General features: G+C 65.3%; 113 protein-coding genes and 2 tRNA genes (2 of these 115 only partly in view). 55 read left to right on the forward strand and 60 right to left on the reverse strand.

Annotated elements, in window-relative coordinates; all coding sequences use genetic code 11:
- Positions 1 to 1368, reverse strand: partial view of a guanine deaminase gene (gene guaD / locus ACSQ23_RS06835; RefSeq protein WP_436090143.1) — the 5' portion only. Its footprint begins 6 nt before the window's first position; 1368 of the gene's 1374 nt are visible here — the first part of the coding sequence; its start codon is at positions 1366 to 1368; its stop codon lies off the left edge, out of view.
- The gene (locus tag ACSQ23_RS06840; RefSeq protein ID WP_436090144.1) at positions 1365 to 3224 is read right to left on the reverse strand and encodes an adenine deaminase; all 1860 of its coding nucleotides are present in this window, start codon (positions 3222 to 3224) and stop codon (positions 1365 to 1367) included. Before ACSQ23_RS06840 ends, guaD begins: the two co-directional genes overlap by 4 nt.
- A 183-nt stretch (positions 3225 to 3407) precedes the next feature.
- On the opposite strand from ACSQ23_RS06840, the gene ACSQ23_RS06845 reads away from it, so the two are divergent.
- Complete coding sequence (locus tag ACSQ23_RS06845; protein ID WP_436090145.1) at positions 3408 to 4385, forward strand: ribose-phosphate diphosphokinase; 978 nt, start codon at positions 3408 to 3410, stop codon at positions 4383 to 4385.
- 199 nt (positions 4386 to 4584) lie between these two features.
- Here the strand turns inward: ACSQ23_RS06845 and hemW are convergent, their stop codons facing one another.
- The 3 genes from hemW to rph are packed head-to-tail and all read right to left on the reverse strand — an operon-like array spanning position 4585 to position 7205.
- Positions 4585 to 5775 carry a radical SAM family heme chaperone HemW gene (gene hemW / locus ACSQ23_RS06850; RefSeq protein ID WP_248310477.1) on the reverse strand — a complete coding sequence of 397 codons (1191 nt, stop codon included), beginning with the start codon at positions 5773 to 5775 and terminating at the stop codon, positions 4585 to 4587.
- Positions 5765 to 6433: a non-canonical purine NTP pyrophosphatase gene (locus tag ACSQ23_RS06855; RefSeq protein ID WP_055994222.1), complete on the reverse strand. Its 669-nt coding sequence runs from the start codon at positions 6431 to 6433 to the stop codon at positions 5765 to 5767. The genes hemW and ACSQ23_RS06855 overlap by 11 nt, the downstream gene beginning before the upstream one ends.
- A gap of 58 nt (positions 6434 to 6491) precedes the next feature.
- Positions 6492 to 7205 (reverse strand): ribonuclease PH, encoded by a 714-nt coding sequence (gene rph, locus ACSQ23_RS06860; protein ID WP_055874434.1) that lies wholly within the window; start codon positions 7203 to 7205, stop codon positions 6492 to 6494.
- 115 nt (positions 7206 to 7320) lie between these two features.
- Here rph and hrcA point away from each other — a divergent pair, with 115 nt between their 5' ends.
- The 3 genes from hrcA (at position 7321) to ACSQ23_RS06875 (ending at position 9984) form a co-directional block, all read left to right on the forward strand.
- A complete protein-coding gene (gene hrcA, locus ACSQ23_RS06865; RefSeq protein WP_055875946.1) occupies positions 7321 to 8406 on the forward strand; it encodes a heat-inducible transcriptional repressor HrcA in 1086 nt (361 codons plus the stop codon).
- A 106-nt stretch (positions 8407 to 8512) separates the two neighbouring features.
- Entirely contained in the window at positions 8513 to 9136 is a 624-nt protein-coding gene (gene grpE, locus ACSQ23_RS06870) for a nucleotide exchange factor GrpE (RefSeq protein WP_055874437.1), read from the forward strand.
- A gap of 101 nt (positions 9137 to 9237) precedes the next feature.
- A complete protein-coding gene (locus ACSQ23_RS06875; protein ID WP_436090146.1) occupies positions 9238 to 9984 on the forward strand; it encodes a class I SAM-dependent methyltransferase in 747 nt (248 codons plus the stop codon).
- A 69-nt stretch (positions 9985 to 10053) separates the two neighbouring features.
- Here the strand turns inward: ACSQ23_RS06875 and ACSQ23_RS06880 are convergent, their stop codons facing one another.
- Genes ACSQ23_RS06880 through ACSQ23_RS06890 form a run of 3 tightly spaced genes read right to left on the reverse strand, consistent with a single transcriptional unit; the run spans position 10054 to position 11455 of the window.
- Positions 10054 to 10407, reverse strand: coding sequence for a hypothetical protein (locus tag ACSQ23_RS06880; protein WP_055874443.1), 354 nt, complete (start codon positions 10405 to 10407; stop codon positions 10054 to 10056).
- Positions 10408 to 10431: 24 nt separating this feature from the next.
- Positions 10432 to 11064: a bifunctional nicotinamidase/pyrazinamidase gene (gene pncA / locus ACSQ23_RS06885; protein ID WP_436090147.1), complete on the reverse strand. Its 633-nt coding sequence runs from the start codon at positions 11062 to 11064 to the stop codon at positions 10432 to 10434.
- A gap of 16 nt (positions 11065 to 11080) precedes the next feature.
- The gene (locus ACSQ23_RS06890) at positions 11081 to 11455 is read right to left on the reverse strand and encodes a hypothetical protein (protein ID WP_055874448.1); all 375 of its coding nucleotides are present in this window, start codon (positions 11453 to 11455) and stop codon (positions 11081 to 11083) included.
- A gap of 293 nt (positions 11456 to 11748) precedes the next feature.
- On the opposite strand from ACSQ23_RS06890, the gene ACSQ23_RS06895 reads away from it, so the two are divergent.
- From ACSQ23_RS06895 to ACSQ23_RS06925, 7 genes are all read left to right on the forward strand, one after another.
- On the forward strand, positions 11749 to 12081 hold the full coding sequence (locus ACSQ23_RS06895) for a hypothetical protein (RefSeq protein WP_055874450.1): 333 nt from the start codon (positions 11749 to 11751) through the stop codon (positions 12079 to 12081).
- Between the two features lie 269 nt (positions 12082 to 12350).
- Complete coding sequence (gene dnaK, locus ACSQ23_RS06900) at positions 12351 to 14258, forward strand: molecular chaperone DnaK (RefSeq protein WP_055874453.1); 1908 nt, start codon at positions 12351 to 12353, stop codon at positions 14256 to 14258.
- 97 nt (positions 14259 to 14355) lie between these two features.
- Positions 14356 to 14808: a hypothetical protein gene (locus tag ACSQ23_RS06905; protein WP_055874456.1), complete on the forward strand. Its 453-nt coding sequence runs from the start codon at positions 14356 to 14358 to the stop codon at positions 14806 to 14808.
- A gap of 302 nt (positions 14809 to 15110) precedes the next feature.
- Entirely contained in the window at positions 15111 to 16136 is a 1026-nt protein-coding gene (locus ACSQ23_RS06910; RefSeq protein ID WP_436090148.1) for an alpha/beta hydrolase, read from the forward strand.
- Between the two features lie 172 nt (positions 16137 to 16308).
- Positions 16309 to 17430 (forward strand): molecular chaperone DnaJ, encoded by a 1122-nt coding sequence (gene dnaJ, locus ACSQ23_RS06915; protein WP_055874461.1) that lies wholly within the window; start codon positions 16309 to 16311, stop codon positions 17428 to 17430.
- A gap of 210 nt (positions 17431 to 17640) precedes the next feature.
- A complete protein-coding gene (locus ACSQ23_RS06920; protein WP_436090149.1) occupies positions 17641 to 18216 on the forward strand; it encodes an NADPH-dependent FMN reductase in 576 nt (191 codons plus the stop codon).
- 1 nt (position 18217) lies between these two features.
- Entirely contained in the window at positions 18218 to 18826 is a 609-nt protein-coding gene (locus ACSQ23_RS06925; protein WP_436090150.1) for a histidine phosphatase family protein, read from the forward strand.
- A gap of 200 nt (positions 18827 to 19026) precedes the next feature.
- Here ACSQ23_RS06925 and ACSQ23_RS06930 read toward each other — a convergent pair whose 3' ends face one another.
- Positions 19027 to 19479 carry a MarR family transcriptional regulator gene (locus tag ACSQ23_RS06930; protein WP_436090151.1) on the reverse strand — a complete coding sequence of 151 codons (453 nt, stop codon included), beginning with the start codon at positions 19477 to 19479 and terminating at the stop codon, positions 19027 to 19029.
- Positions 19480 to 19604: 125 nt separating this feature from the next.
- Between ACSQ23_RS06930 and pyrF the strand changes: the two genes are divergently transcribed.
- From pyrF to ACSQ23_RS06945, 3 genes are read left to right on the forward strand one after another with little or no spacing between them, the layout of a single operon-like run.
- Positions 19605 to 20303 (forward strand): orotidine-5'-phosphate decarboxylase, encoded by a 699-nt coding sequence (gene pyrF / locus ACSQ23_RS06935; RefSeq protein WP_436090152.1) that lies wholly within the window; start codon positions 19605 to 19607, stop codon positions 20301 to 20303.
- Between the two features lie 48 nt (positions 20304 to 20351).
- Positions 20352 to 21158 (forward strand): 4-hydroxy-tetrahydrodipicolinate reductase, encoded by an 807-nt coding sequence (gene dapB, locus ACSQ23_RS06940; protein ID WP_436090153.1) that lies wholly within the window; start codon positions 20352 to 20354, stop codon positions 21156 to 21158.
- A gap of 13 nt (positions 21159 to 21171) precedes the next feature.
- Positions 21172 to 21786: a 2,3-bisphosphoglycerate-dependent phosphoglycerate mutase gene (locus tag ACSQ23_RS06945; RefSeq protein WP_055994201.1), complete on the forward strand. Its 615-nt coding sequence runs from the start codon at positions 21172 to 21174 to the stop codon at positions 21784 to 21786.
- A gap of 159 nt (positions 21787 to 21945) precedes the next feature.
- Here the strand turns inward: ACSQ23_RS06945 and ACSQ23_RS06950 are convergent, their stop codons facing one another.
- Both ACSQ23_RS06950 and ACSQ23_RS06955 read right to left on the reverse strand, forming a co-directional pair.
- Positions 21946 to 22809 carry a methylated-DNA--[protein]-cysteine S-methyltransferase gene (locus ACSQ23_RS06950; protein ID WP_082533164.1) on the reverse strand — a complete coding sequence of 288 codons (864 nt, stop codon included), beginning with the start codon at positions 22807 to 22809 and terminating at the stop codon, positions 21946 to 21948.
- 214 nt (positions 22810 to 23023) lie between these two features.
- Positions 23024 to 23503, reverse strand: coding sequence for a DUF2244 domain-containing protein (locus tag ACSQ23_RS06955; protein ID WP_436090154.1), 480 nt, complete (start codon positions 23501 to 23503; stop codon positions 23024 to 23026).
- A gap of 39 nt (positions 23504 to 23542) precedes the next feature.
- Here ACSQ23_RS06955 and nth point away from each other — a divergent pair, with 39 nt between their 5' ends.
- Entirely contained in the window at positions 23543 to 24214 is a 672-nt protein-coding gene (gene nth / locus ACSQ23_RS06960) for an endonuclease III (protein WP_436090155.1), read from the forward strand.
- Positions 24215 to 24248: 34 nt separating this feature from the next.
- Here nth and ACSQ23_RS06965 read toward each other — a convergent pair whose 3' ends face one another.
- On the reverse strand, positions 24249 to 24698 hold the full coding sequence (locus ACSQ23_RS06965; RefSeq protein ID WP_436090156.1) for a DUF2214 family protein: 450 nt from the start codon (positions 24696 to 24698) through the stop codon (positions 24249 to 24251).
- A gap of 147 nt (positions 24699 to 24845) precedes the next feature.
- On the opposite strand from ACSQ23_RS06965, the gene ACSQ23_RS06970 reads away from it, so the two are divergent.
- Both ACSQ23_RS06970 and ACSQ23_RS06975 read left to right on the forward strand, forming a co-directional pair.
- Positions 24846 to 25445 (forward strand): TetR/AcrR family transcriptional regulator, encoded by a 600-nt coding sequence (locus ACSQ23_RS06970; RefSeq protein ID WP_436090157.1) that lies wholly within the window; start codon positions 24846 to 24848, stop codon positions 25443 to 25445.
- 78 nt (positions 25446 to 25523) lie between these two features.
- Positions 25524 to 26525 (forward strand): adenosine kinase, encoded by a 1002-nt coding sequence (locus ACSQ23_RS06975; RefSeq protein ID WP_055874493.1) that lies wholly within the window; start codon positions 25524 to 25526, stop codon positions 26523 to 26525.
- A 190-nt stretch (positions 26526 to 26715) separates the two neighbouring features.
- Here ACSQ23_RS06975 and coaA read toward each other — a convergent pair whose 3' ends face one another.
- From coaA to ACSQ23_RS07015, 8 genes are all read right to left on the reverse strand, one after another.
- Positions 26716 to 27666 (reverse strand): type I pantothenate kinase, encoded by a 951-nt coding sequence (gene coaA, locus ACSQ23_RS06980; RefSeq protein ID WP_436090158.1) that lies wholly within the window; start codon positions 27664 to 27666, stop codon positions 26716 to 26718.
- Positions 27666 to 27995 carry a phosphoribosyl-ATP diphosphatase gene (locus ACSQ23_RS06985; RefSeq protein ID WP_436090573.1) on the reverse strand — a complete coding sequence of 110 codons (330 nt, stop codon included), beginning with the start codon at positions 27993 to 27995 and terminating at the stop codon, positions 27666 to 27668. The genes coaA and ACSQ23_RS06985 overlap by 1 nt, the downstream gene beginning before the upstream one ends.
- On the reverse strand, positions 27992 to 28798 hold the full coding sequence (gene hisF, locus ACSQ23_RS06990) for an imidazole glycerol phosphate synthase subunit HisF (RefSeq protein ID WP_436090159.1): 807 nt from the start codon (positions 28796 to 28798) through the stop codon (positions 27992 to 27994). The genes ACSQ23_RS06985 and hisF overlap by 4 nt, the downstream gene beginning before the upstream one ends.
- Positions 28795 to 29019 (reverse strand): hypothetical protein, encoded by a 225-nt coding sequence (locus ACSQ23_RS06995; RefSeq protein WP_436090160.1) that lies wholly within the window; start codon positions 29017 to 29019, stop codon positions 28795 to 28797. Before ACSQ23_RS06995 ends, hisF begins: the two co-directional genes overlap by 4 nt.
- 15 nt (positions 29020 to 29034) lie before the next feature.
- Positions 29035 to 29367 (reverse strand): hypothetical protein, encoded by a 333-nt coding sequence (locus ACSQ23_RS07000; RefSeq protein WP_436090161.1) that lies wholly within the window; start codon positions 29365 to 29367, stop codon positions 29035 to 29037.
- The gene (gene hisA, locus ACSQ23_RS07005; protein WP_436090162.1) at positions 29367 to 30104 is read right to left on the reverse strand and encodes a 1-(5-phosphoribosyl)-5-[(5-phosphoribosylamino)methylideneamino]imidazole-4-carboxamide isomerase; all 738 of its coding nucleotides are present in this window, start codon (positions 30102 to 30104) and stop codon (positions 29367 to 29369) included. Before hisA ends, ACSQ23_RS07000 begins: the two co-directional genes overlap by 1 nt.
- Before the next feature lie 166 nt (positions 30105 to 30270).
- A complete protein-coding gene (hisH, locus tag ACSQ23_RS07010) occupies positions 30271 to 30921 on the reverse strand; it encodes an imidazole glycerol phosphate synthase subunit HisH (protein ID WP_436090163.1) in 651 nt (216 codons plus the stop codon).
- Entirely contained in the window at positions 30918 to 31268 is a 351-nt protein-coding gene (locus ACSQ23_RS07015) for a DUF2628 domain-containing protein (protein ID WP_436090164.1), read from the reverse strand. The genes hisH and ACSQ23_RS07015 overlap by 4 nt, the downstream gene beginning before the upstream one ends.
- A 123-nt stretch (positions 31269 to 31391) precedes the next feature.
- On the opposite strand from ACSQ23_RS07015, the gene ACSQ23_RS07020 reads away from it, so the two are divergent.
- Complete coding sequence (locus ACSQ23_RS07020; protein WP_156387220.1) at positions 31392 to 31550, forward strand: hypothetical protein; 159 nt, start codon at positions 31392 to 31394, stop codon at positions 31548 to 31550.
- 227 nt (positions 31551 to 31777) lie between these two features.
- On the opposite strand, the gene hisB is transcribed toward ACSQ23_RS07020, so the two are convergent.
- A complete protein-coding gene (hisB, locus tag ACSQ23_RS07025; RefSeq protein ID WP_055874516.1) occupies positions 31778 to 32365 on the reverse strand; it encodes an imidazoleglycerol-phosphate dehydratase HisB in 588 nt (195 codons plus the stop codon).
- Between the two features lie 178 nt (positions 32366 to 32543).
- Between hisB and hslV the strand changes: the two genes are divergently transcribed.
- The 5 genes from hslV to ACSQ23_RS07050 all read left to right on the forward strand — a co-directional run bounded on the left by hslV (position 32544) and on the right by ACSQ23_RS07050 (position 36886).
- Positions 32544 to 33104, forward strand: a complete 561-nt coding sequence (gene hslV, locus ACSQ23_RS07030) for an ATP-dependent protease subunit HslV (protein ID WP_055874518.1) — start codon at positions 32544 to 32546, stop codon at positions 33102 to 33104.
- Positions 33091 to 33609 carry a GNAT family N-acetyltransferase gene (locus tag ACSQ23_RS07035; RefSeq protein WP_055874520.1) on the forward strand — a complete coding sequence of 173 codons (519 nt, stop codon included), beginning with the start codon at positions 33091 to 33093 and terminating at the stop codon, positions 33607 to 33609. Before hslV ends, ACSQ23_RS07035 begins: the two co-directional genes overlap by 14 nt.
- Positions 33606 to 34115 carry a GNAT family N-acetyltransferase gene (locus ACSQ23_RS07040; RefSeq protein ID WP_055874524.1) on the forward strand — a complete coding sequence of 170 codons (510 nt, stop codon included), beginning with the start codon at positions 33606 to 33608 and terminating at the stop codon, positions 34113 to 34115. The genes ACSQ23_RS07035 and ACSQ23_RS07040 overlap by 4 nt, the downstream gene beginning before the upstream one ends.
- A gap of 6 nt (positions 34116 to 34121) precedes the next feature.
- On the forward strand, positions 34122 to 35432 hold the full coding sequence (gene hslU, locus ACSQ23_RS07045) for an ATP-dependent protease ATPase subunit HslU (RefSeq protein WP_055874527.1): 1311 nt from the start codon (positions 34122 to 34124) through the stop codon (positions 35430 to 35432).
- A 260-nt stretch (positions 35433 to 35692) separates the two neighbouring features.
- Positions 35693 to 36886, forward strand: coding sequence for a pyridoxal phosphate-dependent aminotransferase (locus tag ACSQ23_RS07050; RefSeq protein WP_055874530.1), 1194 nt, complete (start codon positions 35693 to 35695; stop codon positions 36884 to 36886).
- Here ACSQ23_RS07050 and ACSQ23_RS07055 read toward each other — a convergent pair.
- The 13 genes from ACSQ23_RS07055 to ACSQ23_RS07115 form a co-directional block, all read right to left on the reverse strand.
- Entirely contained in the window at positions 36883 to 37854 is a 972-nt protein-coding gene (locus ACSQ23_RS07055; RefSeq protein WP_055874533.1) for a phosphotransferase enzyme family protein, read from the reverse strand. The two genes, ACSQ23_RS07050 and ACSQ23_RS07055, sit on opposite strands and share 4 nt — an antisense overlap.
- A gap of 28 nt (positions 37855 to 37882) precedes the next feature.
- Positions 37883 to 39625, reverse strand: coding sequence for an ABC transporter ATP-binding protein (locus tag ACSQ23_RS07060; protein WP_436090165.1), 1743 nt, complete (start codon positions 39623 to 39625; stop codon positions 37883 to 37885).
- 118 nt (positions 39626 to 39743) lie between these two features.
- Positions 39744 to 41696: a putative bifunctional diguanylate cyclase/phosphodiesterase gene (locus ACSQ23_RS07065; RefSeq protein WP_436090166.1), complete on the reverse strand. Its 1953-nt coding sequence runs from the start codon at positions 41694 to 41696 to the stop codon at positions 39744 to 39746.
- Positions 41697 to 41699: 3 nt separating this feature from the next.
- Positions 41700 to 42773 carry an FIST signal transduction protein gene (locus tag ACSQ23_RS07070; protein WP_197421023.1) on the reverse strand — a complete coding sequence of 358 codons (1074 nt, stop codon included), beginning with the start codon at positions 42771 to 42773 and terminating at the stop codon, positions 41700 to 41702.
- 305 nt (positions 42774 to 43078) lie between these two features.
- Positions 43079 to 43402 carry a low molecular weight protein tyrosine phosphatase family protein gene (locus ACSQ23_RS07075; RefSeq protein ID WP_055874544.1) on the reverse strand — a complete coding sequence of 108 codons (324 nt, stop codon included), beginning with the start codon at positions 43400 to 43402 and terminating at the stop codon, positions 43079 to 43081.
- A complete protein-coding gene (locus tag ACSQ23_RS07080; protein WP_436090167.1) occupies positions 43399 to 44124 on the reverse strand; it encodes an esterase/lipase family protein in 726 nt (241 codons plus the stop codon). The genes ACSQ23_RS07075 and ACSQ23_RS07080 overlap by 4 nt, the downstream gene beginning before the upstream one ends.
- 139 nt (positions 44125 to 44263) lie before the next feature.
- Positions 44264 to 44869 (reverse strand): slipin family protein, encoded by a 606-nt coding sequence (locus ACSQ23_RS07085; protein ID WP_436090168.1) that lies wholly within the window; start codon positions 44867 to 44869, stop codon positions 44264 to 44266.
- 3 nt (positions 44870 to 44872) lie between these two features.
- On the reverse strand, positions 44873 to 45412 hold the full coding sequence (locus ACSQ23_RS07090) for a hypothetical protein (protein WP_436090169.1): 540 nt from the start codon (positions 45410 to 45412) through the stop codon (positions 44873 to 44875).
- 454 nt (positions 45413 to 45866) lie between these two features.
- Positions 45867 to 45934: transfer RNA gene (locus ACSQ23_RS07095), tRNA-Thr, on the reverse strand.
- Between the two features lies 1 nt (position 45935).
- Positions 45936 to 46009: transfer RNA gene (locus ACSQ23_RS07100), tRNA-OTHER, on the reverse strand.
- Between the two features lie 234 nt (positions 46010 to 46243).
- Entirely contained in the window at positions 46244 to 46603 is a 360-nt protein-coding gene (locus ACSQ23_RS07105; RefSeq protein ID WP_436090170.1) for a helix-turn-helix domain-containing protein, read from the reverse strand.
- Positions 46600 to 47190: a Smr/MutS family protein gene (locus ACSQ23_RS07110; RefSeq protein WP_436090171.1), complete on the reverse strand. Its 591-nt coding sequence runs from the start codon at positions 47188 to 47190 to the stop codon at positions 46600 to 46602. Before ACSQ23_RS07110 ends, ACSQ23_RS07105 begins: the two co-directional genes overlap by 4 nt.
- Before the next feature lie 24 nt (positions 47191 to 47214).
- Positions 47215 to 47922, reverse strand: coding sequence for a Tim44/TimA family putative adaptor protein (locus ACSQ23_RS07115; protein ID WP_055874565.1), 708 nt, complete (start codon positions 47920 to 47922; stop codon positions 47215 to 47217).
- 159 nt (positions 47923 to 48081) lie between these two features.
- On the opposite strand from ACSQ23_RS07115, the gene ACSQ23_RS07120 reads away from it, so the two are divergent.
- Both ACSQ23_RS07120 and secB read left to right on the forward strand, forming a co-directional pair.
- Complete coding sequence (locus tag ACSQ23_RS07120) at positions 48082 to 48531, forward strand: FxsA family protein (protein ID WP_156384465.1); 450 nt, start codon at positions 48082 to 48084, stop codon at positions 48529 to 48531.
- A 73-nt stretch (positions 48532 to 48604) separates the two neighbouring features.
- Positions 48605 to 49102, forward strand: coding sequence for a protein-export chaperone SecB (gene secB, locus ACSQ23_RS07125; RefSeq protein ID WP_055874567.1), 498 nt, complete (start codon positions 48605 to 48607; stop codon positions 49100 to 49102).
- 213 nt (positions 49103 to 49315) lie between these two features.
- Here the strand turns inward: secB and dnaQ are convergent, their stop codons facing one another.
- From dnaQ to ACSQ23_RS07145, 4 genes are read right to left on the reverse strand one after another with little or no spacing between them, the layout of a single operon-like run.
- Positions 49316 to 50026: a DNA polymerase III subunit epsilon gene (gene dnaQ, locus ACSQ23_RS07130; protein ID WP_055874569.1), complete on the reverse strand. Its 711-nt coding sequence runs from the start codon at positions 50024 to 50026 to the stop codon at positions 49316 to 49318.
- Positions 50023 to 50619 (reverse strand): dephospho-CoA kinase, encoded by a 597-nt coding sequence (gene coaE / locus ACSQ23_RS07135; protein WP_436090172.1) that lies wholly within the window; start codon positions 50617 to 50619, stop codon positions 50023 to 50025. The genes dnaQ and coaE overlap by 4 nt, the downstream gene beginning before the upstream one ends.
- Entirely contained in the window at positions 50619 to 51452 is an 834-nt protein-coding gene (locus tag ACSQ23_RS07140; protein WP_436090173.1) for a shikimate dehydrogenase, read from the reverse strand. Before ACSQ23_RS07140 ends, coaE begins: the two co-directional genes overlap by 1 nt.
- Positions 51449 to 52042: a Maf family protein gene (locus ACSQ23_RS07145; protein ID WP_436090174.1), complete on the reverse strand. Its 594-nt coding sequence runs from the start codon at positions 52040 to 52042 to the stop codon at positions 51449 to 51451. The genes ACSQ23_RS07140 and ACSQ23_RS07145 overlap by 4 nt, the downstream gene beginning before the upstream one ends.
- Before the next feature lie 421 nt (positions 52043 to 52463).
- Between ACSQ23_RS07145 and hemE the strand changes: the two genes are divergently transcribed.
- The 8 genes from hemE to ACSQ23_RS07185 all read left to right on the forward strand — a co-directional run bounded on the left by hemE (position 52464) and on the right by ACSQ23_RS07185 (position 61010).
- The gene (gene hemE / locus ACSQ23_RS07150) at positions 52464 to 53498 is read left to right on the forward strand and encodes a uroporphyrinogen decarboxylase (protein WP_436090175.1); all 1035 of its coding nucleotides are present in this window, start codon (positions 52464 to 52466) and stop codon (positions 53496 to 53498) included.
- 3 nt (positions 53499 to 53501) lie between these two features.
- Positions 53502 to 53927, forward strand: coding sequence for a protoporphyrinogen oxidase HemJ (gene hemJ, locus ACSQ23_RS07155; RefSeq protein WP_436090176.1), 426 nt, complete (start codon positions 53502 to 53504; stop codon positions 53925 to 53927).
- A 177-nt stretch (positions 53928 to 54104) separates the two neighbouring features.
- Positions 54105 to 55370 (forward strand): transcription termination factor Rho, encoded by a 1266-nt coding sequence (gene rho / locus ACSQ23_RS07160; RefSeq protein ID WP_055874583.1) that lies wholly within the window; start codon positions 54105 to 54107, stop codon positions 55368 to 55370.
- A gap of 12 nt (positions 55371 to 55382) precedes the next feature.
- Positions 55383 to 56705 carry a tRNA uridine-5-carboxymethylaminomethyl(34) synthesis GTPase MnmE gene (mnmE, locus tag ACSQ23_RS07165; RefSeq protein WP_436090177.1) on the forward strand — a complete coding sequence of 441 codons (1323 nt, stop codon included), beginning with the start codon at positions 55383 to 55385 and terminating at the stop codon, positions 56703 to 56705.
- An 85-nt stretch (positions 56706 to 56790) separates the two neighbouring features.
- Positions 56791 to 58653: a tRNA uridine-5-carboxymethylaminomethyl(34) synthesis enzyme MnmG gene (mnmG, locus tag ACSQ23_RS07170; protein WP_436090178.1), complete on the forward strand. Its 1863-nt coding sequence runs from the start codon at positions 56791 to 56793 to the stop codon at positions 58651 to 58653.
- On the forward strand, positions 58653 to 59303 hold the full coding sequence (rsmG, locus tag ACSQ23_RS07175; protein ID WP_436090179.1) for a 16S rRNA (guanine(527)-N(7))-methyltransferase RsmG: 651 nt from the start codon (positions 58653 to 58655) through the stop codon (positions 59301 to 59303). Before mnmG ends, rsmG begins: the two co-directional genes overlap by 1 nt.
- A 23-nt stretch (positions 59304 to 59326) precedes the next feature.
- Positions 59327 to 60127, forward strand: a complete 801-nt coding sequence (locus ACSQ23_RS07180) for a ParA family protein (protein WP_055994150.1) — start codon at positions 59327 to 59329, stop codon at positions 60125 to 60127.
- A gap of 10 nt (positions 60128 to 60137) precedes the next feature.
- Entirely contained in the window at positions 60138 to 61010 is an 873-nt protein-coding gene (locus ACSQ23_RS07185; protein ID WP_055874597.1) for a ParB/RepB/Spo0J family partition protein, read from the forward strand.
- A gap of 386 nt (positions 61011 to 61396) precedes the next feature.
- Here ACSQ23_RS07185 and holA read toward each other — a convergent pair whose 3' ends face one another.
- The 3 genes from holA to leuS are packed head-to-tail and all read right to left on the reverse strand — an operon-like array spanning position 61397 to position 65548.
- The gene (gene holA, locus ACSQ23_RS07190) at positions 61397 to 62416 is read right to left on the reverse strand and encodes a DNA polymerase III subunit delta (protein ID WP_436090180.1); all 1020 of its coding nucleotides are present in this window, start codon (positions 62414 to 62416) and stop codon (positions 61397 to 61399) included.
- Complete coding sequence (gene lptE / locus ACSQ23_RS07195) at positions 62416 to 62928, reverse strand: LPS assembly lipoprotein LptE (RefSeq protein ID WP_436090181.1); 513 nt, start codon at positions 62926 to 62928, stop codon at positions 62416 to 62418. The genes holA and lptE overlap by 1 nt, the downstream gene beginning before the upstream one ends.
- Complete coding sequence (gene leuS / locus ACSQ23_RS07200) at positions 62915 to 65548, reverse strand: leucine--tRNA ligase (RefSeq protein WP_436090182.1); 2634 nt, start codon at positions 65546 to 65548, stop codon at positions 62915 to 62917. Before leuS ends, lptE begins: the two co-directional genes overlap by 14 nt.
- Before the next feature lie 100 nt (positions 65549 to 65648).
- On the opposite strand from leuS, the gene ACSQ23_RS07205 reads away from it, so the two are divergent.
- From ACSQ23_RS07205 to ACSQ23_RS07215, 3 genes are all read left to right on the forward strand, one after another.
- Positions 65649 to 66314 (forward strand): YggS family pyridoxal phosphate-dependent enzyme, encoded by a 666-nt coding sequence (locus ACSQ23_RS07205; RefSeq protein ID WP_436090183.1) that lies wholly within the window; start codon positions 65649 to 65651, stop codon positions 66312 to 66314.
- A complete protein-coding gene (locus ACSQ23_RS07210) occupies positions 66311 to 66838 on the forward strand; it encodes an HD domain-containing protein (RefSeq protein WP_436090184.1) in 528 nt (175 codons plus the stop codon). The genes ACSQ23_RS07205 and ACSQ23_RS07210 overlap by 4 nt, the downstream gene beginning before the upstream one ends.
- Before the next feature lie 253 nt (positions 66839 to 67091).
- Positions 67092 to 68798, forward strand: a complete 1707-nt coding sequence (locus tag ACSQ23_RS07215; RefSeq protein ID WP_436090185.1) for a phospholipase D-like domain-containing protein — start codon at positions 67092 to 67094, stop codon at positions 68796 to 68798.
- Between the two features lie 54 nt (positions 68799 to 68852).
- Here ACSQ23_RS07215 and ACSQ23_RS07220 read toward each other — a convergent pair whose 3' ends face one another.
- Positions 68853 to 69707 carry an AraC family transcriptional regulator gene (locus tag ACSQ23_RS07220; protein WP_436090186.1) on the reverse strand — a complete coding sequence of 285 codons (855 nt, stop codon included), beginning with the start codon at positions 69705 to 69707 and terminating at the stop codon, positions 68853 to 68855.
- 28 nt (positions 69708 to 69735) lie between these two features.
- Between ACSQ23_RS07220 and ACSQ23_RS07225 the strand changes: the two genes are divergently transcribed.
- Complete coding sequence (locus ACSQ23_RS07225; RefSeq protein WP_436090187.1) at positions 69736 to 70143, forward strand: DUF2000 family protein; 408 nt, start codon at positions 69736 to 69738, stop codon at positions 70141 to 70143.
- 60 nt (positions 70144 to 70203) lie between these two features.
- Here the strand turns inward: ACSQ23_RS07225 and ACSQ23_RS07230 are convergent, their stop codons facing one another.
- The 5 genes from ACSQ23_RS07230 to ACSQ23_RS07250 form a co-directional block, all read right to left on the reverse strand.
- Positions 70204 to 73314, reverse strand: coding sequence for a TIM-barrel domain-containing protein (locus tag ACSQ23_RS07230; RefSeq protein WP_436090188.1), 3111 nt, complete (start codon positions 73312 to 73314; stop codon positions 70204 to 70206).
- Positions 73315 to 73544: 230 nt separating this feature from the next.
- Positions 73545 to 74777 carry an ABC transporter substrate-binding protein gene (locus tag ACSQ23_RS07235; protein WP_436090189.1) on the reverse strand — a complete coding sequence of 411 codons (1233 nt, stop codon included), beginning with the start codon at positions 74775 to 74777 and terminating at the stop codon, positions 73545 to 73547.
- Between the two features lie 43 nt (positions 74778 to 74820).
- Positions 74821 to 75633, reverse strand: coding sequence for a carbohydrate ABC transporter permease (locus ACSQ23_RS07240; RefSeq protein ID WP_436090190.1), 813 nt, complete (start codon positions 75631 to 75633; stop codon positions 74821 to 74823).
- 157 nt (positions 75634 to 75790) lie between these two features.
- Positions 75791 to 76675, reverse strand: coding sequence for a carbohydrate ABC transporter permease (locus tag ACSQ23_RS07245; protein ID WP_436090191.1), 885 nt, complete (start codon positions 76673 to 76675; stop codon positions 75791 to 75793).
- Positions 76672 to 77694 (reverse strand): LacI family DNA-binding transcriptional regulator, encoded by a 1023-nt coding sequence (locus ACSQ23_RS07250; RefSeq protein ID WP_436090192.1) that lies wholly within the window; start codon positions 77692 to 77694, stop codon positions 76672 to 76674. Before ACSQ23_RS07250 ends, ACSQ23_RS07245 begins: the two co-directional genes overlap by 4 nt.
- 432 nt (positions 77695 to 78126) lie before the next feature.
- Here ACSQ23_RS07250 and ACSQ23_RS07255 point away from each other — a divergent pair, with 432 nt between their 5' ends.
- Positions 78127 to 78810, forward strand: coding sequence for a response regulator transcription factor (locus tag ACSQ23_RS07255; RefSeq protein WP_055047030.1), 684 nt, complete (start codon positions 78127 to 78129; stop codon positions 78808 to 78810).
- Positions 78811 to 78973: 163 nt separating this feature from the next.
- Positions 78974 to 79429, forward strand: a complete 456-nt coding sequence (locus tag ACSQ23_RS07260; RefSeq protein WP_055874641.1) for a cyclic nucleotide-binding domain-containing protein — start codon at positions 78974 to 78976, stop codon at positions 79427 to 79429.
- 163 nt (positions 79430 to 79592) lie between these two features.
- On the opposite strand, the gene ACSQ23_RS07265 is transcribed toward ACSQ23_RS07260, so the two are convergent.
- The 6 genes from ACSQ23_RS07265 to ACSQ23_RS07290 all read right to left on the reverse strand — a co-directional run bounded on the left by ACSQ23_RS07265 (position 79593) and on the right by ACSQ23_RS07290 (position 85655).
- Complete coding sequence (locus ACSQ23_RS07265; RefSeq protein WP_436090193.1) at positions 79593 to 79982, reverse strand: RidA family protein; 390 nt, start codon at positions 79980 to 79982, stop codon at positions 79593 to 79595.
- A gap of 23 nt (positions 79983 to 80005) precedes the next feature.
- Positions 80006 to 80824 (reverse strand): exodeoxyribonuclease III, encoded by an 819-nt coding sequence (gene xth / locus ACSQ23_RS07270; protein WP_436090194.1) that lies wholly within the window; start codon positions 80822 to 80824, stop codon positions 80006 to 80008.
- Between the two features lie 83 nt (positions 80825 to 80907).
- Entirely contained in the window at positions 80908 to 81537 is a 630-nt protein-coding gene (locus ACSQ23_RS07275) for a LolA family protein (protein WP_055874649.1), read from the reverse strand.
- 128 nt (positions 81538 to 81665) lie between these two features.
- Complete coding sequence (locus ACSQ23_RS07280; RefSeq protein WP_436090195.1) at positions 81666 to 82010, reverse strand: ArsR/SmtB family transcription factor; 345 nt, start codon at positions 82008 to 82010, stop codon at positions 81666 to 81668.
- The gene (locus ACSQ23_RS07285) at positions 82010 to 82657 is read right to left on the reverse strand and encodes an SRPBCC family protein (protein WP_436090196.1); all 648 of its coding nucleotides are present in this window, start codon (positions 82655 to 82657) and stop codon (positions 82010 to 82012) included. The genes ACSQ23_RS07280 and ACSQ23_RS07285 overlap by 1 nt, the downstream gene beginning before the upstream one ends.
- Positions 82658 to 82988: 331 nt before the next feature.
- Complete coding sequence (locus tag ACSQ23_RS07290; protein WP_436090197.1) at positions 82989 to 85655, reverse strand: DNA translocase FtsK; 2667 nt, start codon at positions 85653 to 85655, stop codon at positions 82989 to 82991.
- 530 nt (positions 85656 to 86185) lie between these two features.
- On the opposite strand from ACSQ23_RS07290, the gene ACSQ23_RS07295 reads away from it, so the two are divergent.
- From ACSQ23_RS07295 to ACSQ23_RS07320, 6 genes are read left to right on the forward strand one after another with little or no spacing between them, the layout of a single operon-like run.
- On the forward strand, positions 86186 to 86851 hold the full coding sequence (locus tag ACSQ23_RS07295; protein ID WP_436090198.1) for a TetR/AcrR family transcriptional regulator: 666 nt from the start codon (positions 86186 to 86188) through the stop codon (positions 86849 to 86851).
- A complete protein-coding gene (locus ACSQ23_RS07300) occupies positions 86836 to 87321 on the forward strand; it encodes a hypothetical protein (RefSeq protein WP_436090199.1) in 486 nt (161 codons plus the stop codon). Before ACSQ23_RS07295 ends, ACSQ23_RS07300 begins: the two co-directional genes overlap by 16 nt.
- Positions 87321 to 88268, forward strand: coding sequence for an HlyD family secretion protein (locus ACSQ23_RS07305; RefSeq protein ID WP_436090200.1), 948 nt, complete (start codon positions 87321 to 87323; stop codon positions 88266 to 88268). Before ACSQ23_RS07300 ends, ACSQ23_RS07305 begins: the two co-directional genes overlap by 1 nt.
- Positions 88265 to 89230 carry an ABC transporter ATP-binding protein gene (locus ACSQ23_RS07310; RefSeq protein WP_436090201.1) on the forward strand — a complete coding sequence of 322 codons (966 nt, stop codon included), beginning with the start codon at positions 88265 to 88267 and terminating at the stop codon, positions 89228 to 89230. Before ACSQ23_RS07305 ends, ACSQ23_RS07310 begins: the two co-directional genes overlap by 4 nt.
- Positions 89227 to 90360 carry an ABC transporter permease gene (locus tag ACSQ23_RS07315; RefSeq protein ID WP_436090202.1) on the forward strand — a complete coding sequence of 378 codons (1134 nt, stop codon included), beginning with the start codon at positions 89227 to 89229 and terminating at the stop codon, positions 90358 to 90360. The genes ACSQ23_RS07310 and ACSQ23_RS07315 overlap by 4 nt, the downstream gene beginning before the upstream one ends.
- 51 nt (positions 90361 to 90411) lie before the next feature.
- A complete protein-coding gene (locus ACSQ23_RS07320) occupies positions 90412 to 91389 on the forward strand; it encodes a zinc-binding dehydrogenase (RefSeq protein WP_436090203.1) in 978 nt (325 codons plus the stop codon).
- A gap of 9 nt (positions 91390 to 91398) precedes the next feature.
- Here ACSQ23_RS07320 and ACSQ23_RS07325 read toward each other — a convergent pair whose 3' ends face one another.
- Together ACSQ23_RS07325 and ACSQ23_RS07330 are read right to left on the reverse strand one after the other, a co-directional pair.
- Positions 91399 to 92361: a cupin domain-containing protein gene (locus ACSQ23_RS07325; RefSeq protein ID WP_436090204.1), complete on the reverse strand. Its 963-nt coding sequence runs from the start codon at positions 92359 to 92361 to the stop codon at positions 91399 to 91401.
- Between the two features lie 62 nt (positions 92362 to 92423).
- Positions 92424 to 93767, reverse strand: a complete 1344-nt coding sequence (locus ACSQ23_RS07330) for an NAD(P)H-dependent oxidoreductase (RefSeq protein WP_436090205.1) — start codon at positions 93765 to 93767, stop codon at positions 92424 to 92426.
- Between the two features lie 44 nt (positions 93768 to 93811).
- Here ACSQ23_RS07330 and ACSQ23_RS07335 point away from each other — a divergent pair, with 44 nt between their 5' ends.
- The 5 genes from ACSQ23_RS07335 to ACSQ23_RS07355 all read left to right on the forward strand — a co-directional run bounded on the left by ACSQ23_RS07335 (position 93812) and on the right by ACSQ23_RS07355 (position 98451).
- Complete coding sequence (locus ACSQ23_RS07335) at positions 93812 to 94828, forward strand: 3-hydroxyisobutyryl-CoA hydrolase (protein WP_436090206.1); 1017 nt, start codon at positions 93812 to 93814, stop codon at positions 94826 to 94828.
- Positions 94829 to 94916: 88 nt separating this feature from the next.
- Positions 94917 to 95207 carry an STAS domain-containing protein gene (locus ACSQ23_RS07340; protein WP_055874681.1) on the forward strand — a complete coding sequence of 97 codons (291 nt, stop codon included), beginning with the start codon at positions 94917 to 94919 and terminating at the stop codon, positions 95205 to 95207.
- A gap of 3 nt (positions 95208 to 95210) precedes the next feature.
- A complete protein-coding gene (locus ACSQ23_RS07345; protein ID WP_055874686.1) occupies positions 95211 to 95570 on the forward strand; it encodes a response regulator in 360 nt (119 codons plus the stop codon).
- Between the two features lie 56 nt (positions 95571 to 95626).
- Positions 95627 to 97903 (forward strand): chemotaxis protein CheW, encoded by a 2277-nt coding sequence (locus ACSQ23_RS07350; RefSeq protein WP_436090207.1) that lies wholly within the window; start codon positions 95627 to 95629, stop codon positions 97901 to 97903.
- A gap of 62 nt (positions 97904 to 97965) precedes the next feature.
- Positions 97966 to 98451 carry a chemotaxis protein CheW gene (locus ACSQ23_RS07355; RefSeq protein WP_436090208.1) on the forward strand — a complete coding sequence of 162 codons (486 nt, stop codon included), beginning with the start codon at positions 97966 to 97968 and terminating at the stop codon, positions 98449 to 98451.
- Positions 98452 to 98605: 154 nt separating this feature from the next.
- Here the strand turns inward: ACSQ23_RS07355 and ACSQ23_RS07360 are convergent, their stop codons facing one another.
- From ACSQ23_RS07360 to ACSQ23_RS07370, 3 genes are read right to left on the reverse strand one after another with little or no spacing between them, the layout of a single operon-like run.
- On the reverse strand, positions 98606 to 101944 hold the full coding sequence (locus ACSQ23_RS07360; protein ID WP_436090209.1) for an error-prone DNA polymerase: 3339 nt from the start codon (positions 101942 to 101944) through the stop codon (positions 98606 to 98608).
- Positions 101941 to 103656, reverse strand: a complete 1716-nt coding sequence (locus tag ACSQ23_RS07365; RefSeq protein ID WP_436090210.1) for a Y-family DNA polymerase — start codon at positions 103654 to 103656, stop codon at positions 101941 to 101943. The genes ACSQ23_RS07360 and ACSQ23_RS07365 overlap by 4 nt, the downstream gene beginning before the upstream one ends.
- Positions 103541 to 104398, reverse strand: a complete 858-nt coding sequence (locus ACSQ23_RS07370) for an ImuA family protein (RefSeq protein ID WP_436090211.1) — start codon at positions 104396 to 104398, stop codon at positions 103541 to 103543. Before ACSQ23_RS07370 ends, ACSQ23_RS07365 begins: the two co-directional genes overlap by 116 nt.
- Before the next feature lie 276 nt (positions 104399 to 104674).
- Here ACSQ23_RS07370 and ACSQ23_RS07375 point away from each other — a divergent pair, with 276 nt between their 5' ends.
- Together ACSQ23_RS07375 and ACSQ23_RS07380 are read left to right on the forward strand one after the other, a co-directional pair.
- Positions 104675 to 105106, forward strand: a complete 432-nt coding sequence (locus tag ACSQ23_RS07375) for a TerB family tellurite resistance protein (protein WP_436090212.1) — start codon at positions 104675 to 104677, stop codon at positions 105104 to 105106.
- Positions 105107 to 105113: 7 nt separating this feature from the next.
- The gene (locus ACSQ23_RS07380) at positions 105114 to 105431 is read left to right on the forward strand and encodes a heavy metal-binding domain-containing protein (protein ID WP_069911756.1); all 318 of its coding nucleotides are present in this window, start codon (positions 105114 to 105116) and stop codon (positions 105429 to 105431) included.
- 266 nt (positions 105432 to 105697) lie between these two features.
- Here the strand turns inward: ACSQ23_RS07380 and ACSQ23_RS07385 are convergent, their stop codons facing one another.
- Positions 105698 to 106267, reverse strand: a complete 570-nt coding sequence (locus ACSQ23_RS07385; RefSeq protein ID WP_055874705.1) for a hypothetical protein — start codon at positions 106265 to 106267, stop codon at positions 105698 to 105700.
- Positions 106268 to 106474: 207 nt separating this feature from the next.
- Between ACSQ23_RS07385 and ppa the strand changes: the two genes are divergently transcribed.
- The 3 genes from ppa to ACSQ23_RS07400 all read left to right on the forward strand — a co-directional run bounded on the left by ppa (position 106475) and on the right by ACSQ23_RS07400 (position 109238).
- Positions 106475 to 107008, forward strand: a complete 534-nt coding sequence (gene ppa / locus ACSQ23_RS07390) for an inorganic diphosphatase (RefSeq protein ID WP_055874708.1) — start codon at positions 106475 to 106477, stop codon at positions 107006 to 107008.
- A gap of 79 nt (positions 107009 to 107087) precedes the next feature.
- Positions 107088 to 108464 carry a serine hydrolase gene (locus tag ACSQ23_RS07395; RefSeq protein ID WP_436090213.1) on the forward strand — a complete coding sequence of 459 codons (1377 nt, stop codon included), beginning with the start codon at positions 107088 to 107090 and terminating at the stop codon, positions 108462 to 108464.
- 153 nt (positions 108465 to 108617) lie between these two features.
- A complete protein-coding gene (locus tag ACSQ23_RS07400; RefSeq protein ID WP_436090214.1) occupies positions 108618 to 109238 on the forward strand; it encodes a chloramphenicol phosphotransferase CPT family protein in 621 nt (206 codons plus the stop codon).
- A gap of 135 nt (positions 109239 to 109373) precedes the next feature.
- Here ACSQ23_RS07400 and ACSQ23_RS07405 read toward each other — a convergent pair whose 3' ends face one another.
- Positions 109374 to 109547 carry the end of an SMP-30/gluconolactonase/LRE family protein gene (locus tag ACSQ23_RS07405; protein WP_436090215.1) on the reverse strand. 660 nt of this gene lie beyond the right edge of the window, so the window shows 174 of its 834 coding nt (coding positions 661-834); its start codon lies off the right edge, out of view — the gene reads right to left on this strand; it ends in the stop codon at positions 109374 to 109376.

Raw genomic sequence — 109547 nt, forward strand, 5'->3', positions numbered from 1 at the left:
ACTGGAATGGCCGGCTTGCGGGGCAGCCCCGCTGACCCCGAGGTCAGCTCCGCTGACCAGGTCGCCGCCGACAAAAGTCGCGGCGATGTTCGGCCGGCTGGCAGTGTAGAGGATTTGCTCAAGCCGTTCAGCCGGTTCGGCCCCGAACAGCCGGACTGTCCCCGCCTCCGCGGCGGGGTCGATGAGCAGCGCATCGAAGTGATAGCCGGGGCGGAACATGCCGACCGGCAGATCGAGCGCCTCGCCGCCACCTGCGGTGGCGAGGTGGAAGGCGGTGAGCATGTCGATGCGCGAGTTGGGGACGCCGCGCGTTTCACGTGAATCCCTCGCGTCGACCCCATCCTCGAGCAGGCGGGAAGCCTGGGCGGTGGCGCGGCAGGCCTCCAGCATCGAGCCCGAGGGGCCGCCGGAAATGTCGGTGCCGAGCCCGACATGGAGGCCTTTCTCGAGCGCCCGACGCAGCGGGAAGACGGCGTTGCCGAAATACATGTTGGAGAGGGCGCAATGCGCGACGCCGGCCCCAGCGGCGCGGACCGTCGCCATATCGTCGTCGGTCAGAAACACCGAATGGGCCAGCACGGTCTTGCGGCCCAGCAGCCCGAAGCCGTCGAGCGCTGCGGTGTCGGTCTTGCCGTAGCGATCGAGCGCATAGCCATGCGCCCAGTCGCTCTCCGAACAATGGGTCTGCACGTGGCAATCGCACTCCGCCGCCAGCTTGCCGAGGCCGGCGAGCGCTGCGTCGGTGCAGGACGGAATGAAGCGCGGGGTGATCACCGGCAGCACCCGGTCATTGTCGGGCAGCGCCCGGATATGGTCGATGACCGCCCGGGTCTCAGCGACTGCCAGCTCGGCCGAAGCGTCGCGATAATAGTCCGGGCAGCTTGCCGGGTCGTCCATCACCACTTTGCCGACCAGCGCCCGCTGACCTTGCTCGAGACAGATCTGCGCCAGCAGTTCCGTGGCCTCGCGGTGCACGGTGGCGAAATATAGCGCCGTGGTGGTGCCCGACGCGAGGAGATCGGCGACCAGTGTTTCGTAGCGCTCCTGGGCGAACGCGAGGTCGGCGTATTGCGCCTCGAGCGGGAAGGTGTATTTGCCCAGCCAGACTTCCAGCGGCACGTCGAGCGCCATGCCGAGCTGCGGGTATTGCGGCGCGTGGATGTGGAGATCGACAAAACCCGGCAGCATCAGCTGTCCGGCCGGCAGTTCGATGGTTCCCTCCGGCACACCGTCGGCGGCCCGACCGACGCTGGTGATGGTGCCGTCGCTGCCGATGGTGATCACTGCATCGCGCAGCACCTCGAGCTCGCCGCGCACCGGCGCATGGACGAAACTGCCGCGGACGCTGCGCCCACGCAGCCCGCTCACCAGACCACCTTGTGCTGCTCGCCGGTCTGCACGTTGACGAAGCCCTCGGGCGCCAGTTCGCTCGGCGCCACCAGCACCCAGCGCCAGGGCGAGCAGGTGAGCGTCGCGAATTTCAGGAACTCCGGGAAACCGGGCTTCCAGAGGTTGAGCGCCGAGGGCTTGTACATCCACTCGACCGCTTCGGCCGCGCGGTAGAAGGCCTGCATGTCGGCATCGAAGGCTTCGGCCGAACGCGCCGTCATCAGCCCGCCGATCTCGAAGCGCATCTCGGCGACCACTTCGCCCTTGTGCACCAGCACCCAGCCGCCATCGATCTCCTGCAGCCGGTTCACCGCCTTGGCCATCGCCGCGTCGGAGGAGCCGATGCACCAGACATTGTGGCTGTCATGCGCCACCGAGGAGGCAAGCGCGGTGTCGGGATCGGCCGGACCGCAGCCGGTCCAGAACATCTTCGCCACCGCGCCATCGCCGCGATAGCGGTCGACCAGCGCCCATTTGGTGATCAGCCGCTCGGTGTCGCGCTGCACCAGCCCATCGACCACCGGCAGCGCTTCGACCAGGAAATCCTCGTTCCAGTGGAATGGCCTGAGGATAGCCGCCTGCATGGTGTGGCGGCCCGGCTCGGCCTGGATGGCGAAATCCTCGGCGGCGAGGACGCGCCCGATGTTCATGGTCTTCCTCGCCCAGTCCGGCCAATCGATCGCGGCCAGCGGGCCAAGGAACTGCTTGCCCTCGGAGACCAGCTGGCCGTCGGCGTAAACGTGCCGGATCGACAGTGTCTTGACGTCGTCGAGCAATACTATGTCGGCATAGCGTCCCGGCGAGATCGAGCCGACCCACTGGTCGATGCGCATGTGCCGGGCCGGGTTGATGGTGGCGCACTGGATGGCAATCTCGGGCGCGAGACCGTACTCGATGGCGTGCCGCACGTTGTAGTCGGCGGCGCCTTTCTCCAGCGTTTCGGAGGCCGAGCGGTCGTCGGTGGTAAAAGCGATGTTCGACCAGTCGGTGAGCCGCTCGATCAGGCCTGGAAGTATGACGTCATAGGAGAACGGACGGAGCTCGGTGAAGATGCCGTGGCTCAGCCGCTCCCAGGCTTCCTCCAGCGCCCAGACCTCATGGTCGGACGAGATGCCGGCGGCGGCGAAAGCCGAGAGATCGTGCGGATCGATCAGTCCGGAGCCGTGCCCCTCGACCACGCCGCGCATCTCCATGGTGGCGCCGATCATCCCCCACATGCGGATATAGCCGGGGTTTTCGGGGTTCCACACCGAGGGCCAATCCATCACCTCGTCGAGGCTGACGGTGCCCATGTCATGGGCCAGGAACTCGCGCTGCTCCTCGTAGCCATAATAGCCGCCCGACTCTTCCCAGGCGCTGGGCGGCACGGCCGAGCCGGGCTGGATGAAGATCTTCAGCGGCGAGCCGGCAAGGCGGGATTTCTGCCAGAACTCCTGGTTCTTGCCGCCGTTGACATTGGCGAACTCATGGCTCGCCTCGCAGGTCCAGGTATTGCCGCGCGGCAGCACCAGGGCCGCCTCGAACTCCGGGGTGATGTGGGTCGATTCGATGTGCTTATGCACTTCGCCGAAGCCCGGCACGGCGCTCAGGTTCGGGTAGCTCACCCGCGCTCCCACCTCACCCTTGTAGCTGCCGCGTGGGCCGACAAAGGCGATGCGCCGGCCGGAGACGACGATCTCCTGGTCCTCCAGCCAATGCCGCGAATGCACCGAGAGCAGCCTGCCAACCTCGATCACCAGATCCGCCGGGCGTTTGGCCAGCGCCACCAGCGTCAGATGCTGGCGAATGGAAACTTCGTCCTCGGCGTTGAGGATCAGGTCGTCGGGCAGGTGCATAGGCGGATTCCGGTGGCGCAACCGCGTTAGTAAAGCGGTTTACGAGAGCGAGCGCAATGCGCCGCAATGAGGGACGTACGGCAAAGCGGTGAGCAATCTCTGTCCAGCGCCGACGCTTGCTCGCGGCAGTGCATTTTGCCATAAGCTGCCGGCCTCGACCCCATCCAGCGAGGACAAGCCGCGATGAGCCAGATTGCCATTTTCAGTGGTAGCTCTCATCCCGACCTCGCGGCACAGATCTGCGCCGAGCTCGGCGTGCCGCTGCTGCCGACGCGGGTGAAGCGCTTCTCCAATGACTGCATCGAAGTGCAGCTGCAAGCCAATTGCCGTGAGCAGGACGTGTTCCTGATCCAGACGCTGAGCGCGCCGGTACAGGATCACCTGGTCGAACTGCTGCTGATGCTCGACGCGGCGCGTGGCGCCTCGGCGGCTCGTATCACCGCGGTGATCCCGCATTATGCCTATGCCCGCTCCGACAAGAAGGATGCGCCACGCATCTCGATCGGCGGCCGCATGGTCGCCGACCTCTTGCAGACCGCCGGCGCCAACCGGGTGCTGACGATGACGCTGCACTCGCCGCAGGTGCATGGCTTCTTCAGCGTACCGGTCGATCACCTGCATGCGCTGGGTGAGCTGGCCGAATATTTCGGGCGCTACGAGATGGGCAATGCCGTCGTGGTGTCGCCGGACCTCGGCAACGCCAAGAACGCCGCGGCCTTCGCCAAGCGGCTCGGCGTGCCGGTGGCGGCGGGCGCCAAGGAGCGGATCAGCGACAGCGAAGTGCGGATCACCGCGATCATCGGCGAGGTCGAGGGGCGCGACGTGATTGTCCTCGACGACGAGATCGCCAGCGGCGGCTCGATGGTCGAACTGCTGCGGCATTTGCGGCAGCACGGCGCACGCTCGGTGCGCATCGCCTGCACGCACGGCATCTTCGCCAACGATGCGATCGGGCGGCTGGCGGCAGAGCCAGATGTGCTGGAGATCGTCTGCACCGACACCCTGCCAATCGCCGCGGCGCGCCGCCACCCCAAACTGACCGTGCTGTCGATCGCCCCGGCGCTGGCCGAAGCGATGCGCCGGATCAACAGCGGCGAATCGGTCAGCACGCTGTTCCACGCCGAGCAACCGGCGCCGACAGTGACGCGGCTTCGGGCTTAGGCGGGCGCGAGCCACCCTTCCTGCGGGTGGCTGACCCCAAACGTCCCTCCTCACCGGTGTCATCCCAGCGAAAGCTGGGACCCAACTATCAGCTGGTGCGGGCGGTGAGATGGGTCCCAGCTTTCGCTGGGATGACATCGAGTCTGGTGATGCTGCGGTGGCCAATTGCTACCGCAGGGGGGATAGAAGCAGACCTAGCTTAAGCCGCCAGATCGGCGACGACTGCATCCAGCACCGGCCAGCCTTTGTCGGTGACCCGGATAAAACCGTTGGGCAGGGTCTCGACGAAGCCGATCGAGCGCAGCTCGTTGATCTGGCGTTCGGAAATGGCGCGGCCGGAGATCTTCTGGAAGCGGCGCGGGTCGATGCCTTCGCGCAGCCGCAGCCCCATGACCAGCAGTTCGTCGCCTTCTTCTTCCCAGGTCAGGATGTCGTCGGTGACCATGCCGTGGCCGCGCGCCTGCACGCGCTTCTGCCAGTCGAACGGCATCTTCTCGGTCGCCGTGGCGTGGCGCTGGTTGTTGATCAAGAGCCGCCCATGCGCACCGGGGCCGACGCCGACATACTCGCCATAGCGCCAGTAGATCAGGTTGTGGCGGCTTTCCTGGCCAGGGCGGGCGTGGTTGGAGATTTCATAGGCCGGCAGACCCGCCTGCTGGGTCAGCTCCTGCGTCATCTCGTAGAAGTCGGCGCTCAGGTCCTCGTCCGGCATCTTCAGCTTGCCGGCGCGGAACAGGTCGTAATAGCGCGTGCCCATCTCGATGGTGAGCTGGTAGAGCGAGACGTGCCCGGCTTCCGCCAGCCACAGCGCCTCGGTCAGCTCGTCCTGCCATTCGTCCAGCGTCTGGCGCGGGCGGGAGTAGATCAGATCGAAGCTCGAGCGCGGGAAGATCGACTGCGCCAGGCGCACCGCGGCGATGGCTTCATCGACCGAGTGCCGGCGGCCGAGTTCGGCCAGCGGACCCTCGCGCAACGACTGCACCCCGAGCGAAACGCGGTTGACGCCGGCGGAGCGATAGCCGCGGAAGCGGTCGGCCTCGACCGAGGTGGGGTTGGCTTCGAGAGTGATTTCCGCCCGCGGGTCGATCACCCAGTGCCGGGCGATGGCATCGATGATGCCCTCGACCGAGCGCGGATCCATCAGTGAGGGCGTACCGCCGCCGAAAAAGATCGACTGCACGGTGCGGCCCGGCGTCTGCTTGGCGAAGTGCGCCAGCTCGGCGGCGTAGGATTCGACATAGGTCTGTTCGTCGAACTCGCCGCGGTGCACATGCGAGTTGAAATCGCAGTAGGGGCATTTGGCGGCGCAGAACGGCCAATGCACGTAGACCCCGAACAGGCCGTTGGAGCGCGGATCGACGGAGTTGTGGCCGAACGTTTCAGTGCTCAACGCCACCTCCCAGTGCATCGTCGACGAAGCTGGCGAAGGCGCGGGCCCGATGCGACAGACCGACCTTGCCCGGGGCCCAGGAGTGCTTGGCCTCGGACGGCATCTCGCCGAAGGTGATGTCGTAGCCGTCGGGCATGAACACCGGATCGAAGCCAAAGCCCTTGTCGCCGCGCGGCGGCCAGACCAGCGTGCCCTCGGCCTTGCCGACGTAGATCACCTCACGCCCATCGGGGTGGGCGAGGCAGAGCGTAGCGTTGAAAGCGCCGCGGCGCTCACCTGGCGTGGTGGCGCCGACGGCCTGCAGCGCATCTTCGACGCGGCGCATGCCGACCATGTAGTCGCGCCCGCCATGCGCCGAGGAGCCGGCCCAGTTGGCGGTATAGACGCCGGGCTGGCCGCCGATGGCATCAACCGACAGGCCGGAATCGTCGGCCAGCGCGATAGTGTTGGCAGCGGCCGCGGCGGCATGCGCCTTGATCCGGGCGTTCTCGATGAAGGTGGTGCCGGTCTCTTCCGGCTCGGGCAGGCCGAGCTCACCGGCCGAAACCAGGTCGAGCCCGAACGGCGCCAGGAGTTCCTTGAACTCGGCGAGCTTGCCCGCATTGTGGGTCGCCAGCACCAGCCGGTCGCCGCGCCGCAATGTGAGCTTGTCTGCCATTATGCGGTCTTTCCTTGTGGCATGACCTTTGTCCGAAAACCGTTGCCGCTTTTCGGGGTCATGCCAATGCCGCCTGCTGCATGGTGGTGAGCTCGCCGATCCCCTGCTCGGCCAGCCGCATCAGGCTGTCGAGCTCATCGCGGCTGAACGGCACCTGTTCGGCGGTGCCCTGGATCTCGACGAACTTGCCGGTGCCGGTCATGACGAAATTGGCATCGGTGTGCGCTTCGACATCCTCGAGATAATCGAGATCGAGCACCGGGGTGCCGCGGTAGATGCCGCAGGAAATGGCGGCGACCGAATCGCGCAGCACCGGGCCCTTGGTGAGGCCACGGGCTTCGAGCCACTTGATGGCATCGGCCAGCGCCACATAGGCGCCGGTGATCGAGGCGGTGCGGGTGCCGCCATCGGCCTCGAGCACGTCGCAATCGAGAGTAATCTGGTTCTCGCCCAGCGCCTGCATGTCGACCACGGCGCGGAGCGAGCGGCCGATCAGGCGCTGGATTTCCTGGGTGCGGCCACTCTGCTTGCCCTGCGCGGCTTCGCGCTTGGTGCGCGAGCCGGTGGCGCGCGGCAGCATGCCGTACTCGGCGGTGACCCAGCCCATGCCGGAGCTGCGGCGCCAGGAGGGAAGCGTGGTTTCGACCGAAGCGGTGACGAACACCTTGGTCGAGCCGAAGCTGACGAGGCAGCTGCCTTCGGCCTTGGGAGCGACATTGCGTTCGAGCGTTACGGCCCGCATCTGGTCTGGCTGGCGTCCGGAGGGCCGCATATGGTCAAATCACTCGTTCTTGGAAAAAGCTGTTAACCGCCTCTTAACCCTGACCGCCCCCTCGAACAAGCAGCGCTAGCTTGGCGGCACAAGCCTTTCCGCCTAAATGGTGAACATGGCCGATCGCACAAAAGCCCCCGAAGACGTGCTCGCGGTGCTCAACGCCCGCAGCCAGGACATCTTTCGCAAGCTGGTGGAGCGCTATCTCGACACCGGCACGCCGGTGGCGTCGCGCGACCTGGCGCGCATGCTGAGCGTGGGCTTAAGCCCCGCGTCGGTGCGTAATGTGATGGCCGATCTCGAGGATCTGGGGCTGATCGCCTCGCCACATACCTCGGCCGGCCGGCTGCCGACGCAGCAGGGGCTGCGCTTCTTCGTCGACGCCATGCTGGAAGTGGGCGCGGTGAACGAGGACGAAAAGGCGGCAATCGCCAAGCAGATCCAGGGGCCGGCGGTGCACGGCCAGATCGAGGACCTGCTGACCGAGGCGAGCCAGCTGCTCAGCGGGCTCAGCCACGGCGCCGGGGTGGTGATCGCGCAGAAATCCGACCTGGTGCTGAAGCATATCGAGTTCATCCGGCTCGATGCCGAGCGCGCCATGGTGGTGCTGGTGGGCGAGGATGGCTCGGTCGAGAACCGCGTGCTGCCGCTGCCGCCGGGACTGACGGCGAGCGCCCTGACGCAGGCCTCGAACTACCTGGCGCATTTCGCGGTTGGGAAGACTTTGAACGAGACGCGGAAGGCCCTGCAGACGCAGCGCGAAGCCACCGTGCATGAGCTCGACGAACTGACGCACAAGCTGGTGGATGCGGGGCTCGCGACGCTTTCCGGCTCAGGCAGCGCCTCGCCGCCGACGGTGATCGTGCGCGGCCGGGCCAACCTCATCAACGACACCATGGCGTCGGAAGAGCTGAGCCGGGTGCGGCAACTGTTTGACGAGCTCGAGAGCCGCGACGGGCTGATCGAGCTGCTCGGCGATACCGAGACGGCGCAAGGGGTGAAGATCTTCATCGGCTCGGAGAACAAGCTGTTCTCGCTCTCGGGTTCGTCGGTGATCCTCTCGCCTTATAAGGACGCCAACCAGAAGGTGGTGGGGGTGCTCGGCGTCATCGGGCCGACCCGGCTCAACTACGCCCGCATCGTGCCGGTGGTCGATTACACCGCCAATGTGGTTTCGGCGATGATGGCCAGAAAGAGCTGAGCGCAGGGGCTGAGGCCGGACACGGAACCTTTCCTAGGCTTGAATCTTATCGCTCATTGGCCGATATGCGGGGCAAACGCGATCAGCGACAAAATCCAAGGTCCCAATGAACGACGATACGAACAAGCCCGAGGACGACAAGGCCGCTCCCACCGCGACCGAGACCCAGGCCACCAAGCCAGACGAGAAGACTGCCGACGCGGCAACGACGCCCGATCCGATTGAGGCCCTCAAGGCCGAGAACCAGGACATGCGCGACAAGCTGCTGCGCACCATCGCCGAGATGGAAAACCTGCGCAAACGCACCGAGCGCGAGATCTCCGACACCCGGTCCTATGCCATCGCCGGCTTTGCCCGCGACATGCTGACCGCTACCGATTCGCTTTCCCGCGCCTTGATGGTGCTGCCAGCCGAGGCGCGCGACAGCTCCGATGCGACCACCCGGTCGCTGATCGAGGGCATCGAGATGACCGAGCGCGAGATGCAGCGGCTGCTCGCCAAGCACGGCGTCAAGCCGATCGAGGCGGAAGGCCAGAAGTTCGACCCGCACAAGCACCAGGCGATGTTCGAGGTCCCCGACCCGTCACGCCCGGAAGGCACCGTGGTGCAGGTGGTGCAGGCCGGCTTCGCCATCGGCGACCGCGTGCTGCGTCCGGCCATGGTCGGTGTGGCCAAGGGCGGCGGCGCCAATGGCGCCCCGGCCGAGGGCACGATCGACAAGAGCGTCTGATTTCACCTTACCGGTGATGTCGAAAAGGGCGCTCCGGCGCCCTTTTTCTTTACCCACGACTTCTGCCAGATGACCTTCTTGCCCGACGACGGAGGACCGCGATGGACAGCCTCTACGACGATGCCGAACTCTACGACCTCGTGGCGCCACCGGACCCGGCGATGGAGCGCTTTTACGTCGAGGCGGCGGGTGGGCCGGGACAGCGTGTGCTGGAACTCGCCTGCGGCTCCGGTCGCTTCACCGCGCCGCTGGCAGCGAGCGGGGCGCTGGTGATCGGCGGCGACCTCTCGCAAACCATGCTGGCGCGGGCCCGCGCCGCGGTGGCGGAGCGCGGCGTGTCGGCCGATTTCGTCGAGCTCGACATGCGGGACTTCGTGCTCGGCCGGCATTTCGACGCCATCGTCATCACCGCCAACTCACTGATGCACTTGCATAGCCGCGCTGACTTCGCACGCGCCTGCTCGACCATCCGCCAACACCTGGCGCCCGGCGGCCGGCTGCTGTTCGACGTGTTTGTGCCGAGTGCGCGGCTGCTCAGCCTGCCGGCCGGCCGGCGCGAGCTGCTCGGGGTGTTCCCGCATCCGCAGCTGGGCGAGGTCAGCATCGAGGAAACCATCAGCTACGATCCAATCACCCAGGTGAGCCGGGCCGACTGGTACTGGTCCACCGCCGAGCGCCGGGATTTTCGCCACACCCCGCTGGAGCTGCGGCAGATCTTTCCGCAGGAACTGCCACTGCTGCTGGAAGCGGGTGGATTGCGGCTGGTGGAGCGGTTCGGCGATTTCGACCGCACCCCGCTGACGGCGGCGAGCCATCGGCAGGTTTGTATCTGTTCGGCAATGGTGTGAACGCTGGCGGCGCCCCATCACCCGGCGCTGCGCGCCGACCTCTCCCCCAAAGGGAGGGGTGATCCAGAGCTAGTTCGCCGCCGAAACCACCAGGTCAGGGCAGGTCGTGACGTCGTATTTGGCGCCGGGCTTGCCCATCTCATCGACGACGCGGCTGTCATAGGCGTCGCGCAGCGCGGTGATCGCCACGTCGTCGTTGCCTTCGGCTTCCAGCATCATGTCGGCGCGGGCGGCGAGGTCGTCGGACCAGGCGCCGTACTCGTCGCCCTCGGCGTCGTTGCCCGAATCATAAGCGTCGGTGGAGAGCCAGTAGAAGGCACTGCCGCACCAGAGCAGCCGGTCGGCGGCGGCCGAGGGCTCGCCCGCCGCGGCCGGCAGGGCCAGCAGCCCGATCAGCAATCCCCCAAGCGCAGCCCGCAGCATGTTGTCCTCAGGCCAATCTCTTCCTCAGGCGATATCGCCGGCGACGATCCGCTTGACCCCGGCGGCGTGCATGTCGGCCCAGGCCTGGGCCAGCGACCCCGAGGTATCGATGGCGCGACAGGCGTCCTCGATCACGTAGGTCTCAAAGCCCGCATTGGCCGAATCGACTGCCGTCCAGTTGACGCAGAAATCGGTGGCGAGGCCAGCGATGAACAGCCGCTTGAATTTTCGCTCGCGCAAGTAGCCTTCGAGCCCGGTCTTGGTCCTGCGGTCGGCCTCCTGGAAGCCGGAATAGGAATCGACCACTTCGTGGTAGCCCTTGCGGATCACCAGCTGGGTGTGGGGCAGCTCGATATCGGTCGAGAATTCCGCGCCATGCGTATCCCAGACGCAGTGGTCGGGCCACAGCACCTGCGGACCATAGGGCAATTCCATGATCTCGAACGGGGTGGCGCCGGCATGACTCGAGGCGAACGAGATGTGGCCGCGCGGATGCCAGTCCTGGGTCATGGCGACGTTTTCGAAACGCCGGCCGAGCCGGTTGATCGGGATGATGATCTCGTCGCCGCCGGCAACGGCAAGCTTGCCGCCGGGGAGAAAATCATATTGCAGGTCGACCACGAGGAAGAGGTCGTCGGAACGGGGCGTGAGGGCCATGCGGGTCTTATCTATCTCATTGGCCGATGAGGGCCGAACAATCCTGAAATGAATAGGCGGCGCCATCGCTGGCCCTGCCAGTGCCGTTGACGACGCGACCGATGGAGTCTTCGAGGTCGCCCCGGTAGTCGGCCAGCGCGTCGTCGGTGTAGCCGGCCTCGAGGTAGATCGGGATAGCGCGCTGCAGCAGCAAGGCCCCGCCATCGGCATAGACCTTGGCGGAGGCGAGCTTTTCCGGCGTGGCATCAGCCGGCGCGTCGCGGGTCATCAGTTCGAAGGCGGTGCCGCACCACATGTCCATCTGCGCCTCGGCCGGCACTTCCTGCGCCAGCGCGGCGACGGGGAGCAGCGGGACCGCGAGCAGCGGGGCGATGACAAGGAACCTCAGCACAGTCGTGTTCCCTTGGGCGGTAGCGAGAGTTGGGCGGCAACGAGAGGCGGCAACGAGCGCTTCTTAGACCATAACCGGGGCTGCAACGACAAGCCGCGTCGGCGCTCCGCCGCACCAAGCGGCGGCTGGTGAGATTTCTCTAACCATGGCGGTAGCCAGCCTTTGAGACATAATAGACTAAATTGCTAAGTGAGGCTCAGGCGCCGCTTCCCGTGCGCCTGGGTTTCGGTGATCGCGGGGTCGAACCGGAAGTTCCCCCGAGCATGCCGACCCCGCATTTTCTGGGGGTTCCATTGAAATTGTCGATCCTGGGTGGCGCTGCTGCCCTGCTGCTGGTGCTGCCGGGCGCCGCACTGGCCGAAGACCTGACCTTCACCTTGACCAACAATTCGTCCTATGCGGTCAAGAGCCTGTTCACCTCGCCGGCCGATGTCGAAACCTGGGAGGAGGACGTGTTCGCCGACAAGTACCTGCCGGCCGGCAACTTCGTCGATGTCACCATCGGCGATGGCCGCGAGCAATGCGTCTACGACATGAAGTTCATACTGGAGGACGATTCCGAGTTCATCGAACCGGCGGTCGACCTGTGCGAGCTGGGTGAATACACCCTCAGCGACGCGACCTGACGGCATTCGGCCGGGCGCAGTGGTGCTGCGCCCGCCACCATACGTTTCTGTAGATCCGGGACGACAAAGCGAACTGGCGAGTGTGAGTTCCCGCCAAAAGCCGGGACTTTGTGCCCGGACTACGCTTGCACCCCCAAAAGCCCCCTCCTATATAGCGCTCAAGGCCCGGTGACGGGTCAATTTCAACACGGGAACCCGGACACCCGCGAGGGATCAGGAACTGCCGGATGGGGTTTCATCCGGGTTCGCCAGGAAAGAGGCAGTAGGTAATGGGTAAAGTCATCGGAATCGACCTCGGTACGACCAACAGCTGCGTCGCCGTCATGGACGGTGCGACGCCGAAGGTCATCGAGAACGCGGAAGGCGCGCGCACCACGCCCTCCATGGTCGCATTCACCAAGGACGGCGAGCGCCTCGTCGGCCAGCCGGCCAAGCGCCAGGCGGTCACCAACCCGGAAGGCACGCTGTTCGCGGTCAAGCGCCTGATCGGTCGGCGCTACAACGACCCGATGGTCGAAAAGGACAAGGGCCTGGTGCCCTTCAAGATCGTCAACGCCGACAATGGCGATGCCTGGGTCGAGGTCGAGAGCAAGAAGTACTCTCCCTCGGAAGTCTCGGCGATGATCCTGACCAAGATGAAGGAAACCGCCGAATCGTATCTCGGCGAGAACGTCACGCAGGCGGTGATCACCGTTCCGGCGTATTTCAACGATTCGCAGCGGCAGGCCACCAAGGACGCCGGCAAGATCGCCGGGCTGGAAGTGCTCCGCATCATCAACGAGCCGACCGCGGCAGCGCTCGCCTACGGGCTCGACAAGAAGAACACCGGAACCATCGCGGTCTATGACCTGGGCGGCGGTACCTTCGATATTTCCGTGCTCGAGATCGGCGACGGCGTGTTCGAGGTGAAGTCGACCAATGGCGACACCTTCCTCGGCGGCGAAGATTTCGACATGCGCCTGGTCGATTACCTGGCGGCCGAGTTCAAGAAGGACCAGGGCATTGACCTCAGGAGCGACAAGCTGGCGCTGCAGCGCCTGAAGGAAGCGGCTGAGAAGGCCAAGATCGAGCTCTCGAGCTCGACCCAGACCGAAATCAACCTGCCGTTCATCACCGCCGACGCTTCCGGCCCGAAGCACCTGACGCTGAAGCTCACCCGTTCCAAGCTCGAGAGCCTGGTCGAGGACCTGATCCAGAAGACGGTCGATCCGTGCCGGCAGGCGCTCAAGGATGCGGGCGTTTCGGCCGCGCAGATCGACGAAGTCGTGCTGGTCGGCGGCATGAGCCGCATGCCCAAGGTGCAGGAAGTCGTCAAGCAGCTGTTCGGCAAGGAGCCGCACAAGGGCGTCAACCCGGATGAAGTGGTTGCCATGGGCGCCGCCATCCAGGCCGGCGTGCTGCAGGGCGACGTCAAGGACGTGCTGCTGCTGGACGTGACCCCGCTGTCGCTCGGCATCGAGACGCTGGGTGGTGTGTTCACCCGCCTGATCGACCGCAACACCACGATCCCGACCAAGAAGAGCCAGACCTTCTCGACCGCCGAGGACAACCAGAACGCGGTGACCATCCGCGTGTTCCAGGGCGAACGCGAGATGGCCGCCAACAACAAGCTGCTCGGCAATTTCGACCTCGCCGGCATTCCCCCGGCGCCGCGCGGCGTGCCGCAGATCGAAGTCACGTTCGACATCGACGCCAACGGCATCGTCAACGTCTCGGCCAAGGACAAGGGCACCGGCAAGGAGCAGCAGATCCGCATCCAGGCCTCGGGTGGTCTGTCGGACGCCGACATCGAGCGCATGGTCAAGGAAGCCGAGCAGAACGCCGACGCCGACAAGAAGAAGCGTGAAGCGGTGGAAGCCAAGAACCAGGGCGAGTCGCTGATCCACTCGACCGAGAAGTCGCTGAAGGACTATGGCGACAAAGTCACCGCCGAGGAGAAGGCCGCCATCGAGACGGCGATCGCCGAGCTCAAGGGCGTGCTGGAAGGCGACGATGCCGAGGCGATCAAGGAGAAATCCGCGACGCTTGCCGAAGCTTCGATGAAGCTGGGCGAGGCGATGTACAAGCAGAGCCAGGCGGAAGCCGAGGCCAAGGCGGAAGGCGGCGAACAGCCGGCCGATGATGATGTCGTCGACGCCGAGTTCGAAGAGGTCAAGGATGACAAGCGGTCGGCTTAACGCCGACCAGACGTCGCGCTGATTGCTTCGCGCAACAGAATTGGAAAGGCCCGGCAAATGCCGGGCCTTTTTGTTTGCCGATGTGCTAGAGTGACGAATGTTCCCAGATCTCAGCAAATTCTCCGAACCGGAAAAACTCCGGAAACTCCTGTTCAACGCCCGCCGGCTCGGGCATCACGACTATGCGTTTCAGATCCAGATGCGGATCGCGGAGCTCGCCGGTTTGCCCTTCAGCGACGCGCTGGAGCGCGAGTTCTGGACGGCGGTCAGTTACGCCGAAGAGGTCAAGACCGAGGCGACCGGCAAGACCACCCGGCTGTCCGGCACCCGCACCAAGCACAAGAAATACGGCACGATCCGCTGCCTCGGCGACTGGGCGATGGATCCCAACCCCAGCGAAGGCCTCGGCAGCCTGGTGGAGCACAAGCGGGCCGAGCTCAGCGGCGAAGCGATCGTGTTGCGCCACGCCGACAAGTTCCCGGCGGAGGCCGTGGCCAGCGCTGCGGCGAAGCTGGCGGCGCTCGGGGTCAGCCGCGAGCAGGTTGTATAAGCCACGGCCACCGCTGCCGTTTCACGTGAATCACCCGAGAAATCAAAGGGCTCCGGAATTGTTCCGGAGCCCGGTGTTTTTCCGCATTGCTGCCGCACCCCCGCCCAAATGTCTTCACATCCGCCAATGATGTTGGATGGGTTGAAGTGGGCGTCTCTGACCTGGTCACGCTTTCGAGGTGGAAAAGTCTCACAACTTTTCCTGAAAGCGCTCCAACCATCAGCAGCGGGACGCCTTGAGGGAGCAGCCGAAACCCAGGGCCGGGGAACGGATGCTGAGGGCGGACTTCGAAAGGACTATTGATGTCATCGGTTGAGGTGCGGAGGTTCGCCGAGAACGGCGATCTCCATGCAGCAGATTCCGCGCCTGTCGAGCGGCTCGACGCCGACATGCGCCACATCCTCAACGTGCTGCAATCGATGGGCGGCAAGCGTATCGACGCGTGCCGTTCGCCCGAGGCGCGGGCGCTGCCCACGCTCGATATGGCGTTGCGCCGGATCCTGCGCGATCAGGTCGACGACATGGGCGTGGGCATGGAGATGCGACTGATCCAGGGGCCGACGGACGAGATCCGCGCCCGCATCTACATCCCGCAGAACGACATCGTCACCGGCCTGAGGCCGATGGTCCTGTTCCTGCATGGCGGCGGGTTCGTGCTCGGCGACGTCGACAACTACGACGCAACGCCGCGCGCGCTGGCGGCCCGCACCGGCGCGGTGGTGGTCTCAGCGCACTACCGGCAGGCGCCGGAGCACCGCTTCCCGGCGGCGCACGAAGACGCCTATGCGGCGTGGAACTGGCTGCTCGAGCATGCCGAATCACTGGGTGGCGACGCGAATCGCGCCGCCATTGTCGGCGAAGGCTCGGGTGGCAACCTCGCCGTCAACGTGGCGCTGCGGGCGCGGGCCGAAGACAAGCCGCTGCCGATCCACCTGGGCCTCGTGACGCCGATGGCGGCCATGCTGTTCGACCTGCCCTCGCACCTCCAAAACGCCGATACCTTCCCCTATTCGACCGCGACGCTCGAATGGGCGGCGCGCAAACTGTTCCGCAAGAAGGACGATGCGCACGATGCGCGGATGAACATTGCCGGCCGGGTCGACCTTGCCGGGCTGCCGCCGGCGACCATCATTCTCGCCGACGCCGACCCGCTGCGCTCGGAAGGCGAAGCCTTGGCCGATGCGCTGCGGCGTTCCGGCGTCTGGGTCGACATGACGACCTATGAGGGTGTCACGCACGGTTTCTTCGGGCTCTACCGCATCGTCAACAAGGCGATGTTCGCGCAGGGCCAGCTCGGCCGAAACCTCGCAGCGGCCTTCGGCGCCTAGCTATTCTCGTTGCAGCTCGCCCTCGCGAGGTCGGCGCCCGGCGACTGGTGGAAAAGTCACACCGGGCACGTACGTCGGCCCGCGACCCTCGATAGTGTTGCCGTCGGGCACCAGAGTACTTATCTAGGCCGGATGCCTGATGCGGGGCGCAGGCAACCAAGGACAAGGCCGATTGGCGAAACGCGATTTTTATGAAGTGCTCGGGGTGCCCAAGGGCGCCGACGAAGCGGTGCTGAAAGGCGCCTACCGCAAGCTTGCGATGCAGTTCCACCCGGACCGCAACCCGGGCAATGCCGAGGCCGAACACAAGTTCAAGGAGATCAGCGAGGCCTACGACACGCTGAAGGACCCGCAGAAGCGCGCCGCCTATGACCGCTTCGGCCATGCCGCGTTCGAGAATGGCGGGCGTGGGCCGGCTGGGTTCGGCCCCGAGTTTACCTCGTCGATGTCCGATATCTTCGAGGACATTTTCGGCGACTTCATGGGCGGCCGCGGCCGCGGCGGCCAATCCCGCCTGCGCGGCTCCGACCTGCGCTACAATCTCGAAATCAGTCTCGAAGAGGCGTTTGCCGGCCGCACCGTCGATATCGACGTGCCGACGCTCGCCACCTGCGACACCTGCGAAGGCTCGGGCGCCAAGCCGGGCACCGGCATGTCGACCTGCCGCCACTGCAATGGCCAGGGCAAGGTCCGCGCGGCGCAGGGCTTTTTCACCATAGAGCGGACCTGTCCGATCTGCAATGGCCGCGGCCAGATCCTCGAGCAGCCCTGCACCGATTGCGGTGGCCAGGGTCGCCGGCAGCAGAACCGGACGCTTTCGGTCGACATCCCCAAGGGGATCGAGGACGGCACCCGCATCCGGCTCGCCAATGAGGGTGAAGCAGGGCTGCGCGGTGGACCGCCGGGCGACCTCTACATCTTCATTTCGATCAAGCCGCACGACCTGTTCCAGCGCGACGGCGCCGACCTTTACGCGCGCGTGCCGATCGCCATGACCACGGCGGCCCTGGGTGGTGAGTTCGAAGTGCCGACGCTCGATGCCGCGCGGGCGCGAGTGAAGGTTTCGTCCGGCACCCAGCCCGGCCAGCGGGTCCGGCTCAAGGGCAAGGGCATGCCGGTGCTGCGCTCCAAGGATTTCGGCGACCTCTACGTGCAGCTCGACGTCGAGACGCCGCAGAGCCTTTCGAAGCGGCAGCGCGAACTGCTGGAGGAGTTCGAACGCGAATCGACCCGCGAGAACTCCCCGACCTCCGAAGGCTTCTTCGCCAAGCTGAAGAGCCTGTTCGAGAACTAGGCGGGCGAGATTCGAGGCATAAAAGGCCCCCTCACCCGGCCCTTCGGGCCGACCTCTCCCCCCAGGGAGAGGTGGTCGTGGGGCACGATCATGCCACAGCTTCACCTCTCCCTCTGGGGCAGAGGTATCTCCCCGAGGGGGAGAGGTCGCCGCGAAGCGGCGGGTGAGGGGGCCTTTGCGGCGCCGCGCCAGATCGGCTAGCTCTAGCGCATGACCATCGACACCCCTCCCCCCAAGACTGCCATCACCATCTGTGGTTCGCTGCGCAAGGACTCGATCAACGAGCCGTTGCGCCGGCACATGTCGACCAAGCTCCGCGAAGCAGGGGTGATCGTCACCGATCTCGACCTGCGCGAGTTCGAGATGCCGATCTTCAACCAGGACATCGAGGATGCCGGCGAGACGCCCGAGGCAGCCAAGCGCCTGGCGGAGATTTTCCGCAGCCACGACATCGTGCTGATCATCAGCCCGGAATACAACGGTGGCATCACGCCGCTGATCGCCAACATGATCTCCTGGGTCAGCCGTGAGAAGCCCAACCCATTCAAGCACGCGGTGTTCGGCATTGGCGGGATGAGCGACGGCAAATACGCCACCATCTTCGCGCTGTCGCACCTGCGCGACTCGCTGAGCAAGATCGGCGCCCTGGTGGTGCCGACGCTGCTCGGGCTCGGCCCCTACCCCGATGTGCTGGACGAGGACGGCGCGCCGAACGAGGGCAATATCAAGTGGAAGGTCGGCCAGATGGTGCGCGAGCTGACGCATTTCTCGCGCGGCGGCATCTGAGGTGTACGCGCTCTACGTCACCCACCCCGAAGTGGTGATCGACCCCAACGTCGCGACGCCACGCTGGGGGCTGTCCAGCCTTGGCAGGTCGCGAGCAGAACGTTTTGCGAACCACCCACTGGTCGAGAGCCTGACCCGCCTCGTTTCGAGTACGGAAACCAAGGCTCTCGAACTGGCGACGATTCTCGCTGGGGGTTGTGGCGCGCCTGTGGACAGCGGGGATAAGTTCGACGAGAACGACCGTCGCAGTACCGGCTTTGTTCCGGCGGCGCGGTTCGAGGCGCTGGCGGACGCGTTGTTCGCCCACCCCGATGAGTCGGCCGAGGGCTGGGAGACAGCTCGCGACGCGCAGCGCCGGGTGGTCGCCGGCTTCGACGAGGTGCTGGCGGGCCACGATGCGACCAAGCCGATCGGCTTTGTCGGGCATGGAGCGGTGGGGACACTGCTGAAGTGTCATCTGGGCGGGCTGACGATCGCCCGCTCCGAGGACCAGCGCCGCATCGGCAACCCGGGCGGCGGCAACGTCTTCGTAGTGCGGCTCAGCGACCGGAAGCTGTTGACCGACTGGATTGCGATGGAGGAGCTGCCGGCGAGGATCGACGGGCTTTAGCTCTGACCGTGCCACACCGCCCCCTCGCCCCTTTGGGGAGAGGGTTGGGGTGAGGGGCGCCAAGCACATCGATACTAATCGCGATCCCACTTAGTTGTAGCCGCCTGGCCGGTGTGCTTGGCTACCCCTCACCCTGGCCCTCTCCCCAGAAGGGCGAGGGGACGCACTTTGCGCCCCCGGTGCCACGACCAGACGAACGCCTAAGCCCCATCCTTCCGACCCGGCGCCCACTCGCCCAACCCGAACAGCTCCACTGCGTCTTCGAGCGCCAGCTTCAACCGGTCGAGCCGCGCCACCTCGTGGTCGATCTCGCGCAACCGGGTCGGGCCGGCGAGCGGCGCCTTGGCCAGCAGCGCAGTTCCGGCCTCGGTCAGCCCGACCAGCCGGGCGCGGCGATCGCGAGGGTCGGTCTTCACCGTCACCAGATCCATGCGGCGCAGTTCGTCGATCGATTGGCCGAGCGTTGCGGGGTGCATCACCAGCGCCTTGCGCAAGGCGGCGAGCGGCAGCTGCGGGCGTTCGGCGCAGATGCGCAGCACGGCAAGTTGCAGCCCGGTAATGCCGAAGCGCTTCTTCAGGTCGGCGTGGAAGGTCTCGGTGGCACGCTCGAGCCGCACCCAGGCGACAATGGCGGAAAGCGCCTGCTGCTGCATGATTGATCTATGATTCCATCGTGTTGCGCGGACGCTATGGCGCCATAGCATCGCGCGCAAGCGGGCATTTCTGCTTGCCCGATTCGTTCCGCTATGGCACTGACCGGAAAATCCGGAGACATCTGATGGCAGGCACCCTGATCGTCGCACTCGATCTCGATTCGCGAGACGAGGCGGAACGCTTGATCGCGCAACTGGGCGATGCGGTCGACTTCTACAAGATCGGCTACCAGCTGTTTTATGGCGGCGACGGCCTCAACCTCGGCAAGGCGCTGCTCAACGCCGGCAAGCGGGTGTTCTTCGATCTCAAAATGCTCGATATCGACAACACCGTCGAAAAGGGCGTCGCGGCGATCGCCAGGACCGGCGCCACCATGGTTACGGTGCACGCCTACCCCAAGACGATGCGCGCCGCAGCAAAAGCCGCCGCGGGCTCCGGGCTCACCGTGCTCGGCGTCACCGTGCTGACCTCGATGGACGATGCCGACCTGACCGACGCCGGCTATGCCCGGGATGCGGCCGGGCTGGTGGCGCTGCGTGCGGAACAGGCGAAAGACGCAGGGATCGGTGGCATCGTCTGCTCGCCCAATGAGGCGCAGATGGTGCGCGCCATCGTGGGGCCCAAGCTCGCCATCGTGACCCCGGGGATCCGCCCGGCTGGCAGCGCACATGGCGACCAGAAGCGGGTGACGGGCCCGGCCGAGGCGCTGGCCGCCGGCGCCAGCCATCTGGTGGTCGGGCGGCCGATCACTGCGGCAGCAGATCCGGCAAGCGCGGCGCAGGCGATCCTCGCCGAGATGGCCGGCGGCACCCGGCTGGCATGACCGCGCCGGCTGGGCTATAGGCGTCGCACGGGTTCGGTAGGAGCAAGCATGTTTGACCTCAAGGTCGCCATCGCCGGCGCAGGCGGCAAGATGGGCGCGGCGAACATCCGCGCCATCGCCGCGACGGCAGGGATTACGGTCGTCTCCGCCTTCGACCGCGCTGGGGCGCCGGTGATCGGCAAGGACGCAGGCGAACTCGTGGGCCTCGAGCCGCTCGGTGTTTCGATCACCGACGACGTCGCGGCTGCCCTCGGCGCCGCCGAGGCGATCCTCGATTTCACCGCGCCCGCCAATTCGGTGGCGCTGGCGCAGGAGGCCGCAAAGCGCGGGCTGGTCCACATCATCGGCACCACCGGGTGCAGCGAGGCCGACGACGCGGCGATCCGCGAAGCGGCTGCCCGGGCCCGGATCGTCAAGGCGGGCAATTTCTCGCTCGGCGTGAACCTGCTGCTGGGCCTCGTGAAGCAGGCGGCCGCGGCGCTGCCGGGTTTCGACATCGAGATCCTCGAGATGCACCACAACAAGAAGGTCGATGCCCCCTCCGGCACGGCGCTGATGCTGGGTGAAGCCGCCGCCCGCGGCCGCAATCTCGATTTGAAGACCCACTCGGTCCGCGTCCGCGACGGCCACACCGGGCAGCGCGAAGAGGGCAGCATCGGCTTTGCCGCGCTGCGCGGCGGCAATGTCATCGGCGAGCACAAGGTGATCCTTGCCGGCCCATCGGAGCGCATCGAGCTCAACCACATCGCCGACAACCGGGCGCTGTTCGCCGACGGCGCGGTGCGCGCCGCCCTCTGGGTGCGCGACCAGCGGCCCGGCCTCTATTCCATGGCCGACGTGCTCGGCTTCAACTGACAAGGATTATTCGATGACCGGGACGCTGATCCTCGTTCGCCACGGCCAGAGCGACTGGAACCTCAAGAACCTGTTCACCGGCTGGCGCAACCCCGACCTCACCGAGCAAGGCATCGGCGAAGCGCGCCACACCGGCAAGCAGCTGAAGGCGGCCGGCTACGTGCCCGACGTCTACTTCACCTCGGCACTGCGCCGGGCCCAGCACACGCTCGACCTGATCCTCGAGGAGCTCGAGATCACCGAGGTGACGATCACCCGCTCAAAACTCTTGAACGAGCGCGACTATGGCGATCTCAGCGGCCTCAACAAGGATGACGCGCGGGCCAAATGGGGCGAGGAGCAGGTGCTGATCTGGCGCCGCTCATTCGACGTGCCGCCGCCGGGCGGCGAAAGCCTCAAGGACACCGCGGCCCGCACCCTGCCCTATTACGACGCCGAGATCGTGCCGCTGCTGAAGGCCGGGAAGACCGTTTTGGTCGCCGCGCACGGCAACTCGCTGCGCTCGATCGTCATGGCGATCGAAAACCTGACGCCGGAACAGATTCTGAAGCGCGAGCTCGGAACGGGCGAACCGGTGATCTACAAGATCGGCGCGGACGGGAAGCTGGCGGAGAAGGTGGCGATCTGAAGGTCGCCTGACTGATAGAGACGGCCCCCTCCCTCGCCATTCGAGCGTAGCTCTCATGGCCTTCTCGCCTCAAATCGCTCCACTGGAGTGATTTGCCCTGCGGGACGGTTCGAAGTCCCCCATAAAGGGTAGGTGAAGTTGGGGCCGTTTCAGTCGGCCCTACGCCCCCACTACTCCGCTTTCCCAACCCAGAATCGCCCGCTTGCGCGGCACGCCCCAGTGGTAGCCGGTGAGCGCGCCGCTGGTGCCCACGACGCGGTGGCAGGGCACGACGAAGCTGATCGGGTTCTTGCCCACGGCGCCGCCGACGGCGCGAGCCGCGGTCGGGCGGCCGATATGGTTGGCGACCTTCTGGTAGGTGGTGGCCTTGCCCACCGGGATCTTCAGCAGCGTCTCCCAGACCTGCACCTCGAAATCGGTGCCGATCAGGACGACCCGCACCGGCTGTTCGGGATCCCAGCGGTTGGGATCGAACACCCGGGCGGCGACCGGCGCCACGGCCTTGTCGTCGCGGCGATAGCTGGCATTGGGCCAGCGGTTGGCGAGATCCTCGAAGGCTTCCTCGACCGACATGTTCTCGTCGGCGAAGCCGATGCCGCTCAGCCCGTATTCGGTCATGGTCAGCACTGCGGTGCCGAACGGCGACGGAGCGGCGCCCCAGACCATCTCGAGGCCTTCGCCGCGAGCGCGGAAGGCGCCGGGCGGCATGGCCTCATGGGTGACGAACAGGTCGTGCAGCCGCGAGGTCGAGGAGAGGCCGACCTCATAGGTGGTGTCGAGCACGCTCTGCTGGTCGGCGAGGAGTTTTTTGGCGTGATTGAGCGCCACGGCCTGGGCGAAGCTTTTCGGGCTCAGCCCGCACCAGCGGCGGAACAGGTCGGTGAGCTGCCGCTCGGTCAGCCCGATGGCACGGGCAAAACGCGGCAGATCGGTTTCGTCGGGCAGCGTCTCGCTGAGGTAAGCGATGGCGGCCTGGACGGTCTCGTAATCCGAGTTGGCGATGATGGTTTCGTGCTTGCTCATGAGGCGGAACATAGGCGCGCCGAGCCGCCGTTGCGACCCGGTTTTGACGTTTGATGGGCGGGTATCAGAACCACCGACACTTCCACATGCGCGATGTCATCCCAGCGAAAGCCGGGACCCAACGCTCAGCTAGCGCCAGCGGATAGATGGGTCCCTGCTTTCGCAGGGATGACATCCGTGGGGAGGAGAGGTTAGCGGCAAATTCGCCCGGCGATCAAACCCGCGCCCGTTTCAGCGCGGTGCCGAAAGCCTTGGCGAAGCTCGACTTCTCGTCCTGGTTGAGGAACTGGCCGAGCACGACGTCGCGGTCACGGGTTCTGAGGTGCAGCCCGACGGTCCGCTCGTTGTAGTCGCGGTCGACCACCAGCTTGACGAAATAGGGGTTGAAGCGGCTCAGGGTTTCCTTGCCCGTGCCATCGACCTGCTTGATTTCGAGCTGGTCCGGCCACAACGTCACTTCCTCGTAGCGCTTGCCGTCGCGCTGGCTCGAGCGCATCGTCCACCAGATCAGCGCGATATCGAGGCCGAGGAAACCGACGATCGGCCAGGCGCCCATCGAAAAGAAGATAATGCCGGGGATGGTGGCAAGCACCGCCAGAAGGACGATAACGACGCGAAAACCCTTGCGTCCCAGCGATCGATGGGGCGTCAGCTTTGCCGCGAATAGCGGCCTCGCTTGCGTTTGGGTCGTCATCTTGGGCATCAGTATAGGCTCAGAATCAGGATGACGGAAATGGCGCAGCAAAAAGTGAAGCGACTGCCGAAAGCAGATGTCGAAGCCATTTTCGGCGCTTTTGCGGCAGCCGAGCCCGAACCGAAGGGCGAGCTCGACTACGTGAACCCCTTCACGCTCCTGGTCGCAGTGGTGCTTTCGGCACAGGCGACCGATGCCGGCGTCAACAAGGCGACCAAGCTGTTGTTCCAGCTGGCGGATACACCGGAGAAGATGGTGGCGCTGGGTCCGGCCGAGATCGAGGACAAGATCAAGACTATCGGGCTGTTCCGCAACAAGGCCAAGAACGTCATTGCGCTGAGCCAGCAGCTGATCGAAAAGTTCGATTCGAAGGTGCCTGAGGATCGCGAAGCGCTGGAGAGCCTTCCCGGTGTCGGCCGGAAGACGGCGAACGTGGTGCTGAACATTGCGTTCCGGCAACCGACCATCGCGGTCGACACCCACCTGTTCCGCGTTGCCAACCGTACCGGGCTGGCCCCGGGCGACAACCCGCTCAAGGTGGAGCTGGGGCTCCTGAAGATCGTGCCGGATGAGTACCTGCTGCACGCGCACCACTGGCTGATCCTGCACGGCCGCTACATCTGCAAGGCGCGCAAGCCCGATTGCTGGCGCTGCATCATCAGCCAGTGGTGCCGGTTCGAACCGAAGACACCGGCTCCGAAGGGGAGTTGACGCGAGAGCCGGCCCATCAGTCGGAAAGCTCAGGTTAGACCCCGTAGCCCCGCGCCATGGCGGCGGCAAAGCTCGGGATGAACACCAGCAGCGCGGCCTGCAGGTAGAGGAAGCGGCGCGCGGCCGACACCTCGGCCGCCACGGGCGCGAAGCCGGTATCGGCCTTGGCAGTCTTCAGCCAGCGCAGGATCGCCACCGTCGGCGGGATCGAGGCGAGGCCGACGCCGAGGAAGGCGATCATCTTGGCCCAGAACACCCAGTTGCCGACATAATACTCCCAGCCGGCCGAACCGAAGATCACCCTGACCACGCCGACGACGATGACCAGCATGGCCGTGGCGCCATAGGCGCGATCGAGCGAAGCGAGCTGGCGGAGCCGCTTGCCCTCGAGTCCCGTCCGCAGCAGGGCGAACTCGGCGGCGAAGATCGCCACCAGGGTGAACACGGCAAGGTGGTGGGCAATGGCGAGGATCAGGTCGGTCATCATGTCGCTCCCAGTTCGGACTTGTTTGGCCGCGAGATCGAACCGGAAAAGTCTCACAACTTTTCCTGATCTCGCTTTGTCGCGCCTCGACCGGTGCGAGGCAGCATGTTAACACTGTTCGCATCGAGATAATCTTCCATGTGAGCAATGTCAACATCTGAACAAGCCGACCGCTATCACCATGGCGACCTGCGCCGCGCGCTGGTCGAAGCGGCGCTGGAACTGCTGCTCGAAGGCGGCACCGAGGCGCTTGGCATGCGCGAGCTGGCGCGCCGGGTCGGGGTCTCCTCAGCGGCGCCGTACCGGCATTTCCGCGACAAGCAGGCACTGATCCAGGCAGTGGCGGCGGCCGGGTTTGCACTGTTCCTCGAGGCGGTCGAGGCGGCCAAGGCCGGCGTCGCGGTCGATGAGCAGTTCGGCGCCATGGCCGAGGCCTATGTGCAATTCGCGCTGCGCTACCCGCGGCTCTATAAGCTGATGTTCTCGTCGGAGCTCGGCAAGTTCGAGGACAAGGACCTGCGCCGCGCTGCAGATGCCGCTTACGCCAGCCTCGCGGTGGCGGCGGCGAAGCAAGATCCGGAGGCGCCGGGCGAGGCGGCGATCAGCGCCTGGGCGTTCGTGCATGGTCTCTCCATGCTGCTGCTCGACGAGCAGTTGCTCGGGGTTTCCGCCGCCAATGCCGAGCCGCTGGTGCGCAAGCTGACCCGCCGGCATGCGCAGCGCTTCGGCAAGCCGCACCCGGGCTGAGGTTGGCGTTGCGCGCGAGCGCAATCTCCTCTATTTCCGGCGCGGCTCAATTACCCCATTTTCATCGAAGGATCGCCGATGGCCGAGGCCCGGTTTGACGTTCTCACCATCGGCAACGCCATCGTCGACGTCATAGCTCCCATCGATCCCGGCTTCCTCGAACGCGAGGGATTGTCGGAAGGCATCATGCACCTGGTCGATGCCGAGCGTTCCGCTTATCTCTACGAGCGCATGCCAGCCGACAAGCGCCAGATCTCCGGCGGCAGCTCGGCTAACACCGCGGCCGGCGTCGCCTCGCTCGGCGGCAAGGCCTCGTTCGTCGGCAAGGTGGCGGACGACGAGCTCGGCGACGTGTTCGCCGACGACCTCAAGCGCATTGGCGTGCATTACGGCGTCTCGCGGCTGAGCGATGGCCCGGCCACCGCCCGCTCGATGATCCTCCTCTCGTCGGATGGCGAGCGGACGATGAACACCTATCTCGGCGCCTGCCACCAGCTGACCACCGCCGATATCAAGGAAGACGAGATCGGCGGCGCCACGGTCACCTATATGGAAGGGTTCCTGTGGGATCCGACCGAGGCCAAGAAGGCCTTCGTGATGGCGGCGCATTACGCCCACAAGCACGAGCGCGCCGCCTCGTTCACGCTGTCGGACCCGTTCTGCGTCAACCGCTACCGCGACGAGTTCCTCGACCTGATCCGCTCCAAGACCATGGATATCGTGTTCGGCAATGTCGAAGAGCTGAAGTCGCTGTACCAGACCGACCTGCATGGCGCGGTGCAGGCGATCGCCAAAGACGCGGAACTCGCGGCGATCACCATGGGCGCCGACGGCGCCATGGTGGTGCACGAGGGCGAGATCATCACCGTCCCCGCCTATGCGGTGAAAGAAGTGGTCGACGTTACCGGCGCCGGCGACCTGTTCGCCTCGGGGTTCCTGCTGGCGATCGCACGGGAGCGCGACTTCCGAACCGCATTGCAGGCGGGGTGCCTCGCGGCCAGCGAAGTGATCTCGCATATCGGCGCCCGGCCGGTGGCGGATCTGCAGGCGCTGGCGGCTGAGAAGAGCATCGGAATTTAGGGCTCGATCTCGCAGTGCTCCTCCACCGCAAAGCGGGGGAGGCAGCCCCATACACGGTGCCTCCGCACACCCCCTCCGAGCTACGCTAGGCCGCTACGCGCCCAAGCTTCGCTTGCCTCCCCCGTCAAGGGGGAGGTCGACATCGAGGTTGCGGTTGCATAGCGCCGGCCGTGCCACACCGCCTCCCGCGCTAAACCTTCCGTAGCGCCACGCGTTCGATCGCGTGGCTGGGGCCTTTGGTCAGCACCAGGTCGGCGCGGCTCCGCGTCGGCTGGATGTTGTCGCGCAGGTTCGGGAGGTTGATTTCCTTCCAGGCCCACATGCCGAAAGCCTCGGCTTCCGCCGCGCTCATCTTGGTGAAGCGGTGAAAGAAGCTCTTGGGGTCGGCGAAGGCGGTTTCGCGCAGCCGTCGGAAGCGTTCCATGAACCAGGTGGTCAGGTCGTTCTCGTCGGCATCGATGAAGATCGAGAAATCGAGGAAGTCGGAAGCGAAGAGGATCGGCTTGCCAGATTTCGGCAACTCGCCCGGCTGCAGGATGTTGAGCCCCTCGACGATCAGGATGTCGGGCCGATCGATGGTGATGAACTCGCCATCGATGACGTCGTAGACGAGGTGCGAGTAGACCGGCACCTTGACGTCGGGCTTGCCCGACTTGATGTCGGAAAGGAAGCGGATCAGCGCGCCGCGATCGTAGCTTTCGGGAAAGCCCTTGCGGTCGGCGAGCTGCAGCGCATCGAGCCGCTGGTTCGAATAGAGGAAGCCGTCAGTGGTGACGAGGTCGACCTTGGGCGAGCTCGGCCAGCGGCTGAGCAGCGCTTTCAAAATGCGCGAGGTGGTGGATTTCCCCACCGCCACCGAGCCGGCGACGCCGATGATGTACGGCACCTTGCGGCCGTCGGCGCCGAGGAACTTGGTCGAGGCGCGGTGCAGCTCTTGCGTCGCCTCGACATAGAGCGAGATCAGCCGGCTCAGCGGCAGGTAGATTTCTTCCGCCTCGGTGAACGAGATCGGATCGGTGAGGGCGCGCAGGCGTTTGACGTCATCGGCATCGAGCGTCATCGGCTCGTCGGCGCGAAAACCGCTCCACTCGGCCTTGGTGAAATAGTGGTAGGGCGCGAGCTCGAGCTTCTTGACCCCCATCAGCCCTGTACCTTCCCGCGCGACGCCTTCTCTTCGAGGCCCGATTGCGCGGTGCGGCGCTCGAGCTGCGCCATCACATCGGCGAGCGGCACGCCGGCGGCGCGGAGCAGCACCAGGAGGTGGTAGATCACGTCGGAGGCTTCGCCTTCGGTGCCCTTTTTGTCCTTGGTCACCGAGGCAATGATGATCTCGGCGGCTTCCTCGCCGAACTTCTTGGCGCAGCGCTCGACCCCGCCGGCCAGCAGCTTTGCCGTGTAGCTCTCATCGGGCGAAGCGCCGGCGCGGGCGGCGATGCGCTTGTCCAGGTCTTCGAGGCTGAAGCTCATCAGATTTCTCCCGCATTGCTGTCGCGCCGCATCGGAATGCCGTGACGCTCCATGTAGTCCTTGGCTTCGCCCACTGTGTAGGTGCCGAAATGGAAGATCGAGGCGGCGAGCACTGCCGAAGCGTGTCCCTCCTTGACCCCATCGACCAGATCATCGAGCGAGCCGACGCCGCCCGAGGCAATCACCGGCACATGCACCGCATCGGCGATGGCGCGGGTGAGCTTCAGGTCGAACCCGGATTTGGTGCCGTCGCGGTCCATCGAGGTGACCAGCAGTTCGCCGGCGCCCCGCTCGACCATTTTCGCGGCGAACTCGACGGCGTCGAGCCCGGTCGGATTGCGGCCGCCATGGGTGTAGATTTCCCACTCATCCATGTTCTGCTGCCCCGGCGCCTGGATCTGCCGCCGCCGCGCATCGACCGAAACGACGATGCACTGGTCGCCGAACTTGTCGGCGGCCCGGGCGATGAAATCCGGGTCGTTCACCGCGGCCGAGTTGATCGACACCTTGTCCGCGCCGGCGAGCAGGAGCTTTCGGATATCCTCGAGCTTCCTGATGCCGCCGCCTACCGTCACCGGCATGAAGCAATGCTCGGCCGTGCGCGCCACCACATCGAAAATGGTGTCGCGGTTCTCGTGGCTCGCGGCAATGTCGAGGAAGGTCAGCTCGTCGGCGCCGGCGGCGTTATAGGCGATGGCGGCTTCCACCGGATCGCCGGCATCGATCAGGTCGACGAACTGCACGCCCTTGACGACGCGGCCGTCTTTGACATCGAGGCACGGAATGATGCGGGTCTTGAGGCTCATTGGCGCAGATCCGGTGGCGGGCGCTTCAGCCGCGCATAGATGGCGAAGCCGAAGGAGAACACCCAGAAAATGAAAGCGAAAAGCCCGGCAAGGCCGAACAGCGCGGGAAGGATGCCGGTGAAGCCGGCATAGAACAGCGCCAATATGGGCACCAGCGCCACTGGATACCACCAGAGGCGCACCCGCTCGACCAGCACCGGCTTGTTCCTGAGCTCAGCCATTGGGCGCGCTCCCCATCATTCGTTCTCCGTGCTCTCGAAGCGCTGCAACCTCTGCCACCCGGCGAGGCTGACGATCAGGCTGACCAGCCAGATGGCGCCCCCCAACAGCGTGATCCAGATCGTAATGGCCGCCACGATCAGTGACCACGCCAACGTACCGTTGAGCTGCCGTCCCCAATCAGCGCCTCCCAGGACACAGGTCGAGCCCATCTTCCAGTTGCTGGCGCAACCATTGAGCTGCATGAACCACCCAACGACCATTGCAAGCAGGATCGGCACGGCGGTGATCGCGACGAGCACACCCAGCCAGATCCAGTATCCCCGCATCGGCATTCGGTGGCCGGGCATCACCTGACCTTCGTGGCGTTCAGCAGGGCGATTGCTTCACGTGAATCAATGCGTCCGTCGTAAAGCGCGCGGCCGGAAATGGCGCCCTCGAGCAGCTGGTAGCGCGGCTCGGTCATGGTGCGGATGTCGTCCATCGAGGCGAGACCGCCCGAGGCGATCACCGGGATCGACACGGCTTCCGCCAGCTCCAGCGTCGAAGGCCAGTTAATGCCCTTCAGCACGCCGTCGCGGTCGATATCGGTGTAAATGATCGCCGCGACCCCTGCCCCCTCGAAACGCCGTCCGAGCTCGATCGCGGTGAGCTCGGAGGTTTCCGCCCAGCCCTCCACCGCCACCTTGCCGCCGCGTGCGTCGATGCCGACCGCCACCTGGCCGGGGAACAGCCGCGCCGCTTCGCGCACCAGCGCCGGATCACGCACCGCGATGGTGCCGAGGATGACGCGGGCGAGGCCGCGGCCCAGCCACTCCTCGATATGGGCGATGCTGCGGATGCCGCCGCCCAGCTGCACCGGAAAGCTCACCGCAGCGAGGATCGCCTCGACGGCGTCGCCATTGACGCTGTGGCCGGCGAAGGCGCCGTTGAGATCGACAACGTGCAGGTACTCGAACCCCTGGTCCTCGAACGATTTGGCCTGGGCGGCCGGATCGTCATTGAAGACGGTGGCCTGCTGCATGTCGCCCAGCTTCAGCCGGACGCACTGGCCATCCTTCAAATCGATGGCGGGGAAGAGGATCATAGTGTTTCTCCAGCCAACATCGAGCGTGTGGCACACCCCACCCCATCCCTCCCCGTCAAGAGGAGAGTGTCTGCCGGTGCATTTTGCTGGATCGAGCCACGCAAACGGAACGGCGCCTCCCCCCTTGCGGGGGAGGTTGGGAGGGGGGGGGCAGTCAGCACGGAGCTCACGGCTTCCACCCCAGAAAATTGCGGATCAGCGTCAACCCGAGGGTCTGGCTCTTTTCCGGGTGGAACTGGGTGCCCAGCAGATTGTCGCGGCCGACGATGGCGGTGACCTGCTGGCCGTAATCGGCGCTGGCGACCAGGGTCTCCGGACGGTCCACCGCCAGGTGATAGGAATGGACGAAATAGGCATGCAGCCCATCGGGGCCATCCGGAATGTCGGCGAGCAAAGGGTGGGCCTGCCGGATGGTCAGCGTGTTCCAGCCCATGTGCGGCACTTTGAGGTTGCCTTTGGGCTCGAGCCTGACCACCGCTCCGGGGATCCAACCGAGCCCTTTGGTGATGGTCTTTTCACGGCCTTCGGTGGCCATCAGCTGCATGCCGACGCAGATGCCGAGGAACGGCACGCCGCCCTTGATCACCCGCTCCTCCAGCACCTCGACCATGCCGGTCACTGCGTCGAGCCCGGCGCGGCAGTCGGCAAAGGCGCCAACCCCCGGCAGGACGATGCGGTCGGCGCGGCGCACCGTCTCGACGTCGTCGGTGACGAGGATGTCGTCGCCGGTCCCGGCTTCCCGCGCAGCGCGCTCGAAGGCTTTGGCGGCCGAGCGGAGATTGCCCGAGCCGTAATCGATAATGGTAACTGTGCTCATCGGGTCTGCCGCTTCAGGTAGTCGACCAGCGCCAGGTCTTCATCGGCGGCGACGATTTCGGTGCGATAGCGGCCGCCGCGCTTCGCCGTCTTCACCCGGCGGAAGCTCCCGGCCTCGAAGCCGATCAGTGTGGCGAACAGCACATAGAGCCAGAACGCCGCCTCATCGCCGATCACGAGGCTCAAGCCAGTGATCGCGACCGTGCCGGCAACCCAGATCCCGAGCAGCAGCCAGAGCCCGTGGACGAGCGCATGCACCGGCGGCAGCAGGGCTGCGGACCAGGAGAAGCGATCGGCCACCGCAGTGGGCGCATCGCTCGGGCGCTCGTAGACGGAATAGAGGGTCACGGTTATCCTCGTTTGGATCGGCGTGGTTGCGGGTTCGCCTTAGAGCAAAACCCGCACGGTTGGAAGATGAGGGAACCGACCGCCTGCCATGCCGTTGGTTCAACCGGCTTTGAGGAGAGCTTTATGACGCATGATTCCCACGACCCGCATGGCGATGGAACGATGGGTTCCGAACCGACCCAGGGCATTTTCATCGGCTGGCTCGCCGTCGGGCTGCTCGTCGTCATGGCGATCTTCACCCTGACGGTCATCAGCGCCGGCGCCAACTACGGCTTCAAGTAAGCTGTTCGGCCGGCGCAACCCGTCCCGTGCCCCACCCACCGGGTCATTCCCGCGAAAGCGGGAACCTCTGCCTTCTTGGACTTTGCACGATCGCAAACGGAGGTCCCCGCTTTCGCGGGGATGACACCGAGTTTGGGGGACTTGCAGAGCGTCGGTTCGCGATAGCGTGGACTTGATTTTGTCGCGCTTTCGAACCGGAAAAGTCTGCAACTTTTCCTGAAAGCGCTCTAGAGCGTACCCTTGGTCGAGGGGATGGCATCGGCGGCGCGCGGATCGATCTCCACCGCCGAGCGCAGCGCCCGGGCCAGCGCCTTGAAGGCGCTTTCGGCGATATGGTGGTTGTTGTCGCCGTAGAAGGTTTCGACGTGCAGCGTGATGCCGGCATTCATGGCGAAAGCCTGGAACCACTCACGGAACAGTTCGGTATCCATCTCGCCCACCTTGTCGCGGGTGAACTCGACCTTCCAGACGAGGAACGGCCGACCCGAGACGTCGAGGGCGACGCGGGTGAGCGTGCCATCCATCGGCAGGTCCGAAGAGGCATAGCGGCGAATGCCCCGCTTGCTACCGAGCGCCTGCTTGATCGCTTCGCCCAGCGCGATGCCGACATCCTCGGCGGTGTGGTGAAAATCGATGTGCAGGTCGCCCTTGGCGACGACGGTCATGTCGATCAGCGAGTGTTTCGACAGCTGATCCAGCATGTGATCGAGAAAGCCGATGCCGGTCTGCATCTCATGCTTGCCCGACCCATCGAGGTTCACCGACACTTTGATATCGGTCTCGTTGGTCTTGCGGGCGATCTCGGCGGTGCGCATCTCGGCAGTCCCTATCGTGGCGCGGCGGCTGTAGCAGATAGCGCCGGAGCGGTGAAGATGCGGTGAAGGCGCGACGGACCTCGGTAACATCGCGGAAACTACCCGACCGGCTAGGCCGGTTTGCATTCGCCCGCCCCGTGCCTAAATAGGGACCAACAGTTCTGGAGTTTTTCCCAAGATGTCGAAGGACAACGAGTTCCCCGGCTGGCACGGCACGACGATCGTCGCCGTCCGCAAGGGCAACAAGGTGGTGGTGGCCGGTGACGGACAGGTCTCGGTCGGCAACACCGTGATGAAGCATACCGCCAAGAAGGTGCGGCGCCTCGCCGACGGCAAGGTAATCGGCGGCTTCGCCGGCGCCACCGCCGACGCGTTCACGCTGTTCGAGCGGCTCGAGGCCAAGCTGATCCAGTATCCGGACCAGCTGATGCGCGCCTCGGTCGAGCTGGCCAAGGATTGGCGCACCGATCGATACCTGCGCCGGCTCGAGGCCATGATGATCGTCGCCGACAAGGACGTCACCCTGGTGCTGACCGGCACCGGCGACGTGCTCACCCCCGATCACGCCACCATCGCCATCGGCTCGGGTGGCAACTACGCCTATTCGGCGGCGCTGGCGCTGAGCGAAAACACCGAGCTCGACGCAGAAGAGATCGCCCGCAAGGCGATGAAGATCGCCGCCGAGGTGTGCATCTACACCAACGAGAACGTGACGGTCGAAACGATTGAAACCGTCTGACGCTCAGTTTCAGTACGGCTTCCGGCCGGTGACCCGAGCTGACCTGCCGCTCCTCGGGCGCTGGCTGGCCGAGCCCCATGTGAGGAAATGGTGGGCTGAGCCCGCCAAAGCGCTGCAGTCGATCGAAAGCCATATCGACAGCATTTCGGTCGAGCCCTTTATCGTCGAACTCGACGGAAAGCCGATCGGCTACATCCAGAGTTACGATCCGCATCTCGAAGATGCGCACCCGTACCAGGACCAGCCAACCGGCACCCTGGGGATCGACCAGTTCATCGGCGAGGCCGCATTGATCGGCAAGGGCCATGGTACGCGGCTGATCGAAGCGTTCGTTGAGCAGCTGTTCGAGGAAGGCGCCATCCGGGTGATCATCGATCCCGATCCGGCCAACGCGGCGGCGATCCGCGCCTATGAGAAAGCCGGGTTCGAACGCTTCGACACGCGGCACTCGAAATATGGCCCGGCGCTGATGCTGGCGCGGAACGCCGACGGAGATTTTGCATGAACTGGACCACCCGCCGGCTGACTGCTTCTGACGCGGAGGCCTATAGAACGCTCCGCATCGAGGGGCTGACGCTGTCGCCGGCGTCGTTCGGCTCGAGCCTTGCCGAAGAGGGGACGCAGCCGATCGAGGTCTTTGCCGGACGGCTGGAACGCAGCTTCATCTTCGGGCTGTTCGACGGCGCTGCGCTGGTCGGCACGGCTGGCTTTTACCGCGAAACCAACAGCAACTCGGCGCACCGCGGCCATCTCATCGGCGTCTATCTCAGTCCAGCCTCGCGCGGCCGCGGCGGCGCGGACCTGGTGATCGCGGCGGTGATCGCCGAAGCGCGCAACCACGTGCTGCAGCTGCATCTGGCGGTGACGCAGGACAACCCCACAGCCCGCCGGCTCTACGAGCGGCACGGCTTTGTGACGTATGGCGAAGACCCGCGCGGCCTCAAGGTCGATGGCGTCTTCTACGATGACTATCTCATGGTGCTGCGCCTCGATGAGGGCAGCGGAAAGTGACGGATTATGAGTGACAGCAATTTCTCCCCGCGCGAGATCGTCTCCGAGCTCGATCGCTACATTGTCGGCCAGCACGACGCCAAGCGCGCCGTGGCCGTGGCGCTGCGCAACCGCTGGCGCCGGCAACAGCTGCCGGACGATCTGCGCGCCGAGGTGACGCCGAAGAACATCCTGATGATCGGGCCCACCGGCGTCGGCAAGACCGAGATCAGCCGGCGCCTGGCGAAGCTCGCCCAGGCGCCGTTCATCAAGGTCGAGGCCACCAAGTTCACCGAAGTCGGCTATGTCGGCCGCGACGTCGAGCAGATCATCCGCGACCTGGTCGAAGCGGGCATTTCGCTGTTGCGCGACAAGAAGCGCGCCGAGGTGCAGGCGCAGGCGCATCACAATGCCGAGGAGCGGGTACTCGACGCGCTGGTCGGCTCGTCCGCCTCGCCATCGACCCGCGACAGCTTCCGCCAGAAGCTTCGCACCAACGAGCTCGACGACAAGGAAATCGAGATCGAGATGCAGCCGACCGGCAATTCCGGCGGCTTCGATATCCCCGGCATGCCGGGCGCCAATATCGGCGTGATCAACATCCAGGACATGCTGGGCAAGGCCTTTGGCGGCCGCGGCGTCAAGCGCAAGGTCAAGGTGAAGGACGCGCACCAGCCGCTCTTGGCGGAGGAGGCCGACAAGCTGCTCGACCAGGACCAGCTGAACAAGGAAGCGGTGGATCTGGTGGAGAACCACGGCATCGCCTTCATCGACGAGATCGACAAGATCGTGAACCGAGAAGGCGGCTACGGTGGCGGCGTCTCCCGCGAAGGCGTGCAGCGCGACCTGCTGCCGCTGATCGAAGGCACCACGGTTTCGACCAAGTACGGCCCGGTGAAGACCGACCACATCCTGTTCATCGCCTCGGGCGCCTTCCATGTGGCCAAGCCCTCGGACCTGTTGCCCGAACTGCAGGGCCGCCTGCCGATCCGGGTCGAGCTCAAGGCGCTGACCCGGCAGGACCTGATCGGCATCCTCAACGACACCGACGCGAGCCTGATAAAGCAGTATGTGGCGCTGATGAAGACCGAGGGGCTGACGCTCGACTTCACCCCCGATGCGATCGAGGCGATCGCCGACGCGGCGGTGCAGGTCAACTCGACGGTCGAGAATATCGGCGCCCGCCGGCTCGCCACCATCCTCGAGCGGCTGGTCGAAGACATTTCGTTCGATGCGCCTGACAAGGCGGGCGAGACGATCCGCATCGACAAGGAGTATGTCGACGAGCGCATCGGCAAGATGGCGGCCGACACCGACCTCAGCCGGTTCGTGCTGTAGGGAAGCACCCGAGTGGGTTGCACGGGCGAAACTGGTCGGGCTCGACCTAACCCAACCACCGGCTGTCATCCCAGCGAAAGCTGGGACCCATCTATCAGCTGGTGCGGGTGGTGAATTGGGTCCCTGCTTTCGCAGGGATGACATCGAGTGGGTGGCGCGAATTGTGCAATCGAATGATCCGCGTTCCCGACTGGTGAGCGCCTCATCTATGCAGTACCAAGGCCGGGAACCCGTTCCCGGCCTTTCCATTGGAGCCGCCTTTGCTCGCCGCCACGACCAACTCGCCGATCCACACCGTCGCGGCACGCCATGAAGTGCAGGCGCTGTCGAGCTCGCTGATCCGCGACGTCGCCAATGCCGGGATGGGCCGGACCGACGTGCTGCCGTTCTGGTTTGGCGAGTCCGACCAGCCGACGCCGCGCTTCATTCGCGAGGCGGCGATGGCGTCATTGGCCGAGGGCGAGACGTTCTACTCACAGAATCTCGGTCGGCCGTATCTCAGGCAGGCGATCGCCGGCTACCTCAGCGAGCTGCACGACACGACCGTCGCGCCGGGCCGCATCGCGGCGGTGGGGTCAGGCGTCTCGGGGCTGATGATCGCGGCGCAGATGGTGCTGTCACCCGGCGACCGGGTGGTGGCAGTGACACCGCTCTGGCCCAATATCGTCGAGATCCCCAGGATTCTCGGTGCCGAGGTGGTGCGGGTACCGCTGACAATCAGGAACGGCAAGTGGTCGCTCGATCTCGACCGGCTGCTCGCAGCGCTGACCCCGGACACCCGGCTCGCCGTCATCAACTCGCCGAACAACCCGACCGGCTGGACCATCGAGGAAGATGAAGTCGACGCGGTGCTGGCGCATTGCCGCAAGCACGGCATCTGGGTGCTGAGCGACGATGTCTACGAGCGCCTGGTGCATGACCCGCGGCGCCGCTCGGCTCCGTCGTTCCTCCGCCGCTATCAGACTGGCGACCGGATCATCTCGGTCAACAGCTTCTCGAAAGCCTGGTCGATGACCGGCTGGCGCGTCGGTTGGCTGGCAACGCCAGAGACGCTGTCGAACGATCTCACCAAGGTCATCGAGTACAACACCTCGTGCATCCTCGAGCCGGTGCAGCGCGCCGCGACGGCTGCGCTGACCGATGGCGAGCCGACGGTCATGAAGCTTCGGGCCGAGCTCACTGCTACGCGAACCCTCCTGGTCGCCGAGCTGAGCCGCATCCCCGGCGTCGTCATCCCCGATGCCGGCGGCGCGATGTATGTGTTCTTCCGCATCGAAGGCTATCCCGACACGCTGGGGCTGGCGAAGCGCCTGGTCGAGGCAGCGGGGCTCGGCCTCGCGCCAGGCGGCGCATTCGGAGCGGAAGGCGACGGGTGGCTCCGCTGGTGCCACGCCGTCGCTCCCGAAAAGCTTCGCGACGGGGTCAGCCGGCTCAGGAGCTTCCTCGGACGCTAAGCGAGCGGCGAGCCGAACCGTGCGGCGCGTTCGGTTTTCCCGTCCTCGAGGCGGCCGCGCAGACCGGTCATCCAGTCCGGCTCGTCCGGCCAGGTTTCGCTGAGCGCGTCGGCAACCCGGGCGTACCAGTAGAGATCGGCGAAGCGACGGCATACCGCCCGCAACGCCGGGTCGGGCAACGGGCGGACCGCGGCGTAGCCCGCGAGGAACACCGCCTCCCGCGCCGCGGCCAGCTCCGGCTCAACCTCGTCGGCAAGGCTGTCGACGGCCTGTCCGATGTCCATGGCGAACCAGTGGTACATGGCGTCATCGAAATCGATGGCGAAGCAGCGTCCGCTCACTGCGTCAAAGAAGACATTGTCGCACTCGAAATCGTAGTGGACGAGGCCGTAGCTCTCGGGGTCTCGCGGCAGTTCGGACAGGCGAGCCTCAATCAGATCGGCTTCGGCCATAGCGCCTTGCGTGCCGGGCAACTCGCGCAGCACGGACCGGATCCAGTCCAGCACATCGCTTTCATTCCAGCGTGGCGGCCCCTCAGGCCGATAGACCTGGGACAGCTGATGCAACTCGGCCAGTGCCCGCCCATAGCTGGCAATGATGATGTCGCCCAGATCGGTCCGGCTCAGCTGAACACCGGGCACCGCATGGAAGGCCGTTGCGTGATAGCTGCCCCACGGCGTGGCTTTTGACACAAGGTGTTGGCCGCTCTTTGCGGCGATCGGCACTGCGGCGCCGTAACCGGCCTTGCCGAGGTAGGACAGAAACTCCAGCTCCGCCGCGATCGTCTCGGCACGCTTTCCGGCCGCCGGAGCAAAGCGCAGGAAACGCTGCTCGCCTTCGAAGGTGAACGGATAGATGGCGTTGGACGAGATCCGGTACCAGGCGAACGGGGCCGGATCGGCATCCCAATCAGCGCGCAGCAGCTCGGCCAGCGGCCGGTTGTCCTCGAGAAATCTCAGCTTCAGCATCGTCCCACCCCCCTCGGTCGATCCGGCATCAGGTCGCCGTCACCGGCTCGGCGAACTGTGCGCCATGCAGCCGGGCATAGGCGCCGCGGCGCTCCAGCAGCTCGGCATGGCTACCCTGTTCGACGATCCCCTCGCTGCCCACCACCACGATCCGATCGGCATTGCGGATGGTGGCGAGGCGATGCGCCACGACCAGCGTCGTGCGTCCATCCGACAGCGCGGCGAGCGCCTGCTGGATGGCGTATTCGGTGGCGGTGTCGAGCGCCGAAGTGGCCTCGTCGAGGATGAGGATCGGCGGGTTCTTCAGGAAGATGCGGGCAATGGCGAGCCGCTGCTTCTGGCCGCCCGACAGTTTTACGCCGCGTTCGCCGGTCGGGGTATCGAGCCCATCGGGGAGTGACAGCACGAACTCGTCGAGCGAGGCGCGACGGAGCGCATCCATTACTTCGTCGTCGCTGGCGCCGAGGCGGCCATAGGCGACGTTCTCGCGGATGGTCGAGCCGAACAGGAAGACGTCCTGCTGCACGATGCCGATCTGGCTGCGCAGCGAGGCCTGCGTCATGTCGCGGATATCGACGCCGTCGACGGTGATGGCACCAGCCGTGACGTCATAGAAGCGCGGCAACAGCGAGCAGATGGTGGTCTTGCCGGCGCCGGACGGGCCAACAAAGGCGACGGTCTCACCGGCCGCGATAGTGAGGTTCAGCCCATCGAGCACCTTGTCCTTCGAAGCCGGATCGCCCGAATAGGCAAAGCTCACATCCTTGTAGACGATATCGCCCTTGAGTCCCTCGACCGTCTTGGCGCACGGCCGGTCGGCAGTATCGGGCTCGGTATCGATCAGCGTGGTGAAGCGGCGGAAGCCGGCAATGCCCTTGGGGTAGCTCTCGAGCACCGAGGTGATCTTGTCGATCGGGCGGAAGAACACGTTGACCAGGAGAAGGAAGCTGACGAAGCCGCCATAGCTGAGCTCGCCGGCGATGACGAACCAGGTCCCGGCGACCATCACCACCAGCTGCACGAAGCGGGTGCTGAAATAGCTTAGCGCAATCGACGCCGTCATGATGGCATAGGCGCTGAGCTTGGTAGCGCGATAGCCTTCGTTGTTCTTGGCGAACAGCCCGCGCTCATAATCCTCATTGGCGAACGCCTTCACCACGCGGATGCCACCGACGCTTTCCTGGACGCGGGTGTTGAAATCGCCGACCTGGCGGAACAGCTGCTGCCAGGTGGTGGTCATCCGCGCCCCGTAGCGGCTCACCAGCCAGGTCATCAGCGGCACGATGATGGTGGTGAGCAGCGCCAGCTGCCAGTGCACGGTGAACATCAAGAGGAACGCGCCGATGAAGGTCATCACCGCGATGATCAGGTCCTCGGGGCCGTGATGGGCCACCTCCCCCACCTCCTCGAGATCCTTGGTGACGTGGGTGATCAGCTGGCCGGTCTTGTTGTTGTCGAAGTAGCGGAAGCTCAGCTTCTGGATGTGATCGAAGGCCTGCCGGCGCATATCGGTCTCGATCGAGATGCCGAGCGCGTGACCCCAGTAGTTGACGATGGCCGAGAGCACCGTGTTGAGCGCAAACACCGCCAGCAGCAAGGCTGCCGTCCCCGCGATCAGCCCCCAGTTCTGCCCCGGCAGCAGGTCGTCGACGAACAGTTTTACCGCCAGCGGAAAGCCAAGCTCGAGGAGCCCGGCGAGCACGGCACAGCCAAAATCGAGAAAGAACAGGTGCTTGTACGGGGCATAATAGGCAAAGAACCGGCGCAGCATGAAACTTGTCCGCAGAACTCAGAATATAGGGGGTAGCGCATAGGCCGGTTCAGCCGGGCTGTCCACCCGGGCGGGATGTTCCACGTGAATCCACGGGGGAGCCCAGCAGCCGGGGAGACTACGCCCCGCCTGTACCGGTGGCGGCCTTCGGTTTCACCGCCATGGGCACCTCGCGCATGGGGTCGCTCGCCAGATCGAGCAACTGGCGGGCTGCATCCCGGCTCATCGGCCTCGCGATCAGGAAGCCCTGGGCTTCGGTGTAATCCAGCGCGCGCACGTTCCTCAGCTGCTCCGCCGTCTCGATGCCCTCGGCAGTGGTGACAATTCCCATGCGCCGCCCGATGCCCGCGACGGCCCCCAGAATGATGTGGGCCCCCGCCGTGTTATCCAGGGCGCGAACGAACGAGCCATCGATCTTGATCTTGTCGAAGGGAAACGCCAGCAGGTAGTTCAGCGCTGAGAAGCCAGTACCGAAATCGTCGAGCGCCACCTTCAGCCCCAGCGCGTGCAGTTGGTGCAGGATATCGAGGTTCGTCTCGCTCTGCTCGAGGAACAGCGTCTCGGTGATCTCGACCTCGACCCGATTCGCCGCCAGGCCGCTTGCGGCCAGTGCATTGCTCAGCACGTCGATGAGGCTGCCCCGTTCGAACTGCACCGTCGAGACGTTCACCGCGATCCGCATCGATGCCGGCCATCGGGCAGCTTCGGTAAAGGCCTCGCGGATCACCCACTCCCCGATCGGCATGATCAGGCCGAGCTCCTCGGCCAGGGGTACGAAATCGCCTGGCAGAATCAGGCCCTCGGTCGGATGGCGCCAACGCAGCAGAGCCTCGAAGCCGACGATCTTCTGGGCCGCGAGGTTGAGCACCGGCTGGTAGAACAGCTCGAACTCCCCGTTGGCGAGGGCGCGCCGCAGGTCGTGTTCCATGCTGGAGCGGGCACTCAGCGTCTGCGCCAGGTCAGGCTCGAAGAAACTGTAGCCGCCGCGGCGTCCCCGCTTGATCGAGTACAACGCCAGGTCGCCGCTCTTGAGCAGCGCGTCGGCCCCTGCACCGTCCTCGGGCGCCAGAGCGATGCCGATACTCACGCCCACCAACACGGCGTGGTCGTCGATATCGAAAGGCCGCCGGATCGCATCGAGGATGGTGCGGGCCAAAACGAGTGCGCTATCCCGCGTTCCACCGGGAAGCAGCACGGCGAATTCGTCGCCGCCCATGCGCCCAACGACACCTGCCCCGGCGGTGCAATCGGAAAGGCGCGCCGCAACCTGCCGCAGCAGCTTGTCACCGCTGGCATGACCCATCGAATCGTTGATCGCCTTGAACCCGTCGAGATCGAGGCAAAGCACCGCAAAGCCAGTGCCAGAGCCGAGCGTCTCGAACGCCTGCCCCAGCCGCTGGTAGAAGAAGTTGCGGTTCGGCAGTCCGGTGAGCGCATCGTGGTAGGCTTGGTGAGCGAGCTCGGCCTGCATGCTGTGCAGCTCGGTGATGTCCTTGTGCATGGTCACCCAGCCGCCATCGGTCATCGCCTTGTGCGCGACGGACATCACCCGGCCGTTGGCGAGCTGGTGGACCGCCGATGAACTCACCCCTTCTGCCGCCACGAGCAGCCGCTCGCGCAGATAGGCCGCCGGATCGTCGCCGCCGGAGGTGCCGGCGGCGATGCGCGCTTTGAGGATGGTGACCAGATGCGTGCCGACCCGCCCCAGGTGGCGCGGCAGGTTGTACATCTCGAGATACTGATGGTTGCAGACCACCAGCCGCTGGCGCGCATCGAACATGGCGAGGCCCTGTGACATGTTCTCGAGCGCAGTGAGGAAGCGCGTGTTCTGGGTCCTGAGCTTCCGCCGGCTCCGCGTCAGCTGCGCTGTGCGCTTGTCGATCTCAGCTTCGAGCCCGACCTGGAACGCCGTCAACTCGCCGATCATCAGCTCCATCGAGCGATCAGTGCGGGTCCGGTCCAGCTCGGTTTCCTCGTAGGCTGCCGTGACCAGCCTTTCCAGCGCCGCCAGGTCGACCTGACCGGCGGCATCCGTCGATTTCTCCAGCTGCCTGTCAAACAGCTTGCGCAACGCTCACGCCGCCTCTTCGGTCAACACGGTCACCGTCATGGTCTGGTTATGCAGCTGACAGAAACCGGACCCCTCGTCGGGGGAAATCTCGCCGTAGGAATAGAATCCGACCGGCAGGCACCGCTCCGACAGCTCGGCTGTTGCTGCCTCGATTTCCTCGTCGATCCGCTGGCCCATCAGCAGGCGCCGCCCGATGCAGCTCACGAAGATCGCGGCACTCTGAGTATCGCGGGCCGGCCCGGCGCCCAGCACCGCCCGCTGGGTGGCTTCGGCCGCCCCGGCGCAAAGCCGATGGAAATTGCCGCGCATGAGTTGGGCGGACCAACCGGTCGGCATGTCGCCGGCAAAGGTCATGGACCCAGTATCGTGATCGACAGCGAGAATGGTCCGGACCACGCTGCGCTCCGGATGCCGCGGGTCGAATATGCGCAGCGGGAAGAGCAGCGCCGAGCCCGGCAGGTTCTGGCTCTCCTCGGGACCCAGATAGAGCTTGTAGAGGTCGAGCGCCGGCTTGCCATCAACTTCGTACAGCACATTGCCATCGGCGCGGCTAATCCGCCGCATCGGCCCGAACACATCCCAGCCGCCGGCGCTGCCATGACCGATGCGGATCGCATCGCCATAAAAGCCGACCGCGGCGATCGCATTGGGCATCGGCGGGCCATCGCAGCCGACGAGGGTCTCGACAAAGTCAGCGCCATCTCCGGCGAGGCCACCGCTCACCGGTACGCCACGGCCGACCTCATCGACGATGCCTTCGACCAGCGCGCTGCCATTGACGTGCAGCCCATCGGAAAGGACGAACACCCCGGCAAGACCATCGCCCTTGAGGCCCGCGCCGATCGCTTGGCCGGTAGCGCGCGAGTTGGCGGATCCGGCGATATCGGCGCGCATGACGCGCAACGTGGTGGCGTCGAAATCGAGCGCCAGGGCGCAGGCCATATCGTCGCTGACATCAGTACCGGCAAGCTGACCGCCAGTCGAACACCCCAGGACGTGTGCCTCGGGGAAGCGCTGGCGCAGGCTGTCATAGATCGCACCATCAGCAAGCATCTGCCGGGTGCCGAAGTAAAACACCAGGCCAGCCCGATCCAGGCTGCCCGCGTGCTCCAACCAGCGCGAAGCATCATGCCAAAACAGTTGTGAGGCCCGCATATCGCTTTCTCCCAACAGCAGCGAGGCGACCGATTGTCCGCAGTAAACCTTAACACTTCGACGACTCGTCGAACTTGCTTTGCTTGTATGGCGCAACTACCAACAACTACCGATGGCGCAAACCTGCCATGTACCATTGCGCTGGACGTGGATGGCGCACGGGTCTCTTGGGCCGCTTATCGCCTCGTTGCTGAGTAAGCCCGAGTTTCCGGCGCAAGCCAAGCGGTTCAGCGGAGATAGCGACCGACCTTGCTGTTGAGCAGCGCCACCAGCTCGGGCGCCATGAAGGCGTAGTCGTCGGGAATGCCGAGGACGATGACGCGTTTGCCTTTCAAATGCTGGCGAAACTGCTTGCCGAGCTTGTTGCGATGCGATGCCTCCATCACAAAGATGAGGTCGGCCCATTCGATCTGTTCGGGCGACAGCCGAACGATTGCATCGTTGTCGAGACCCGCGGAGTCGGTTTCTACGTCCGGCCAGGTCGCGAAGACCGCCTCTGCGGTCGGGCTGCGCAGGCGATTGCCGCTGCAGATGAAAAGGACGTTCTTCACTGCTGAGGATCCGTGGCCGGCCCGGTGGCCGCCCTCGGTTCAGCCGGGCTGTCCACCCGGTGGGCGAAGCCACCGTGCCGAATGAAATGCAGCACCTGCCGCTGCACCTCGGGCACGCGCATGATGAAGCTGTGGGTCGCCGGGACGACAAGATGGTCTCGCATGCCGTCGACTCGCGTGCGTTCGACCGAAACGCGGCCGTCGTGCGGCCGCGGCAGCAGCAGGTTGCCGAGCAGGTACGGCCAACCTGTCGCACCGGCGATGATGCCCAGCTCGAAGTCGGGGCTCGTTCGCCAGATGCCGCTGCGGTGGCTGGTGGTCAACTGTTGGCCGGCCGGACCATAGAGCCAGCGGTAGGGCGGCAGTGGCGCGAGAAAGTCCGCGACCTCGCTGCCGGCACTGGGCGGCGCCAGCATCACCACCCGGCCGATCCTGGCGTGGGTCGGGCGATCACCAAGCAGCAGCTGTCTCGCAACCAGTCCGCCCATCGAATGAGTGACGAAATGCAGTTTCGGCGCATCCCAGGCGCCGGCGGCGGCAAGCTGCTGTCCAACGATGTCGGCCAGCCCGGCAAGGTCATGGCGTCGGGACGGGTAGTCGAGGTTCAGCGTGCAATAGCCGGCGCCGCGGATAGCGGCCTTGATCGGCCGCATGCTGCGGCTGGTCCGGGCAATGCCGTGCAGCAGCACGACGATTTCCGTTTCGCGGTCGCGGTGTTCCACGTGAATCCCTGCCCGGTCAGGCCCAGCGAACCGCAGACCTGGCGCACACGAAAGCATCGAACCACCAGCAAAAGGTCAACCCCGGCCGGCGTGGAATGCATCGGTTTGGCCGCCGGAGTTACCCCCGGCGGCCGGCTTGTCACTCGTCGCGGAGCTTGACGAGGTCGTTCATCAGGCCTGCCGTACCGTTGTGGATGGTCAGGCGCTCGACCTTGCCGGCGATTTCCGACAAGGCCTCGAGCTCCTTCAGCCGCAGCATCACCGGGTTCTCGGCCATCACCCGCGCGGTGTTGAGCAGCGAACGGGTGGCGTTCGTCTCCTCGCGCCGGCGGATGACGTTCGCCTCGGCTTCCTTCTCGGCCGCGACAACCTTGTTGAGGATGTCGCGCATCTCACCGGGCAGGATCACGTCCTTGACCGCGATCTCACCGACCGTGAGACCAATCGCCGCCATTTGCGTCCGCACCTCGGCAATCGCCTCGGCCTCGGCCGTCACCTTGTCGGCAAGGATCTCGTCGAGGCTCTTAACACCCAGCGACTTGCGGAACGCAAACTGCAGGGCGCGGTAGAGCGCGTCGGCAAAATCCTTGACGGTGGTCGCAGCCTTCACCGCATCCACCACCTGGTACTCGGCGGCGAGGTTCACCCGGAGCGTGACACGGTCACGCGTCAGGATTTCCTGGCCGGTCACGTCGAGCGACTGGCGGCGCAAGTCGATGACCTTCACCACGACCTTGCGGGTCACCGCCTAGAACATGTGCGCACCTGCCTCGAGCTCGCCGACGAACTTGCCGTCGACGAACAGCAGGCCGACATGACCTTCGGCGACGTCGACCGAAGTGACGAGGGCGAGCTTGGCCACACCGGTCAGGCGCTTCTGCACCTTCTCCGGCACGGCGAGATCACCCGCGACGTCGAAGCGCTCGGCGGTCCAGGGACCAGCTTCGGTCCAGTACACCGCACGCTCCTCCGGCTTCAGCACGGCATGCAGGCGCTTGTCGCGAGACACCACAACCACCTCGTCGGCGCCGGCGCGGATCTCGGTCAGGTACTCTTCCGCCACCTCAGCGTGGTCGCGGAACAGCGCCTTGTCGAAGATCGAGACGAACTCCGGACGTGCGAGATCGTGCCATTCGATCTCGAGCCGGCCGCGGTCAGCCCGCAGCACGTGCTCGCCCGGGGTGAGGACCCCATGGAACTTGCCCTTGTACAGCGCAATGACGCGCTGGTTTTCCTTGACGATCAGGCGCTGCACACCGCGCACCCGATCCAGAATTTCGATCACCATGGTCGTCCTCCTTGTAACGTCTCTAGGTCATGCCCTGAGCTCGTCCTTCACTGGTCTGGGCCGGCTGGGCCCGGTGGTTCGCCGGCTCGCACCCTGCGGGACCGGTCGAATGGCAGCGGAGCGTTTTCAGGAAAAGTTGAGAGACTTTTCCGGTTCGAAAGCGCGACCACTCAAAGTCAGGTTCCGGGGCGGCCGACCGACCAGGGGGGCGGGCAGGCCGGCGAGCGGGATGTCGATGGGAACGGCGAAGCCATGGCGCAAACGAGTGCGCGGGCCGGGCCAGAACCATGTTCATCCTTCAGCCGGCGCCGGAGCACCCCTCGAAGGGCGGTCCCGGCTTTGGCAGGCAAGGGAGCCGAAGCCGCCTCGCTGCCGCGACCGGTCCCACATGACCGGCCCCAGAACCCTTAGTCTCAGTAACCAGCACCCTAAGCTGGCGGCCGTTGAAGGGCCGTGATGGAGGGAATCGAACCCTCTACCCTCAGATTACAAGTCTGATGCTCTACCCAAATGAGCTACATCGTGGAGCACACAACGGGAGTCGAACCCGCGACCTCCGGATCACTCCGGCGCTCTGCCTGGCTGAGCTACATGCGCAATCCCGGTTTCCAGTGGCCGGCGGTACACGGGGTGGCAATGCCATCCGCGCCAGGCGAGAGCTCACGAGCTCGACCCTTTGCCAGTCACCGGCGCGTCGCCGGGAGCGGGCGTTTAGGCCTGTTGCTGGAGCGGAGCAAGCAGCAATTGTTGCGTAACTTTCGGTACGGCTGTTGCGCGGCATTTATGCAACAGCAATTGTTACGCGTACTTGGCGTTACGCATGGCGCGTAACTATTTCAGCCGGCGGGCCACTTCATTGCTGAGAAAGCTCAAGTCATCGGGCGCGAGCCTGCCGATATCGCGGGCGAGGCGGTTGGCGAGCTCGGTGGCTTCGGGCGACATGCCGGCGGTGTCGATGGTGATTCTCGGATCGCTCATTTCGGCGAGGCGCTGCAATTCCTCGGCGTCGTCCCAGATGACGTTGAAATAGGCGATGATCTTCTGCAGCAGCGCGAAGGTCGGCTTGCCGCGGCGGCCGTGCTCAAGGGCGCTGAGATAGGCGCTCGAGACCCGCAGCGCCTTGGCCATGTCCTTGAGGGTCAGCCCACGTTCTTCGCGCATGGCGCGCAGTTTGAGGCCCAGTGGTGTCATCGGTAATCCCGCTCTCGCCGCAAGCGAACATAGAAGGCGCCATCACCGCCATGCCCCTGGGCCGCGGTATCCCATCCGGCCACCAGCGGGGCGAGGTTGGGCTCCGACAGCCAGACCGGCAGCATGGCGCGCAGCACGCCGCGCTCGACAATCACCGCCGCATCGTCGCCGAGCTTTTTCAGCCCCTTGCCGGTGATCACCAGGAGGGTGCGATCGCCGCGCGCCGAGCGGGCATGGATGAAGCGGGTCAGCGCCGCATGGGCTTCGACCTGGCGCATGCCGTGCAGGTCAATCGTGCCGTCGATCTCCTCGCGGCCGCGCTGCAGGCGCTGCTTCAGATTGGGCTCGATCCCCGGCCGCGGGGCCTTCTTGCCCGGCCGGCCATCGGATTGATATGGCGCCATAGCAGGCAACAACCGGTGCCGTTTGGGCACCGGCGGCGCCGGAATCGGCAGCGGCTCGGATTCGAGATTGACGAGCGCCCTTTGGGGCCGCGGCGGCCGCAGCGGCGACACCGTCTGCGACACTTCGAGCCAAAGGTGCCAGTCGGGGAGCTGGCCCTTTCCATCCGACCGGCGCTTGGCCATCGCATCGCCCCCGAGCGCGGCCTGCTATTCGAGCTGGCTGGTGGCGACGAGCTTCCAGTTCGGATCGCGCGACTTGGGGTTGCGCGCAAAGGTCCATTCGTCGGCGATGTTGGTGACCTGGTCGGCATTGCCCTCGAGCAGGTTGCCGTCCTTGTCGCGGGTGGCGGAAACCACCTCGGCGTGGAAGCGGATGGTGACGTTGGCGGCGCGCTTGTCGAGCTCGGCGTCCGAGATCTCGACCTTGGGCAGGCCGACGAAAGTGAAATCGACCTTGTGGCCAGCGGTCTCACGGTCCTTGATCACCCGCTCGAAGCCGTCATAGACGTCCTTTTCGAGCAGGTTCTTCAGCGTCTGGCGGTCACCGGCGGCGAAGGCCGTAACGATCATCTCGTAAGCGGATTTGGCGCCTTCCATGAAGCTCTTGGGCGAAAAGCTCGGGTCGGCATCGGCAACCGCCTTGAGCCCGGCCGCTACCTTCTCGTCGCCATGCGCGAACTGGGTAACCTCGGCCTCGAGCTTGCGGGCAGCACGCGCCTGATCCTCATCGGTCTCGGGCGCCGGGCGCGGCCGCATCTGCACGACGTTCTCTTCCCCGGCTTTTGCCGGCGCGGCCTCGCGCTGCGGCGTCCGCTCGCGGCCCGTGCGGGTGCCAAGCACCTGACGCAGGCGGAACAGCACGACGATCGCCAGACCAATGACGATGAGCGTGGGGATATCGAAGAATTCATCCATCGGACGTGCTACTCGCGCCAGAGAAAGGGGGGCGCCCGGCTCGCGGAGCCAGGAATGTGCCCTATATATAGGGAAACGCTCAGCCGGAAACCAGTTCACGTTTGGCTGAGGGGCCTGCCGAGGCCTTTATGACGCAGCGCTTTCGAAAGGGTTACCCCATTGGGCCGCCTGTTGTTCCTGTTCTTCCTCGTGGTGCCGTTGATCGAGATCGCGTTCTTCGTGGTGATCGGCAATGCCATCGGGCTATGGCCGACGCTGGCCGGCGTGGTGCTGACGGCGCTGATCGGTTCGCTGGTGATCCGCATGCAGGGGCTGTCGCTGCTCAACGAGATGCGCTCGACCGTCGGGCGCGGCCAGTTGCCGGCCCGCGCCTTGGCCGATGCGATGATGATCGGCTTCGCGGGCCTCTTGCTGCTGTTGCCCGGCTACTTTTCCGACCTTGTCGGCATCCTCTTGCTGATCCCGCCGGTGCGTTCGGCAATCTACGCGTTCCTCAAGTCGCGGGTCACCGTGGTGACGACGACCACCGGGGCCGGCCCCGGCTTTACCCAGCGGCGTGTCGACGACGGCACGATCGACCTCGATTCCGATGAGTGGCGGCCGCGCTGAGGCCGGAATGCTTGTGGCTCGGGGCCAAAGGTGCTAGCCAGCCGGCCACCGAAAGCTCGAGGAATTTTCGACTATGGCTGACCAGACCCCGCCCGAAGCCGCACCCGCGAACGCCGGCACGGCGCCCAGCTACAGCCTCGTTGGGCAGTACACCCGCGACCTGAGTTTCGAGAACCCGGGCGCACCCGGCTCGGTGATGCTCGGCGGCACCAACCCCAACTTCACCGTCGGCATCAATGTCGGCGTCAAGAAGCAGGCCGACGACCTCTATGCGGTCGAAATCAGCCTCAACGCCAAGGCCGAGCGCGACAAGACCGTGCTGTTCAATGTCGAGCTGGTCTATGGCGGGGTGTTCCGGGTCAAGAACGTGCCCGAGCAGCAGCTGCCGGCCCTGTTGATGGTCGAATGCCCGCGGATGATCTTCCCGTTCGCCCGCCATGTGCTGGCCACCATCGTCCAGCTCGGCGGCTTCCCGCCGCTGATGATGGAGCCGGTGGATTTCCAGGCGCTCTACATCCAGAACGTCCGCAACCTGCAGGCCCAGCAGGCCGCCAACACGCAGCCGAACTAAGTATAGCTGGAGCCAGCAGCCAGTGGGTTGGTGGCGCTGCGCGGTACGCACAGTTCTTGCCCCACCCACGGTGTCATCCCCGCGAAAGCGGGGACCATCCGTTTGAGATGGTGCCGCAAGCAAGAAAACAGAGCTTACCGCTTTCGCGGGAATGACCCGGCGGCTGGGGCACGGCCATAGTTAGGACGTATCGGCGTTTGCCTGGGCCCAAGCCTATTCGGCTGCCACCTGCTCGGTGGGATAATTGCTCCACAACGCGTCGGCGCCCAGGGTGCCGACGAGTTTCAGATGAGCGGCGAACTCGCTATCGCTGAGGCGGGACGGCAGCGGCACCGGTCGCTGCCGCGCCGGCACGATGGTGACAGTAATGCCGGGCTCGACATGCGTCTCGGCCACCAGCGCCAGCGCCACCTGCCGGCCACCGATCAGCTCCAGATAGACATCGGCGAGGATCTCGCTGTCGAGCAGCGCGCCGTGCAGCACGCGCTTCGAATTGTCGATGCCATAGTGCTTGCAGAGCGCATCGAGGCTGACCCGGGCGCCCGGATGACGCTCGCGCGCCACCATCACGGTATCGATCACCTCGTTGGTGAGACTGGGGCGGCCGAGCTTTTCGAGCTCGTAGTTGAGAAACCCCATATCGAACGGCGCGTTGTGGATGACCAGCGTCGCATCGGTGATGAACTCCAGGAAGCCGTCCACCTCCGCGCGGAACAGCGGCTTGTCTCGCAGGAACTCGGTCGACAGCCCGTGCACCCGGAACGCCTCGTCCGGCACGTCGCGCTCGGGATTGAGGTAGATGTGGAAGTGCCGCCCGGTCGGGATGTGGTTGATCAGCTCGACGCAGCCGATCTCGACGATGCGGTCGCCCGTCACCGGAGACAGGCCGGTGGTTTCGGTATCGAGGACGATCTCGCGGGTCATCTGGCCTGAGCTTCTTGACGCAGCCTCTGCACCAGTTCGGCAACCCTGTCTCGGGTCGCATCGATGGTATCGGAGGTGTCGATTATGTAGGTGGCGCGTTTCACCTTTTCAGCCTGCGGCAGCTGTCGGGCAAGGATGGCCTCGAGCTTTTCCACCGTCATCCCCGGCCGGGCCAGAGCCCGCCGGCGCTGCTCGGCTTCGTCGACTACCGTGACGATCACCGCATCGAGGCCCCAGTCGACGCCGTTCTCGAACAGCAGCGGGATATCGACCACCGCAATTGCTTCGCCGCGTGCCGCGGCATCGGAAAGAAACGACCTGATCCGCGCCCGCACCAGCGGATGAACGATGGCCTCGAGCTGCTGCAACCGCTGGGGATGACCGATCAGCTGCCGGCTGAGTCTTTCACGATCGATGACGCCATCGACGCTGACCCCGGGGAAGGCCGCTTCGACCGGGGCCACTGCCGCCCCACGATAGAGCTCGTGCACCGCCTCGTCGGACGAAAAGGTCGGCACCCCCAGATCGGCGAAAGCCTTGAGAGCAGTGGACTTGCCCGTGGCGATCGAACCGGTAAGGCCGAGCTTCAGCATCAGAGCGTCGCCTCGATCCTTGCCCGCAGCGCCGGCGTCACCACCGGGCGCACGCCGAACCAGGCGGCAAAGCCCGGAACCGCCTGATGCAGCAGCATGCCGAGGCCATCGACGGTGCGCAGCCCCAGGGCCCTGGCGTCGGCGAGCAGCGGGGTGACCAACGGCACGTAGACGATATCGGTGACCAGCGCGGTCCGTGGCAGCAGCGTTAAGTCGAGATCCTCGAACCGGGTGTCGTGCATGCCGATCGAAGTGGTGTTGACCACGAGGCCGGCGCCGGGAGCGTAACGGGCATAGTCGGAGAGCGCGCCCGGAACGAACGGCCCAGAGATTTCCGTCGCCAGGGCCGCGGCCTTTTCCGGCGTGCGGTTGAGCAGCACGATTTCGGGGACCCCCTGCTCCCGCAAGGCCACGAGGATGGCGCGGGCTGCCCCGCCGGCGCCGAACACGATGGCGCGCTCGAGCCCCTGAGCCCAACCGGCGGCGTTCTGATCGAGATTGCCGAGAAAACCCATATAGTCGGTGTTGAACCCGTGGATACGGCCATCGGGCTGACGCACCAGAGTGTTGGCCGCGCCGATGGTCCTGGCCAGCGGATCGACGCTGTCGCAGAGCGCGAACACCGCTTCCTTGTGCGGGATGGTGACGTTGCCGCCGACAAACTCGCCTTGGCGCAGCCGCTCGACAAAGGCCGGCAGATCCTCCGGCGCGACGTCGATCGCCTCGTAGCTGCCATCGATGCCATGCTCGGCCAGCCACGTGCCGTGGATCAGCGGCGAGCGGGAGTGCTTGATCGGATGGCCGATGACGAAGGCTTTTTTCACGTGAATCACTGGCTCAGGGTTTCCGGCGCATGCTGACGCAAGGCCTGGAGCAGAGGCAACAGCGGCAGCCCCAGAATGGTGAAATAGTCGCCCTCGATCCGCTCGAACAGTCGGATCGAGGCACCTTCGAGCCGGTAGGCGCCGACCGAGCCGAGAACATCGACCCCCTCCAGCGCAAGCACCAGGTCGCGCTCCGCCGCATCGAAGCGGCGCATGGTCAGCGCGGCGGTTTCCGTGCTCGACCACAGCAGACTGCCGTTGGCGGCGAGCGCCAGACCGGCGTGCAGATGGTGCGTTCGACCAGCCAGCCGATCGAGCTGCGCTGCCGCCGCGGCGAGGCTTTCCGGCTTGTGCAGCAGCTCGCCGTCCAGCGCCAGCACCTGATCGGCACCGATGACGATGCCCGGACGGGAGCCGGAAACGGCAAGTGCCTTGGCTTCGGCGAGGCGGCGCGCCACCTGCGGCGCAGCTCCGCCTTTCCCCAGCACATCGGCTTCGAGAGCCCGTTCGTCGATTGGCGCTGGACTCGTCTCGAATCGCAGCCGGGCCCCCGCCAGCAGGGCCTTTCGCGTTGGGCTCTTCGAAGCGAGGATCAGCATGGTCAGGGTTTTCCACACTGTCCTTGTTCGCTCAAGTCCGCTGGCGGTGGAAAAGCCGATGAGCCGCGTGGCGGGCCGAGTTCTCCCCGCTGGGACGAAATCCTTCAACAGCCCGGCCCCCGGGGAGAGTTAACGAAGGCTTAATGTGAGCTACGGGGATAACCGCTTGCGTCTGGCACGCCATCATCCACAGGCTCGTTAACGGTTCGTTAGCGATTGTGACATGGTTAAGACTTAGTAAACCGGACGACTCCGGGGACGCCCGGCTTTGTCTACAGACGACGATTCACAGCCTCGGCTTAGCCCCCGCGCCGCGCGCTTCTGTCGCCGCCATGCGCGTTGTGGGCAAAGCGGAATTCCTGCAAAACACCGCCATGATAATGATGATTAAGAATCTAGATTCTTTTGGGTTGGTTGGGCGATGACCGCGACGCCGGTGCTGAAACCGCTGCTTGAGACAGTGCTCGGGCAGCGCCAGGAGCGGTTGCCGATCTGGATCATGCGCCAGGCCGGACGCTACCTGCCGGAGTATCGGGAGCTCAGGGCCAAGGCCGGCAGCTTCCTCGATCTCTGCTACAACCCGGAACTGGCTGCCGAAGTGACGCTGCAGCCATTGCGGCGTTTCGATCTCGATGCGGCGATCCTCTTTTCCGACATCCTGGTGATCCCCGATGCACTCGGCCAGTATGTCCGTTTCGAAGCCGGCGAGGGACCAATGCTCGAGCCCTTGACGACAGAGTCGATCCCGCGGCTCGATCCCAAAGGGGCTTTGGAGAAGCTGAGCCCCATCATCGAGACCGTGCGACGGGTTCGAGCTGGCCTCAGTGCCGACAAGACCCTGATTGGCTTCTGCGGTTCGCCCTGGACGGTTGCCACTTACATGATCGGTGGGCGCGGTTCGTCGGATCAGGCCGCGGCGCGGGTGTTCGCCCTGACGCAGCCTGAGGCTTTTGCGAAGCTGATCGATACTCTGGTCGAAACCAGCATCAACTACCTGGCGGCACAGCTCAGGGCCGGCGCCGATGTGGTGCAGCTGTTCGAGAGCTGGGCGCTGAACCTCGATGAGGTGGCGTTCGGCAACTGGGTGATCGAACCGAACCGGCGGATCGTCGAAGGGCTTAGGAAGCTTGTTCCGGGGGCGCCGGTGATCGGCTTTCCGCGTGGTGCCGCGGGCAATCTGCCGGCCTATGCCAAGGCGACCGGCGTGAACGTGCTCGGGCTCGACTATGCGACGCCGCTTGGCTTTGCCGCCGAGTTGCCGGCAGGGCTCGGGGTGCAGGGCAATCTCGATCCGTTGCGGCTATTGGCCGGCGGCGAGCAGATGGATGATCGGGTGCGCCAGATCGTTGCGGCATTCCGCGGCCGTCCGCACATCTTCAACCTGGGGCACGGTATCGTGCCGGAAACGCCAATTGGCCATGTCGAGCGGCTGATCGCAGTGGCGCGGGGAGCGTAAGCGATGGAATGGGTCAAGGCGCTGCATATCCTGTCGGTGATCGCCTGGATGGCCGGGATGCTCTACCTGCCCCGGCTGTTCGTCTATCACGCCGATGCCGAGAAGGGGTCGGTACAGTCCGAGACCTTCAAGGTGATGGAGCGCCGGCTCTATCGGGGAATTACCACCCCGGCGATGATCGCCACCTGGGTGTTCGGGCTGTGGCTGGCTTTCGGCTTCGGGATCGTCGATTTCAGCCAAGGCTGGATGTGGCTCAAGGCCGTGATGGTGATCCTGCTGAGCGGCATTCACGGCTTTTATGGCCGGGTGCTGCGCGACTTCGCCAATGACCGGAACACCAGGCCGGCGAAGTTCTTCCGCATGATCAACGAGGTGCCGTTCGTCATCGCCATCGTCATCGTGATCTCGGTTGTGGTGAAGCCGTTCTGATGCGCGCCGTGAGCAGCCGTTGTTCCACGTGAATCCGCATTCCGCTTGAATGTGGCGAAGCTTTTAGCTATCTGAAGCGCACTGCCTGATCGATGGGCGCCTCCCCGGCGCTTTCCGGGCGAACCCCCCTCTCCGTACATTCCCGCCACTCACGATTGCCCAAGGGTCTTCCGCGCAATGGAAAATATGAAGCTCAGCGAGCTCAAGGCCAAGACGCCTGCTGAATTGCTTGAATTCGCCGAGACTTACGAGGTCGAGAACGCCTCGACGATGCGTAAGCAGGAACTGATGTTCGCCATCCTCAAGGAACTGGCGGCGCGTGAAGTCGACATCACCGGCGAAGGCGTGGTGGAAGTCTTGCCCGATGGTTTCGGGTTCCTGCGCTCACCGGACGCGAACTACCTGCCCGGCCCCGACGATATCTACGTCTCCCCTTCGCAGATCCGCCGCTTTTCGCTCCGGACCGGCGACACGGTCGAAGGCCAGATCCGGTCTCCCAAGGAAGGCGAGCGCTACTTCGCGCTGTTGAAGGTCAACACCATCAATTTCGAGGACCCGGAAAAGGTCCGTCATAAGATCAACTTCGACAACCTGACGCCGCTCTACCCTGATGAACGGCTCCGCCTCGAGCTGCCGGACCCGACGGTCAAGGACAAGAGCGCCCGGATCATGGATCTGGTGGCGCCGCTCGGCAAAGGCCAGCGCGCTCTGATTGTAGCGCCGCCGCGTACTGGTAAGACTGTATTGTTGCAGAATATTGCACAGTCGATCGCCATCAATCACCCCGAGTGCTACCTCATCGTGCTGCTCATCGACGAGCGGCCTGAGGAAGTCACCGACATGCAGCGCTCGGTGCGCGGCGAGGTCATCTCCTCGACCTTCGACGAGCCGGCGTCGCGTCACGTCCAGGTCGCTGAAATGGTGATCGAGAAGGCCAAGCGCCTCGTCGAACACAAGCGCGACGTGGTGATCCTGCTCGATTCGATCACCCGTCTCGGCCGCGCGTACAACACCGTGGTGCCGAGCTCGGGCAAGGTGCTGACTGGCGGTGTGGACGCCAATGCGCTGCAGCGCCCCAAGCGCTTCTTCGGTGCTGCCCGCAACATCGAAGATGGCGGCTCGCTGACCATTATCTCGACGGCGCTGATCGATACCGGCTCGCGCATGGACGAAGTGATCTTCGAAGAGTTCAAGGGCACCGGTAACTCGGAAATCGTCCTCGACCGCAAGGTTTCGGACAAGCGCGTGTTCCCCGCGATGGATGTCACCAAGTCCGGCACCCGTAAGGAAGAGCTGCTGGTCGAGCCGGATATCCTCAGGAAGATGTACGTGCTGCGCCGCATCCTCAACCCGATGGGCACGGTCGACGCGATGGAGTTCCTGATGGACAAGATCCGCCAGACCAAGACGAACTCCGACTTCTTCGACTCGATGAACACCTAAGCCAGGGCTTCGATGCGCGACGACGATACTATCGTCGCCCTCTCCTCCGGCGCCGTTCCCTCTGGAGTGGCAGTCATTCGGCTGTCCGGCCCGCTGGCCGGAGGTGTGCTGAGCGACATGCTCGGCGCCCTGCCCACACCCCGGCAGCTGAAGCTGGCGGATATCCGGATCGGCGGCGAAACGCTGGATCGCGGTCTCGTCGCCTGGATGCCGGGGCCGCAGAGTTTTACCGGCGAGGATTGTGCCGAGCTACAGGTGCATGGCTCGCCGGCCGTGGTGCGGGCCCTGCTCCGCAAGCTCAGTTCACAACCCGGTATCCGGCTCGCCGAGGCTGGCGAGTTTACTCGTCGCGCTTTCGAGAACGGCAAGCTCGACCTGGTCGAGGCTCAGGGGCTCGGCGATCTGATCGAAGCCGAAACCGAGAATCAGCGGGCCCTTGCCTATGCGCGGCTGGAAGGCGGGCTGACCCGGCAGGTCGAAGGCTGGCGGGAGCGGCTGCTCGATCTTCGCGCCGAGATCGAAGCGCAGATCGACTTTTCCGACGAAGGCGACGTCGGTGCGCTGCCGGAAAGTTTTGGCGCCGAGGTCGAGGCCTTGCGTGACGCCATCGGCGACGTGCTGGCAACTCGCGGTCAGGGCCGGGTCCTCCGCAGCGGCTTCCGCGTCGTGCTGGCCGGACCGCCCAACGCCGGCAAATCGAGCCTGCTGAACGCGCTGTCGCGCTCCGACGTCGCGATCGTTTCGGACGAAGCCGGCACCACGCGCGATCTGAAGGAAGTGCCGCTGGACGTCAGAGGGCAGTTGATCATCCTGATTGACAGCGCGGGAATCCGCGACACCACATCGAAGGCCGAGGCGATCGGCGTTGAACGGGCGAGGCAAGCCATGCTCAGCGCCGACCAGGTGCTGTGGTTGCGAGCGCCGGACGTGGCCGCTGATGACGTTCAGGAACCTGAGTTCGCCGGGGAGCCCGGCCCCAAGCCGCCGGTCGCCATAATCGGCACCAAGAGCGATCTTGGTTCGGTGCCCGGCGCCGACCTTGCCGTGTCCGTCAACACCGGCGCTGGCATCGCCTCCCTGCTCGACCGGCTCTACGAGGCCTCGGGTGCTGGTTCCGTGCAGGCATCGGAGTTGCTGGTCAGCCATGAACGAGACCGCGAGGCGTTACAGGGTGCAGTAGTCAGCCTTGGCCAGGTGGCGGGGCATCGGGAGAGTTCGGAGCTTGCGGCGGAGGACTTGCGCCAGGCGTCGTTCGCCCTGGAGCGGCTACTCGGTCGGATGGATGCCGAATCGGTGCTGGACCGGCTGTTCAGTGCCTTCTGCATCGGGAAATGATTCACGTGGAACATTGCCGGCGGCGGCCGGACGTTGATTCACGTGAAACATTGGACTAGACCCGCGCTCCAAAGGATTTCCTGAAATGAGCGACTTCGGCGTCATTGTTGTTGGTGGCGGGCATGCAGGCAGCGAGGCAGCTGCGGCCGCGGCGCGGCTTGGCGTGCCGACGGCGCTGATCACCCATAAGTTCGCGACCATCGGCGAGATGAGCTGCAACCCGGCCATCGGCGGCCTGGGCAAGGGCCACCTGGTGCGCGAGATCGACGCCATGGACGGGTTGATGGGCCGGGTCGCCGACGCGGCCGGCATTCAGTTCCGGGTACTGAACCGGCGGAAGGGCGCTGCGGTGCGTGGTCCCCGCGCCCAGGCTGATCGCAAGCTTTACCGGCAGGCGATGCAGGCGGCGATCCTCGCGCAGCCGAACCTCACCGTGATCGAAGGCGAGGTCGATGACCTGATCGTCACCAATGGTCGGATCGCCGGCGCGGTGCTGCTCGATGGGCGTCGCTTCGCGGCAAAGGCGGTGGTGCTGACCACCGGAACCTTCCTCCGTGGCCTGATCCACCGCGGCGAGGAGACGGTCCCGGCCGGTCGCGTCGGCGAGAAGCCGGTGCTTGGGCTGTCGACGCGGCTCGAGGCGCTGGGGCTGACGCTCGGGCGGCTGAAGACCGGCACGCCGGCCCGGCTGGATGCCACCTCCATCGACTTCTCTGGGCTTGAGGAGCAGCGCGGCGACGACCCGCCGGAGCCCTTCTCTGCCCTCACCGCGGCGATCACCACGCCGCAGATCAGTTGCTATATCACCCGAACCACGGCCGACACGCACCGCATCATCTCGGACAACCTGCATCGTTCGGCGATGTATTCCGGCCGGATTAAGAGCCGCGGTCCGCGCTATTGTCCCTCGATCGAAGACAAGGTGGTGCGCTTCGCCGACCGGGACAGCCACCAGATCTTCCTCGAGCCCGAAGGGCTTGATGACAACACGATCTATCCGAACGGGTTGTCCACCTCCCTGCCGGCTGAGGTGCAGGAGGCTTTCCTCAAGTCCATGCCTGGGCTGGAGAATGTCCGGATCATCCGACCGGGCTACGCGATCGAGTATGACTATGTCGATCCTCGCGAACTCCGCCCGACGCTGGAACTGCGGCGACTGCCGGGTCTCTATCTGGCCGGCCAGATCAACGGCACTACCGGCTATGAAGAGGCGGCAGCGCAGGGCCTTTATGCCGGCGCCAATGCCGGCCTTGCCGCGAAGGGCGCTGTGACCTTGCAGCTATCGCGGACCGAGAGCTATCTGGGGGTGATGGTCGACGACCTGGTGACGCGGGGGGTCAGCGAACCTTATCGGATGTTCACCTCGCGGGCCGAGTTCCGCCTGCATCTGCGTAGTGATAATGCCGACCAGCGGTTGACCCGGATCGCTGCTTCCGTCGGTCTCGTCGGCGGGGCGCGGCAGCAGCATTTCGAGGCTCGTTCGGCGGCCCTGACTGAGGGACGGGCGACGCTCGATCGGCTGCGGACCACGCCAACGGCGGCGCGCAAGGTCGGCCTGGCGGTGAACGCCGATGGGCACGAACGCAGCGCGTTCGAGTTGCTGTCCTATCCCAATGTTGAGGCGTCCAACCTGGTGCCGCTGTGGCCTGAGATCGCCGAGATCGCGCCTGAGATCCTCGATCAGCTGACGGTCGACGCTCAGTACGCCGTCTACCTGCAGCGCCAGGAGGCCGATATCGCTGCAGTGAAGCGCGATGAAAGCCGCGAGATCCCGGATTGGCTGGACTACGCGGCGCTGCCGGGGCTCTCGATGGAGATGCGGCAGAAGCTCGGGCAGCAACGGCCCGCAACGATTGCCCAGGCGCAGGCGATTGATGGCGTTACCCCGGCGGCGATCACGCTGATTCTGTCAGTGGTCCGGCGCGGCAGTCTGCGCCAGGCGAGTTGATGGACGATCTTACGCCCTATTCCGGTGCGCTTGCTCGCCCCGAAGCCGCGGTGCGTCGGGATCTGGAATCGTTTGCTGCGCTGCTGAAGAAATGGAACGCGGTGCAGAATCTTGTTTCACGTGAAACAGAGAATGCCCTGTGGACGCGACACGTCGTTGATTCGCTGCAGGTTCTGCCATTGCTTCGACCCGGAGATCAGCTCTTCCTGGACGTTGGCTCAGGTGGTGGCCTGCCGGCGCTGCCCCTGGCCATCGCCCTCAAGGGCGGCTCGGCGCGCTTCACACTGGTCGAGCCGATCGGCAAGAAGGTGGCCTTCCTCAGGCAAGTGATCCGGGAGCTTGGTCTGGCCGCAGGGGTGCATGCCGGACGGACCGACAGCTTTGATTCACGTGAAACACTCGGCGACCGCGCCGGCTTCGATGTGATCACTTCCCGAGCGCTCGCAGCGCTCCCGCTGTTGCTGGAACTTATCCACCCCTTCTTTGGGCCGGAAACCCGCGCGATCCTGCACAAGGGCAAGGATCATGCTGTGGAGGTCGAGGAAAGTCGTTTGGCGTGGGAGTTCGACGTGGTAATAATCAAGAGCGCCACCGACCAGGCCGGCGTGTTGCTGGAGATCAGCAATTTGCGACGGAAATCAAATAGTTAGCGGAAACGCTCGGAGGCCGTGCCTTGGCTCCTCGAATCCTGACCCTCGCCAATCAGAAGGGTGGGGTCGGCAAGACCACTACCGCAATCAACCTGGCCACGGCGCTCGCGGCGATCGGCGAGCGCGTGCTGATCGTCGATCTCGACCCGCAGGGCAACGCCTCGACGGGGCTCGGGATCTCGCGCGTCGATCGTGACGTCTCGAGCTATGACCTGCTGATGGGCGACGCCAAAGTGGCGGCGGCCGCGGTGATGACCAGCGTGCCGAACGTGGCCATCGTGCCGTCGACCCTCGATCTGCTCGGCGTCGAGCTCACTATTGCCCAGCAGGCGGACCGCGCCTTCCGACTGCGCGATGCCTTCCGAGCGATGAGCGACCTGACCATCAATGGCCAGGCGGTCAGCTATGTGCTGATCGACTGCCCGCCGTCGCTTAACCTCCTCACCATAAATGCGCTGGTCGCCGCCGATGCCGTGCTGGTGCCGCTGCAGTGCGAATTCTTCGCGCTCGAGGGTATGAGCCAACTGCTTCAAACCATTGAGCAAATTCGCACGACCCTGAACCCGCGCCTGTCGATACAGGGTGTTGTGATGACTATGTTCGATCGTCGCAACAACCTCAGCGAACAGGTGCTGGCCGATGTGCGCTCGGAGATGGGGTCGCTGGTCTATGATACGGTGATACCGCGCAATGTTCGGCTGTCGGAGGCCCCGTCCTACGGCAAGCCGGCGCTGCTCTATGACCTCAAATGTGCCGGCAGCCAGGCCTATCTGCGTCTGGCTACCGAAGTGATCCGGCGTGAGCGCCAGCTCATGGCCGCATAAGGAAGTTGGAATGAACGAGAAACCATCACGGCTCGGGCGTGGCCTCGCGGCGCTGATCGGCGACATGGCGACGATGGAGGGAGCGCGGCTGGCCGACGGCAGCAGCTCCAAGCGCCTGCCGGTCGACTTCCTGATCGCCAACCGCGCCAACCCGCGGCGCGACTTCGACCCGGCTCAGCTGGAAGAGCTGACCAGCTCGATCCGCGAGAAGGGCGTGATGCAGCCGCTGCTGGTGCGGCCGACCAATGATCCGAACCAGTTCGAGATCATTGCCGGCGAGCGCCGCTGGCGCGCTTCGCAGCGCGCCGGGCTGAACGATGTTCCGGTGATCATCCGCGATGTCGACGACAAGGAAGCGCTCGAACTCGCGATCATCGAGAACGTTCAGCGTGTCGACCTCAATCCGCTCGAAGAAGCAATGGGTTACGGTCAGCTGATCGAGCAGTTCGAGTACACCCAGAACGACCTGGCGCAGGTGATCGGCAAATCCCGCTCGCATGTCGCCAATACGCTGCGGCTCTTGAAGCTGCCCGACGACGTGCGCGGCATGCTGGCGAGCGGCGAACTGACCGCCGGCCATGCGCGCACGCTGATCACGGCGGACGATCCGGTGGCGCTGGCGAAGCGCATCGTCGGCGGTGGCCTGTCGGTGCGCGAAGCCGAGGTGCTGACGCAGCGCGAGATCAATGCGCCCAAGAAGAAGCCGGCAGCGCCCGAGCAGAAGGACGCCGATACCGCAGCGCTCGAGAAGCGGCTCTCGGACGTGCTGGGGCTGCATGTGGCGATCGATCACAAAGACCAGGGTGGCCGGCTCGAGATCCGCTACCGGACGCTGGAGCAGCTCGACGGCATCTGCATGAAGCTCACCGGGTACGGGGTGTAGACGCCGGCGGTTGTTTCACGTGGAGCGCGGGCGATAGGCTGGGGAGCGCGCCACACCGCACCCTCGCCCCTCTGGGGAGAGGGTTGCGAATGAGGCCGACGGCCTCGTTCGCGGGGTGAGGGGCGCCAAGCGCTGTATCCTCCGCAACTGATAGCAGCTCACACCGGTGTGCTTGGCTACCCCTCACTCTGGCCCTCTCCCCAGAGGGGCGAGGGGACGCGAGACAAACGGGCGGTGTCACGCTGCTGGCGCCAGGAAATGGGGTGCCCACTTCCACCATGCCATTCGAGCGTAGCTGTCATGGCCTCCTCACCTGAGATCGCTCGACTGGAGCGATTTCGCCGCTGGCGCGGCCGGTTCGGAATGTTTCACGTGGAACGTCGGGGCTAACGTTCTGCAGCCATTGTACAAATCGCCAACAGCGCGCGGCGGCTGATGGTGTCGGCGAGGCCGTAGCGCTTGCGGCTGTCGGCGACGGCAAGCTGCAAACGATCGAGTGCGGCGCTCAGTGCATCGTCACTCCACAGCCGCAGCTGGCGCTCGATGGCGGAGCGGCGCGAGAAGTGCGGCTTTGGCCGGGCATTGTCGAGCACGGCCCCGGGCGACTTGCCGCCGTCGACCTCGACGCGCCAGCGGCGCAGGGTGGTGAAGTGAGTGAGCGCGCTGGCGAGAATCTGCTGGGCGTTGACGCTCTGGGCGATGGCCCGCTCGAGCGCGGTATCGAGGTTGGCAGCGTGACCCGTCCCGGTGGCGTCGACAACTTCATCGAGCACCAGGGCGGCGTTGTCGGCGCAGAGCGTCAGCACGTCCTCGCGGGTGAGGAGCTTGGTATCGGCGGCAAACAGCACCAGCTTTTCCAGCTCACGCCGGGTGATTTCGCGGTCGTTGCCCAGGCTGTCGCGGATCGCTGCGACGGTGTCCTGGTCGGCGCGGATGCCGGCTTTGGAGAAGGTTTCCGAGATCAGACGCCCCAGCGATTCGTCGTTGTCCGGGTAACAGGGCAGGGCCCGGCCGAGCTTTGCCGCTTCCACCAGGGCGCGCAGCGGGTCCTTGGGGGTAAGGTTGCCGGCCTCGAGGATGATGATGGAACCTGGATCGTCTCGCAGTTCGGTCAGCGGCATCACCAGGGACTTGCCGGCGCCACGCACCCGAATCACCCGGCGATCGCCGAACAGCGAGGTGGTCTTGGCCTCGACGGCGAGACGCGACGGATCGGCATCGAGTTCGGCGCCGTCGAGCACGACCAGGTTCATGCTGTCGGCATCGTTGCCGGCGTAACGACGGGCAAGGCGCTGGGCGGTTTCGCGGACGAGGCCGGTATCGGGGCCGTAAGCGAGAATAATGCCGGCTTCGAGATCGGGGCGATCGACGAAGCGGGAAACCTCGTGCGCCTTCAGCGCCCCCATCAGCCGGCCGATTGGGCGAGGGCGCCGAGCAGGGTCAGTCGCACCGTCTCGGCCAGCTCGCGCGCTGCACGTTCGGTGGCCTCGCGCTCGGCCTCGCTGGCGGCGAGGGCCTGACTGTCCGTGGTGTAGAGCGCGGCGGCCGAGCGGCTGGTCGAGAGGATGACCGAGCCATCCGTGCCGATCAGCTCGATCTGCGCGGTGACCACCATTTCCCGCTGTTCGGACGGACGAACCACGCTGGAGCGGGTGAGCTTGCGGCCGGCGTTCGAGGTGGTGATGCGAACCGTCGGGCTCGCGGCGTCAGCGGCTTTGCCGAAGCGGAGCGCCAGCTCCTGATAGATGATCTGCTCGGCCCGGCTGTTGGGCTTGGCGTAGTTGAGCGGATGCCGCTCGGTGCCGATGCCGCGTTCACCATAGACCGGAGTCAGCCCGGTGCAACCGGCAAGGGCCGTCGCGCCAAGCAGGCTCAGCGCGAAAACCGCATTACGAAGCAACAGCTTAGATGACCACATTGACGATCCTGTCGGGGACGATCACCAGCTTCTTGGGCGGCTTGCCTTCCAGCATGCGGGCAACCGCTTCGAGTGACAAGACCTCTTTCTCGACCAGCTCCTTGGCGGCGCCGACCGGCACGGTGATCTCGCCGCGGCGCTTGCCGTTGACCTGGACGGGCAGCACGACAGTGCTATCGACCAGCAGTGACTGGTCGGCGACCGGCCAGGGGGCGTCGACCACGAGACCAGTCTTGCCGAGCGCGGCCCAGCAGGTTTCGGCGAGGTGCGGCATCATCGGGGCGACGAGTTGCACCAGGCGCTCCACCGCTTCGCGGAAGGCGTCACGCTGCGCCGGGGAGACGCTCGAGGCCACCGACTGCGAGAACTTGGCGATGGCATTGGACAGCTCGTAGATCTGGGCGACGGCGCGGTTGAAGCGCAGGCCTTCGATCTCGCCGCCGACATTGGCGACGGCGCGGTGTACCACCTTGCGGAGCTCAAGCACGCCGGCGTCGCTATCGCCCTTGAGGCGGGCCGCGATGTCGTCCTCGAGGTCGAGGAAGTCGCCGACCAGCTTCCAGACGCGCTGCAGGAAGCGGCTGGCGCCTTCGATGCCGGCCTCGGTCCACTGCACGTCGCGCTCCGGCGGCGAGTCGGACAGCATGAACCAGCGGGCGGTATCGGCGCCGTAAGTCGAAACGATCTCGTCGGGGTCGACGACGTTCTTCTTGGATTTGCTCATCTTTTCGATGGAGCCGATGGCAACGGCTTCGCCGGTTTGCCGCATGCTGGCGCGGCGTTCGCCATCGACCTGTTCGATCCGGATGTCGGCCGGCGAAACCCATTCGCCATTCGGACCGGTGCCGAGCTGGTAGGTCTCATGCACCACCATGCCCTGGGTGAACAGCCCCTTGAACGGCTCATCCAGATTGAGGTGGCCGGTCTGCTTCATGGCGCGGGTGAAAAAGCGCGAATAGAGCAGGTGCAGGATCGCGTGCTCGACGCCGCCGATATACTGGTCGACCGGCAGCCACGTGTTGGCGATGCCCGGAATCGTCGGCGTGTCGGCATGCGGCGCGGTGAAGCGGGCAAAGTACCAGGAACTGTCGACGAAGGTGTCCATGGTGTCGGTTTCGCGCGTCGCCGGTCCCGCGCATTTCGGGCAGGCGACATGCTTCCAGCTCGGGTGGTGGTCGAGCGGGTTGCCGGGGCGGTCGAAGCTCACGTCCTCAGGCAGGACCACCGGCAGGTCCTTGTCGGGCACCGGCACGGCGCCGCAATTCTCGCAGTGGATCACCGGGATCGGACAGCCCCAGTAGCGCTGGCGCGAGACGCCCCAGTCGCGCAGGCGATAGTTCACCTCGACCTTGCCCTGCGGCAGGTTGTCGACGGTGCGCTCGGCGAAGTGCGCGGCAATGGCTTTCTTGGCGGCATCGATCTCGAGCCCGTCAAGGAACTCGGAGTGGTAGATGCGGCCCGGGCCGTTGTAAGCCTCTGAATCGACTTCGAAAGTTGCTGGGTCAGCGCTCTCTGGCAGCACCACCGGGAGCACCGGCAGGTCGTAGCGACGGGCGAAATCGAGGTCGCGCTGGTCATGCGCCGGACAGCCGAAAATGGCGCCGGTGCCGTAATCCATCAGCACGAAGTTGGCGATGTAGACCGGCAGCGTAGCGCCGGGCTTGACCGGGTGCTTCACGTGCAATCCGGTGAAGATGCCGAGCTTTTCCGCCTTGTCGATGGTCTCGGTGGCCGTGCCGTGGCGGCGGGTCTCGGCGATGAAGGCCGCAACCTCAGGGTTGCCCGCGAGGCTCTGGGCCAGCGGATGATCAGCCGAGATGGCGATGAAGGAGGCGCCGAAGATGGTGTCGGGGCGAGTGGTGAACACCTCGATCGAGCTGAATTTCTGCCATTGCTCGGTCAGCTCGAACAGCAGGCGCAGGCCCTCGGATTTGCCGATCCAGTTGCGCTGCATGACGCGCACCTTCTCGGGCCAGTGGTCGAGGGTATCGAGCGCTTCCAGCAGCTCTTCGGCAAAATCGGAGACCTTGAAGGCCCATTGGTTCAGCTCGCGCTGCTCGACAACCGCGCCGGAGCGCCAGCCGCGGCCATCGACGACCTGCTCGTTGGCGAGCACGGTCATATCGACCGGGTCCCAGTTGACCTTGGATTTCTTGCGGGTGACGAGCCCCTCGCGCAGGAAATCGAGGAACAGTTTCTGCTGCTTGGAATAGTACTCGACGTCGCAGGTGGCGAACTCGCGGCTCCAGTCGATGCCGAGACCAATCGACTTCAGCTGTTTGCGCATCGCGGCGATGTTGGCATAGGTCCAGCTCTTGGGGTGGACCTTGTTCTGCATGGCGGCGTTCTCGGCCGGCAGGCCGAAGGCGTCCCAGCCCATCGGGTGCAGCACATTGCGGCCCATGGCGCGCATATAGCGCGCTAAAACGTCGCCCATGGTATAGTTGCGCACGTGCCCCATGTGGATGCGCCCCGAGGGGTAGGGGAACATCTCGAGCACGTAGTAGGGCTTGCGGCTATCATCGTGTTTGACCTCGAAGGACTTGCCGTCCTCCCAGGCCTTCTGCCAGCGTGGCTCTTCGACACGCGGATTGTAGCGCTCGGTCGTTCTACCAGTCACTTCGGGAAGTCCTTAAAGCCGCAGATTACGTTGCGTTATTGGGGGTTTTTGGCTACCGGACCTTCATCAGAATTCCGTTAACCGGTCAACAGAGAGGGCCATGCAGAACGCCCCGGAAAGTCTCGAAATCATCCGTGCCCGGATCGAGCGGGCGCACCAGCGCTTCGGCCCGCCGCCGGATCGGGTGGAGCTGGTCGCTGTCTCCAAAACCTTCGATGTCGCAGCAATCCGGCCGTTTCTTGACGCTGGGCAGCGGGTGTTCGGGGAGAACCGCGTGCAGGAGGCCAAGGAAAAGTGGCCGGAGCTGCGGGCTTCCTATGACGGCATAGAATTGCATCTGATCGGCCCGCTGCAGACCAACAAGGCGCGCGAAGCGGTGGCGCTGTTCGACGTGATCCAGACCGTTGACCGCGACAAGCTGGCGGGCGTGCTGGCTGAGGAGATGAAGCGGGCGAGCCGGCGCCTGCCGGTTTTCGTGCAGGTCAATATCGGGCTCGAGGAGCAGAAGGCCGGGATCGCGCCGTCCGACGCCGCGGCGTTCGTCGGCCGTTGCAAGGATTTGCATGGCCTCGATGTAATCGGGCTGATGTGCATTCCGCCCGAGGCCGATCCGGCCGGGCCGTATTTCGCGCACTTGGCGTCGCTGGCGCGCGACGCTGGGGTCGAGAAGCTGTCGATGGGGATGAGCAGCGATTTCGAGACGGCGATCGCCATGGGCGCGACGCATGTGCGGGTCGGCAGCGCGCTGTTCGGGCATCGGGGATGAGTGCCGGCTGGCTCGGCCTCGCCGAGGCGGAGCAACTGGTGGCCGAGCGGCTGGGCGCGAGCCCAAGAGCCGCACATTCGCGGTTCGTTGGCCTCGTGATGCAGCGCCTGGCAACCAAACTCGGCGCCGATGCCGGGCTGTGGCGGATCGTCGGGCTGGCGCACGATCTCGACTATTTTGCCGTCGACGGCGACTGGAGCCGGCATGGCGTGCTGGCGGCGGAGTGGCTGAAGGGGCGGCTGCCGGACGAGGCGCTGACGGCGATCGCAGCGCACGACCATCGCACCGGGCTGGAGAGCGCAGCACCGATCGCCGAGTGCCTCAGGTTGGCAGACGGTCTCGCCGTGCTGGATGAGGATGCCGGCCGGGATCGCACGCTGGCCGCGCTGGCTGGCGGATCCATCGCCGATATCGTCGGCCACCGCCGGTTTCTGATCGAGATCATCGCCGGCAACGCGGCGAGGCGCGGCGTGGAACTGGCCAGGCTCGGGCGGCTGCTAACGGGGCTGCCAAGGCAGGGCTAGCCGCGGTCCCCGAGCTGCTATGACGCCATAGCACCGCACTGCGACCCTTCTGGGAAGCAATACTTCACGCAGGGTTACTTCGTATGTCGGCGCCGATATTCGGAGTGTGAAGCTTACATGACACTGCTTTTCGTTGTCGTCGGGTCGTGATAGCGTCTGTGTCTCTGCCGATACTTACTATCCACATGTCTCTGTCCGAGGTGAGTGCCTGCCATGGTGGCAAGGCGCCGCTTGTGCTTTCGGGAGCAGCGGAATGGCTGGCGAGTTTCAGGTTACGGGGAAGAATGCCGCGGCACTGTTTACGTTGAAGGTGCACCGCGGTGACGGCATGGCGCTGCTAGCCATGAATTGGCGCAACGGCAAGCCACCTGAGGATTTTGTCGGCTTTGCCATCGAGTACCGGGTGCCCGGCGGCACGCGCTTCCTCGCCGTGCATAACCGGATCGCCTTCCCGGGGCCGGGCGGTGCGGTCAATCCCAACAAGCTGTCGTCACGGCTCTCGCCGATCCAGAAGTTTCGTTGGGTGCACTTCCCCTTCAATGCCGAGATTCCGGGCGAGTACACCTACATGGTGACGCCGGTGTTCATGGCGGACGATGGGCAACTCAGCTACGGCGAGCCGCAGCTGGCCGATATCGAGCTCAGGCGCGAGACCTATCCGGGGGCGATCAACATTGCCTATACGCGCGGCTTCGTCTCCTCGCAGGCCTTCGTGGATCGGTACGAGAAGCATGGGTCGATCTCGACGCTGCTGCCCGCGAGTGCCGATGACGGGCTGACCTTCACGCCGACCCATCCCAAGACCGAGGAGGCGCTCACCTGGATGGGGTTCGAAGGGCGCCACGCGATCTACGAGACCCTCGACGAAGCGATCGCCGACCCGGGCGCCAAGGTATTCGTCGTCGCCTACGACCTCAGCGAGAAGGGCTTTGTCGATAAGCTGCGGCAATTGGGGCCGCGACTGCGGATCATCATCGACGATGAGGGCGACCACGGCGACGCGCATTCGGGGGAAACCCAGTCGGCTGACCTGCTCATCGCTTCGGCGGGGGCGGCCAACGTCAAGCGCCAGAATATGGGCAGGCTGCAGCACAACAAGATGATCGTGGTCGATGGCGCCCAGGTGAAGAAGGCCATCGGCGGCTCCACCAATTTCAGCTGGCGCGGCTTCTATGTGCAGTCGAACAACGCCATGATCTTCACCGGCGCGGCGCCGGTCACGGTGTTTCGCGAGGCGTTCGAGGACTTCTGGACCGAGGCCGGTTTTGCCACCAGCCGCTCGGCCCTGTGGCGGGACCTGGGGATCGCCGGGGTCGACGTCAAGGCGACGTTCTCGCCGCATGCGCCGGCCAATGCGCAGCTCAAGAAGATCGCCGCCGATATCGACACCGCCAAGTCGAGCCTGCTGTTCTCGCTGGCTTTCCTCTGGCAGACGCCCGGGGTCATTCGGGACGCCGTAGGGCGGGTGCGCGACAACAACCAGCGGTTCGTCTACGGCATCTCCGACAAGAAAGTCGGTGGGCTCGATGTGCAGAAGCCGGACGGCAACCCGCCCGCGGTGTTTCCCACCGCGCTGCTGAAGGGCAGGACCCCGGCGCCGTTCAAGGCAGAGCCGGTGGGCGGCAGTGGCAACCGCATGCACCACAAGTTCGTGGTGATCGATTTCGACAAGCCGACGGCCCGGGTCTATCTCGGCTCCTACAATTTCTCGAAAGCTGCAGACGACACCAATGGCGAGAACCTGATCCTGGCGCGCGATCGGCGGATCGCGGTGTCCTACATGGTCGAGGCGTTGCGGATGTTCGACCACTATCACTTCCGCATCGCCCAGCAGGAGGCCAAGGCCGCCGGCACCAAGCTGCAGCTGAAGTTTCCGCCCGCCGCCCCGGGACAGGACCCCTGGTGGCTGCGTGACTATACCGACGTGCGCCGGATCAAGGATCGCCTGATGTTCTCCTAGGCGTGAGGCGGATGCTATGGCGTCATAGCGTCCGTCCGGCATGCCGAACCGGCTTCAGGCCGCAATGACCAGGCGCTGCCAGCGGCCGGGGGTCATGCCGAAAGCCTTGAGGAAGTGGCGGTGGAAATGGCTCTGGTCGGCGAAGCCAGTCTCGGCGGCGACAGCGGCTATGGACTGGCCTGCCGCAAGCAGGCGTCGGCCTTCGGTGACCCGACGCATGGTCAGGTAGCGGTGCGGACTGGTGCCGAAGCGGGCCCGGAACTGGCGCGAGAGCGTGAAGCGATCGAGGCCGGAGACCGCTTCGAGCTCATCGGAGCGGATCGACTGCAGTCCGGCATGGTTGAGGAGCTCCGCCACCCGCGCCAGCGCCACCAGGTCGAGCAGCGATGCTCGCTTCGCCGGCGCATCGGCACGACGCAAGAGGCCCTCGGCGAGCTCGGCCACCACCTGGTCGGCCAGCAGGGGCTCGAGGGTGTTGTCCATGTCGCCAAAAGCTTCGAGCAGCGCCGAACGGAGCACGAGGTCGTCGACCACAGGGGCGGCAACGAAGGGCAGGCCGGCATTCTGCAATCCGGCCTGCACCAGCGCCGGGTCGAGGTAGAGCATGCGGTAGGTGAGGCCCTGTTCGGTGCCGGCGCCGCCGTCGTGGATCTCGTCGGGGTGGAGGATGATGACCTGGCCGGGCAGCGAGGCCCGGACCTCGCCGCGATACCAGAAGCTCTGCACCCCGCGCAGGGTTACACCGAGCGCATAGGTATCGTGCCGGTGCCGGGCATAGGCATTGCCGAGGAACCGCGCTTCGATCCGCTCCATGCCCGGATAGCCGGGGGCGGAGCGCACGACGTCGGCGGCCGCGCTGCACAAACGTTCAAGACCGATACCGGTCTCTGCGCCTAGGACCGGCGGCACGTCAGCACCTCTGTTCCGGGTTTCCACCATGTTCGACACCAAGATCGCCATCGTATTGCGCGAGGATCTCGCACCGTGGCAAGCGCTCAATGTTACCGCATTTCTTGCCGCCGGAATTACGGCTCAGCACCCCGAAATTATCGGCGAGCCCTATATCGATGGCGCCGGCAACCGCTTCAGTTCGCTGTCGGTGCAGCCGGTGATCGTTCTCGCGGCGGATGCCGAAGCGATGCGAAGCATCCATCGGCGCGCCCTGGAGCGCGGCATCGTGACCTCGGCCTATATCGAGGAAATGTTCGCGACCGGCCATGATGCGGCCAACCGCGAAGTGTTCGCGCAGTTCGCACCGGAGGATGCAAGGGTCGTCGGCATCGGGTTGCGGGCCGAGCGGAAGCTCGTCGACAAGGTGGCCAAGGGAGCAAGGATGCACCCCTGACGCGGCCCGGCCGCACTCCTATGGCGTCATAAGACCCTCAGGTTGCGGCTGCTGTGTCGATCAAACTGCCTGCAGCTCGAACATCGTCAGCTCAGCACCGGACAACGCGAGGGTCGCCGCGGGCTGGGCGATGCCGTTCAGTTCGAGCCGGGCCGGCGGGTCGGTGAAGGCCAGCTTGATCGGGCGAGAGCCCTTGGAGATGACGCGCACGACGTCATCGGATACCGCGATTTGGAAGCCGTGGTGCTGGAGCGTGGTTCTGTGCTCGAGGCCGGCGACGAGGAGGACCGAGGTCCCGGCGGCATCGAGGTCGGAGGGCCTCCTGGCGCCGAGGCGGGCTTCGTGCTGGAAGGCCAGGGGGAGAGCGGCGCCTTCACGGAGGAAGACCGGGATCTCTTCGAGCGGAGCCGCGACCTGGTGAGTTTGCCCGCCGTCATACCAGCGGTTCTGGAACAGGTGCCACCAGCGGCCCGCGGGCAGGTAGACTTCGCGGGCGGTATCGCCCTCCCGAATGATCGGGGCGACCAGCAGGTAGCGGCCAAACATGTACTGGTCCCACAGCCCGGCCGCACGGCGATCGCCCTCGAAATCCAGCAGCATGGCGCGCAGCAGCGGCTGATTTTCGGCGACGCACCAGGCGGCCTCGCGCTGGAGATAAGGCAGCAGCGACATGCGGAGGTTGGCGAAAAAGCGGTAGCCGCTGAGCGCCCGCGCGTCGCCGGAGCGTTCGGCGATATTCCAGGGGGTACGGTCCTGGTTGAATTCGGCCTTGCTCTCGGCGTGGTACTGCATGATCGGGGAGAAACACGCCATGGCGGCCGAGCGCACGTAAAGCTCGGCGCTCGGCACTTCGCCGGAGAAGCCGCCAAGGTCCCAGCCCCAGAAGATCACCCCCGACATGCCGGCTGAGAGGCCGGCGAGGATCGAGCGTTTGAACGCATCCCAGGTCGAGCGTTCATCGCCGGCCCAATGGGCCGGGAAGGTCTGCGCTCCCGTATAGCCGGCGCGTGAAAAGCAGATCCCGCCATTCTGCCGGGCGAACCGGTAATAGGCCGAGATGTAGTCGCGCGGATAAGCGTTGCGGTGCTCGAGCCCGGTACGGCCGTCGGCGAAGACGAGGTCGTTGCCCCAGACCATCTCGCCGCCGTCGGTCTTGAAACCATCGACGCCGAGTTCGTCGATCAGATACTGGCGCTTCGAAAACCACCAATCGCGGCCGGCGGGGTTGGTGAAATCCATCAGCAGGCTGTCCTTGAACCACCCCTCAGGCAACCGCAGCGGCGTGCCATCCGGGTGTTTCACGCCAAACCCTTCGGCGAAGAAATGGCTTTCGTCATTGCGCTTCTGGGCGTGCTTCAGCGCCGGGGACTGCTTGATGATCGGGATCTGCCACAGGATCAGCCGCAGGTCGTTATCGTGGAGATGCGCGGCGAGGCCTTTGGGGTCGGGCCAGCGACCCCATTCGGGGAAGCTGAAATCACCATAGGTGAAGGCCTCGGCGCCTGGCTTTTCGGCGTATTGGGCGTCGTTGAAGATGTAGAAGGTCGCTTCGTCCGACCAGGCTTCGATGACGAGGACCGTGGCCGGGATCTCGTGCTCGAGGGTGAGCGCCACCTGCTTCCGTACCTCGGCCTCGCTGTCCCAGTTGTTCGAGGACATCCAGGGGCCGAGGGCCCAGGCGGGAACGGGTTCGGGATCGCCGGTGAGCGCCATGAACTGGCTGACCTGCGCGGCGACGGAGCCGGTCAGGAGGTCGATGGCGAGGTGGGCGGCTTCGACCCCGAAGCGGGTTTCCCCTGCCATGCCGAGGTCGAACCAGGAATAGGAATCGGTGGCGAGGTGGAGGCCGAAGCCGGCGTCGGTATAGCCGACCGGCATGGGCATATAGGTCCGTAAGCCCTGTTCCTTGTACTGGTTGTAGACGAACTGATCGACGCGGTTGCCCGCCTGGTTCAGCGCGTTGTAGCGCTCACCGAAACCGTACCAGCCGCAGGGCGGGTGGGTGAGGGTGGCGGAAATCTCACGGATGGTGCCGTCGCGGGCCTCGAGCCAGGAGATATCGGTGAGGGCGACGGCGCCCAGTTGCAGCGGGAGCGTCGTGTCGCCGGCACTTGGGGTGATGTCGATGCGGCCGTCAATGACGGTGACGCGCACCGGGGCGCTGCCCTGCTGCCGGCGCCGAAGCGTCTCGTAGACGAACGGTCCCTGGATGACCTCCGGATGCTCGGTGAAGCGGATACGGTATTCGACCAGTGATCCCTGAGGGGTGCGAGGGAGGATGAACTCCCAGCAATCGCCCTTGAAGCTGCCGGCAATAGCAGTTGCGCCGACGACGAGCTCGAGCGGCTCGTCCACCGACAGCGGCGAGGCCTGGGCGCGGACGATCACCTCGTCGGCATCGGTGATGAGTTTGGGGAAACGCTCTTCGAGCAGCGGCTCGTAGCGGTTGCCATTGCCATCGGGAGCGTGGCGGATGAAGCGGGCCTCGAGCTGGCCGAGGGTCTTGAGGCGCTGGGCGACGATGGGCGCCGGCGTCGCGGCGAGCAGTTTTCGGCTTTTGGCGTAGCTGCCCTGCTCGGCATAGTACCAGGCGAGGAGCTGGCGGTCGGCCGGTGTGGCGCTCGCCAGGCGATCGGGTGCCGTGAGGGCGCGGACCGCGTCGACCAGCACCAGGTCCTCGCAGTCGAACAGGCCGAAGGGCACGGCGGCGAGCAGCACGTCGAACTCGAGCGTCGCCTTGTCGGAGGACGACATCAGCGCGCCGAGGCGCACATGGTTGGCATAGACGTGGTTCTTCACCCGGCCGACGAGGCGCGTGGTGCTCTCGTCACGCGACAGGTGGTTGGTTTCGCGCAGGGCGGCGGCCCACAGCGCCACGACCCAGGTGTCGGTGAAATGGTTCTGGTTGGGCGAGAGTTCGCGCTCGAGGCGGGCAGTGATGGAGGTGCGCAGTGCCGCGGCCTTGGCGGAGCGGAGCAGCGTCAGGTTGCCGGTGAGGGCGGCGAGGTAGAGGGCGAGGGCGGCTTCGACCGGATCGGTGGGATCGGCGTCGGCGAGGCGCGCGGCGATCTGCGGGGCGACCGGGGCCGGGTCACGCAGCAGCTCGGCATAGAGCTCGAAGAACCAGGGGTGGCGGGTGGCGAGGGCGGGTTCGCGAGCGTCGGTGGTCATGGCTGGTTCCGGTGTGAGTGGCCGAGAGCCCGGGGACTCCCGGCCTTGCCCTTTGGGAGGCAACTGGGTGAAGGAAGGCGTGCCGACTGAGAGAGACGGCCCCCTCCCGGCCTCCCCCACAAGGGGGGAGGTGAAGTGGAGCTTGTGGCTCGATCGAGCCACCACACCGGCAGGGCACCTCCCCCTTCATGGGGGAGGATGGGAGGGGGCCGTCTGCCGGCAGTCGGCGCTTAGAGCAGCCCCTCGATCGCCGCCTTGGCATCCTTCAGCGCCTGCTCCGGCGTCTTCTGGCCGAGCTTGGCGGCTTCGAGTTCTTTGCCCACGGCGTCGGTCAGCTGGTTCCAGTTGCCGATCACCGGCGGGACGACAGCGGTGTCGAGCGCCTCAAACACCACTTCGCGGCTTCCGGGGACCGGCTGGTCGAGATAGCCCTGCACGGCCGCGGCGTCGGAGACAGCGGGGAGTTCCCAGCCGGCGGCGATGCGGAGGTCGACGGCGGCCTTACTCGAGGTGAGGAACTTGATCCACTGGTAGGCTTCGGCCGGGTGGCTCGAATTGGCCGAGACAGCGACGCCGTTGGCGAAGAAGTGGTGCGCCTTGTTGGTCTTGCCGGGCTCGAGCGCGATATCCCAGTTGAACTTGGCATTCTCGGTGAAATCGCCGAGCAGCCAGATGCCGGTGCGGAGCATGGCGATCTTGCCGGCCTTGAATAGATCCTCCGAGGACTGGCCGGCCATTTCGACGTCGGACGGGGTGACCTTGTACTTACTCACCTTGTCGATCATCCACTGGAGCGTTTCGACGTTCTGCGGCGAGTCGATGGTGACGGTCTTTTTGTCGGGCGAGAGGATCGAGCCGCCGTTCTGGGCAATCGTCTTGTAGAACTCCCAGAACTGGATCGGCGCGAAATCGCCCCAGACACCGGCGCCGGCATTGGTCAGCTTCTGCGCCGCGGCGAGCTCTTCGGTCCAAGTCCAGTCGGCAGTCGGGTAGGCGACGCCAGCGGCGTCGAACAGGTCCTTGTTGTAGAACAGGACGACGTTGGAGAAGCTCTCGACCAGGCCATATTGCTTGCCATCCTGGGCGAAGGCGGCGAGCGCGGTCGGGTTGTAGACCGAGGTCGAAAAGCCGGTATCGGCTGCAATCAGCGGGGTGAGGTCGGCGAGCGCGCCCTTTTCCGCGTAGGTGACGAAATTCTCGAAGTTGAGTTCAAAGGCGTCGGGCGCTTGCTTCGCGGCAACGACGGTCTGCAGCTTGGTGAAATAGGCGTCCCAGGCGGCGGTCTCATAGGTGACCTTGATGCCCGGATGCTCGGCCTCGAAGGCGGCGATGGTGGCGTCGAGTTCCTTCAGATAATTCGGCGCGGCCGAGAAGGTCATGTATTTGATGGTCACGTCCTCGGCGAGTACCGGGGTGATGAGGGCGCTGGCGAGCAGCAGCCCGGTGAACGTTCTACGCAGCATGGTCTTTTCTCCTCCTTGAGACCTTGGTTGTTTTCGTTAGTCGTTACTTGAGCCCGGTGTGGGACAGGCCCTTGATGATGAAGCGCTGGGCGAAGACGTAGACGGCGATGATCGGCAGCGTGGCGATTACCGCGCCGGCCATCAGCACGTTCCAGTCGGTGGTCCAGCGGCCCTGCAGCGCGCTGAGGCCCAGCGGCAGGGTCATCATGGATTGGTCGGTGGTGATGATCAGCGGCCACAAAAAGCTGTTCCAGCTGGCCATGAAGGCGAACACCGCGAGGGTGGCGAGCGCCGGGCGCGCCAGGTGGATGGCGATGGTGAAGAAGATCCGGATATAGCCGGCGCCATCGATGAAAGCGGCTTCCTCGATCTCCTTGGGCAGCCGCAGGAAGAACTGCCGGAGCAGGAACGTGCCGAAGGCGCCGAAGCTCGAGGGCAGGATCAGCGCCTGGTAGGAATTGGTCCAGCCGAGCCAGTTCATGATGATGAAGAGCGGGGTGAGGGTCACCTGCTGCGGGATCATCAGCGTCGCCAGATACGCGTAGAACAGCACGGTGCGGCCGCGGAATTCAATGCGCGCGAAGGCGTAGCCCGACATGGCGCAGAACAGCACCATCAGCGCGGTCGAGGTGACCGAGACGAAGATCGAGTTGACGAGGAACTGGCCGATCGGGGCGCTGTCGAACACTTTGGCGTAGTTGTCTGATGTCGCCGGGTCGGGCAGCCAGTTAGGCGGGGTGACGAAGGTGGCGCCGGCGGTCTTCAGCGAGGTGGAGACCATCCAGGCGAACGGCAGCAGCATGACCACCGCGCCGGCGATGAGGATGGCGTAGGTGGCGACGTCGGGGAGGGTCACGCCTCGGCGCTTCCTCTCGAGCACGGAGTCATTCCCGCGAAAGCGGGAACCTCCGTTTGCGGTGTCTGTCGCACGCTCAGCCAACAGAGGTTCCCGCTTGCGCGGGAATGACTCGGTGGGTGTGGCGAGATCAGTCGTCACTGTGGGGTTCGCCGGCTCAGCCATCGGACCGATCCAGCTTCTTCTGCAACAGGTTCTGCGCGATGGTCACCGCGAAGATCAGGGCGAACAGCACCCAGGAGATGGCGGAGGCGTAGCCCATCTTGTAGTAGCTGAAGGCGTTCTTGTAGATCAGCTCGACCATCACCGAGGTGGCGCCGGCCGGGCCGCCCTGGGTCATGATCCAGACCTGGTCGAACACCTGGAACGACGAGATCAGCGAGATGGTGGTGACGAAGAACGTGGTCGGCGCCAGCATCGGGAAGGTGATCGACCAGAACCGCTGCCAGGGCGTCGCGCCATCGAGCGCGGCGGCTTCGTAGAGCGGCTCGGGAATATCCTGCAGGCCGGCCAGATAGATCACCGTGACGAAGCCGATATCCTTCCACACCGAGGTCAGGATGACGCCGGTCATTGCCCAGGCCGGGTCGAACAGCCAGCCCGGCCCTTTGATGCCGACGGCGCCGAGCGCGAAATTGACCAGCCCGTATTGCGGGTTGAGCAGCCACTTCCAGATCAGTGACACGGCAACCCACGAGGTCACCACCGGCACGAAGTAAATGGCGCGGAAGACGACGCGGCCACGGATGCGGCGGTTGAGCAGCAAGGCGAGGCCGAGCGCGATGATCACCACCGAGGGCAGGTATCCGAGGATGAAGGTGAGGGTGTTGCGCAGCGCCCCGAGCACCGCCGGGTCGGCGAGCGCGGTGACGTAGTTGTCGATGCCGACCCAGCTGATCTCGCCGATCAGGTCCCATTGCGAAAAGCTGAGCACCAGCGAGGACAGCACCGGCGCCATCAGGAACACCACCATGCCGGCAAGGCTGGGCAGCAGCAGTACGGCCAGCGCGAGATACTTCGAGCGATCGGCGGCAGGGCTCATCTTGCCCCTCGCTGGCTGACGCTGTCACGCTCGACGATGGCGACATCGACAAAACTGTCGCGCGGGGCGTCGGTCTTGTTGAGGATGGCGCTGATCAGCCGGCCGGCGAGCTGGCCCTTGCCGAGGATCGATTGATCCATGGTGGTGAGCGCGGGGTAGACCATGCGCGAGATCGACAGGTTATCGAAACCCATCACCGAATAGTCCTCGGGGATGCGCTTGCCGAGCCGATGCAGGCCGGCGAGGAGGCCGGCCGCGATCAGGTCGGCGGTGCAGAAGGCGGCGGTGGTGTCGCGGAGCGCCACCAGCCCTGCAGCGGCCTCAACGCCCCAGTCGAAGGTGACTGAGCCGGAGAGGATGCGGGCCGGATCAAAGCCGATGCCGGCCTCGGCCAATGCCCGCTTGTAGCCGTCGACGCGGTGCTCGATGACGCCGTCGGTGCGGATCACGCCGGTCACCAGCGCCACCCCCGAGTGGCCCTTGCCGATCAGGTACTTGGTGGCGCGGTAGGCAGCGGCCTCGTCGTCGACGCCGAGGCGGTAGAAGCTGGGGTCGTCGATATAGCTGTCGATCAACAGGGTCGGCAGGGCGAGTTCGCGCAGCCGCTCGTAGAGCGCTTCACGATAGACGCCGAGCACGATCAGCGCGTCCATGTTCCAGTGCGAGAGGGTGTCGAGCTGGGCGTTGCTCTCGCCCACTCCCGACAGCATCATGTAATAGCCGTTGGCGCGCAGCGCGCTTTCGATGCCGGAGATCATCTCGGCATAAAACGGGTTGTCGAGCAGCAGCTGGTTCTGGTTTTCGGTGAATGGGATGATCACGCCCACCATGCGCGAGGCGTTGGAGACGAGGCTGCGGGCGCTCATGTTGGGGCGGTAGCCCAGCGTCTTCACCGCCGCCATGATGCGCTCGATGGTCTCCTCCGAGGCCTTGGCGCGGCGGCCGTTGATGACGTTGGAAACGGTCATTGGCGAGACGTTCGCGGCGAGCGCAATGTCCTTGATCGTGGCCCGTGCCAAGTCGCAGATCCTCCTCTGAGAGCCGGGTGCAGCTCATCGGTTTTGCGTTAAACCAGCCGGCCCGTGGTTCCGCGCGACGATTCTTGCTTCGATCGATCTGCGTGGGAGCGGCGTAGTTTTACGTTAAACCGACGTAGTGATATGCCCCGATCGGTTGCCTGTCAACCGCCGCCCGGCGGTCACGACCGCAGAGCGGGGCGATCACGCTCGCCGGGCCAGTATGTCAGGGGGTTCGGCGCCGACTTGTTGGCTGTCAGCCAATTGTCAGCTTCCCGTCAGCATCGCGTGGCTAAGACTGGCGATCGAGGGTGAAACCAATCTGTGTCAAATCACGTTTCTCATCTCGCGGCGCTCTCACGCCATTTTGATTGGCGGGCCGCAAGGTCCGGCAATAACTCAGCAATTCGAAGCCAATGGCTTGGGGTACCTCACATGAACAGACGGCGCATCCTGATTGTCGACGACGATGCCGACCTGCGTAAGACTTTGATCGATCAGCTGACGCATTATCGCGAGTTCGATCTGGTGGAGGCGGAATCGGCGTCGGATGCGCTGGGCAAGGTCCGCGGCGCCCATGTCGACCTGATGCTGCTCGATGTCGGGCTGCCCGATATGGATGGCCGCGAGGCAGTGAAGATCCTCAGGCGCGAGGGTTTTAAGAGCCCGATCATCATGCTGACCGCGCAGGACAGCGATTCCGACGAGATCCTCGGGCTCGAGTCGGGCGCCAATGACTATGTGACCAAGCCGTTCCGGTTCTCGGTGCTCCTGGCGCGCATCCGCGCCTCGCTGCGCCAGCACGACCAGAGCGAGGACGTGGTGTTCACCATCGGGCCCTACAGCTTCCAGCCGGCGGCCAAGCTGCTCGAGGCGCCTGACGGGGCCAAGGTGCGGCTGACCGACAAGGAAACCTCGATCCTCAAGTATCTCTATCGGCAGGGTCCCAAGACCATCACCCGCGAAATCCTGCTCAAGGAAGTGTGGGGCTACAATAACCGGGTCACCACGCATACGCTGGAAACGCACATCTATCGGCTGCGCCAGAAGATCGAGCGGGACCCATCCAATGCACGCCTCCTGGTAACGGAAGACGGCGGCTATCGGCTGGTGCCGTAGGGCGTCGAGGCTGCGCGCCAGCCAGTGCATAACTTTTGCCGCGTGGGCCGACGCGGCAAAAGGGATTCCTGACAGCGGCAAGAAATGCTCTATATCGAGGGCCGCGGCACAACCGGGCGCTGAAGCGCCGGGTATGTTGCCGGCGGTCCGGGAATAGGGCGGGATGCAACTCGACGACGCGGCGACGATACTGGGACGTGCGGATTTCTTCGAAATCTGCGACGCCGAGCAGCGGCGATTGCTCGCGTTCGCCTCGGAACGGAAGAAGTTCCGCCCCGGCAGCGTCATCTATGCCTCCGGCGACCAGCCGGAAGGCGCGCATGTGCTGGTCTCGGGCACGGTGTCGAGCACGCAGGATGGCGCCGAGAACAACCCCTACCTGATCCACGATGTCGGTGCGGTACTCGGCGCCATGGCGCTGGTGATCCCCAAGCCGCGGCCGGTGACCATCAAGGCGGTGGATGCGGTGGAGACGCTGTTCGTGCCGCGCACGGCGTTCATGAAGCTGGCGAACCAGTATCCGGACCTGGCCGGCCGGGCAGCCGACCGGATCCGGCGGGAACTGACCAGCTATCTCGGCGCGATCGAAGGCTCCCGCGAGCGCTTCGGCAAGGGGTAGGTGGATAGGCTTGGGCCACCTGCCTCACCCACGGTGTCACCCGACGAAGGCCCGTGGGCGTTAAGTTCGTGCCCACCCACCACCGAGTTTAGGGGCGCTGCCTCGCGGCAAACTCGCCATGGTCGGTGCCCCGAGCACACAACCGGTGGCTGTTCCACGTGAATCAGTCGGGAATCACCGCGTCGACTTCGATCTCGACCAACCAGTCGGGGTCGACGAAGGCGGTGACCTGCATCAGCGTGGTCACCGGACGGACGGTGGCAAAGGCCTCGGCGTGCGCGCGGGCCGCGTCTTTCCACAGCGCGATATCGGTGAGGATGATGCGGGTCCTGGTGACATGCTCGAGGCTCGAGCCGGCATCGGTCAGTGCCTTGGCGATGATCTCGAGGCAGCGCCTGGTCTGGCCGTAGACGTCGCCGATGGCGGCGGTGCCGCCTTCGGCCTTGATCGGAGCGGTGCCGCCGACGGCCACAATGTTGCCGACGCGGACAGCGCGGGAGAAGCCGATCACCGGTTCGAGGTAGGAGCCGGAGCTGACGAGTTTTCGCGACATGGCAGGTCTCTTCTGCTTGGGCTTCACGCGAAGCGGGCGATCACCGGGACGTGGTCGGAAGGTTTGTCGCTCCAGCCGCGCGCCGGCTTGATGATCTCGGCGCCGGCCGTGTGGGCGGCTATGTCGGCGGTGGTCCAGATGTGGTCGAGGCGGCGGCCCTTGTTGGCGGCCTGCCAATCCTTGGCGCGGTAGCTCCACCAGGAATAGAGCTTCTCCTCGGCCGGGAAGTACTTGCGCACCACGTCGACCCAACCATGGCCGCCGCTCAGCAGCGCGTTGAGCGCTTCGGTCTCGATCGGGGTATGGCTGACGACGTCGAGCAGCTGCTTGTGGCTCCACACATCGTGCTCCAGCGGGGCGATGTTGAAGTCGCCGCAGATCAGCTGGCGCTGCTTGAAGTGGTCCTCGCCGAACCAGCTCTTGAGCTCCGAGAGGAAGCCGAGCTTGTGCTTGAACTTGGGGTTGAGTTCGGGATCGGCGAGGTCGCCGCCGGCTGGGATGTAGAAATTGTGGACGGTGAGCGGGCCGAACTCAGAGCCCTGGCCGAAATCGACCAGCGCCGAGACGTGGCGGCTTTCCTCGATCTCGCAGAAGACGCGCGAGGAAATGTCGGTCAGCGGGTGCTTCGAGACGATGGCGACGCCGTGATAGCCCTTCTGGCCATGTACGGCATGGTGCGGGTAGCCGGCGGCGGTGAACTCGTTACGCGGGAACTGGTCGTTGAGGCATTTGATCTCCTGCAGGCACAGCACGTCGGGGTCATACTGGCGCAGGAAATCGAGGACGATCGGCAGCCGCAGGCGGACCGAATTGATGTTCCAGGTGGCAAAGCTCGTCGGCATGAAAAAAGGCGCCTCAGGAATGGGAGGCGCCTCTTATGCAGAGCGGGGCAGGGGGCGTAAAGCCGGAAACGCCGCGTGATTGCTCAGGCGTCGGGAGGGGCCGCCTTCGAGCGGAAGGTCGGGTCGATATAGAAGTAGGATTTTGGAATGGCGACGTCCTTTTCGACATCATAAAGCGAAAAGGTCAGCTCGGCGCCCGACGGTTCGGTGAGCGTCCACTGCTTCATGTCGAGGCTCTCGGTGTCGAACACCAGTGCGACCCGCACCACGCCTTTGGGGGTATCGTCCTGCAGGGTGATCGAGAAATAGTCGTCGGACTGAGCGACGGCGACGATGTTGGCCTTGAACAGGTCGATCTGCGAATCGAGGAACTGGCGCAGCGGCACCTTGTCCTGCGGATAGGCGTACTGGGTCTTCTCCTTGCGATCGACGACGTAGAAGCCGCGGCCGACCGAGACGATCTGCTCGTAGGAGGGGGGATTGTAGCGGAACAGGATCTTGCCCGGCCGCTCGAGGAAGAAGGTGCCCTCGATGCGCTGGCCGCGGGTATCGATCTGCAGAAAGCGGCCGACCATGGTCTTGATCAGCGAGTTGTGCTCGTTGATCCGGGTGATCAGGTCGCGTTCGGCGTCGGTCAGCGTCCGGGCTTCCTGCGCCAGGGCGGGGAAGGCGGCGAGCAGGGCGGCGAAGGCGAGAAAGCTGCGGCGGATCATCTTGATGACGTTCCCTTTGTGGTCTGGAGCCGATCACCGTTTCGTCGAAACGCTGACCGTCTCCAAGTCTTTGATTTGTGGAGCATGCCTCTAGACAGCAATTGCGGCAACAGCGGGAAGGTTCCGGATCACGGCTCCTTGTTGCCCCCTTGGCGATCCTTTTTACCGCGGGCGATCTCGGTGGCGAGCGAGGCGAGCTTGTGAGTCCAGAAGCCACGGAAGCGGTCGAGCCAGTCGTCGATGTCGCGCAGCGGCGCGGCATCGAGGCTGTAGACGCGGCGGGTGCCTTCGGGACGTACGGTGGCGAAGCCCGACTCGCGGAGCACCTTCAAATGCTGGCTGACCCCGGCCTGGCTGATGCCGAACTCGGCGGCAATGACCTCGACCACCTCACCCGAGGCATGCTCGCGCTCGGCGAGCAGCTCGAGGATGCGGCGGCGGACCGGGTCGCCGAGAACGTCGAACGCGTGCATCACATCTCCGGGGGCGGGGCCTCGCCGGTGTAGAACTGCCGCGTCGCCTCGGCTGCCGTCAATGCCTGCTCGCGGTTCTCACCGGCGGTGATTGCCGCCGTGCCCCAGCCGTCGCTGGCAGCGCGGATGAACGCCTTGGCTTCGGGCAGCTCATGCCAGCCGGCCACCGCTTCCTGCGGCAAGTCGGCGGTGGGCTCGGCCAGGTGACGGGCGAGGCCCATGAAGCCAAGGTCCCAGCCGACGCCGACGGCGCCCGGCCCGAACCTGTCCCAGTGCGGATCGATGAAGGCGACGTGCTCGAGTTCGAGCCGGGCGCCGTCGGCGGTGGGCGCGAGCGTGATGGTGATCCAGCTGATGGCGCCGGCGAATTCCCAGGTGGCGGCGATCCGGCGCTGCGGTTCGCATTCGGTGATGGTGCCGCCGGCATTGTTCTCGACCTGGAAGCGGCCGCCGAGCTTCAGCTCGCCGCTGACCGGCGAGAACCAGCGGCGCAGCCGATCGGGGTTGCTGACGGCATCCCAGAGGTCGGCGACGTCGGTGTCGTAGACGCAGCTGGCGACCACCGCCTTGGCGGGTTTGCCGTCGCGCTCGAGGTTGCGCACCGAGCGGGACATGGCGTTGACATGGGCGGTAAGATCGAAAGGCATCGTCGCGTCCTCCGTGTATCAGGTGACGCTTATATAAGGTGCAACTAATATTATGTCTAGGGGGCGAGGCGGCCGACTCGCGCGCAGCGAGCGTGCCCCGCCTACAGGGTGTCATCCCTGCGAAAGCAGGGACCCATCTATCCACCTTCGCGGGCTGTGAGCTGGGTCCCTGCTTTCACAGGGATGACACCGTGCTTAGGGCGCTGTCTGGTGGCAAGTTCGCCGATGGCCCTGCAGCAGGCTCCTTCGGTGACTGCACCACCTCAAGATGGGCCCCGGCCTGCGCCGGGGTGACACCGTGGGTGGGAGGGACCGCGAACAGGAACCGAGCTCAATACCCGTCGGAATTGTTGCCGACGAGGATTTCGCGTTTGCCGGCGTGGTTGGGGGCGGAGATGACGCCTTCCTTTTCCATCCGCTCGATCAGCGTGGCGGCCTTGTTGTAGCCCACCGCCAGGCGGCGCTGGATGTAAGAGGTCGAGACCTTCTTGTCGGTCAGCACGACGTTGACGGCCTTGTCGTAGAGCTCGTCGCCCGAGCCGCCATACTCGTCACCGTCACCACCCGACGCGCCGCCTTCATCCATCTCGTCCTCATCGGCGACGATGGCATCGAGATAATCCGGGGCGCCCTGCGACTTCAGGTGGTTGACCACTGCCTCGACTTCGCTGTCGGCGACGAACGGGCCATGCAGGCGCCGGATGCGGCCGCCGCCGGCCATGTAGAGCATGTCGCCGTTGCCGAGCAGCTGCTCGGCGCCCTGCTCGCCCAGGATGGTGCGGCTGTCGATCTTCGAAGTCACCATGAACGAGATACGGGTGGGGAAGTTGGCCTTGATGGTGCCGGTGATGACGTCGACCGACGGGCGCTGCGTGGCAGTGATGACATGGATGCCGGCGGCGCGGGCCATCTGTGCGAGGCGCTGCACCGAGCCTTCGATTTCCTTGCCGGCGACCATCATCAGGTCGGCCATTTCGTCGATGATGATGACGATGAACGGCAGCGGCTCGAGGTTGAACTCTTCGCTCTCGAAGATCGCCTCGCCGGTTTCACGGTCAAAGCCGGTCTGCACGGTGCGGGTGATCACCTCGCCCTTGGCCTTCGATTCGCCAACACGCTGGTTGAAGCCATCGATGTTGCGCACACCGATCTTACTCATCTTGCGGTAGCGGTCTTCCATCTCGCGCACCGCCCACTTGAGGGCGACAACAGCTTTTGACGGGTCCGTAACGACTGGAGTCAGGAGGTGCGGGATACCGTCATAGATACTGAGTTCCAGCATCTTGGGGTCGATCATGATCAGGCGGCACTGCTCCGGGGTCATCTGGTAGAGCAGGCTGAGAATGAAGGTGTTGATGCCCACCGACTTGCCCGAGCCGGTGGTGCCGGCGATCAGCAGATGCGGCATGCGGGCGAGGTCAGCGATGATCGGCTCGCCGCCGATGGTCTTGCCCAGGCAGATCGGCAGCTTGCCCTTCATCTTCTCGAAATCGGACGAGGCCAGCATTTCGCGCAGGTACACGGTCTCGCGCACCTCGTTGGGCAGCTCGATACCGATGGCGTTGCGGCCGGGGACCACGGCGACGCGTACCGAAATGGCGCTCATCGAGCGGGCGATATCGTCGGCCAGCGAAATGACGCGCGACGACTTGATGCCGGGAGCGGGCTCGAGCTCATAGAGGGTGACGACCGGGCCGGGGCGGACATTGATGATGTCGCCCTTGACGCCGAAATCGGCGAGCACGGATTCAAGCTTCCTCGCCATCGCCTCGAGCCGCTCGGGCGCATGCTCGGGGCTGGCGCCCTTATGCTTGGGCGGCGTGAGGAGGTTCAGCTCGGGCAGCTCGAAGCCATGCGGCTCGTCGAGGAACGAGCCCTGGGCTTCGCGGGCGGCGCGCATGCCGGGCTGCGGCCGGGGGGCCGGCGCGGCGACGCGTGGTGACACCACCGGCGCTGCCTGGTGCGCAGCCGGGACGTGCGGCATGGGAGCCGGGCTGCGCGACGCGGCCATCGGGCCGCGCAGCGGGGTCTGCATCTCCCAGCGCGGCATGTCGGCTTCTTCATCCGGCTCGGGCGGATAGTCGTCGAACGGCGGCTCGTCATGCGCGGCAACGATCGAGCGGCGCTCGACGGTGAGGGCAGGCTCGGCGCGACCGGCAGGGGCCGACGGCGCATGGCCATGGAGGCTCGGCTCGACGGCCTCGCCGCGCCAGGCTTCGGCTTCCGCCTCGGCGGCGCGGCGCTGGGCGATGCCAGCGCGGGCCCGGCGGACGGCGGTGCGGGCCGAGAAGCCCAGATGCACGGCGTAGCCGAGGATCACGTCGAAGATCGAATCGCGCTCTGGCTCGTCGTCATCGACAGGCGCAGCGGCGGCAGCGCCCCTCGTGCCGGCCGGCTTGGCCTTGAGTTTGCCCTTGGGCAGCTCGGGCAGGGTGACCCTACCGAGGCCCATGCCGATCCAGAACAGCGCCAGGGTCGGGGCCGCAATGATGATGGCGAAGAGGATCGCGGTCACCGGCTGCGGCGTGGCGCCGGTGGCGAGAACGGCGAGGTTGGTAAAACTCTGGCCGACGAGGCCGCCGAGCCCGGTGGGCAGCGGCCAGCTCTCCGGCGCGGCAATAAAGGCGAACAAGCCGCAGCTCAGGACGCTCGCGGCGACCCAGGCGAGGAGACGCAGGCCCATGCGCGAGGGGACGCGGTGGCGAATCAGGCCCCAACCCCAGAGCGCAGGCGGCACCAGCAGGGTGAGAATGCCGAGGCCGAAGACCTGGAACGCCATGTCGGCAATGACGGCGCCCGGGAAGCCGAGCCAGTTCCTCGCGGGTTCACCCGAGGCGTAGGAAAGGCTCGGATCATCCACCTGCCAAGTGGCGAGGGACAGCAGCACGATCGCCACCAGCCCCAGGATGATGGCCCCCATCAGGCGGACGGGGATGCGGATCGCTATGGCGGGGGCGGTCTCTCGACGGGCGTCTTCGAGCAGGTGCTGTGCCGGCATCGTCTGGTACACTCTACAAACGGAACGCTGAACCGGCGGCAGACGGCGCGCCGATCGAAGGCTGATCCTAGGCGGTTAGGGTTAACCCGGAACTAACTGGATGGGGGTGGTGCGAGGGCTGACGGCGCGCGGTTTGGCGCTGAGGCTCCGGTCGCCATTCGCCCTCTCGGGTTAGTGGCCGGATCTAACCTCAAGCGGTGGGGGACGCATCTATCAAAGACAGAAAGGTCCGAAGGGGCCCTCCCCGTTTTCGGGGGCGTTCGGAGAGGGCCGTCGGTTTGGCGGACCAGCCGCGGCCGGTGGCTGAGGAGGTTTCAGCTACCGGCCGCGCTTGGGGGGTCCGCCGCACGGGGACAGATACACCTTAGAGCAGGCGTCGTTTGGCCTGCGTGATGTCAACGTGAGCATCACCCGTTAGTCGAAAGTTGCATCGATCCAACGTCGCCGGAGGGGTCGACCGAGATCCTTGCAAATGACTGACCAGTCAGTTATTAATGTACTGACCGGACAGTCAGTAAGGCTAACGACCGATGAATACCAATGATCAAGAGCGCGGACCGAAGTTCCGCCGGCGTGCAGAGGCGCGGCCGGACGAGGTGCTGGATGCGGCGCTGGAGCTGTTCATCGAGAAGGGCTTCGCCTCGACCCGGGTCGAGGACATCGCCAAGCGCGCCGGGCTGAGCAAGGGCACGGTCTATCTCTACTTTCCATCCAAGGAAGCGCTGCTCGAAGGGCTGGTGCGGCGGGCCATCCTGCCGATCGCCGATTCGGCGCTGATGACGCTGCATGATTACGAGGGCGATCCGCGCGTCGTGCTCAGCATGGTGCTGACCATGCTGGCCGGACGGTTCGGCGACCCCAAGGTGATGGCGATGCCGAAGCTGATCTTCCGCGAGGCGATGGGCTTTCCGGGCCTTGCCGAAATGTACCGGCGCGAGGTGCTGGACCGGGTGCTGCCGGCGGTCGAAGGGCTGCTGCGGCGCGGCATCGAGCAGGGCTACCTGCGGCAGGTCGACCCCAGCCTCACCATCCGCTCGATCATCGGACCGCTGATGCTGCACGTGGCGATGGCCGAGATCTTCGGCATCACGCCGGAAGGCGGGCTGCACATGGAGAAGCTGGTCGAGAACCACCTCACCATCCTGTTCGACGGGCTGAGCGCTCCGCCGAGCGCCAAGCAATGGTCAACGAGCTGAGCGAGGAAGCGATGAACGCGGTGTGGACGACCTATATCGAAGCCTATCCGGTGCCGGCCCGTCGGCATTGGGCCCAGGTGCTGCTGCTCGGCAACGGCCTGGTGCTCGGCGCGACCGGGCTGGTGCAGGCAGGCTTCGATCTTGCCGGATACTTCTTCAATCTGGGGCCCCTGGCGGCAGCGCTCCACGGCAACCCCGACGCCCTCGCCTATTTCGAGGCGCACGCGCTGGCAGTGCTGGCGGCGGTGCTGCTGATCGCCAACCACCGGACCGCTGGGGCGGGTTGGAACTGGGCCGCCGCGGCCATCCACCTGCTGCTGGGCGGCGCCAACCTGCTGTTCTGGCCAACCTTCGTTGCCTACGACCTGGTGCCGATGGGGATCGTCGCAACATCAGGACATGCGCTGTTTCTTGGGCTCGAACTGGTAGCAGCCGGGGCCCGCTCGGCGCTGGACAAGCGGAGACGATGATGGACGGTTTTCTGGCCTGGTTGTTCGGCCTCATTGCACTGGTGATCCCCGGGTTCGGCGCAACCGAAGCGCCGGGCTATAACGGCTACGTCGAAGCGCGCTACGTCTATGCCTCGTCGAGCACCGCCGGGCCGATCGAGACCATTTCGGTGCGCGAGGGCGATGTGGTGCTGGAAGGCGACCTGCTGTTCCGGCTGCGCTCGGAGCAGCAGATCGCGCTGCTCTCGGCCGCCGAAGCGCGGGTGGCGGCGGCCGACGCGGGGCTGAAGAACCTCACCACCGGCAGCCGTGCCGACGAGCTCGATGTCATCCAGGCGAGCCTACAGAAGGCGCAAGCCGACATGAATCTCGCCAAGGACAGCGCCACGCGCAGCGAAAAGCTGTTCAAGGAAGGCCTGGTGCCGCAATCGAAGCTCGACCAGGACCGGGCGAGCCTCGCCAGTGCCGAAGCGGCGGTGCGCCAGCTCGAGGCGCAGCTGAAGGTGGCCGAGCTGCCGGCGCGCAGCGAGCAGCAGGTGCAGGCGGAAGCCAACCTGGCGGCGGCGCATGCCGATGCCAAAAAGGCCAATGCCGATCTCGCCGACCGCACCATCACCGCGCCGGCGGCAGGGCGGATCGAGCGGGTGTTCTTCGATGCCGGTGAGATCATCGCGGCGGGGACACCGGTGATCTCGATCCTGCCGGAGGGGGCGCTCAAGGTGAAGTTCTACGTGCCGGAGACGGCGCGGGCCGGGTTGGCGCTGGGCGACCAGCTGGCGGTGAGCTGCGACGGCTGCCCTGATGGGCTGACCGCGAAGGTCAGCTACTTTGCCTCGGACCCGCAATTCACCCCGCCGGTGATCTATTCGCGCGATGAGCGGCAGCGGCTGAGCTACCTGGTCGAAGCAACGCTGGAGGGCGCGAGCCTCCATCCGGGGCAACCGGTGACGGTGGAGCGGCGGCCATGAGCGAGCCGCTGGTCATCGATGTGCATGGGCTAACCAAGAATTTCGGGCCGAAGCGGGTGGTCGACCATTTCGACATCCAGGTGCCGAAGGGCGCGATTTACGGGTTTCTGGGGCCGAACGGCTCAGGCAAGACCACCACCATTCGCATGCTCTGCGGGCTGCTGACGCCGGATGAGGGTGAGGGCACCTGCCTCGGTTTCGATGTGCGGAAACAAGCCGAGCAGATCAAGGAGCAGGTCGGCTACATGACGCAGAAGTTCTCGTATTACGAGGACCTCTCGATCCGCGAGAACCTCGATTTCGTGGCGCGCATGTACCGGCTCGACCGAAGGAAACAACGGGTCGACCAGGCGCTGGCCGATCTCGGGCTCGCCGACCGCTCGAGGCAGCTGGCCGGCTCACTGTCGGGCGGCTGGAAGCAGCGGCTGGCGCTGGCGGCGTGCCTGCTGCATGAGCCGAAACTGCTGCTGCTCGATGAACCCACCGCCGGCGTCGACCCCAAGGCACGGCGCGATTTCTGGGACGAGATCCGCCGGCTTTCCGCCATGGGTGTCACCGTGCTGGTCTCGACCCACTACATGGACGAGGCCGTGCAGTGCGACTTCATCACTTACATCGCCTACGGCAAGAAGTTGATCGACGGGCCCTCGGGCAAGATTCCCGAAATGGTGGGGCTCGAGACGTGGCGGGTGGAAGGGCCCGAGCTGGCCAAACTCGAGGACCGGCTGCTCAAGGAGCCCGGCGTAGTGCAGGTGGCGCGCTTCGGCACGGTGCTGCACGTCTCGGGCACCGACAAGGCGGCGCTGGAATCGACGGTCGAGCGGCTCAAAGCGGAAGGCACGCATCGCTGGAGCCTGCAGGTTGCCGGGCTCGAGGAGGCCTTCATCTACCTGATGACGGGGGCACGCGACAATTTCGCTGGTGATAGCGGCGCCGCGCCGGCGGGAAAGCAGGCGGCATGAACCTCGGCTTCTCGCTCAAGCGCTTCGGCGCCGTGCTCTACAAGGAATTCATCCAGATGCGGCGCGACCGCATCACCTTCGGCATGATGATCGGGTTGCCGATCATCCAGCTGTTCCTGTTCGGCTTTGCCATCAACGCCGACCCGCGCAACCTGCCGACGCTGGTGGAGATGGGCGATAACGGGCCGTTGAGCCGGGCGGTGATCGCGGGGATGCAGAACTCGTCCTACTTCGCCTTCAAAGGCGCGGTCTCCGGGATCGGCGAGGGCGAAGAGGCGCTGCGCCGGGGTGAAGCCAACTTCGTCGTGGTGATCCCCGAGGATTTTGAGCGCGACGTGGTGCGCGGCAACAAGCCGGAGATTCTGGTGGCAGCCGACGCGTCGGACCCCTCGGCGACCGGCGGGGCAGTGGCGGCGCTGTCGGGGATCGTCAACGTGGCGATCGGCGAGACGCTGACCGGACCCCTGGCGCAGCAGGCGGGGTCGGCGCCGTTCTCGATGGTGGTGCACCGGGAGTATAACCCGGAAGGCAAGACCTCGACCAATATCGTGCCGGGGCTGCTGGCCATCATCCTGTCGATGACCATGGTGATGATCACCGCGGTGGCGATCGTCAAGGAGACCGAGCGCGGCACCATGGAGATGCTGATCGCGACGCCGGTAAAGCCGCTCGAGGTGATGCTGGGCAAGATCCTGCCCTATGTGTTCGTCGGCTATGTGCAGACCGCGGTGTTTCTCGCGGCAGCGAGCCTCGTCTTCGGGGTGCCGTTCGAGGGCAGCGTCTGGGCGTTCTTCCTCGGCTTCAACCTGTTCATCGTGGTGAACCTGGCGCTGGGCTTTTTGATCTCGACGGCGGCCAAGAGCCAGATGCAGGCGATGCAGCTGAGCTTTTTCACCATCCTGCCCTCGATCCTCCTCTCCGGCTTCATGTTCCCGTTCGCCGGCATGCCGGGCTGGGCGCAGTTCATCGGCCAGGCCGTGCCGGCGACGCATTTTTTGCGGGTGGTGCGCAAGGTCATGCTGAAGGGTGGCGAGGTGGCGGATGTGACCGGCGAACTCTGGGCGCTGATCGCGATCCTGGTGGTGATCTCGGCGATCGCCATGCTGAGGTATCGGCAGACGCTGGACTAGCCGCGCGGCGCCATGCTGCTTATCTCCGTGGCAGTCAGATGGAGTGATGCGATGAAAGCCGTGGTGTTCGAGGAATTCGGCAGCCCCCGTAAAGTGCTGAAGCTCGAGGAGCGGCCGCTGCCGGAACCCGGGCCGGGGCAGGTGCGGGTGAAGCTCATCCTGTCGCCGATCCACAACCACGACCTGATGATCGTCACCGGGCACTATGGCTACAAGCCGCCGCTGCCGCATGTGCCGGGCACCGAGGCGCTGGGGGTGGTCGACAAGCTGGGCGAAGGCGTGACCAACCTCAAGCTGGGGCAACGGGTGACCGGTGGGGCGAGTGCGGCCTGGGCTGAGTATTATCTCGCCGGCGCGCAATCGCTGGTGCCGCTGCCCGATGGGATCGACGATGCGACGGCGTGCCAGCTGGTGTCGATGCCGCTGAGCGCCTGGCGGCTGCTGGGCGAGCTGCAGGTCGAGACGGGCGACTGGATCGTGCAGAACGCGGCCAACGGCGCGGTGGGCAAGATCATCGCCAAGCTGGCAGCAGAACGCGGCGTCAAGGTGCTCAATATCGTGCGGCGCGAGGCAGCGGTAGCTGAACTGGCCGCCGAGGGGATCGGCGATGCGGTCTCGAGCGAGCACGAAGATTGGCAGGATCGGGCCAGGGCGATCACCGGCGGCGCGCCGATCCGGCGGGCGCTGGATTCGGTAGCGGGCCGGGCGTCGGACGAGCTGCTGGATCTCGTCGCCGAAGAAGGCTGGCTGATCTCGTTCGGGGCGCTGAGCGGCCGGCCGATGCAGATCAGCGCCGATAACCTCTTGTTCAAGCGGGCGGTGGTGAAGGGGTTCTGGGCCGCCAAGCCCTCGAGCTTCCATACGCCCGAGCAGATCCGCGGCGCTATCGTCGAGTTCGTCGGCAAGGCAGCGCGCGGAGAGCTGAAGCTGCCGATCGCCGAGGTGTTTCCGCTCGAGCAGGCCGCGGAAGCCGCCGAAGCGAGCAACGAGAAAGGCCGGCAGGGAAAGATCGCCATCCGCGGCAGCTGAAGCGCCCAGCTAGCCGGTCGGGTCAGACGGAGCGCCTGCCGGCGCCGGGCCGTCGGTGACGCCGAGGCCACTTTCGATGGCGAGGACATCCGCGTCGGAGACCTCGCCGATGGTGCGGAAGTCGATGAACATCTGCTCAAAACCGCCCGGCGTCACCATGGCGAACAGCTCGCCCGGTTCGCTGCCGATATTGACCCATTGATGCGGGATATGCGGTGGCAGGACGATGACCGAGCCAGGCCCGGCGGTCCAGCTGTCGGTTCCGCACCAGAAGCGGAAGCTGCCTGAGATGACGGAGAACAGTTCGGTCTCACGGCTATGGGTGTGCCAGCTCGGACCGGTTCCCGGCGCGATCACCGCGGTCCATGCGCCCATCCGGCCGGCCGTCTCGGCGGAGCGGACCTGCACCCGCACGTCGTCGCCGCGGGCCGTCTTGCCGTTCGGTGGGGTGGTCGGGAACGAGACGATGGCGCGCGGGAACGGCGCCATCGAAGGCTCGCTGCCCAGCGTGAAGCCGAGCGCTGCCGTGTCTTCGTTGGCGATGCCGAGGCGGTGTTCGATGCGGGCGATGTCGGACTGCGTGCCCGGCTTTTCTGCTGCGATCGCAAGAAACAGTTGTTCGCAGCCGCCGGGCGTGACGATCCCGAGCATGCGGCCGGTTTGCTCGCCGATGTTCCACCATTTGTGCGGGACATGCGGCGGCAAGGCGACGACGGTGCCGGTGGGGGCATCGAATTCGTCGCTGCCGCAGATGAAGTGGTAGCTGCTCTCGAGTACCACGAAGAGCTCGACTTCGCGGGTGTGCATATGGCCGGCGGGACCGCGACCCGGCGGGGTAATGGTGTCCCAGGCGCCGAGGCTGCCGTCGGTGTCAGCCGCTGAAGCATGTATCACCACCGGCGCGCCGAACGGCGTCTGCCCGTAGCGCTGGGTGCCGGGAATCGAAACGACTGCACGATCGAATACCGGCATGATGCGCCCTCCTGCCGGACGGGGACGTTAGCACAGGGGATCGATGCCCGAGAAGCTGTGGCTTACGCCGTGAGCCCGAGCATCTGGTCCTGGCGCTGGCGCAGGGCGTAGAGCCGGGTGGTCTGGTCGGGCAGGGCGTTGGCGGTGGTGAGCAGCTGGCCCTTCTTCACCGGGGCAGTGACCCTGCCGCCTTCGAGCAGGCCGACCGGCACGGCATGTTGGCGGCGGGCGTCTTCGACGGTCAGAATGAAGCTGCGGTAGCAGGTCTCGCCGATGGCATCGAAGCTCTCGCCGACCGCCAGATCGCGCTTGGCGACGGCGCAGACTTCGGCGACCGGATTTGGCATCGGCACCATGTCGGGCTTGCCGTAGAGCATGATGCGGGCCGCGGTCAGCGGCACTTCCAGCGACGTCAGGTGATAGGGGCGGAAGAAGGCGTAGTACGGACCCTTGCCGACATGCAGGTCGTCCATGCGCTCGATGATGCGCGGATGTTCGGCTTCGACGATCACGAACACACCAGGCGCCACACCCTTGCCGACGGTGAAATCGACGACGCCTTTCTTGTTGAGGATGCCGCCATCCGCCTTGGGGATCAGCACCTTGACCATCTCGTCGCGGTCGGCCTTCGGCCCATGCATGCCCGGCACATCGGGGACCAGCCCGGTGGCATTGGCGATGCAGGCCATCTCGACCATGGTCTTACTGCCATCGACGAACTCGACCAGCATGCGCGGGTTCATGTTCCGGCGGAGCGCTTCCTCGCGATAGTCGTCGGGAACCGCGTCGTGATTGAGCGGGTTGTTCTTGCCCTTGCCGGCCGAGACGATCCGGTAGCCGAGCGCCGAGGCGAACTCGATCAGCTCCATGCAACTACTGGGCTCGTCGCCCGCGCCGACCGAATAAATGACGCCGAGGCGGTCGGCCTCGTGCTTCAGGTAGGGGCCGATGGTGACGTCGGCTTCGACGTTCATCATCACGAGGTGCTTGCCGTGCTCCATCGCGGTCAGACAATAGTCCGCCGCGACGCCGGGTTTGCCGGTGGCATCGATCACCACGTCGATCAGCGGGTTTTTGACCAGCGTTTCGGCCGAGGTGACGGCCATCTTGCCGGCCTCGATGGCGGCGGTGACCTTGCTCTCGGTATCGGCTTCCACGGCATGCGCGTCGTCGCCATAGGCAATGGCCATGGCAGCGCGCGCAGTGTGCGGGCGGCGGGTGGCGATAGCCGCCACTTCGATGCCGCGCATCAGCCCGCCCTGGGTCACCAGGTCCGTGCCCATCTCGCCCGAACCGATGACGCCGATACGGATCGGCCTGCCGGAATCGGCCCGCGCCTTGAGGTCGCGCGCGATGCCGGTCAGATGCACATTGGTGAGCGGGGTCGGGGGGTTGATGGCCTTCATGCGCGGTGCTCTACCACTGGCGTCGCCACATGGGAACCTGAGAGATGACCGGCCAGCTCGATGTGATTCGCGAGGCAAACCTGGGGATCATCGCCCTCAACCGGCCCGAGGCGATCAACGCGCTGAACCTCGAGATGATCGACGGCATCACCCGGGCGCTCGAGCAATGGGCCAATGACGAGGAGATCCGGCTGGTGCTGTTCGAGGGCCGCGGTCCACGCGGCTTCTGCTCGGGCGGCGACGTCAGGGCGGTGCGCCAGGCCGTGCTCGAGGGTAAGGCCGAGGAAGCCGACGCCTTCTTTGCCGCCGAGTACCGGATGAACGGCATCATCGCGCGTTATCCCAAGCCTTTGGTGGCGCTGACGCATGGCATCGTGATGGGCGGCGGCATCGGCATTGCCGGGCACTGCGCCTTCCGCTTCACCACCAGCGAGGCGCGTTTCGCCATGCCGGAGGCGGCGATCGGCTTTACCTGCGACGTGGGGGTGAACTTCATCCTCAGTAAGGCGCCGGTGCACCGGGCGCTGACTTTCGCGATGACCGGGGTGCCGGCCGGCGCCGCCGATGCACTGGCGCTGGGGCTGACCGATTGCGCCATCGACCCGGCGCGGCGCGATGCGGTGCGCGCCGGAATTGCGGCGGCGGCGAGTGCGACGCGGATCGACGCAGCGCTCGGCGCGCTGATGCAGGCCGAGATGGCGCCGGTGGGCGAAGCGGTGTTGTGCGACGCCGCCGACCGGCACGCGGGCCTCGACTGGACGGATGAAGCGGTGATCGTCGGCACTGCCGGGCTCGAGCCGCAACTGGCGCAACTGGCGCTGCGCTCGCCGACCAGCCTCGTCGCCATAGCCGAAAGCCACCACGCGGCGCGGCGGTTCAGCCATATCGGCGCGGTACTGGCCGCAGACCTGCGGCTGGCACGCCTGCTGTGCCGGCTGCCGGATTTCGCCGAGGGGGTGCGGGCAGTGCTGGTCGACAAGGACCAGAAGCCCGCGTGGCGGCCCAACTCGCTGGCGGGCGTCGACCGGTCATCGATCCGGGCAGTGGTGGGCGCGGCCTGACGCGCCGAAAGCGCCTGAATTTAGCACTTCCTAAACCGTTCCATCGGATGCTGGCGCCGGGCAGAAGTCCACGGGGGCAGCCAAGTAGATGGCTCAGGCACGCAGCAAAACTATCGCCTTGCCGGCGATCGTCGATCTCGACGCGCTCGATCCTATTCGTGACGAGCTGGTCGACGCTATCGAATCCGGACCGGTTACGGTCTCGGGGGCAGCGATCGAACGGGTGGCGACCAACGCGCTGTTCATGCTGCTGAGTGCCGCCGAGACCGCCCGTCGCAACAATTTCGCATTTTCGGTCAGCGCGCCCAGCGAGGCGTTCCGGCTGGCTGTTTCGCGGCTGGGGCTTCAGGCCCCGTTCGCCGCGATCATGGAAGGGTAATTCATGCGTGTACTGACGGTTGACGATTCCCGAACCATTCTCGCCATGCTGCACCATACGCTCAGCAATGCGGGCTTCGAGGTGCTGCAGGCCGAAGACGGCCAGAAGGGCCTCGACGTGCTCAAGAACGAGAGCGTCGATGTGGTGATCACCGACATCAACATGCCGGTGATGGACGGGATCGAGTTCATCAAGAACGTCCGCGCCTCGGGCATGCACAATTCGCTGCCCATCCTCATCCTCACCACCGAAACCAGCCAGGACAAGCGCGACCAGGGCCGCGCTGCCGGCGGCACCGGCTGGATCGTCAAGCCGTTCGACCCGGAGAAACTGATCTCGGTCATCCACCGCGTGGTGCACTGAGTTCCACCGCGCCTCTCTCGCCTTCCCGGCAACCCAGAAGGGTTCGTGACTAGTCCATGAGCGACCTCGACGACTTCAAGGCCACCTATTTCGACGAGTGCTCGGAGCTGCTGCTCGAACTTGAAGAGCAGTTCGCCGCCATCGAAGAGGGCGACCGCTCGAGCGACCGGCTGAACGCGGTGTTCCGCGCCATCCACTCGATCAAGGGTGGTGGTGGAGCGTTCGGTTTCCAGGGGCTGGTCGGGTTCGCGCACGCCTATGAGACGCTGCTCGACCATGTCCGTGACGGACGGGTGGAGCTCTCGGAGCCGGTGGCGGCGCTCTGCATCCGCGCCAACGACATCGTCGCCGATTTCGTCGCGGCGGCCAAGGACGGCACCGAGCTCGAGGCCGGCTACGGCGCCGAGGAAAAGCACCAGTTCGACGCGCTGACCTCGGGCGACCCGGATATGGCCGGCGAGCCGATGGAAGAGTTCGACATCGACTTCGTGCCGGTCATGGTGACCATCGCCGGCGCCGAGGACGACGATGTCGTGGCCGAGGAGCCGCTGAGCCTTGCCGTGCTCGACGATGCCTTCGAGGCGCCGCCGCTGGCGCTGGAAACCGGGCACTGGATCATCCGTTTCACCCCGCATTCCGAGCTTTACGCCCGGGCCAACGACCCGCTGCTGTTGCTGCGCGAGCTCGGAACGCTGGGTGATATCAAGGTGCGGGCGGTGCTCGACGAGATTCCGGCGCTGGCCGATTTCGAGCCGTTCGGGGTCTATTGCAGCTGGGAGATCACGCTCAGCTCCGACACCGTGACCGAGGCGGCGATCGCCGAGGTGTTCGAGTTCGTCGAGGGCAATTGCGATCTCGAGATCACCCGCGGCGAAGCGCCGGTGGCGGAAGCAGCGCTTGATGCGCAGATCGAGGCGATGCCATCGTTTGCCGAGCTGACGGCCGATGTGACGGAGCCGGTGGCTGCCATTGCCGAGGTCGAGGCCACCCCGACGGCCGAGCTGTTGAGCTTTGCCGATCTCGCCGAAAGCCTGAAGCCGGCGCTGAAGGCGGCGCCGCCGCTGATGCCGCCGCCGCTGAAGCAGGCGGCTCCCGCCGAGGAATTCGAAGGCGAGAACGACCGCCGTTCGGGCGCCGAGGATCGGCGCAATGGCGTGCAGTCGATCCGCGTCGATCTCGACAAGATCGACCGCGTGGTCAACATGGTGGGCGAACTGGTGATCACCCAGTCGATGCTCACCCAGCAGATGGATGAGACGCTGCGCGCCCGCTACCAGGAACTGGTGCGCGGCCTCGAAGTGCTGGCGCAGACGACGCGCGGCCTGCAGGATTCGGTGATGGCGATTCGCGCCCAACCGGTGAAGACGGTGTTCTCGCGCATGCCACGGCTGGTGCGCGAACTGGCGACGAAGACCGGCAAGAAGATCCGGCTCGAAACCATCGGCGAGAATACCGAGATCGACAAGACGATCATCGAGCAGCTTTCCGACCCACTGACCCACATGATCCGCAACTCGGCCGACCACGGCATCGAGAGTCCGGAAAAGCGGTTGGCCGCGGGCAAGAACGAGTCCGGGGCGATCCGGCTGTCGGCCGAGCAGGCGGGCGGCAACATCCTGATCGCGGTGGAAGACGATGGCGGCGGCATCAACCGCGAGCGCGTGCTGCAGGTGGCGCGCGACCGCGGCGTGGTGGGGCCGGAGCAGGCGCTGAGCGACGAGCAGATCGACCAGTTGATCTTCGCGCCGGGCTTCTCGACCGCGTCCGAGGTTTCCGACATTTCCGGCCGCGGCGTCGGCATGGACGTGGTGCTCAGTAACATCAAGAAGATCGGCGGCTCGGTGCACGTGAAGAGCTGGACCGGCAAGGGCACGCGGATGACGCTGCGCCTGCCGCTGACCCTCGCGGTGCTCGACGTCATGCTGGTGAAGGTGGCGGGTTCGCCCTACGTGATCCCGCTCTCGTCGATCGTCGAGACCATCCAGTGCGCCCGGGCCAATTTCTCGCGCATGCCCACGGGTGGGCAGGTGCTGCAGGTACGCGGCGAATATGTGCAGGTGGTGGACCTGGCGTCGCGCTTCGAGATGACCACCGAGGTCGAGCGCGACAACCGCTTCGTGGTGCTGTGCGAGGCCGAAGGCGGGGTGAAGGTGGCGGTGATCGTCGACGACATCATCGGCCAGCAGCAGGTGGTGATCAAATCGCTGGAGGAGAACTTCCAGTCGATCGAAGGCATCGCCGGTGGCACCATTCTCGGCGACGGCAACGTAGCGCTGATCGTCGACGTGCAGGGTTTGAAATCCGCCACCGCGGCTCACAAGAGCGCTGCCTGAGGCAGCGCTGAACCACAGATCTGACGCCGGCCAGGAGGCCGGCAGGAAAGGCAGAAGACCAAATGGAATCCCTCGCATTCAAGGACGACATCTCGGGCAGCGTCACGGCTGCCGCCAACTCGCTGCAGCTGATCGCGTTCTCGATCGGCGAGCAGACGTACGGCGTGGAAATCACCACGGTGCGCGAGATCCGCGCCTGGAACGGCGCGACGCCACTGCCCAACACCCGCGAGTTCGTGCGCGGGGTGATTAACCTGCGCGGCACGATCGTGCCGATCTTCGACCTGCGCGCCCGCTTCGGCGAAGGCCAGACCTCGCCGACCAAGAACCACGTCGTGGTGGTGATGAGCGTCGGCGAAAAGTGGGTGGGGATCCTGGTGGACGCGGTGTCCGACATCCTGACCGTCGCCAAGACCGACATCCACAACGTGCCCGAGGGCAACTCGATCGACACCGAACTGTTGAACGGCATCGTGACGCACGAAAGCCGCATGGTCGGGCTGATCGACCTGCACGCGGTGGTGTCCGGGGCGAAGATGGACAGCTGAGGCGGAGCCATCGCTGAAAGCTGCAAGGGCCGTCCGCGAGGGCGGCCCTTTTGCTTTCGGATGTGTGAGACACCGGCGGTGGAGCGAGCGCCTTCTCCCACAAGGGGAGAAGGCCACCCAGCCACCGCCGGTGTCTCACGCCAAGACTGAGCGCCTAATGAAAATTCCGACCTGACGGCAGCGCAGCATACGCCTCGCGGTCGAGCTGTTCGCGGCGTCGGCGCTCGCCCTCGTCGCGGCCGGGTTGCGGACCGCTCCGCCCCTCGTCGTCATGCGCCATAACCCCGTTGCCGATGTCGAGGCCTTGTGCCAGGTCGAGCAGACTGGGGGTGAAATCGGTGAAGCTGCGGGAGACGAGATGGGTGACGAGGCCTTCGCGCTGCAGCTGACCCCGCACCGCCAGCAGGCGTGAACCGAGCACGACGCGGCGATTATTGTCGAAGGTCTTGTTCCACACGATGATATTGGCGATGCCGGTTTCGTCCTCCAGCGTCATGAAGATCACTCCGCTTGCCGTGCCCGGTTGCTGGCGCACCAGCACCAGGCCGGCAGTTTCGACGATGGCGCCGTTCGGTCTGTCGATCAGGTCGGCGCAGCGCAGGATGCCGCGCCGGTCGAGTTCGGGGCGGAGGAACCCCACCGGGTGCCCCTTAAGCGACAGCGACAGTGTCCGGTAGTCGTGCACCACCGATTCTCCCGGGGCCATCATCGGCAGGTCGCTCTCGGCATCGTCAGGTTTCGACACTTTCTTCGAGATCGCGAATAGCGGCAGCTGCTCAGCTCCAGCCACGCCGTTGAGCCCGCGCACCACCCAGAGCGCCTCGCGCCGGTTGAGCCCCAGCGAGCCGAAGGCGTCGGCCTCGGCCAGCTTTTCCAGCGTCGCCACCGGAATGCCGGTCCGCACCCAGAGGTCGCGGATCGAGGCGTAGCCATCACCGCGGCGGGCGACGATCAGGTTGGCATGATCCTGCTTCAGCCCGATGACCTGCCTGAGCCCCAGCCGGATCGCCTTGGTCGACAGGATATCGTCGCGCATCTCGGCATGTTGCTTCGCGAGCCGTTCGCTGGCCGGTGTGCCGTCTTCCAGCACATGCAGCCAGTCCGAGCGGTTGACGTCGGCGACCCGCATCTCGACTCCGTGCTCGACGGCGTCGCGGACGATCTGCGCCGGCGAGTAAAACCCCATCGGCTGGCTGTTGAGCAGGGCGCAGGCGAACACATCGGGGTAGTGGCACTTCATCCAGCACGAGGCATAGACCAGCAGCGCAAACGAGGCGGCATGGCTTTCCGGAAAACCGTAATCGCCAAAACCCTCGATCTGGGCGAAGCAGCGCCGGGCAAAGTCCTCGGCATAACCGTTGGTCTTCATGCCGCTGAGGAAGCGGTCCTTCAGCGTATGGATAGTGCCGTTGCGCCGGAATGTCGCCATGGCGCGGCGCAGCTTGTCGGCTTCGCCGGGGGTGAAACCGGCGGCAACGATGGCGATCTGCATCGCCTGTTCCTGGAACAGCGGCACGCCATAGGTGCGCTTCATCACCGCATAGAGGTCGGGAGGCATGGGTTCGATCTTCTCGAGTCCCTGCCGGCGCTTCAGATAGGGATGCACCATGCCGCCCTGGATCGGGCCGGGGCGGACGATCGCTACTTCGATGACGAGATCGTAAAACTCCACCGGCTTCAGCCGCGGCAGCATCGACATCTGCGCCCGGCTTTCGATCTGGAACACCCCGATGGTGTCGGCGCGATGCGTCATCCGGTAGACCGGGGCTTTCACGTGAGGCTGGGTTTCCTCGGCCATCAGCTGCGGCAGCGTGACATCGCGATCGTAATGCTGGTGCAGCAGCTCGAACGAACGGCGGAGGCAGGTGAGCATGCCGAGCGCCAGGATATCGACCTTGAGGATGCCGAGCGCATCGATATCGTCCTTGTCCCACTCGACGATGGTGCGGCTCTCCATCGCCGTCTTCGAAATCGGCACCAGGCTTTCGAGCGAATCGCGGGTGATGACGAAGCCACCGACATGCTGGCTGAGGTGGCGGGGGAAGGATTTCAACACCGGCACCACGTTGAACATCTGCGTCAGGGTCGGATCGTCGGGATCGAGCCCCAGCATCTTGATGCCCTTCAGATCGGCGGCATTGCCCCAGCCCCAATGCAGCTGGTTGAGCGCCCCGATGGTGTCGTCGGAAATCCCGAACACCTTGGCGGTTTCACGGATGGCGCTCTTCGAGCGATAGGAGATGACCGTCGCGGTCAGCCCGGTCCGCTCACCACCATATTTGTGGTAGACATACTGCATCACCTCTTCGCGCCGCTCATGCTCGAAATCGACGTCGATATCGGGCGGCTCGTCGCGCTCGGTGCTGAGGAAGCGGCCGAACACCAGGGTGACCTTGGTGGGGTCGACCTCGGTCACGCCCAGGCAGTAGCAGACCGCCGAATTGGCGGCCGAGCCGCGCCCCTGGCAGAGGATTTTCAGCTCATGCCGGGCGTAGCGCACCACATCCTCGACGGTGAGGAAGTAGGAGGCATAGCCCTTGTAGGCGATAAGGCAGAGCTCGCTCCAAAGGCTGCGCTTGATGTCGTCGGGGATCCCATCGGGATAGCGGTTATGCGCCCCTACCCAAGTCAGCCGCTCCAGCGTCTCCTGCGCCGTCTCGCCATTGCCGATGGTTTCGGTCGGATAGTTGTATTTGAGCTGGTCGAGGCTGAAGCCGATGCGATCCAGCAGCACCTGCGTCTCGGCGATTGCATCGGGATGTTCGGCGAACAGCCGGGCCATCTCGCTTGCCGGCTTCAGGTGCCGCTCGGCGTTCTGCTGCAGCCGGCGGCCGGCGGTTTCCAGCGTCAGGTGCTCGCGGATGCAGGTCACGACGTCCTGGACGATCTTGCGGTTGGGCTCGTGGTAGAGCACGTCATTGACCGCCAGCAGCGGCACGCCGGCCGCCGCCGCCATCGCGGCCAGCCGGTTGAGCCTGCTGCGGTCGGTGCCCTTGAAGGTCACGGCCGCAGCCAGCCAGACATTGCCCGGGCTGAGCTTGGCGAGGCGTTCGAGCACGGCGCCGGAATGTTCCCAGCGCGTCTCGTCGCAGTGGAGGATCAGCAGCTGGCCCTCGATGAAATCCGCGAGGTCGGCGAAGCTGAGCACGCATTTGCCCTTTTCGCTTTCCTCGCGGAGGTTGCCGCGGCTCAGCATGCGGCAGAGCCGGCCATAGGCTTCGCGATCCGAGGGGTAGGCGATGATGTCGGGGGTATCGTCGGCAAAGCACAGCCGGACCCCGACGACATAGCGAAAATCCGGCGCTTTATCTTTGAGGTCGCGATGCGCCACGTAGCCGCGCACCACGCCGGCAAAGCTGTTGCGATCGCAGATGCCGACGCCGCTCATCCCCAGCGCGATCGCTGCCGAGACCAGTTCCTCGGGGTGCGAGCCGCTTCGCAGAAACGAGAAGTTCGACGTCACCATCAGTTCGGCATAGCTGGGTCGGCTCATGCGAAGAACCCGTGCAGGAACCAGCGCGGCGCTTCGGCGGCGCCATAGAGCCCGATGCGGAAAATCCAGAAGCGCCGGCCGCCATCATCCTCGATGATGTAATAGTCGCGCACCGTGGTCAGCGGATCGAACGCCGCGAGGGCAGAAACATGCTCCGGCTCCCTGGGCTTCTGCGTTTCGGTTTTGGGGTCGTCGCGCGGGTCGCGCCGCTTGCTGCCACGCTCTGGCCCTTCCAGCACCTCGAGGTTTTTGCCCGAGCGCCACCACTCGGCTTCGATCCGCTCCGGCCCCGAGGCCTTGAGGATACGGTAAGCGATCCGCCGCCAGATGATCCGCATCGGCGGGCCATGCGGCACCTCCGCCATCACGTTGATCGGTTCCGGATTGGGCAGTAAGCGGAGCGGCCGCCGAAGTTCCGGATCGGGCAGCGCCTGAGGATCATCCTCGGTCTGGGCGATCACCGGCTCGAGCTTGGTGGCCCGCTCGGGGATGTGGGTGTTGACGAATTTCGAGCGGGTGAGCGCCAGCGGGCCGAGCCGGCTGGTCATCCGATCATAGAGCCGGTCGAGATCCTGTGCCCCATCCTGCACCTCGAACGCCCCAAGCTGAGTGCTCTGCACTTCGGACAGCGAGCTGGCCGCCAGCCGGATCATGTCGATACCGAACCCGGCGTCATATTCGCCTTCGAGCCGTTCGGAGCGGTGCACGAACAGCTGGGCGATATGGTTGGGGTCGCGGGTCGCCCGGCCGGCATTGATGGTGAGGTTCATCACCTTGTGGTCGACCCGATAGAGCAAGAGGTGAAAGGTCTGGGCCCCAAGGCCCTCGGCTTCGAGCCGCAGGCCGAGCTGGATGGCGAGGTCGCGCGCCGTCATCAGCACGTCGTCCATGTAGCCGATGGGTTCGGCGAAACGGCGCTCGGCATAATATTCGGCGATCGGCAGGCGTGGGGTGATCCGCTCTTCGATCCGGCCCAGCGCCTGGTCGAGCCGCAAAATCAGCGTTTCGCCGAAGCGGGCCTGCAGCGCCCGCCGATCCCGGCCATAGAGCTGGCCGATGGTCTTGAGCCCCATCTGGTTGAGCCCGGCAACCTGCGCCTCTTCGAGCCGCAAGCCGACGATCGGCAGGCTGTCGAGCGCCGCTTCGGTCTCGCCTTTGGGGACGATGCTGCCGGCGGAGAAATGCGCCAGGGCCCAGGCCGCCCCAACCGTATCGGCGATAGCGCCGGAGACGGTAAAACCGAGAATGCGCAGTCGGTTGACCAGCACCTCGAGCATTTTCTGTTCGCCGCCGAACAGGTGGGCCACCCCGGTGATGTCGAGCACCAGGTCACCATAGGGGGCCGCTGCCGTGTGCACGGCGACGATCGGGCTGGCGTTGGAATGCCAATCGGCAAAATCGGCGAACACCTGCTCAAGGTAAGCCCGGTCGATCTCGCGCACTTCCAGTTCCGGCACCAGCGCCCGTGCATCCGAGAGGTTCTGCCCGGAGATCAGGTTGGCTTTCGCCGCAGCCGCATCCACCGCGGCGAGCCGCATGGCGCCCTTCTGCTTTTCCCACAGGGCCAGCGGGCGCAACGATTGGGCGAGCGCCGGGTCAGCCCGCTTGAGACAGTCGGTGGCCCAGCGGGGCAGCGACAGGGCGAGATGGCGGCGCCGTTCGGTGAACAGCAGCTCCGGTGCGGCGTTTGGGTTCGACTGAAACGAAGCCATTTTCTGTCCAGTCCACAAGCATGGTCTTGCCTTCGGCGCGCTGCGTCTTGTCGCCGAGCCGGCCTTTTTCGATTTCGACCTGGAAGCGGGGAATTCCGGGAGCGCGCGGGTCGAACGGCAGCTCCCCGCTCATCGCTGGGGAGATGCGCCAGCGGAGCTTGGCGGCGCTCGCCTCGCGGCCCCGGCCATAGCGCACGAGGAAAGCCGAGGTCCCGGCGGCGGCGGCGCGGAGGCTCAGCCGGCGCGATACGGTGAAATCCAGCGCCTTGGGGTGGCTGGCGAGATCGGCGATGACCCCGGCAACCGCCCGGCAGGCAATGGCTTCTTCCATAGCCCAGAGCAGCTCGGTCATGCTGTCGATCCGGCCGATCACCAGCCGTGCCGGATCGATGCCGAACTGCACGAGCCCGGCGCCATAGGGCAGCCCGAGCTCCTGGCCTTCTCCCATGAGCTGCAGATAGAGCACCGCCTGTCGCTGCGAGGTCAGCAGCTGCCGGGCGAGCCCGAAAGTGAAGCCGAGCGCCGCGCCGCTCTGGCGCTGCTCATCGGCAAACACCTCGTGCAGCAGCCCATTGGGAGCAGCGAGCAGCTCGAGCGGATCGGCATTCTCGCCTCTATCATTGGCAGCTTGCCCCAGCCGCTCAGCTAGCAGCGCCGCGCCTTCGGCCAGCAGCGGGCGCTTTTCCAGGGCAGCAATTTTCAGTCGTAAGGCATCGAGATCGTGGCGTGCGAGGCCCGGCATCTGAGCCTCCCTGTTGTCAGTAATTAGAACAAACAGGGAACACCAGAGTCCGGTGAGGAGTCAAGCAGAAGAGTCCAGCGCACGCTGCGGTCACATCCTTGCGCTGCGGCAAGCGGGCACTTTCGCGATCGGGCGGGACTGCCTATGTTCCTCCTGAGCGCTTTCAGGAAAAGTTGCAGACTTTTCCGGTTCGAAAGCGCGACAAAATAAGAGCTGGAGCGTTTCGGCGTTTCCTTGAAACGGTGAAACACTCCAGTATCCGAAGGACTCCTCCCAATGTTCGATGCGTTGCGCTCCATCTTCCAGAGACCCGATGCCACTGTGCTCAGCATGGAGCCCAAACTGGCGGTCGCCGCCTTGCTGGTGCATCTCGCCGCCATCGACGGGCAGATCAGCGATCCCGAGCGGCAGGCGCTCGCGGGGACGCTGATGGATTATTACGGGCTCAACGAGACCGAGGTCAGCAAGTTGATCGTCGAGGCGACCAAGCGCGACCAGGAGTCGGTGGATTTCTACCGTTTCACCTCGGCGCTGAGCTCGCTGGATGAGGGCGAGAAGGTCGAGATCATCCGGATGATGTGGCAGGTGGTGTTCGCCGATAAGCGCAACCACGAGCTCGAGGACAATATGGTGTGGCGTATCGCCGAGCTGATCGGGGTATCGTCGCGCGACCGCACGGTGCTGCGCAACCAGATGGCGCGGGCCTGACGCGATGATCATCATCTCGACCACGCCGACGCTCGAGGGCCGGCCGATACGCGATTACCTCGGCATCGTCACCGGCGAGGTGATCGTCGGCGCCAATATCTTCAAGGATCTGTTTGCCGGGATTCGCGACATCGTCGGTGGCCGGGCCGGGGCCTATGAAGGGGCGCTGCGCGACGCCCGCAACACCGCGTTCGACGAACTCAGGGCCGAGGCGCAACGGCTCGGGGCCGACGCGGTGGTGGGGGTCGATATCGATTACGAAGTGGTCGGGCAGGCCGGCTCGATGCTGATGGTCTCGGTGTCCGGCACGGCGGTGCGGCTGTAGGGGCGCGCACCTAATCCTCATCCGCGGTGGTCATCCCCGCGAAAGCGCATATGCGCCAAGTCACGGTCGTGCCCCACCCACCGGCTGTCATCCCAGCGAAAGCTGGGACCCACCTATCCACTTGCGCTGCGGCGAGTTGGGTCCCTGCTTTCGCAGGGATGACACCGAGCTTGGGGCGCCGTCTGGTGCTGTCGCCTTAGCGCTGGATCGGAACATCTCAGGATGGGCCCCGGCCTTCGCCGGGGTGACTCCGTGGTGTGGAACGCTCAGCGCGTCCAGGCCTCGAACTTGCCGACATATTCCGGCTCATCCGTCTCGCAGTCGAAATCCTTCGCCTTGCTGTCGGCGGCCTGGCGCGCCAAGGCTTCGGCGTCTGAGTTGGCCAGCGCATCGACATAGGCGATGTGGCAGGTGGCGCCGGGGCTGATCCTGGTCACCACCAGCACCTCGCCGTCGGGCTTGCCCTCCTCGCCCTTGGTGAAGAAGCGGAGGATCGAGGCAAACGGCTTCCAGTAACCATCGGCGTTGGAAACGCGCCACTCGATCTTGTCGCCCAGCCGGTTGGGCGGCTGCAGCCGCTGCTTGGCCGCTTTCTCGGTGGTCGAGTTGAGGCCGTAGGAGACGGCCATCCGGAGGTCACTCTCGGAAACCATCACCGGCATGCCCTTGAGCCCGGTGCAGGCCCAGGTGGAACCGAAATCGTCAGACTGCATCACCGTGCAATCGATGTTGAGGTCGAGGTTGGTCTCGCTCGATTCGATCTGCTGTGCGACGGCGGGTGCGGCGAGCAAAAGCCCGACGGCGACATAAAGCGCACTGGCGAAAAACCGTCCCATCACGGCAAATCCTCCTTAAGGCTGCATGCCACCCGCGCATTCGTATGCCTTGCAATCATGGCCCCGGATAGGCCACAACCCGGCGAAATCGAAACGGTCACCGCTTCATGAAGCGCCGACCGTCTCTTAGTTTTCGTTTGTCGCGCTTCCGAACCGGAAAAGTCTGCAACTTTTCCTGGAAACGCTCAGGACCCTAAGGCAGACCCAATGAACATCGACGCGATCCCGATCGGCAAGAATCCCCCCGACGACCTCAACGTCATCATCGAGGTGCCGCTGGGCGGCGAGCCGATCAAGTACGAGATAGACAAGGCCTCGGGCGCCCTGTTCGTCGATCGTTTCCTCTATACGCCGATGCGCTATCCGGGCAATTACGGCTTCGTGCCGCACACCCTGTGCGGTGACGGCGACCCGCTCGATGTGATCGTGATGAACTCGCGGCCGCTGGTGCCGGGCGCGGTGGTGCGCTGCCGGCCGTTCGGCGTCTTGTTCATGGAAGACGATGGCGGCAAGGACGAGAAGATCCTCGCCGTGCCGGTATCCAAGCTCACCAAGATGTATGACGGGATCAACGACATCACCGACATGCAGCCGATCCAGCTCGAGCGGGTGAAGCACTTTTTCACCCACTATAAGGATCTCGAGCCGGGCAAGTGGGCCAAGATCGAAAAGCTCGGCGGTGTCGACGACGCCCGCCAGGTGATCCTCGAATCGATCGAGCGCGCCAAGGCCGAGAAGTAAGCTCAGTCGGGTAATCCTGGCGCAATGCTTGTCTCTCCAATTGTGAGTCCCATATCGGGGGCTCACCTTGGAGGACCGGATGAAAGCCGTACTGACCGCACTCGCCGCCGCCCTGTTGTCGACTGCCGGTGCGCTGGCGCAAAGCCCGACCGGCGCGGCGATCGAACAGATTCTGGTCGAGCGGATCGATACGGCCGAGCAGAATGTCGGCATCGCCGTCGCGGTGATCGAGAACGGCGCGCCGCGCTACGTCTCCTACGGTCATCCGGCGCTCGGTGACGTCGGGGCCGTCGACGAGCACACGGTGTTCGAGATCGGTTCGGTCACTAAGCTGTTCACCAATGTGCTGCTCGCCGAGCAGGTGCTGGCCGGCAAAATCGACCTCGATGCGCCGATCGTGAATTACCTGCCTCAGGGCATCGTGCTGCCTGAACGCGGCGGCAAGCAGATCACCACGTTCGACCTGGTAACGCATTCATCGGGTCTGCCCTCGGTGCCGCCGGGGCTCGGCGCGGCCAATCCGGCCAACCCCTATGCCGGCTATGGGGCTGCCCCGCTCTATCAGTTCCTTCAGAGCTACCAGCTGCCGCGCGATATCGGCGCGGAGTTCGAGTACTCCAATATCGGCCTGGCGCTGGTGGCGCAGGCCGTCGAGCAGGTCACCGGCAAAAGCTATGCGAGCCTGCTCGACGAGCGGATCTTTACCCCGCTGGGGATGACCGAGACGGCGCTGACCACCACACCCGAGCTCGAGCAACGGCTGGCGCATGGCCACGACGCGGCGCGCAACCCGGTGAGCAACTGGGACCTCGAGGTGTTCGCCGGCGCCGGGGCGCTGCGTTCAACTGTTGCCGATGTCAGCAAGTTCATTGCCGCGGCAAGCGGGGCGGTGCCGTCGCCGCTCGATCCGGCCTTCGCCATCATGCTGGAGCGGACCCGGCCGTCCGACCCGAGCGGCGGCAAGGTCGGGCTCGGCTGGTTCACGCTCACCCACCCCGAGGGCGAGATCGCCTGGCACAACGGCATGACCGGCGGCTACAACGCCTTTGCCGGCTATGATCGGCAGAGCCGCAAGGGCGTGGTGGTGCTCTCCAACATGGCGAGCACAGTGGGGATCGAGGATATCGGCTTCCACCTCCTCGCCGAAAACCTGCCACTGGCGCCGATGCCGAAGCTGCGCCAGGCGGCCGAGATCGATCCGGCGCTGCTCGACCGCTATGTCGGCAAATATGCCCTGACCCCGGCCTTCGTGCTCGAGGTGACGCGCGAGGGCGACGGGCTGTTCGTGCAGGCGACGGGGCAGGAAAAGCTCCCGGTATTCGCCGAGAACGAGACGACGTTCTTCTACAAAGTGGTCGATGCGCAGCTGAGTTTTGAACTCGGCGCCGACGGCAAGGCGGCGAGGGTGACGCTGCGCCAGGGCGGTTACAATCAGGCCGGTCAGCGGATTGAATAGTGACCCCTTGAAACTGTGAAACCGGGTTCACATATATCGGTCAACGGTTGGATCGGGGCGCTGTCCCTCCCGGCGACGCGATCCCAGCCAATGAAAGGCGCTCCCCTAACGGGTTGAGCGCCTTTCTCTTTTTCAGCGCATAGGAGGGCAGCAATGGGCGGACGGATCGTCATCCTCAACGGTACGCCGCGGGCCGGGAAATCTTCGATCGCGCGGGTGCTCATGGCTCAGCTGCCGGGGCGCTGGGTGAACCTCGGCGTCGACCGAATGAACGCGGCGCTGCCCAAGGACATGCTGCCGGGGATCGGGCTTCGGCCCGGCGGTGAGCGGCCGGACCTCGAGCCGACCGTGGTGCGGCTTTATGCCGAGCTCTACGACGAGATCGCCGAACGGGCAGGCGCCGGCGAGGACCTGGTGGTCGATGTCGGCCACCATGACAGCTACTCGCGGCCACTCGGCATTCTCCCGGCGTCGGCGCGGCGGCTCAGCGGCTTGCCGGTGCTGTTCGTCGGGGTGCGCTGCCCGATCGAAACCATCATGGCGCGCCGCAATGCCGACCCACAGGGTGGGTTCTACGTAGCAGGTGACGGCGTGCCGGAGCCGGTGCGGCGCTGGCAGGAGGCGGTGCACCAGCCGGGGATCTATGATCTCGAGGTGGACAGCTCAGTGATGACGCCGGAGCAGTGCGTTGCGGCGATTGCGGTAGTGCTGGCCGCGCCGGCGAGGCCGAGTGCGTTCGAGCGGCTGGCGGCAACTAGCGCCGGCGCGGGCTGACCCCCACCCCTGTCCCCTCCCCGCAAGGTGGAGGGAGACCCTCACACCAGCATCTCAGTTTGCGTCTCCCTCCCCCTTGCGGGGAGGGATCAAGGGTGGGGGTCCACAGCCACCGGCGTTCGCGGCTTACAGCCCCTAAGGATACCCCGCATGAGGCACGGCAACCCTGGTGCTGAACACCCGGCCGGTGGGCTTGCTGACATCGACGCTGCCGGTCCACTCGTTGGCAACCATGTAGAGCGTCTTGCCATCGGGGCCGCCGAGCATCACGGCAAAGCACATGCGGTCGAGCTCGAACTTCTCGACGAT

This window comes from Devosia sp. LjRoot16, from assembly GCF_964252795.1.
Classification (GTDB): Bacteria; Pseudomonadota; Alphaproteobacteria; order Rhizobiales; family Devosiaceae; genus Devosia_A.

Excerpts from the sequence above, each read along its gene's own strand:
- ACSQ23_RS06840 (WP_436090144.1), bottom strand. The coding sequence starts at position 3,224 with ATGCACCTGCCCGACGACCTGATCCTCAACGCCGAGGACGAAGTTTCC.
- ACSQ23_RS06845 (WP_436090145.1), top strand. The coding sequence starts at position 3,408 with ATGAGCCAGATTGCCATTTTCAGTGGTAGCTCTCATCCCGACCTCGCG.
- ACSQ23_RS06855 (WP_055994222.1), bottom strand. The coding sequence starts at position 6,433 with ATGGCAGACAAGCTCACATTGCGGCGCGGCGACCGGCTGGTGCTGGCG.
- rph (WP_055874434.1), bottom strand. The coding sequence starts at position 7,205 with ATGCGGCCCTCCGGACGCCAGCCAGACCAGATGCGGGCCGTAACGCTC.
- hrcA (WP_055875946.1), top strand. The coding sequence starts at position 7,321 with ATGGCCGATCGCACAAAAGCCCCCGAAGACGTGCTCGCGGTGCTCAAC.
- grpE (WP_055874437.1), top strand. The coding sequence starts at position 8,513 with ATGAACGACGATACGAACAAGCCCGAGGACGACAAGGCCGCTCCCACC.
- ACSQ23_RS06875 (WP_436090146.1), top strand. The coding sequence starts at position 9,238 with ATGGACAGCCTCTACGACGATGCCGAACTCTACGACCTCGTGGCGCCA.
- ACSQ23_RS06880 (WP_055874443.1), bottom strand. The coding sequence starts at position 10,407 with ATGCTGCGGGCTGCGCTTGGGGGATTGCTGATCGGGCTGCTGGCCCTG.
- pncA (WP_436090147.1), bottom strand. The coding sequence starts at position 11,064 with ATGGCCCTCACGCCCCGTTCCGACGACCTCTTCCTCGTGGTCGACCTG.
- dnaK (WP_055874453.1), top strand. The coding sequence starts at position 12,351 with ATGGGTAAAGTCATCGGAATCGACCTCGGTACGACCAACAGCTGCGTC.
- ACSQ23_RS06905 (WP_055874456.1), top strand. The coding sequence starts at position 14,356 with ATGTTCCCAGATCTCAGCAAATTCTCCGAACCGGAAAAACTCCGGAAA.
- ACSQ23_RS06910 (WP_436090148.1), top strand. The coding sequence starts at position 15,111 with ATGTCATCGGTTGAGGTGCGGAGGTTCGCCGAGAACGGCGATCTCCAT.
- ACSQ23_RS06920 (WP_436090149.1), top strand. The coding sequence starts at position 17,641 with ATGACCATCGACACCCCTCCCCCCAAGACTGCCATCACCATCTGTGGT.
- ACSQ23_RS06930 (WP_436090151.1), bottom strand. The coding sequence starts at position 19,479 with ATGCAGCAGCAGGCGCTTTCCGCCATTGTCGCCTGGGTGCGGCTCGAG.
- pyrF (WP_436090152.1), top strand. The coding sequence starts at position 19,605 with ATGGCAGGCACCCTGATCGTCGCACTCGATCTCGATTCGCGAGACGAG.
- dapB (WP_436090153.1), top strand. The coding sequence starts at position 20,352 with ATGTTTGACCTCAAGGTCGCCATCGCCGGCGCAGGCGGCAAGATGGGC.
- ACSQ23_RS06945 (WP_055994201.1), top strand. The coding sequence starts at position 21,172 with ATGACCGGGACGCTGATCCTCGTTCGCCACGGCCAGAGCGACTGGAAC.
- ACSQ23_RS06950 (WP_082533164.1), bottom strand. The coding sequence starts at position 22,809 with ATGAGCAAGCACGAAACCATCATCGCCAACTCGGATTACGAGACCGTC.
- ACSQ23_RS06955 (WP_436090154.1), bottom strand. The coding sequence starts at position 23,503 with ATGACGACCCAAACGCAAGCGAGGCCGCTATTCGCGGCAAAGCTGACG.
- nth (WP_436090155.1), top strand. The coding sequence starts at position 23,543 with ATGGCGCAGCAAAAAGTGAAGCGACTGCCGAAAGCAGATGTCGAAGCC.
- ACSQ23_RS06965 (WP_436090156.1), bottom strand. The coding sequence starts at position 24,698 with ATGACCGACCTGATCCTCGCCATTGCCCACCACCTTGCCGTGTTCACC.
- ACSQ23_RS06970 (WP_436090157.1), top strand. The coding sequence starts at position 24,846 with ATGTCAACATCTGAACAAGCCGACCGCTATCACCATGGCGACCTGCGC.
- ACSQ23_RS06975 (WP_055874493.1), top strand. The coding sequence starts at position 25,524 with ATGGCCGAGGCCCGGTTTGACGTTCTCACCATCGGCAACGCCATCGTC.
- coaA (WP_436090158.1), bottom strand. The coding sequence starts at position 27,666 with ATGGGGGTCAAGAAGCTCGAGCTCGCGCCCTACCACTATTTCACCAAG.
- hisF (WP_436090159.1), bottom strand. The coding sequence starts at position 28,798 with ATGAGCCTCAAGACCCGCATCATTCCGTGCCTCGATGTCAAAGACGGC.
- ACSQ23_RS06995 (WP_436090160.1), bottom strand. The coding sequence starts at position 29,019 with ATGGCTGAGCTCAGGAACAAGCCGGTGCTGGTCGAGCGGGTGCGCCTC.
- ACSQ23_RS07000 (WP_436090161.1), bottom strand. The coding sequence starts at position 29,367 with ATGCCCGGCCACCGAATGCCGATGCGGGGATACTGGATCTGGCTGGGT.
- hisA (WP_436090162.1), bottom strand. The coding sequence starts at position 30,104 with ATGATCCTCTTCCCCGCCATCGATTTGAAGGATGGCCAGTGCGTCCGG.
- hisH (WP_436090163.1), bottom strand. The coding sequence starts at position 30,921 with ATGAGCACAGTTACCATTATCGATTACGGCTCGGGCAATCTCCGCTCG.
- ACSQ23_RS07020 (WP_156387220.1), top strand. The coding sequence starts at position 31,392 with ATGACGCATGATTCCCACGACCCGCATGGCGATGGAACGATGGGTTCC.
- hisB (WP_055874516.1), bottom strand. The coding sequence starts at position 32,365 with ATGCGCACCGCCGAGATCGCCCGCAAGACCAACGAGACCGATATCAAA.
- hslV (WP_055874518.1), top strand. The coding sequence starts at position 32,544 with ATGTCGAAGGACAACGAGTTCCCCGGCTGGCACGGCACGACGATCGTC.
- ACSQ23_RS07040 (WP_055874524.1), top strand. The coding sequence starts at position 33,606 with ATGAACTGGACCACCCGCCGGCTGACTGCTTCTGACGCGGAGGCCTAT.
- hslU (WP_055874527.1), top strand. The coding sequence starts at position 34,122 with ATGAGTGACAGCAATTTCTCCCCGCGCGAGATCGTCTCCGAGCTCGAT.
- ACSQ23_RS07055 (WP_055874533.1), bottom strand. The coding sequence starts at position 37,854 with ATGCTGAAGCTGAGATTTCTCGAGGACAACCGGCCGCTGGCCGAGCTG.
- ACSQ23_RS07060 (WP_436090165.1), bottom strand. The coding sequence starts at position 39,625 with ATGCTGCGCCGGTTCTTTGCCTATTATGCCCCGTACAAGCACCTGTTC.
- ACSQ23_RS07090 (WP_436090169.1), bottom strand. The coding sequence starts at position 45,412 with ATGGTGATCGAAATTCTGGATCGGGTGCGCGGTGTGCAGCGCCTGATC.
- ACSQ23_RS07105 (WP_436090170.1), bottom strand. The coding sequence starts at position 46,603 with ATGACACCACTGGGCCTCAAACTGCGCGCCATGCGCGAAGAACGTGGG.
- ACSQ23_RS07110 (WP_436090171.1), bottom strand. The coding sequence starts at position 47,190 with ATGGCCAAGCGCCGGTCGGATGGAAAGGGCCAGCTCCCCGACTGGCAC.
- ACSQ23_RS07115 (WP_055874565.1), bottom strand. The coding sequence starts at position 47,922 with ATGGATGAATTCTTCGATATCCCCACGCTCATCGTCATTGGTCTGGCG.
- secB (WP_055874567.1), top strand. The coding sequence starts at position 48,605 with ATGGCTGACCAGACCCCGCCCGAAGCCGCACCCGCGAACGCCGGCACG.
- dnaQ (WP_055874569.1), bottom strand. The coding sequence starts at position 50,026 with ATGACCCGCGAGATCGTCCTCGATACCGAAACCACCGGCCTGTCTCCG.
- coaE (WP_436090172.1), bottom strand. The coding sequence starts at position 50,619 with ATGCTGAAGCTCGGCCTTACCGGTTCGATCGCCACGGGCAAGTCCACT.
- ACSQ23_RS07145 (WP_436090174.1), bottom strand. The coding sequence starts at position 52,042 with ATGCTGATCCTCGCTTCGAAGAGCCCAACGCGAAAGGCCCTGCTGGCG.
- hemE (WP_436090175.1), top strand. The coding sequence starts at position 52,464 with ATGACCGCGACGCCGGTGCTGAAACCGCTGCTTGAGACAGTGCTCGGG.
- hemJ (WP_436090176.1), top strand. The coding sequence starts at position 53,502 with ATGGAATGGGTCAAGGCGCTGCATATCCTGTCGGTGATCGCCTGGATG.
- rho (WP_055874583.1), top strand. The coding sequence starts at position 54,105 with ATGGAAAATATGAAGCTCAGCGAGCTCAAGGCCAAGACGCCTGCTGAA.
- mnmE (WP_436090177.1), top strand. The coding sequence starts at position 55,383 with ATGCGCGACGACGATACTATCGTCGCCCTCTCCTCCGGCGCCGTTCCC.
- mnmG (WP_436090178.1), top strand. The coding sequence starts at position 56,791 with ATGAGCGACTTCGGCGTCATTGTTGTTGGTGGCGGGCATGCAGGCAGC.
- rsmG (WP_436090179.1), top strand. The coding sequence starts at position 58,653 with ATGGACGATCTTACGCCCTATTCCGGTGCGCTTGCTCGCCCCGAAGCC.
- ACSQ23_RS07185 (WP_055874597.1), top strand. The coding sequence starts at position 60,138 with ATGAACGAGAAACCATCACGGCTCGGGCGTGGCCTCGCGGCGCTGATC.
- holA (WP_436090180.1), bottom strand. The coding sequence starts at position 62,416 with ATGGGGGCGCTGAAGGCGCACGAGGTTTCCCGCTTCGTCGATCGCCCC.
- lptE (WP_436090181.1), bottom strand. The coding sequence starts at position 62,928 with ATGTGGTCATCTAAGCTGTTGCTTCGTAATGCGGTTTTCGCGCTGAGC.
- ACSQ23_RS07205 (WP_436090183.1), top strand. The coding sequence starts at position 65,649 with ATGCAGAACGCCCCGGAAAGTCTCGAAATCATCCGTGCCCGGATCGAG.
- ACSQ23_RS07210 (WP_436090184.1), top strand. The coding sequence starts at position 66,311 with ATGAGTGCCGGCTGGCTCGGCCTCGCCGAGGCGGAGCAACTGGTGGCC.
- ACSQ23_RS07215 (WP_436090185.1), top strand. The coding sequence starts at position 67,092 with ATGGCTGGCGAGTTTCAGGTTACGGGGAAGAATGCCGCGGCACTGTTT.
- ACSQ23_RS07225 (WP_436090187.1), top strand. The coding sequence starts at position 69,736 with ATGTTCGACACCAAGATCGCCATCGTATTGCGCGAGGATCTCGCACCG.
- ACSQ23_RS07230 (WP_436090188.1), bottom strand. The coding sequence starts at position 73,314 with ATGACCACCGACGCTCGCGAACCCGCCCTCGCCACCCGCCACCCCTGG.
- ACSQ23_RS07235 (WP_436090189.1), bottom strand. The coding sequence starts at position 74,777 with ATGCTGCGTAGAACGTTCACCGGGCTGCTGCTCGCCAGCGCCCTCATC.
- ACSQ23_RS07245 (WP_436090191.1), bottom strand. The coding sequence starts at position 76,675 with ATGAGCCCTGCCGCCGATCGCTCGAAGTATCTCGCGCTGGCCGTACTG.
- ACSQ23_RS07255 (WP_055047030.1), top strand. The coding sequence starts at position 78,127 with ATGAACAGACGGCGCATCCTGATTGTCGACGACGATGCCGACCTGCGT.
- ACSQ23_RS07260 (WP_055874641.1), top strand. The coding sequence starts at position 78,974 with ATGCAACTCGACGACGCGGCGACGATACTGGGACGTGCGGATTTCTTC.
- ACSQ23_RS07265 (WP_436090193.1), bottom strand. The coding sequence starts at position 79,982 with ATGTCGCGAAAACTCGTCAGCTCCGGCTCCTACCTCGAACCGGTGATC.
- xth (WP_436090194.1), bottom strand. The coding sequence starts at position 80,824 with ATGCCGACGAGCTTTGCCACCTGGAACATCAATTCGGTCCGCCTGCGG.
- ACSQ23_RS07275 (WP_055874649.1), bottom strand. The coding sequence starts at position 81,537 with ATGATCCGCCGCAGCTTTCTCGCCTTCGCCGCCCTGCTCGCCGCCTTC.
- ACSQ23_RS07280 (WP_436090195.1), bottom strand. The coding sequence starts at position 82,010 with ATGCACGCGTTCGACGTTCTCGGCGACCCGGTCCGCCGCCGCATCCTC.
- ACSQ23_RS07285 (WP_436090196.1), bottom strand. The coding sequence starts at position 82,657 with ATGCCTTTCGATCTTACCGCCCATGTCAACGCCATGTCCCGCTCGGTG.
- ACSQ23_RS07290 (WP_436090197.1), bottom strand. The coding sequence starts at position 85,655 with ATGCCGGCACAGCACCTGCTCGAAGACGCCCGTCGAGAGACCGCCCCC.
- ACSQ23_RS07295 (WP_436090198.1), top strand. The coding sequence starts at position 86,186 with ATGAATACCAATGATCAAGAGCGCGGACCGAAGTTCCGCCGGCGTGCA.
- ACSQ23_RS07300 (WP_436090199.1), top strand. The coding sequence starts at position 86,836 with ATGGTCAACGAGCTGAGCGAGGAAGCGATGAACGCGGTGTGGACGACC.
- ACSQ23_RS07305 (WP_436090200.1), top strand. The coding sequence starts at position 87,321 with ATGGACGGTTTTCTGGCCTGGTTGTTCGGCCTCATTGCACTGGTGATC.
- ACSQ23_RS07310 (WP_436090201.1), top strand. The coding sequence starts at position 88,265 with ATGAGCGAGCCGCTGGTCATCGATGTGCATGGGCTAACCAAGAATTTC.
- ACSQ23_RS07315 (WP_436090202.1), top strand. The coding sequence starts at position 89,227 with ATGAACCTCGGCTTCTCGCTCAAGCGCTTCGGCGCCGTGCTCTACAAG.
- ACSQ23_RS07320 (WP_436090203.1), top strand. The coding sequence starts at position 90,412 with ATGAAAGCCGTGGTGTTCGAGGAATTCGGCAGCCCCCGTAAAGTGCTG.
- ACSQ23_RS07325 (WP_436090204.1), bottom strand. The coding sequence starts at position 92,361 with ATGCCGGTATTCGATCGTGCAGTCGTTTCGATTCCCGGCACCCAGCGC.
- ACSQ23_RS07330 (WP_436090205.1), bottom strand. The coding sequence starts at position 93,767 with ATGAAGGCCATCAACCCCCCGACCCCGCTCACCAATGTGCATCTGACC.
- ACSQ23_RS07335 (WP_436090206.1), top strand. The coding sequence starts at position 93,812 with ATGACCGGCCAGCTCGATGTGATTCGCGAGGCAAACCTGGGGATCATC.
- ACSQ23_RS07340 (WP_055874681.1), top strand. The coding sequence starts at position 94,917 with ATGGCTCAGGCACGCAGCAAAACTATCGCCTTGCCGGCGATCGTCGAT.
- ACSQ23_RS07345 (WP_055874686.1), top strand. The coding sequence starts at position 95,211 with ATGCGTGTACTGACGGTTGACGATTCCCGAACCATTCTCGCCATGCTG.
- ACSQ23_RS07350 (WP_436090207.1), top strand. The coding sequence starts at position 95,627 with ATGAGCGACCTCGACGACTTCAAGGCCACCTATTTCGACGAGTGCTCG.
- ACSQ23_RS07355 (WP_436090208.1), top strand. The coding sequence starts at position 97,966 with ATGGAATCCCTCGCATTCAAGGACGACATCTCGGGCAGCGTCACGGCT.
- ACSQ23_RS07360 (WP_436090209.1), bottom strand. The coding sequence starts at position 101,944 with ATGAGCCGACCCAGCTATGCCGAACTGATGGTGACGTCGAACTTCTCG.
- ACSQ23_RS07365 (WP_436090210.1), bottom strand. The coding sequence starts at position 103,656 with ATGGCTTCGTTTCAGTCGAACCCAAACGCCGCACCGGAGCTGCTGTTC.
- ACSQ23_RS07370 (WP_436090211.1), bottom strand. The coding sequence starts at position 104,398 with ATGCCGGGCCTCGCACGCCACGATCTCGATGCCTTACGACTGAAAATT.
- ACSQ23_RS07375 (WP_436090212.1), top strand. The coding sequence starts at position 104,675 with ATGTTCGATGCGTTGCGCTCCATCTTCCAGAGACCCGATGCCACTGTG.
- ACSQ23_RS07385 (WP_055874705.1), bottom strand. The coding sequence starts at position 106,267 with ATGGGACGGTTTTTCGCCAGTGCGCTTTATGTCGCCGTCGGGCTTTTG.
- ppa (WP_055874708.1), top strand. The coding sequence starts at position 106,475 with ATGAACATCGACGCGATCCCGATCGGCAAGAATCCCCCCGACGACCTC.
- ACSQ23_RS07395 (WP_436090213.1), top strand. The coding sequence starts at position 107,088 with ATGAAAGCCGTACTGACCGCACTCGCCGCCGCCCTGTTGTCGACTGCC.
- ACSQ23_RS07400 (WP_436090214.1), top strand. The coding sequence starts at position 108,618 with ATGGGCGGACGGATCGTCATCCTCAACGGTACGCCGCGGGCCGGGAAA.